The following is a 96,715-nucleotide window of genomic DNA, read 5'->3' on the forward strand; positions in this document are numbered from 1 at the left end:
CTCTTCTCGAGCACGGAGGCCGCGTGCGCCAGCACCTCCTGCTGCTCGCCCCAGACCGCCTCGGCGTTCTTGCGAAGACGCTTGAGGTCCTTCTTGTGCTTACGTGACAGACCCATGTTGGTCCTCCATCGGCTACGAGCAGCGAACGCCTCAATACTGCCACTCATCGATCGGCGTCCGCATCGCGCACCCAGCGCATTGACACCGGGCGTTGCAGGGGCCTACAGACGCGCTGTGCGAGAATCCGAGCATGCCTTTGCACACCGCAGTCGCGACGTTCCACACCAACAAGGGCGACATCGTCGTCAACCTCTACGGGAACCACGCTCCCAAGACGGTCCGCAACTTCGTCGGTCTCGCGACCGGCGACATCGAGTGGACCCACCCCGCCACGGGTGCGAAGACGAAGGAGCCGCTCTACAACGGCACCGTCTTCCACCGCATCATCCCCGACTTCATGCTCCAGGGCGGCGACCCGCTCGGTCAGGGCATCGGCGGCCCGGGGTACCAGTTCGACGACGAGATCAACTCGGAGCTCGACTTCACCCAGCCCTACATCCTCGCGATGGCGAACGCCGGCAAGCAGGCGGGCCGCGGCACCAACGGCTCGCAGTTCTTCATCACCGTGGCGCCGACCACCTGGCTCCAGGGCAAGCACACCATCTTCGGCGCCGTCGCCGACGAGGAGTCGAAGAAGCTCGTGCAGTCGCTCTCGGCTATTCCCACCGACGGCCGTGACAAGCCGCTCGAGGACGTCGTGATCGAGAGCGTCGAGATCACCGAGGTCTGATCGCCTCATCCACCACTCATTCGAGGGCCGGGTCCGTCAGGGCCCGGCCCTCGTTCTCCCCGGAGGCACGTCCGTGACCCAGGTCCCGCCGAGCAGCACCTACTCCTGCTACCGACACCCCGACCGGCAGAGCTTCGTGCGCTGCCAGCGGTGCGGCCGCACCATCTGCGGCGAGTGCCAGACGCCCGCTCCGGTCGGCGTGATCTGCCCGGACGACATGGCGCAGCAGCGCGCCACCGCGCCGCGCACCCGCGGTCCCCTCCTCTCCCGCGTGCGGTCCATGACCCGCGCCGACCAGCCGACGGTGACCTACGCGATCATCGCGCTCTGCATCGTGCTGTGGATCGTCGAGATCCTCCCCTTCGTCGGCGGACCGGCGGTCAACGCGCTCCTGTACGCCCCCGCCTACACGCTCCCCGGCTTCGGTGCCGGCTTCGAGCCGTGGCGGATGCTCACCTCAGTGTTCCTCCACAGCACGTCGCTCTTCATCGTCATCCCGTTCCACCTGGTGCTGAACATGTACACGCTGTGGGTGTTCGGCATGGTGCTCGAGCGGATGCTGGGCCGCGGGCGCTACCTCACCCTCTTCCTCCTGAGCGGGTTCGCCGGATCGGTGGGCGTCCTGCTCCTCGCGAACCCGCTCACCCCGGTGATCGGCGCCTCCGGTGCGATCTTCGGGCTGATGGGCGCGTACCTGGTGATCCTCCGGCACCTGGGCGGTCAGGCGTCGCAGCTGCTGGTGCTGGTCGGACTGAACCTCGTCATCGGCTTCCTGCCCGGGATGAACGTGGCGTGGCAGGCGCACGTCGGCGGTCTGGTGGCCGGCGCGCTCATCGGGCTGGTCTTCACGAAGACCCGGCAGCGCGCCCAGCGGCGCACGCAGAACCTCCTCGTCGGGCTCATCGGAGTCGGACTGGTGGCGATCACCGCGGGCGCCTACGTCCTCGGCTGACCCCGTCCCCTCCCGCAGCGGCGGGTCCGGCAGTGCCTCGCGCACTCCCGGGCCCGCCGCTTCGTCGTTCCCGCGGCGACCGTCTCCACCGCTGTCCACAGGTGCTCTCAACAGGTGGGGAGGAAGTTATCCACAGAGTTGTTAACACTGGGGAGAACGTCCCGGGTGTCCTCCTCGGGAGGACGATCCGGGGACGGCGGCGCGTCCGAGGACCGGCGGACTGGTGCGGATCCGGGCCCTCCTCGCCTCGAGCAGGCCAGCGCGGCGGGGACCGCGGAGTTCTCCACAGGAGATTCCACAGCTGGGGATAATTACAGCGGTGTAGTTCTCCGGCGGACGGCCACCAGGGCCGTCGCCTCACGGTCGTCGTCGCGGTGCAGCGAGGTGGCGAACCCGGCCGCCTGGAACGCGGAGGCACTCGCCGCGGCCTGATCCGCGCCGACCTCGATCACGACGACGCCGTGGGGTGCGAGCCACGCTCCCGCCTCCTGAGCGATGCGGCGGTGGAGGGCGAGCCCGTCCGATCCGCCGTCGAGCGTGAGCATCGGCTCGTGCACCCGGGCCTCCGGCGGCATGAGCGCGATCGCCGCGGTGGGGACGTAGGGGGCGTTGACGACGACGACGTCGATCCGCCCGCGCTCACTCCGGGGGAGAGCGTCGAAGAGGTCGCCCTCGTGGACGTCGGCGCGGCCTGCGAGCGTGCGGCGCGCGCAGGCGACGGCGGCGGGGGAGAGGTCGGCCGCGAGCAGGCGGACGTCCGGCCGCTCCTCCGCGATCGACCGGGCGAGGGCGCCGGATCCGCAGCAGAGGTCGAGCACCACGGCGCCGTCCGGGAGGACCTCCAGGGCGCAGTCGACCAGCCACTCGGTGCGCACGCGGGGCACGAAGACGCCGGGTGCGACGGGGACGCGCAGGCCGCGGAAGGCGACCCAGCCGAGGATCTGCTCGAGGGGCTCGCCCGTCTCGCGGCGACGGAGCATCAGCTCGAGGTCGGAGGAGGAGTCGGCGGCCTCCTCGAGCAGGCCCGCCTCCTCCTCGGCGAAGACGCAGCCGGCGGCGCGCAGACGCTCCACCGACGACGAACGCCCCGTCGGCGGACCGGACGGGGCGTCGTTCACGACTGGGGGAGGTTCAGCGCCAGCGCGTCGTCATCAGGAAGCCGATGAACGCGATGCCGAAGCCGATCAGGATGTTGAGGTTGCCGAGATCGGGGATCGGCAGGGTGCCCTGGCTCACGTAGAAGACGATGATCCAGGCGAGTCCGAGCAGCATGAAGCCGAACATCACCGGCTTGAACCAGACCGGATTCGGTGCGTTCTCGCCGGTCCGGGCCTCGTCGCGCTCGGGCTTCGGGCTCTTCGTCGCTCGTGCCATGCCGACCACTGTACCGGGCGGAGGCTCCGGGCCGGGAGCGTCGGGGCTGCGCGGGTGCTGTGCGGACTCGCGGAGCGGCCGGTGCGGGCGCTCGAGTGGTCCCATCGGCCCTCCTCAGGCGGCGACTCGGGAGGGCTCTCCACAGGTCCGGATCATGCGCCACAGCCGGTCACGGCTCGCGCCTAGACTCGTCGCATGACCGCCCAGAACCCCGACGGGGCGGCTCTGCGGCCGCGAGCGAAGCGACGGAGGGCCCGCCCGGTCCGACGACTCTCGTTCTTCGGAGTCGTCGGTGAGCTCCTGATGACCGCCGGCGTCATGGTCCTGCTCTTCCTGGCCTGGCAGCTCTGGTGGAACGACGCGGTGATCGCCGGCCGGCAGACGACGCAGGCCGCGGAGCTCCGCGAGACCTGGGGCGACTCCTCGCCGGCACCGCAGCCGACCGAGGCCGCCCCGGCGGAGCCGGTCGTCGCGTCGGTCGCCGCCCTCGACACCTCCTTCGGCAACCTCTACATCCCGCGCTACGGCGAGGGGTGGGTGCGCACGATCGCCGAGGGCATCGACGCCGAGAACGTGCTCGACGAGGGGAGCATCGGCCACTACCCCGGGACGCAGATGCCCGGGCAGGCCGGCAACTTCGCGCTCGCCGCGCACCGCAGCGCGTACGGCGGAGGCATGCACCTGATCGACGAGCTCCAGCTCGGCGACCCGATCTACATCGAGACGGCGGACGGCTGGTACACCTACCGCTTCCGCAACCTCGAGTACGTCCAGCCCTCCGACGTCCAGGTGATCGACCCCGTCCCGTGGACTCCGGACGCGGCTCCGACCGACCGCCTGATCACGCTGACGAGCTGCAACCCGCTCTACTCGACGGCCGAGCGGATCATCGCGTACGGCGTCTTCGACTCGTTCCAGCCGCGGTCCGCGGGGGCCCCCGCCGAGATCGCCGCCTCGCTGGCTGAGGAGGGCTGACCGTGTACGCAGCGCTGTGGCGGCTCCTTCCCGGGCCGTGGTGGGTCCGCCTCCTGATCGTCCTCGTCCTCGTCGCGGCGGTCCTGGTGGCGCTCGACGAGTGGGTGTTCCCCTGGGTGCAGTCGCTCGTGCTCGACCGGAACGTGACCGTCGGCTCGTGACCGCCGGCGCGGCCCCGCGGATCCTGGTCGTCGACCACCACGACAGCTTCGTCTTCACGCTCGTCTCGTACCTCCGCGAGCTCGGTGCCGAGGTCGACGTGGTCGAGGGCGACGAGCTCGGGACCACGGCGCTCCTGGCTCGTGCGGAGGAGGCGGACGGAGTCCTGGTCTCACCCGGACCGGGCCGCCCCGAGGACGTCCCCGCGTCGACGGCGCTCGTGCAGCGGGCGGAGGCGACCGGGCGGCCGCTGCTCGGAGTCTGCCTCGGCCACCAGGTGCTCGCCCACGCTCTCGGCGCCCGCGTCACGGAGGCGCCGGAGCTGTTGCACGGCCGGACGTCCGCGGTCCTCCATGACGGAGATCCGCTCTTCGACGGCCTGCCCACCGGATTCGCCGCGATGCGGTACCACTCGCTCGCGGTCGACGGCGAGAGCCTTCCCGAGGAGCTGCGGGTGACGGCGCGGACACCGGAGGGAGTGGTCATGGCCGTCCGGCACCGGAGTGCTCCGCTCGTGGGCGTGCAGTTCCATCCGGAGTCGGTCCTCACCGAGGGCGGGCGGCGCCTTCTCGAGAACTGGCTGCGCGAGGTGACGTCGATCCGGTCGTCCGTATCGGCCGACGACACGCCCGGACTCTCGATCCCGGCTCGGTGAGGCGGAATTCGCCGGGCTTATCGGGCTCGTTATCGAGTCGAGAGCATTGAGAATGATCAGCGACCACCGTCCCCCGAACGGGGATGCCGCCCTGAGTGCGTTCTCACTTAGAAATCCGCCATCTGACGGCTAAATGACGGTGGGCGGAGGAGAAAGCCGAGACAGGGTATGAGCGTGACCTTGTCCACCCCCTTGCGCACCCCCCGATCAGGTGGCGGGATTTGACGGGCTCCCGGCGGAGGATGCGGCCCCTTTTCCCTGCATAATCAGAGGGCGCCGACAGGGGGTCGGCGCCGCAGAAGAGAAGTCCGGGGGGACCTCATGGTCGCATCGATCTCCTGGGCTTTCTCGGGAATCCGAGAACTCGAGAATCTCGGACCGCGCATCGTCGTCAAACCCGGCACCGTTCCGAGCATCACCGGTTCGGGATTCGGCACCGCCGATCTGAGCGTCGTGCTGATGACGGTCTCGCCGTTGCGCGTCCTCCGCGGGACGTGGCCGGCCGACGACACCTCCTTCCTCACCTTCAGCTTCCTCATCGACGGCTTCGTGCGCATGGTCGCCCCGGACCGAACGGTGCTGCTGCGTCCGGGCTCGATCTCGTACCAGCAGGGGACGACGACGTTCACGACCGAGTCGACGACTCCGGCCACGATCCTCCACCTCTCGCTGCGCGCCGACGAGATGCGCCGCTACGGCTTCGACACGTCGGCCCCGGTCTACGCGCTCGATCCCGACGCCCGGTCCACCCGCGCCGCATACGCCTTCACGACCGCCTTCGCCCTCGCGGCGGAGTCCGGGACGGGGCTGCCCGGTGAGGGCGAGGTCACCGGCTTCGCCCACGTTGTCAAGCAGCTCCTCACCAGCTCGTTCCTCGCGGCGGCGAGCTCGCAGCCCGGCACCACGAGCGTCCGGGCCGCCACGCTCGGGCGCGCGCGCACGGTCATCGACCGTACGCACCGCACGCCACGCTGCACCCCGGAGGCGGTGGCCGACGCGGTCAACGTGTCCACCCGCTCCCTCCAGCGGCTCTTCGAGGACGCGGGCACCACCGTCGCGAGCGAGATCGAGCGCTCCCGGGTCGCCAGCGCCGTGGAGCTCCTGCGCCGCCGCCCGCGGGAGGTCCCGCTCGAGGCGATCGCCGCCGCGTCCGGATTCTCCTCGGCGGACCACCTCCGCCGTGCGCTCAAGCGCCGCGAGGGGCTCACCCCGAGCGACATCCGCGGCAGGATCGCGCGCCCCGCCGACGGATCGGCAGCCGGCGAGGTCGTGCGGCTCCAGCCCCCGCTCGCCGACGCGCGCCGGGCGTAGCCGTTCACCTCGGGGCCGTCGGCCTCGCGGAGCATCGACCCCGACGAGCGACGTCCGGACGAGCCCTTCTCGGCGCGCAGAGCAGCGGCCCGGCCTCCACCGGGCGCCGTCGGTCGACGCCGCAGCCGCAGCGGGCTGCAGGCAGGGTCAGCCCGCGCAGTAGCCGAGCTGGACGGTCGATCCCTGCGGGACGTCGCCCGGAGCCAGGGACTGGGTCGTGATGGGCGGGTTCGCCCGGGTCGCGTCGCAGGTCTCGTCCGGGACCTCGACCCCCACGAGCTGCAGCTTCTCGGAGGCGAGGGTGGCCAGCGCGCTGCTGAGGGACGTCCCGACGAGGTCGGGGAGCGTGACCTGGCCGGAGGAGACCGTGAGGTCGACCGGCGTGCCCGGGGCGACCTGCTGGCCCGCTCCGGGAGAGGCGGCGAGTACGACGTCGCCCGGGACGGTCGGCGAGTTCTCGCGGGTCTGGGAGCCCTCGACGAAGCCGACGGCGGTGAGCGCGTCGATGGCCTCGGCGAGGCTCTGCCCGACTGTGTCCGGCACGGCGACGGGCTGCGGACCCTGGGACACGACGATGCGGATGACCGTCTCGGGCGCGACGATCGTGCCCGAGCCCGGATCCGTGCGGATCACCTCGCCCTCGGGGACGGTCGAGCTGTACTCCGCGACCTGGCTCGGCACGAGGTCGAGCTCGGTCAGGGTCGACTGGGCGCTGTCGTAGGTGGTCTCGGTGAGGGTGGGGACCTCGCGCGACTGCGACGGGAGGGTCGACGCGGGCTGGAGCGTCAGCACCCAGATCACGAGTGCGGCGACGATCACGGCCAGCACGACGATCGAGGACCAGATCCAGAGGACCGGCGGGCGGCGCTGGGTGCGGACGATCGAGTTGTCCTCGGCCAGCTGGCGGAGGGCGAGCTCGGAGTCGTTGACTCCACCCTGGCTGCGGGCCGCGAAGAGCGAGGTGGTCAGCTCGTCGATCGGGCGGTGGTCGGGGAGGCGTCCGGCGGCGGCGTCGCGCAGGTCGTCGCGGAACTCCGCAGCTCCCTGGAAGCGCTCGTAGCGGTCCTTGGAGAGTGCGCGGGCGACGACCGCGTCGAGCGCCGGCGTGACGGCCGGGTTGATGGAGCTCGGCGCCGGCGGCGTCTCGCTGACATGCTGGTAGGCGACGGCCACCGGGGTGTCGCCGCGGAAGGGCGCACGGCCGGTGAGGAGCTCGAAGAGCACGATGCCGGCGGAGTAGAGGTCGCTGCGGGCGTCGACCTGCTCGCCCTTCGCCTGCTCGGGGGAGAAGTAGGCCGCGGTGCCGAGGATCGCCGTGGTCTGAGCGACCGTGGCGGCGGAGTCGGAGACGGCGCGGGCGATCCCGAAGTCCATCACCTTCACCTGGCCCGACGGGGTCAGCATGATGTTGCCGGGCTTGATGTCGCGGTGGACGACGCCTGCGCGGTGCGAGTACTCGAGGGCGGTGAGGATGCCCTCCGTGATGCGGACGGCCTCGTCCACGTCGAGGGGGCCCTCGGCGATCAGGTCCTTGAGGAGGCGGCCCTCGATGTGCTCCATGACGATGAAGGGCCGGCGCGACTCGGCGCCGTTGTCGTCGAGCGAGACCTCCTCGCCCGCATCGAAGACCCGGACGATCGTGGGGTGCGACATGCGCGATGCGGACTGCGCCTCCTGGCGGAACCGCAGGCGGAAGGCGGAGTCGGAGGAGAGGGAGAGCTTCAGCTCCTTGATGGCGACGGTGCGGCCGAGCCGGGTGTCGGTGCCGAGGTACACCTCGGACATCCCGCCGCGGCCGAGCCGGGGTCCGACCTGGTACCGTCCCGCGATCAGGCGACCCTCATCCGTCACGCGCACGCTCCCGCCCTGTACTTCCGTGTGGTGCGGCCCCGAGGAGCCACGGCAAGTGTACCTATGGGCCGCTGGTGTTCCGGGCGGGGGCGCGACGCGACGGCCCCGAGGCGCCGGGCCGGAGCGATGCCCCGGGCCGGCGCGCCGCCGCTACTCGGAGGGGGTGGGCGTCGAGGTGGCCTTCGAGGTGGGGGTCGGCGCCGGGGTCGGAGCCGGCTCCTCGACGGTGACGGAGAGGGTGGGCGAGGCCGCCGACTCCGACTCGCCGCAGAGCACGGTGTACGTGACGTCGATCGTGCCCGCCGTGGTGCCGGCCTGGATCGTCGCGGTCGTCGAGTTCGACGGGTTGGTGCTCGTCACGCTCGCGCCCTCACCGGTCGCGGTCACCCGGTAACCGCTCACGGAGGTTCCGCTCGGGCACTGGTTGTAGTTGCTCCAGGTGACGTTGAACGTCGCGCCCGCCTCGACGCTGGAGGCGGCGGGGGTGACGGTCGGCACGGCGGTCGGTGCGTCCGGGGTCGCGACCTCGGTGAAGACGGAGACCTCGATGGTCGTGCCCTTCACCACGTTCGCGGTGGGGTTCACGTCCTCGACGAGTCCGACCTGCTCGGCGGTGGGGGCGCTCGGGCCGTCCGCGCGGCGGACGCCCATGCCCAGGGCCTCGAGCTCGGTCTCGACGTCGTCGAAGGAGCGCCCGACGTAGTCGGCCTTGTCGATGACGACCGTGTTCGAGGTCGGCGTCGGCGTGGGACTCGGAGTCTCGGACGGCGTCGGCGACGGGGCCGTGCTGGTCGTCGCGGTGGGGGAGGCGGCCGGGTCGCTGCTCCCGCCGGTCGTCAGGGCGAAGATCGTGCCCGCGATGACGACGGCGAGGATCACGATGAGGGCGATCAGCGGCCAGGTCCAGGGGCTGCGCCTGCGCGGCTCCTCGGAGGCCTCGAGCGGCTCCTCGATCGGCACGAACGGAGCGGCGGCCGCGGCCGCGGGCGCGCCGGAGGGGAGCACCGTGGTCGCCTGCGTCGCGCCCTGGTTGGAGGGGAGGACCGTGGTCGCCTGCGTCGCGGGCAGGTCGCTGAGGACCGCGGGGACGGCCAGCGCCGCTCCGCGCACGTCGCCCGAGCGCAGCGCCTGGGCCGCCCGCGCGAGGTGCGCGGCGGTGGCGGGGCGGTCGGCCGGCTTCTTGGCGATGGAGGAGTAGACGAGATTGCGCACCGGCTCCGCGACCGTGACCGGCAGCTCCGGCGGGGTGTCGTTGATCTGCGCCATCGCGATGGCGACCTGCGACTCGCCCGTGAAGGGGCGGCGCCCGGCCAGGCACTCGTAGGCGACGATGCCCAGCGAGTAGATGTCGGTGGCGGGGGAGGCGGGCTGGCCGCTCGCCTGCTCCGGGGACAGGTACTGGACCGTGCCCATGACCTGCCCGGTCGCCGTCAGCGGGACCTGGTCGGCGATGCGCGCGATGCCGAAGTCGGTGATCTTGACGCGGCCGTCCGGCGTGATGAGCAGGTTGCCCGGCTTCACATCGCGGTGCACGAGGCCCGCGGCGTGCGCGGCGTGCAGGGCGAGCGCGGTCTGCGCGACGATGTCGAGGACCTTGTCGGTCGAGAGGACGCGCTCGCGCTCGAGGACGGTCGAGAGCGCCTCGCCGGGGACGAGCTCCATGACCAGGTAGGCCGAGCCGTCCTCCTCGCCGTAGTCGTAGACGTTGGCGATGCCCTCGTGGTTGACCAGCGCCGCGTGGCGGGCCTCGGCGCGGAAGCGCTCGAGGAAGCCGGGGTCGCCGAGGTACTCGTCCTTCAGGATCTTGATCGCGATGGTGCGGCCGATGACCAGATCGGTCGCCTGCCACACCTCTCCCATGCCGCCGATGGCGATCCGGGACTGCAGCTCGTAGCGTCCCCCGAAGGTGAGGCCTGTCGTGGGTCTCATTTGTTCAGCACCGCCTCTAGTACCTGTTGTCCGATGGGTGCGGCGATCAGGTTGCCGTACCCGGTCTGGCCGAGCCCTCCACCGTTCTCCACGAGCACGGTGATGGCGTACTGCGGGTCGTCCGCAGGCGCGAATCCGGTGAACCAGAGGGTGTACGGGTCGTCCCCGCCGTTCTCGGCGGTACCGGTCTTACCGGCCACAGTGACGCCCCCTATTGTTGCATTCGTCGCCGCGCCGCCCTGGACGCTGGCGACCATCATCGCCTTGACGGCGTCCGCGGTCTGCGTGCTCACCGCCCGGCCGAGCGACTTCTCCTGGAACTGCTGCAGCACGCTGAGGTCCTGCGAGCGGATCGAGTCGACCAGGTTCGGCTGCATCACCTCGCCGCCGTTCGCGATCGCCGCGGAGACCATGGCGATCTGCAGCGGCGTCGCGCGCACCTCGTACTGCCCGAAGGCGGTGAGGGCCGTCTGGGCGTCGTCCGTCTTCGTCGGGTAGGTGCTCGCCTCGACCGACATCGGGATCTCGAGCTCGGTGTCGAAGCCGAACTTCTCGGCCTGCGAGCGGATCGCGTCTGCTCCGAGCTGCACGCCCATCTCGGCCATCGGGACGTTGCAGGAGAGCGAGACGGCGGTGGCCAGCGTGACCGTCTCTCCGGAGCCGCAGAGACCGCCTCCGGAGTTGATCACCTGCGACGAGGAGCCGGGCAGCGTGTACGACTCGACGTTGGGGAAGCTCGAGTCGGCCGTGAAGCGGCCGGACTCGAGGGCGGCCGAGGCCACGACGAGCTTGAAGACGGAGCCGGGCGGGTTGAGCGAGCCGCCGATCGCCCGGTTCACGAGGGGCTCGGAGGAGTCGTCGTTCAGCGCCCGGTAGGCGGCGAGGACGTCGTCGGTGTCGTGGGAGGCCAGCGCGGTGGGGTCGAAGGTGGGCTTCGAGACCATCGCGAGGATGCGGCCGGTGGCCGGCTCCGTCACGACGACGGCCCCCGTGTAGTCGCCGAGCGCGTCGAAGGCGGCCTGCTGGGCGACCGGGTCGATCGAGAGCTCGACCGACGCGCCCTTCGGGTCCTGGCCCGTGACGAGGTTGTTGATCTCGTCGAAGAACTGCGAGTTCGAGGTGCCCGAGAGGTAGTCGTTGAGCGTGCGCTCGATGCCGGTGGTGCCTTGGTTCAGGGTGAAGTAGCCGGTCACGGCGGAGTAGAGCGGGCCGTTCGCGTACTGCCGCTGGAACTTGTAGAGGTCGTCCGACGGCGTCGAGGAGGCGATCGGCTGACCGCCGGCGAGGATCGCGCCGCGCTCGGTCGAGAAGCTCTCGTAGAGGGTCCGCGTGTTGCGGCCGTCCTCGTCGAGGGAGTCGGCCTGGATCACCTGGATGGTGGTCGTGGAGAGGAAGAGGGCCACGAACATCGTCAGCACGACGAGGCTCACCCGTTTGAGTTCTCGGTTCATCGACGGATCACACCACCAGACGAGGCTGACTGCGGACTGTGTCGGACAGGCGCAGCAGCACCGCTACGATCATCCAGTTCGCCACGAGGGAGGAGCCGCCGGCGGCGAGGAACGGCGTGGTCAGGCCGGTCAGCGGGATGACGCGGGTGACGCCTCCGATGACGATGAAGCACTGCAGGGCGATCACGAACGAGAGGCCGACTCCCAGGAGGCGCCCGAAGTCGTCCTGCCCGGCGAAGCCGATGCGGAACCCGCGCGAGACCAGCAGGAGGTAGAGGCCGAAGATCGCGAAGAGCCCGGCGAGGCCCAGCTCCTCGCCGAGGCTGGCGATGATGTAGTCGGACTGCGGGACCGGCGTGAGATCCGGCATCCCCTGGCCGAGGCCCGTGCCGAGCAGTCCGCCGTGCGCGAGGCCGAAGAGGCCCTGCACGAGCTGGTAGCTGCCGCCCGGATCCGCCCCGTAGCGCTCGGCGCTGAAGGGCTCGAGCCAGTTGGCGAAGCGGTTGCCCACGTAGTCGAGCGTCTGGCTCGCCAGCAGCGCGCCGCCGAGGAACAGGCCGACGCCGATGAGGACCCAGCTGGTGCGCCCGGTCGCGACGTAGAGCATGACCAGGAACAGGCCGAAGTAGAGCAGAGCCGTCCCCAGGTCGCGCTGGAAGACGATGACGCCCATCGTGACCGCCCAGACCACCAGGATCGGGCCGAGGTCGCGCAGGCGCGGGAAGCGCATCCCGAGGACGGTGCGGCCCACCATCGAGAGGGAGTCGCGGTTGCGCACGAGGTAGCCGGCGAAGAAGACCGCGAGGGCGATCTTGGCGATCTCGCCGGGCTGGAAGCTCGCCACGTCGCCGATCCCGATCCACACGCGCGCGCCGCTGACCTCGCGGCCGATGAAGGGCAGGAGCGGCAGGAGGAGCAGCACGATCGCCGCGAACCCGGCGACGTAGGTGTAGCGGAACAGCACGCGGTGGTTGCGGATGACCAGCAGCACCACGATCGCCGCCACGACGGCCAGGGCGCTCCAGAAGATCTGCCGCACCGCCACCGACTCCCAGCCGGTCGCGCCGTCGGCGATGTCGATCCGGTAGATCTCGGCGACGCCCAGGCCGTTCAGCACGGTGGCGATCGGGAGGAGGAAGGGGTCGGCCGCCGGGGCCGCGAAGCGCAGCACGACGTGCACGGCGAGCACGAGCGCCGAGAGGCCGGCGCCCAGCGAGACCAGCGTGGTGTCGATCGAGCCGAGGGCGCCGAGCTGCACGAGCACGATCGCGCCGGCATCGATGAGGCATGCGCCGATCAGGAGCAGGAGCTCGAGATTGCGCAGCTTCTGGCGGAAGAAGCCCTGCCGCTCGGGGGCGGGGCGGGCGGTGGCCGTGGCGGCGTCCGTCATGGTGCTCCGTTCGCGTCCGTGAGGCGCTCGACGATGTCGACCGCGCCGGCGTAGGAGTCGGCGCTGATCGTCTGCTCCAGCTGCTCGACGTCGTAGGCGCGGAGGGAGTCGAGCGGGATGCCCGTGTCCTCCTTCACCTCCGAGAGCGAGAGCGGGCCGACCGACTGCTGGATGCCCTGGTAGATGATCACGGTGTCCCCGTCGGTGCCGACGTAGAAGCGGGACTGCGTCCAGTCGTAGGCGAAGAGGATCCCGAGGAATCCGATGATGAGTACGAGGGACAGGCCGACGAGCCAGGTGATGCGGCGGCGCAGGTGCCGGCGGCGGTCCTCCTCGATCAGCTCGTCGAGGTAGTCCTCGGACGCGGGCTCGAAGTGGGTGGGGCCCTGCGCGGCGGGAGCCCGGGTGTGCAGGCGGAGGCCGGGGATCCGGACGCGGTTCTGCGAGTCGTCGGTGCTGAAGGGCGTGGGTGCGGCGGCGGATCCGACGACCACCGGCTCCTCCACGGGGGCGAGGATGCGCGCGGTGTCGCCCGCCCCGGGGATGTCGAGGACGACGACGGTGACGTTGTCCGGGGCGCCGTGCGAGAGGCTGTCGCGGATCAGGCGGTCGGCCACCTGCTGCGCGGTCTCGTCGCGGCTGAGCTCCTTGAGGATCTCGTCGTGCGGGACGACGCCGGAGAGGCCGTCGGAGCAGATCAGCCAGCGGTCGTGCGGCTCGGTCTCGAGCGTGAGCGTGTCGATCTCGGGGTTGGTGTGCACATCGCCGAGGACCCGCATCAGGACGGAGCGGCGCGGATGCGTCATCGCCTCCTCCTCCGTGATGCGGCCGGAGTCGACGAGGCGCTGCACGAAGGTGTGGTCGGTCGTGACCTGCTCGAGCCGGCCGTCGCGGAGGACGTAGATGCGGGAGTCGCCGATGTGCGCGATCGCCACCGACTCGCCGACGCGGGCGATCGCGCTGACGGTGGTGCCCATGCCGGTGAGCTCGGGGTGGTCGACGACGGCGTCTGCCAGCAGGGTGTTGGCCGCCAGCAGGGTGCGCTTGAGCTCGTCCTCGGCCTCGTAGGTGGAGGCGTAGACGCGGTCCGCCTCCGCGATGCGCTTGATCGCGATGGAGGAGGCGACGTCGCCGCCCGCGTGGCCGCCCATGCCGTCGGCGACGACGAAGAGCTGCCGGCCCGCGTAGCCGGAGTCCTGGTTGTTCGAGCGGATCCTGCCGACGTGCGAGACGGCGGCGCTCTCGCGCACCGCGCCGTGGCCGGAGCCGCTCTCCGGAGTGGGGGCCACGCGCTACGACCGCCGCAGTTCGAAGGTGGTGGTGCCGACCTTCACGGGCGTGTCCAGCGGCACCTTGGTGGGCGCGCCGACACGGCGGCCGTCGAGGAAGGTGCCGTTGGTGGAGTCGAGGTCCTGGATCATCCACTCGTCGTTCCAGAGGAGAAGGCGCGCGTGGTGGGTCGAGGTGTAGTCGTCGCGGATGACCAGCGTCGACTCCGCGGAGCGGCCGATCGTCAGCGGGTCGCCGGTCAGCTCGAGCTCGGTGCCCCGCTTGGGCCCCGAGGTGATCACGAGGCGCTGCGCCGTGTGGACTGTGGCGGCACCTCCCTGCTCGGCGCGCTCGGCGGCGGCCTCGCGGCTCCTCCGGGCCGAGGGGGCCGACGGGGAGGCGGGCTGCGCGGGCGCGGGAGCCGGGGCGGCCGCGGCGACCACGGGCTGGGCCGCCGTCACGAACGGGGCCTCGGGGGACGCGGCCTGCGCGCCGGGCGGCAGCTTGCGCACGCGCTGCCCGAACAGGTCGGAGCGCAGCGCGTAGACGATGCCGAACACGAAGAACCACAGCAGCGCGAGGAACGCGATGCGCAGGAGGAAGAGAGTGAGCTCGCTCATAGCCGGTCGTCCCAGAATCCCTCGGAGCCGCGTCCGGCTGCCCTGCCGGACGACGGGCGGTCGGTGCGTGCTGGCGCGGAGCCCTGCACGACGCGGTAGACGATCGAGGTGCGCCCGATCGTGATGGTCTGCTCGGGGGCCAGGGGCGCCTGCGTGACGGGCCGGCCGTCGAGCTTGGAGCCGTTCGTGGACCCGAGGTCGTGCACCTGGGCGCGGGAGCCGTCCCAGAGGATCTCGACGTGCTTGCGGGAGGTGCCCGAGTCGTCGACGGTGATGTCGGCGTCGCTGCCGCGGCCGATGACGGTGCGCGCCTTCGTGATCGGGTGGCGCCGGCCGTCGATGTCGAGGACGGGCGTGTAGGCGACGGTGCCCTTCACGCTGCGGGAGTCGACCTCGACCATGCCGTCGCTGAGCACCGGATCGACGGCGAGGGAGATGTCGATCGGGCCGGGGAAGCGGAAGCCCTGCTTGGTGGCGTGCTCGGTGGCGACCGTGGTGAGCTCGTCGATCAGGGTGGCGCCGAGGCGCTGCATCCGGTCGAGGTCGGTCGCGGACATCCGCAGGACGAGGCTGTTGGGGACGAGGATGCGGTCGCGGCTGACCACGGCGGCGGTGGTGTCGAGCTCCCGGCGGAGGGCGGAGGCGAGCTCGACCGGCTGCAGACCCGACTTGAAGGTCCGCGCGAACGCGCCGTTGACGACGCGCTCGAGTCCCTTCTCGAAGTTGTCCAGTATGCCCACAGTCTTCCGATCTTCCGGTTCTTCGCCTTCTCGGCGGTCGCGCACGGATCGAGATGTCTGCGCGCCCGTCGCCGCTTCCTCGTCTTGGTCTGCGCCGCGCACGGCTACGGGCATGTTACTGGGATGGTCTGGATGCGCGATCCTCCGCGGTGGTTTCGCGGCCGGAGTGCCGTGTGCGCGCTCTCACCGGGGCGGCCCGGAGGCGGCTCCCGGGGGAGCGACGGCCCGGGCGGCGGGTGCCGGTTCGGCTTGGAGGCCGGGGGATGCTACGATTTCTCGTCGGCGCTTCGGTGCCGCTGGTGAGCGCGAGTGGCGGAATAGGCAGACGCGCACGGTTCAGGTCCGTGTGCCCGAAAGGGCGTGGGGGTTCAACTCCCCCCTCGCGCACCAGAGTTCATGAGAACCGGAGTTCGAGAGAACCGGGTTCGAGGGAACCGGAGAGAAGCCCCCGATCGGATGTCCGGTCGGGGGCTTCTCCCGTTCCCGGGTGCGGTGCGCTCCGGGGCGGGCTCCTGTCGTGTCGTTCTCTCGTACGGCGTCCCGCGGAGGGGCGGTGTTCACCGGGAGGTCGGCGCGAGGTCGTCCGGCGCGGGCACGCTCGCGGGGTGATCGCCCTCCGTGCCGACGTGTCCGCCCTCGATACGCAGGCGCTGCCCGAGCTGCTCCGACGCCTCCGCCGGCACCGGAGCGTGCAGGTGGGGGAGTGCCAGTGGATCGCGGTGCTGCCCGGATCGGGCCCGGTGCTGCTGACGGCCGGCGACCGGCTCGTGCTCGACCTGCTGATCGAGCGGCGCGCGCTGCTCCCCGTGGTGATCGACGCGCTCGAGGCGGAGCTGCGCAGCGGCGGCTTCCGCGAGCGGATCGCGCTGAGCTGGAGCACGCCGGACACGGTGCCCGTGCTGCTGCGCTGACGGCTCGCGGTCAGCGGCGGGTGAGCTCCACGACCGGGATGATGCGGGTGGTGCGCTTCTCGTAGTCGAGGAAGCCGGCGGAGGCGGTGGTGAAGCGGGCCCAGCCAGCGTCGCGCTCCTCCCCGGCGAGGACGCGCGCCCGGACGTCGACGGTGCCGTCGTCGGGGGTCTCGATCGCCAGGTCCGGGTGGGCGATCATGTTGTGGAACCAGGCGGGGTGCTTCGGCGCACCGGCGGCGGACGCGGCGAGCAGCCAGACGTCCTCGGAGGGGTGCAGCGCCATCAGCGGAGTCACGCGCTCCTCGCCGGAGCGGGCGCCGCGGTGGTGCACCAGCACGAGGCTCCTCCCGAAGCCGCCCGTGGTCACGGTCCCGCCGTTCGCGCGGAACTCCTCGATGATCGTGTCGTTCCAGTCGGCCATGCTCGTCCTCCTCGACGCGGTGCCGGCACTCGAGTGCCGGGGTCAGGCGCGGGCGCCCAGAGCGTCCTCGCGGCTGCTGCTCCCACCCGGCGGCTGTGCGCCCCCGGTGACGGCGGCGGGATCCGCCAGCGCCCGCCGCCAGGGTAGCTCCGCGGCGCCGACGAGTTCCAGCCTCGAGCGCAGGGCGGCCCGCTCGATCCGCACGCCGCGCGCGAGGTCGCTCAGAGCCCGGGCGGAGACGCGGGCGGCGAGGCGCTCGCGGTCGACGGTGAGCAGCGAGCCGAGGAAGCCGCCGAGCACGACCGCGGTGGGGTTGAAGAGGTTGATGTAGGTGGACAGGCCCTCCGAGAGCAGGTCGACCTGGCGGGCGACCTCGCCGAGGACGGCGGGGTCGCGGGAGGTGCCCAGGGCGATGTCGAGCTCGTCCTGGTCGAGGACGCGGGCGCCGAGGACGTCGAGGAGGGAGCGCATCCGGACCTCGGCCTCGAGGCAGCCGCGCCGGCCGCAGCCGCAGAGGCGGCCGTTCGTGGCGACGAGGGTGTGGCCCAGCTCGGCCGCGAATCCCGAGGAGCCCTGGAGCGGGACGCCGCCGATGATGACTCCTCCGCCGATGCCGCCCGCGCCGCCGGTGACGTAGACGACGTCGGCCACGCCGTGCGCGGCTCCGAAGAGGGACTCGCCGATGGCGCCGAGGGTCGCGTCGTTGCCGACGGCGACCGGGAGGTCGAGGGCGCGGCTGAGCTGGGTGGCGAGGTCGACGTCGCGCCAGCCCAGGTGCGGGGCGCGGTGGACGAAGCCGGAGTCGGCCTGGACGAGGCCGGGGACGGCGACGCCCGCGCCGACCAGCGTGCGCAGCGACTCCCGCTCGGAGCGGAAGCCCTCGACGATCCCGGTGACGACGCGGACCACCGTGGCCGGGCTCGCGGGCTTGGGGGTGTCGAAGCGGACGCGGCGCAGCAGCTCGCCGTGCAGCCCGACGAGGCCGACGATGATCGCGTCGGTGTCGAGGTGGACGCCCACGGCCGCGAACCGGTCGCCGGGGACGACGGTGGCGCTGGGGCGGCCGATGCGGCCGTCGGGCGCGGTGGTCTCCTCCGCCACCCAGCCGAGCTCGCTCAGCTCGCCGACCAGGTTCGCGACGGCGGAGCGGTTGAGCCCGGTGAGGCGGCCGAGCTCGGCGCGGCTGGTGGGACCGGAGCGGTGCACCAGCGTCGCGAGGCTCGCGAGGTTCGTGCGGCGCAGCAGCGCGTTGCTGGAGGCTCCGACTGCTCCTGCCATGATCGCCTGCCTGTCGCTGGACCCCGACGGGTCTCGGATGCACTCGGGCGCGGCTCCCCCGAGGAGAAGCCGCGCCCGAGAACTGTAGAAGAGAAGGACGAGGAGCGCCGCTGGGCGGCGCCCGGCGTTCGCCTAGCGGCCGCCGGCGCGGCGCTTGTTGAAGATGTCGAACGCCACCGCGAGCAGGAGCACGAAGCCCTTGATCGCCATCTGCCAGGCCGCGTCGACCGAGAGGATGGAGAGGCCCATGTTGAGCACGCCCATCACGAGTCCGCCGATGACGGCTCCGACGACGGTGCCCACGCCTCCCTGGACGGCGGCGCCGCCGATGAAGACCGCGGCGATAGCGTCCAGCTCGTAGTTCTGTCCGGCCGAGGCGACCGCACCGCCGGCGCGGGCGGTGCTGACGATGCCCGCGACTCCGGCCAGTGCGCCCATGTTGACGAAGATGAAGAAGTTGACCCACTTCGTCTTGACGCCGGACATCATCGCGGCGAAGAGGTTGCCGCCCATCGCGTAGATGTGGCGGCCGAAGACCGTCCGGCCGAGCACGAAGCTGTAGGCGAGGATCAGCACGGCGAGCACGATCAGGATGATCGGGGTTCCGCTGTAGCCGGCGAGCAGCCAGGAGAGGGCCATGATCGCGATGACGGCGATGGCCGACTTCGCCACCAGCGAGCCGATGGGCTCGCGGGGCAGCTCGAGGCGGCGGAGGGTCGCACGGCTGCGGAGCTGCTGGGCCACGAGGACGACGCAGACGATCAGGCCGAGGACAAGGGTGAGCGCGTCGCGCCCGGCGATGCCGCCGAGGACACCCGGCAGCCAGCCGGCGCCGATCGCGGTGAACTCGGTGGGGAGGCCGTTGATCGTTCCGCCGGTGAGGAGGACGAGGGTGAAGCCGCGGAAGATCAGCATGCCGGCGAGGGTCACGATGAACGCCGGTATGCCGACGAAGGCGACCCAGAAGCCCTGCCATGCTCCGACGGCGGCGCCGGTGACGAGGGCGACGACGACGGCCGCCCACCAGGGCAGGCCCCAGTTGTTCATCGCGATCGCCGAGATGGCGCCGACCATCGCCACGACCGAGCCGACCGAGAGGTCGATGTGGCCGGCGATGATGACCATCACCATGCCGATCGCGAGGATCAGCACGTAGGCGTTCTGCTGGATCAGGTTGTTGACGTTGCCGGGCAGGAGCAGGCGCCCGCCGGTCAGCACCTGGAAGAGCAGGATGATGATGGCCAGCGCGGCGAGGATGCCGTACTGCCGGAGGTTGATGTTCAGCCGGCGCGAGCGCTTGGGCGGGGTGGAGGGCGTGTTGGCGGGCGTGTCCGCCGGCGCTGTGGTGGTCGTGGCGCTCATCAGGCCTGTTCCTTTCCGGCGGTCATGTAGTGCATGAGGTGCTCCTGGGTGGCGTCGGCGCGATCGATCTCGCCCGTGATCCGTCCCTCGGAGATGGTGTAGATGCGGTCGGCGAGGCCGATCAGCTCGGGCAGCTCGGACGAGATGACGACGACCGCCTTGCCCTGGGCCGCGAGCTCGTTGATGATCCCGTAGATCTCGTACTTGGCTCCCACGTCGATGCCGCGGGTGGGCTCGTCGAGGATCAGCACGTCTGGACCGGAGAAGATCCACTTCGAGAGGACGACCTTCTGCTGGTTGCCGCCGGAGAGCTTCCCCGTGACGGCCGAGACGGTCGGCGCCTTGATGTTCATCTTCGATCGGTACGAGTCGGCGACCTTGTACTCGCGGTGCTTGTCGATCACGCCGAGCCGGGCCAGCCGCGAGAGCGCGGCGGCCGAGACGTTGACGGTGATGTCGCCGATGAGGTTGAGCCCGTAGCGCTTGCGGTCCTCGGTCGCGTAGGCGAGGCCGTTGCGGATCGCCTCGTCGACGGTGCGGGTCTGGATCTCCTCGCCGTCCTTGTAGACGCGGCCGGAGATGCCGGTGCCGTAGCTCCTCCCGAAGATGCTCATCGCGAGCTCGGTGCGTCCGGCGCCCATCAGGCCCGCGAAGCCGACGATCTCGCCGGCGCGGACGGTGAAGGAGGCGTCGTCGACGACCACGCGGTTGATGTCGACGGGGTGGTGGACCGTCCAGTTCTCGACGCGCAGCTTCTCCTCGCCGATCTGCGGGTCGCGCGGCGGGAACATGCTGTTGAGGTCGCGGCCGACCATCGCGCGGATGATCCGGCTCTCGGACGCCTCCTCGCCGGCCATCGGGAAGCTCTCGATGGTGCGGCCGTCGCGGATGATCGTGACGGTGTCCGCGATGGCGCGGATCTCCTTCAGCTTGTGGCTGATGATGATGCAGGTGATGCCCTGCTTGCGGAGCTGGTCGATCAGGCCGAGCAGGTGGTCGCTGTCCTCGTCGTTGAGGGCGGCGGTGGGCTCGTCGAGGATGAGGAGCTTCACCTCCTTGGCGAGGGCCTTGGCGATCTCGACGAGCTGCTGCTTGCCGACGCCCAGCTCGAGGATCTTGGTCGCGGGGCTCTCGGCGAGGCCGACGCGGGCGAGCAGCTTGGCCGCCTCCGCGTTGGTCGCGTTCCAGTTGATGACGCCGCGGGTCGACTTCTCGTTGCCGAGGAAGATGTTCTCGGCGATGGAGAGGTAGGGGCTGAGGGCGAGCTCCTGGTGGATGATCACGATGCCGTCGGCCTCGCTGTCGTTGATCGACCGGTACTGCGCCTCCTCGCCCTCGAACTCGATGGTGCCCTCGAAGCTGCCGTACGGGTACACGCCGGAGAGGACTTTCATCAGGGTCGACTTGCCGGCGCCGTTCTCGCCGCAGATGGCGTGGACCTCGCCGGGCTGGACCGAGAGCGAGACGCCGTCGAGGGCGCGGACGCCGCCGCCGAACTCCTTGACGATGTCGCGCATGATGAGGATGGGACTGGCCAACAGGGCCTCACTTCGTTGGGGGGGAGTGGTGTGCGGACGGGGAGGCGGGGGCGGGGAGGATCGCTCCTCCCCGCCCCCGCCCGACGGATCAGAGTCCGACGTCGCCGGCCTTGAGGAAGCCGGAGTCGACGAGGACCGACTGCACGTCGTCCTTCGTGACGACCTGCGGCTCCAGCAGGTAGGACGGGACGACCTTCTCGCCGTTGTCGTAGGTCTCGGTGTCGTTGACCTCGGGCTCCTCGCCCGCGACGATCGACTGCACCATCTGGAAGACGCGGTCGCCGAGGGTGCGGGTGTCCTTCCAGACCGTCATGGACTGCTCGTCGGCGAGGATCGCCTTGACGTTGGCCTTGTCGGCGTCCTGGCCGGTGATGACCGGGTAGTCGGCGCCGGGGGTGTAGCCGGCCGACTTCAGCGAGGCCTCGATGCCGATGGCCAGGCTGTCGTTGGGGGAGAGCACGACGTCGACCTTCTGGCCGCCGGTGTAGAAGGACGAGAGGCGGTTGTCCATCTCGGACTGCGCCTTGTCGGAGGCCCAGCCCTGGATGCCGATCGAGGCCCAGTCGTCGTCCGACGCGGGCGACTTGCCTGAGGGGACGGTGAGCTTGCCGCTCTCGATGTAGGGCTGCAGGACGTCCCACGCGCCGGAGAAGAAGAACTTCGCATTGTTGTCGTCGGGGCTGCCGGCGAAGGGTTCGAGGGTGAAGGGACCCGCGGCGTTCTTCAGGTCGAGGGTCGACTCGATGTACTGGCCCTGGAGCTGGCCGACCTTGTAGTTGTCGAAGGTCGCGTAGTAGTCGACGTCTGCGGTGCCGTTGATGAGACGGTCGTAGGCGATGACGGTGGCGTTCTGCTTCTTCGCCTCGGCGAGGACGGGCGCGAGCGCCTCGCCGTCGATCGCGGCGATGACCAGGATCTTGGAGCCGCCGGCGATCTGGTTCTGGATCTGCGAGATCTGCTGATCGGTCTTGTTGTCGGCGTACTGGAGGTCGACGGTGCAGCCGTCGCCCTCGAGCTGCGACTGGAGGCCTTCGCCGTCGTTGATCCAGCGCTCGAGGCTGCGCGTGGGCATCGAGATGCCGACGGTGCAGTCGCCTTCCGCGCCGGCGCCGGCAGCGGCGCCTCCGGAGTTGGCGGGGCTCGCGGAACAGGCCGCGAGGCCGAGGGAGATGATGCCGGCGGCGGCCAGCGTGGTGATGCCGCGGGAGAACTTCATGGAGTGCATTCCTCTCTGAAAGCAGTGTCCGAGGGAGAGGACGACAAGAGGCGTGCACGTGTGGCGCACGTCGTCGTGTCGTCGCCCGGGAGGGCGGGAGAGCCCCGAGGGGCTTTGTCCACGGAGAGAACATATTCCTTCGATCGGAGGGAGTAAAGCGCGGGCGGCGAATTTGTCCAGGCGATGCCGAAATGTGATCTTCGGGACGTCGACCCCCGCCGTTGCTGGGAGAGAACGCTCTCACCGCTCGGCTCCCGCCCGGCTCGCGCCCCTCCGCCGGGCGCCCGCCGCCGTCCGCGTGAGGGAAACGCGAGGACTCCGGGCCGGGCCGTAGGGGAACCGTGAGGACCGCTCCGAGGGGCCCCCGCGAGGTGTTGCATCGCTTCCTGTGCCGCTTCCCGGCAGGCGTCCGGTCCCGGGCGTCGTCCGCTCCCCGGATGGAGTCCTCCGTGCTCGACCTCGCCTACCTCCTCGGCGTGCTCGCCCTCTTCTCGCTCATCGCTCTCGCCGCGAAGGGGGTCGAGCGGCTGGGCGGACCGCCCCCCTCGGCGACCCGCGGGACCCGCGAGAAGGAGGCGGGCCGGTGATCGTCTTCGACGCCCTCGCGGCCGTGCTGGCGCTCGCCGCCGTCGTCTACCTCGTCGCGGCCCTGATCCGACCGGAGCGCTTCTGATGGATCCGCTCCTCGCCGTCCTCCAGGTCGCGACCGTCGGCCTGGCCGTCGCCCTCCTCCACCGCCCCCTCGGCGACCACATGTTCCGCGTCTACACCTCGACGCGCGACCTCGCCCTCGAGCGCGGCGTCTACCGCCTCATCGGCGTCGACTCCGCGGGCGAGCAGAGCTGGCGCGCCTACCTCCGGGCCGTGCTGGCCTTCTCGCTCGTCGGCGTGCTCCTGCTCTACGGGATGCAGCGCCTCCAGGCGGTCCTGCCCGGCTCCCTCGGCCTGCCCGCGGTGCCGGAGGGGCTGGCGTTCAACACCGCCGTCTCGTTCGTCACCAACACCAACTGGCAGTCCTACTCCCCGGAGGCGACCCTCGGCTTCGCGGTGCAGCTCGGCGGCCTCGCCGTGCAGAACTTCGTCTCGGCGGCCGTGGGCCTGGCCGTGGCGGTGGCGCTGATCCGCGGATTCGCGCGCCGCTCCTCCGGAACGCTCGGCAACTTCTGGGTCGACCTCGTGCGCGGCACGCTGCGCCTCCTGCTGCCCCTCGCGGTGGTGGCGGCGGTCGTGATGATCGCGGGCGGCGTGATCCAGAACCTGAACGGCCCGCTGACGGTGACCACGCTCACCGGCGGCGAGCAGAGCATCCCGGGCGGCGCGGTGGCCTCGCAGGAGGCGATCAAGCTGCTCGGCACCAACGGCGGCGGCTACTTCAACGCCAACTCCGCGCACCCGTTCGAGAACCCCTCGGCGTGGGTGTCGCTGCTGCAGATCGTGCTGATCCTCGCGATCCCGTTCTCGCTGCCGCGCACCTTCGGCCGGATGGTCGGCGACGTGCGGCAGGGCCGCGCGATCCTCGCGGCGATGGCGACGATCTTCGTCGTGTCGCTCGCGGCCCTCACCGCGCTGGAGGCGGCGGGCGGAGGATCCGCGGCGCAGGCCGCCGGAGCCGCGATGGAGGGCAAGGAGACGCGCTTCGGCATCGCCGGCTCCGCCCTCTACGCGACCGCCTCGACGCTCACCTCGACCGGCGCCGTCAACGCGATGCACGACTCCTTCACCGCGCTCGGCGGCATGCTGCCGATGCTCAACATGATGCTCGGCGAGGTCGCCCCCGGCGGCGTCGGCTCGGGCCTCTACGGGATGCTCGTGCTCGCGGTGCTGGCCGTGTTCGTCGGCGGGCTGCTGGTCGGCCGGACGCCCGAGTACCTGGGCAAGAAGCTCGGCCCGCGCGAGATCAAGCTCGCGAGCCTCTACATCCTCGTGACGCCGACGCTCGTGCTGGCCGGCACGGCCCTGAGCTTCGCGATCCCGGCGGTGCGGGAGGACGTGGAGAGCACGTCGATCCTGAACCCCGGGCTGCACGGGCTCTCGGAGGTGCTCTACGCCTTCACCTCCGCGTCCAACAACAACGGCTCGGCGTTCGCGGGGCTGACGGCGAACACGCCCTGGCTCAACACGGCGCTCGGCGTCGCGATGCTCCTCGGCCGCTTCCTCCCGATCCTGCTGGTGCTCGCCCTGGCCGGCTCGCTCGCGGCGCAGTCGCCGGTGCCCTCCAGCGCCGGCACGCTGCCCACCCACCGGCCGCAGTTCGTCGGCCTCCTCGTGGGCGTCACGGTCGTCGTGACCGCGCTCACCTACTTCCCCGTACTCGCGCTGGGCCCCCTGGCGGAAGGACTGCGACTCCGATGACCACTGCACTCACCGAGGCCCCCGCGGAACCCGCGCGCCCCACCCGCGCCGCCCTCGGGCCGCGCCAGCTCGCAGCCGCCCTCCCCGGAGCGCTGCGCAAGCTCGATCCGCGCCTGATGTGGCGCAACCCCGTGATGTTCATCGTCGAGGTCGGCGCCGTGCTGACCACGGTGCTGGCGATCGCCGAGCCGTTCCTCGGGGGGCCGGAGGAGTCGGGCGGATCGACGGTGCCCGTCACCTTCACGGCCGGCATCGCGATCTGGCTCTGGCTCACCGTGGTGTTCGCGAACCTCGCGGAGTCGGTGGCCGAGGGCCGCGGCAAGGCCCAGGCCGAGAGCCTGCGCGCCACCCGGACCAGCACTCCGGCCCGGCGCGTGGCCGACTACGACCCCGCGGACCCCTCCGCCCTGTCGGCCCGCCTGGTCGAGGTCTCCTCGGCCGAGCTGCAGCTGGGCGACGTGGTCGTGGCGGAGGCGGGCGACCTCGTCCCCGGCGACGGCGACATCGTCTGGGGCATCGCCTCCATCGACGAGTCGGCGATCACGGGCGAGTCGGCCCCGGTCGTCCGCGAGAGCGGAGGCGACCGCAGCGCGGTGACGGGCGGCACGCGAGTGCTCTCGGACCGGATCGTGGTGCGCATCACCTCGCTGCCGGGCGAGACCTTCGTCGACCGGATGATCGGCCTGGTCGAGGGCGCGTCGCGGCAGAAGACGCCGAACGAGATCGCGCTCGACATCCTCCTGGCGAGCCTCTCGATCGTGTTCGTCGTGGTCGTGCTGACCCTGAACCCGATCGCCTCGTTCGCGGGAGCCTCCGTGAGCGTCCCGGTGCTGGTCGCGCTGCTCGTCTGCCTCATCCCGACCACCATCGGCGCCCTCCTCTCGGCCATCGGCATCGCCGGCATGGACCGGCTCGTGCAGCGCAACGTGCTCGCGATGTCCGGCCGGGCGGTGGAGGCGGCGGGCGACGTCACGACGCTCCTGCTCGACAAGACGGGGACCATCACCTACGGCAACCGCCGCGCGGTGGCGTTCCTCCCCCTCGACGGAGTGGCGCAGGCCGCCCTCGTCGACGCGGCCGCCTCCTCCTCGCTCAGCGACCCGACACCCGAGGGGAAGTCGATCGTCGACCTCGCGGGCGACTCGGGCCGCCCCGCCGTCGAGCCCGCTCAGGCCGCCGTGGTGCCGTTCACCGCGCAGACCCGGATGAGCGGGCTCGACCTCCCCGACGGCTCCTCCATCCGCAAGGGCGCCGGCTCGGCCGTGCGCGCCTGGGTGGAGGAGGAGGGGCCGCTGCCGTCCGCGGTCGCGGCGCGCCTCACGGTGCTCGTCGACGGTGTCTCGGAGAGCGGCGGCACGCCCCTGGTCGTCGCGGTGAAGGACGCCCACGGCGCCCGCCTGCTCGGCGTCGTGCACCTGAAGGACGTGGTGAAGGACGGGCTCGCCGAGCGCTTCTCGGAGCTGCGCGCGATGGGCATCCGCACCGTGATGATCACGGGCGACAACCCGCTGACCGCGAAGGCGATCGCGGCGGAGGCGGGAGTCGACGACTACCTCGCCGAGGCGACCCCCGAGGACAAGCTCGCCCTGATCCGGCGCGAGCAGGAGGGCGGCGCGCTGGTCGCGATGACCGGCGACGGCACCAACGACGCCCCGGCCCTCGCGCAGGCCGACGTGGGCGTGGCGATGAACACCGGCACCTCGGCGGCGAAGGAGGCGGGCAACATGGTCGACCTCGACTCCGACCCCACCAAGCTCATCGACATCGTGCGGATCGGCAAGCAGCTGCTGATCACCCGCGGCGCGCTCACCACGTTCTCGATCGCGAACGACGTGGCGAAGTACTTCGCGATCATCCCGGCGATGTTCGCGGGAGTCTTCCCCGGGCTCGCGGTGCTGAACGTGATGCAGCTGCACTCGCCGGCCTCGGCGATCCTCTCGGCGATCGTGTTCAACGCGCTGGTGATCGTCGTGCTGATCCCGCTCGCGCTGCGGGGAGTGGCGTACCGCCCGGTCGCCGCCTCGCGCATCCTCAGCCGCAACCTCCTGGTCTACGGGCTGGGCGGAGTGATCGCTCCGTTCCTCGGGATCAAGCTCGTCGACCTGGTCGTCGCCGCGATCCCCGGCTTCTGACCCGTCCGTCCCGACCACCGAAGACAGAGAGAAGAGACCATGTTCCGTCCCTACGGTGTCGCGCTGCGCGCGATGATCGTGCTCACCGTGCTGCTGGGAGCGGCGTACCCGCTCGCGGTGCTCGGGATCGGGCAGCTCGCCCTGCCCGCCCAGGCGAACGGCTCGCTGCTGCGCCAGGACGGCGCGGTGATCGGCTCGTCGCTCATCGGGCAGTCGTTCACGGACGCCGACGGAGCGCCCCTGCCGGAGTGGTTCCAGTCGCGTCCCTCCGCCGCGGGCTACGACGCCGCGGCCTCGACCGGCAGCAACCTCGGCCCCGAGAACGCCGACCTGGTCGCGTCCGTCGAGGAGCGCCGGGCCGCGATCGCCGCCTTCGAGGGCGTCGACCCGGCCGCGGTGCCGGCCGATGCGCTGACCGCCTCCGCCTCGGGGCTCGACCCCGCGATCAGCCCCGCCTACGCGCAGCTGCAGGCGCCCCGCGTCGCCGCCACCCGCGGGCTCGACGTGAGCGCCGTGCGCGCGCTGGTCGAGGAGCACACCGCGGGCCGCGAGCTCGGGTACCTCGGCGAGCCGACGGTGGACGTGCTCGAGCTCAACGCCGCTCTCGCGCGGCTGTGACCGCTCCGGTGGCGCCTCCGGCTCGTAGAATCGCGATCGGCTCGTCGGGACCGTCCGATCGAGCGGATCGACGCCGGTCCCGCGAGCCCGGGACGCCCCGGAGCCGCGAGCACGAGGGGAGGCCGGGAGCATGACGAAGGGCCGCCTGCGCGTGCTCCTCGGAGCCGCGCCCGGAGTGGGCAAGACCTACACGATGCTCGAGGAGGGCCGCCGGCTCGCCGCCGAGGGTCGCGACGTCGTGGTGGCCGTGGTCGAGACGCACGGCCGCTCCGCCACCGCCGCGATGGTCGAGGGGCTGGAGGTCGTGCCGAGGAGGGCCGTCGAGCACCGCGGTGTGCTGCTCGACGAGATGGACCTCGACGCGGTGCTCGCCCGCCGGCCCGACGTCGCGCTGGTCGACGAGCTCGCACACACCAACGCCCCCGGCTCCCGGCACGAGAAGCGCTGGGAGGACGTCAGGACGCTCCTCGACGCCGGCATCACCGTCTTCTCGACCGTGAACATCCAGCACATCGAGTCGCTCAACGACGTGGTGCACGCGATCACCGGAGCGCCGCAGCGCGAGACGATCCCGGACGCGGTCCTCCGCGCCGCCGATCAGATCGAGGTCGTCGACCTGGCGCCCCAGGCGCTGCGCGACCGCCTCGCCGACGGCCGGGTCTACCCGCCCGAGCGCATCGACGCGGCGCTGTCCAACTACTTCCGGCTCGGCAACCTGACCGCCCTGCGCGAGCTCGCGCTGCTCTGGCTCGCCGACGAGGTCGACAGCGCGCTGCGCGACTACCGCGTCGAGCACGGCATCGACAGCACCTGGGAGGCGCGCGAGCGCGTGGTCGTGACCCTCACCGGCGGGCCGGAGGGGGAGACCCTGCTGCGGCGCGGCGCGCGGATCGCGGCCCGCGCCTCCGGGGGCGACCTGCTCGCCGTGCACGTGGTGACCCCCGACGGCCTCCGCACTCCCCGGCCGCACGTGCTCGAGGCGCAGCGGGTGCTGGTCGAGAAGCTCGGCGGCAGCTACCACCAGGTGGTAGGCGAGGACGTGCCGCGGACGCTGGTCGAGTTCGCCCGCTCGGTGAACGCGACGCAGCTGGTGATCGGCGTGAGCAGGCGGAGCCGCCTCGCCTCGGCGCTGACGCCCGGCACCGCGTCGACGGTGATCCGCGAGTCCGGCAACATCGACGTGCACATCGTCAGCCACTCCGCCGCCGGGCGCACCGCGGTGCTGCCGAGGCTCGACGGGGCCCTGACGCTGCGGCGCCGCCTCCTCGGACTGGCCCTCGCCCTCGTGGGCGGCCCGCTGGTGACCTGGCTGCTCTCGAGCCTCCGCAGCGACGAGTCGATCACGAGCGACGTGCTCTCGTACCAGCTGCTGGTGGTGGTGGTCGCGCTGGTCGGCGGGCTCTGGCCGGCCCTCTTCGCGGCCGTGCTCTCGGGGCTGACCCTCGACTTCTTCTTCGTCGATCCCCTCTACACGATCACCGTCGACGAGCCTCTGCACGCGCTCGCGCTGGTGCTCTACGTGCTGAACGCGGCGCTCGTCAGCGCCGTGGTCGACCGCGCGGCCCGGAGGGCGCGGGCCGCCAAGCGGTCGGGGGCGGAGTCGGAGCTGCTGGCGACGATCGCGGGCGGCGTGATCCGCGGGCAGGGGGCGCTGCAGGCGATCCTCGAGCGCTCGCGCGAGGCGTTCGGGCTGACCGGCGTGCGGCTTTTGCGAGGCGGCGAGCTCGTCGCGGCCGACGGCGAGCCGCAGCCGGAGGGCGATCCCGCGCGCATCGCGGTGGGCGAGGGCGCGGTGCTCGAGCTGCACGGCCGTGAGCTGGAGGGGAGTGAGCGGCGACTGCTCCAGGTCGTCGCCGCCCAGCTGGACTCGGTGCTCGAGAACGCGGCCCTCAGCGAGACGGCCAGCTCCCTCGCTCCGCTGGCCGAGACCGACCGGGTGCGCAGCGCCCTGCTGTCGGCCGTCAGCCACGACCTGCGCCGGCCCCTCGCCGCGGCCACCGCGGCGGTCAGCGGTCTGCGCTCGCCCGAGGTGGTCTGGAGCGAGCGCGACCGGGAGGAGCTGCTCGCCACCGCCGACGAGAGCCTCACCGTGCTCGCCGCGCTGGTCACCGACCTGCTCGACGTGACGCGGCTGGAGGCGGGGGCGCTCGCCGTGGCGCTCGCTCCGCTCGACGCCGCCGACGTGGTGCTCCCCGCGCTCGACGAGCTCGGGCTCGGTCCCGGCGAGGTCGACCTCGACCTCGATCCGGAGGGCCCGGCGCTGCTCGCCGACGCGGTTCTGCTGCAGCGCGTCGTGGTCAACCTGCTCGCGAACGCCGTCCGCTACGCGCCGTCCGGCACCCGGGTGCGCGTGGCCGCCAGCGCCTTCGGCGGGAGCGCGCAGCTGCGGATCGTCGACCACGGCCCCGGGGTGCCCGAGGAGCGCCGCGCCGAGATCTTCGTGCCGTTCCAGCGACTCGGCGACGACGACAACCTGACGGGCCTGGGCCTCGGCCTCGCGCTCTCGAAGGGGTTCACGGAGGGGATGGGCGGCACGCTCGAGACGGAGGACACTCCGGGGGGCGGGCTGACGATGGTGGTGACGCTGCCGCTGGCGAAGGAGACTGCTGCCGCTGCTCCTGCGGCTCACGTCGCTCCCGCCGTCCCGCACGACGGCGGGTCGGGTGCCGCCCCGCACGAGGACTCCGGAGGAGCCGCATGAAGATCCTGATCGCCGACGACGACCCGCAGATCCTGCGCGCCCTGCGCATCACGCTCACCGCCCGCGGATACGACGTGGTGACGGCCGGCGACGGCACCGAGGCGATCAACCGCGCGGTGGACGAGCATCCGGACCTCTACATGATCGACCTCGGCATGCCCCGGCTCGACGGGGTCGAGGTCATCCATGGACTGCGCGGCTGGACGAGCGCGCCGATCCTGGTGGTGTCGGGGCGGACGGGCGCGGCCGACAAGGTGGGCGCGCTCGACGCCGGCGCGGACGACTACGTGACCAAGCCGTTCTCGATGGACGAGGTGCTCGCGCGCATCCGGGCCCTCTCGCGACGCGTGCAGCCGGCCGACGGCGAGCCGCTGGTCGTGATCGGCGAGGTGACCGTGGACCTGGTGGCCAAGAGCGCGACGCGGGACGGCGTCTCCGTGCGGCTCACCCCGACGGAGTGGCAGGTGCTCGAGATCCTCATCCGCAACGCGGGCAAGCTGGTCACCCGCCGATCGCTGCTGGCCGAGATCTGGGGCCCCGCGCACGTCACCGACACCGGCTACCTGCGCCTCTACCTCGCGCAGCTGCGCAAGAAGCTCGAGCCCGACCCCGCGCATCCGCGGCACCTGCTGACCGAGGCGGGCATGGGCTACCGCTTCGTGCCCTGACCGGCCTGTGCCCGGCGGGGGGAACCCCGGACCGTCGAGGGAGCCCGCCGGTCGTGGCTCCCGCGACGGTCCGCGATCGCCTCGGCGGAGGGAGGCAGGTCACCAGTCGTGGACGGTGCCGTCGGCGAGTCGGTTGAAGGGCAGGTACGCGCGCACGTAGGGGTACTTCCCGGCGGCGTCGACGTCGAGCTCCACGCCCAGACCGGGGGCGTCGCCCGGGTGCAGCCGTCCCTCGCTCCAGGTGAACGACTGCTGGAAGACGCTGTCGGTCCGCTCGCCGTGCTTCATGTACTCCTGGATCCCGAAGTTGTGGATCGCCAGGCCCAGGTGCATCGCGGCCGCCATGCCCACCGGGGAGACGTCGGTGGGTCCGTGCATCCCGGACTTGATCTGGTACTGCGCGGCGTGGTCGAGGATCCTCCGGAGGTGGGAGACGCCTCCGGTGTGCGTGACCGCGCTCCGGATGTAGTCGATCAGCTGCTCGCGGATGAGGAGCTGGTAGTCCCAGACGGTGTTGAAGACCTCGCCGATCGCCAGGGGCGTGGTGGTGTGCTGCCGGACGAGGCGGAGGGCCTCCTGGTTCTCGGCGGGCGTGCAGTCCTCGAGCCAGAAGAGGTCGTACGGCTCGAGGGACTTGCCGAGGGCCGCGGCCTGGATCGGCGTCATCCGGTGGTGGCCGTCGTGGAGGAGGGGGAGCCCCGGCCCGAACTCGTTGCGGACGGCCTCGAAGACGCGGGGGACGTGGCGCAGGTAGGCGCGGGTGTCCCAGTCCTCCTCGGTCGGCAGGCCGCCGCGCTGCGCCGGCTCGTGGTCGTAGCGCACGCCGGCGTTGCCCTCGAGGACGGCGTTGGAGGCTATGCCGTAGATCGAGGTCAGTCCCGGCACCGCGGTCTGCACGCGGATCGCGCGGTACCCCTGCTCCTGGTGCTCGCGGATGCTGTCGAACAGCTCCGCGTCCGTCCGCCCGGACGCGTGGCCGTAGGCGAGCAGGCCGGTGCGGGACGCGCCTCCGAGCAGCTGGTAGAGCGGCATGCCCGCGGCCTTGCCCTTGATGTCCCAGAGGGCGGTGTCGACCGCCGCGATCGCCGCCATCGTGACCGGCCCGCGGCGCCAGTAGGACGACCGGTAGAGGAACTGCCAGGTGTCCTCGATGCGCGAGGCGTCGCGGCCGAGGAGCAGCGGCACGACGTGGTCGGCGAGATAGGAGACCACGGCGAGCTCGCGGCCGTTGAGGGTCGCGTCGCCGAGGCCGGTCAGCCCGTCGTCGGTCGTGAGCTTGAGGGTGACGAAGTTGCGGTCGGGACTGGTGACGACGACCTCGGCCTTGTCGATCTTCATGGGATGCCTTTCGTGGTGGGGGATCGGGTCAGGGGTTCCGGCCGGGAGCGCGGTCCATCGAGAACGCGGCGGTCGAGAGGCCGGGCGCCACGGGCGCGGCCTGACCCGTGCTCTCGCGGCGCTCGGCGATCGCGGCGACGATCTGCGCGTGCCGGCGGTCGGTCAGCGGGTAGAACGCCATGATCAGCACCGCGAGCAGGGCCGCGACGGCCGGGATGAGGCCGGCGGCGGCGCGGATGCCCCACTCGGCGTGCTCGCTCTGCTCCGCGGCGCCGGCCACGTAGCCGCCCCAGGCCAGCGCGTACGCGGCGAGGGCGCCTCCGACCGCCTGGCCGGTCTTGCGGGTGAAGGAGAACAGGGCGTAGATCGTGCCCTCGGAGCGGATGCCGGTCTTCCACTCCCCGTACTCGACGGTGTCGGCCTCGATCGCCCAGACGAGCATGTTGACGAGCTGGATGCCGACGTAGGCGAGGACCAGTCCGCCGAAGCCGACCGCCACCGCGTCGCCCGGGGCGAGGAAGACGACCGTTCCGCCGCTGATCAGGACCCCGACTCCGGCCATGTAGGCGTTGCGCTTGCCGAACCGCCGCACGATCGTCGGGACGAGGGCGGCCAGTCCGAAGGTCAGGGCGAGCTGGATCAGCGACATCGCAGCGTAGAGCTGGACCGATCCGAGCACGTCGCGCAGGTAGTAGAGCTGCACGGTCTGGAGCGCGAGCGTCCCGGTGAGGAACAGGAACGAGCTGAGGCAGAGGAAGAGCAGCGGCCGGTTGGAGCGGAGGGTCGTCATGCTCTGACGGAACGTGACGTGCGCGACGTCGCGCTGGACGCGCTCCTTCGCGGTCAGGATCGTGAAGAGGTAGAGCGCGGAGCCGACGACGACGAAGCTCAGCGTGACGATCGAGAAGAGCGACTGCAGATCGGCGCCGGGGACGACCAGCGGGGCCATGAAGGTGCCGAGCCCGGCCCCCACGATCGCGCCGCCGATGGCGCGGGCGCTGGCGAGCTTCGCGCGCTCGGTGCCGACCTGCGTCATCGCTCCGGCGAGCGAGCCGTAGGGGATGTTGACGAGGCTGTAGGCGAGGCCGAGCGCGGCGTAGCTCAGGTAGGCGTAGAGCAGGGTTCCGCTCTCGCCGATCTGCGGGACGGAGAAGGTCGCGGCCGAGAGCAGCAGGAGCGGGACCGACCCGAACATCAGGAAGGGCCGGAACTTGCCGAAGCGCCTGCTGTAGGTGCGGTCCACGACCCGGCCGGCGAAGACGTCGGCGAACGCGTCGAAGATCCGCACGACGAGCAGCAGCGTGCCCGCCGCGGCCGCGGAGATCCCGGCGACGTCGGTGTAGTAGACGAGCAGGAACATCGTGGCGGTGGTGAAGGCGAGGTTGTTCGCCGTGTCGCCGGCGCCGTAGCCCACGATGCTCAGCTTCGAGAGCTTCTCAGCGGCGGGCGCTCCGGGCGCGGTGGTGCGGGGGGTCATGCGGGCTCCTTTACCCGGGCGCGGACCCGTCGGGATCCGCGCCGCGTCGAGACGGTGCGAGGGTGGCAATCGGTTGCCGAAGGCGCCGGAGGCGCCGCGCGGAGAGGCGGGGTGGAGGTCTAGGCCGCCTGAGCGGCGACCGCGGCGACGAGGGCCGGGTCGTCGGCGAGGCGCGGGTCGACGAGCCGCAGCAGCGCCTCGACGGGCCGGGCGGAGCCGAGGGCGCGGTCGAGGGCGTGGCGCTGCGTGTTGGGCAGGCGGTCGCCCTGGAGCAGCAGTGCGATCCAGTCGGCGACGGCACGGAGGGAGGCGGCTCCGTCGTGTCCGCCCGCGCGCTCGGCGAGGAGCACGGGCGCGATCCGGATGCGGAGCTTGGCGGTCGCGTCGGCGCCGATCTGCTCGAGCCGGTGCTCGATCCGGGGGTTGCCGAAGCGCCCGAGGAGGGCGGCGCAGTAGGCGTCCGCGTCGAGACCGGCGGGCAGGCCGGCCGCCGCCTCCGCCCAGAACGCCTCGACGGCGCTCCGGCAGGCGGGGTCGGCGATCGCCTCCGCGACGGTGGCGAGACCCCGCCGGCGGCCGGTGGCGGCGAGGAGCGTGTGCGCGCCGTTGAGGAGTCGCAGCTTGCGCCGCTCGAAGGGCTCGATGTCGTCCACGAAGCGGGCTCCGGCGCGCTCCCAGGCGGGCCGGCCGGCGGGGAAGCCGCCGCAGAGGACCCAGTCGCGGAACGGCTCGGTCACGACGGACGCGGCGTCGCTGATGCCGGTGAGCTCGGCCGCCGCCTCCCGGTCCGCCGCCGTGGCGGCCGGAGTGATCCGGTCGACGGAGGTCGACACGAACGAGACGGTTCGGTCGATCCAGTCGGCGAGCGACGGGTCGAGCCGCTCGGCGAGCAGGAGCAGCCCACGGCGCACGAGAGGGCCGTTGCCGGAGAGGTTGTCGCAGGGGACGACGGCGAGCGGGCCGGAGCCGGCGTCACGCCGGGCGGTGAGGCCGAGGAGGAGGCGGCCGAGCGCGGTCGTCGGCGCTCCTCCCGATCGGAGGGCGGCGAGGTCGCTCCGGACGGCGGGGTCGTCCAGGTCGAGGCCGCCGTCCGCGGCGAGACGGTACCCGGCCTCCGTGATCGTCAGCGTGACGATCGCCGTCGCCGGAGCCGCGACGAGCTCGACGAGACGCGCGACGTCCGCGCCGTCGACCGCCTCGACGATGCTGCCCACGACCGTCGCCGAGTCGCCCTCCGGTCCGCGCTCGATCAGCGTGAACAGGCCGTCCTGCGCGGCGAGCTCCTCGGCCGCGCAGGGGCTCCGGCCGGTGAATGCGGCGATGCCCCACTCGTGGTCGTCGTCGACGGCGTGCGTGTACCAGGCCTGGTGCGCTCGGTGGAAGGCGCCGAGGCCGAGGTGGACGATGCGGACGGGAGCCGCCGGCAGGCCCGCGGACGCGCGATCGAGACCGCCTCCTTCGCCGTGCCCGCTCACAGCTTGAAGACCTTCCGCGGCTGGGCGTCGACGAGGTCCAGGATGACGGCGCTCGCCGTCTCGGAGTCGATGCGCCCCTCGGCGACCAGGCGCGCGAGGAACGCGGCGTCCAGCCTCCGCGCCATGTCGTGACGGGCCGGGATGGAGAGGAACGCGCGGGTGTCGTCGATGAAGCCGGAGCTCCGCGAGAAGCCGGCGGTCTCCGTCACGGCGGCGCGGAAGCGCAGCACCGCGTCGGGCGCGTCGAGGAACCACCACGGCGCTCCGAGGAACACCGACGGGTAGTAGCCGGCGAGGGGAGCGAGCTCGCGCGAGTGGGTGCTCTCGTCGATCCCGAAGAGGACGAGGTGGAAGCCCGGTGCGTTGCCGAGCTCCTGCAGCAGCGGGCGGAGGGGCTCGGCGAACCGGGTCGCGACGGGGATGTCGTGGCCGGTGTCGGGACCGAAGCGCTCGAAGGTCGGCCGATCGTGGTTGCGCAGCACGCCGGCGTGGACGGTCATCACCAGGCCGTCGTCGACGCTCATGCGGGCGGACTGCAGCAGCAGGTGGGCGGCGAGGACGCGGCTGCCCTCGGCGTCGATCGTGCCGGCGCGGGCGCGGGCGAAGAGGGACTGCGCCTCGGCGGGGTCGAGGTCGACGGTCAGCGGCTCCAGCACTCCGTGGTCGGCGGAGACGGCGCCGTGGTCGAGGAAGTACCGGCGCCGGGCGCGGAGGGCCTCGAGGAATCCGGGGAAGCTGGACTCCTTCGTTCCGGTGGCGGCGGCCAGGGCGGCGACGCGCTCGGGCCAGCCGGGGGTGGAGGGATCGAGGTAGGCGTCGGGGCGGAAGGTCGGCAGCACGCGGCCCGGGAACGCCGGATCCTCCGCCAGAGCCCGATGGACGGCCAGGTCGTCCAGCGGATCGTCGGTCGTCGCCAGCACCTCGATCCCGAACCGCTCGAAGAGCGCCCGCGGGCGGAAGGCGTCGGACGCCAGCCGGGCCCCGATCGCCGCGAAGAGGGCGTCGGCGGTGGAGGCGTCGGGCTGCTCGGTGATGCCGAACTGCTCGGCGAGGATCGACTGGAGCCAGTAGCCCGAGGCGGTTCCCGCGAAGATCCGCCAGTGCGCGCAGAACGTGCGCCACACCTCCTCCGGGCCGGCGAGGCGCTCGCCTCCGGGGATGCCGAGATCGCCGAGGTCGATCCCGGCGGAGTGGAGCAGCCGGGTGACGTAGTGGTCGTGCCGGAGGAAGAGCTCGGACGCGTCGGCGAAGGGGCGGTCCTCGAGCAGGAGGCGCGGATCCACGTGCCCGTGCGGGGAGAGGATCGGCAGGTCGGCGACGCTCGCATGGAGATCGCGGGCGATCGCCCGGGTCGTCGGGTCGATCGGCAGGAGTCGGTCGGGATCGTTCAGCAGCTTCGTCGGCACGGGGCCATCCAAGTATGGGTGCCGAGGAGTGTCAACCGATTGCCAGAGGTGTCGCACCGGATGGCGCGCCGGGCGCGGACCGGGGTCAGGAGTCGCGGCGGGGCCCCGTCGAGGCGCGCGGGACGAACTCCGTCGGCAGATCGTCGGCCCGCTCCGGAGGCTCCTCGTCGCCGAGCACCCGGCGGACCGCCCGCTCGCCCATCCGGCCCAGCGGTGCGCTGATGGTCGACAGCGGCGGCGAGGTGAAGTCGCTCCCGAAGATGTCGTCGAAGCCGATGATGCTGAGCTGCTCCGGGATCGCGACGCCCGACTCCTGAGACGCGCGCATCAGTCCGATGGCGACCAGATCGTTGTAGGCGATCACCGCGCCGACGCCGGAGGCGGTCACCCTCGCGAGCGCGCTCCTCCCGCCCTCGAGGGTCGAGACGCCCGGCCCGATCTCGACGACCGTCATGCCCCGCTGCGGAGCGCGGTCGAGGAGGAGCTCCCATCGCGCGGCGCTCATCCACGAGTCGGGCGGACCGGCGATGAAGGCGAGGGAGCGGTGGCCGAGGGCCGCGAGGTGGTCGAGCGCGGCGTCGATCCCGGGGGCGAGATCGGGCACGATCCCCGCGACACCGGGGACCACGCGGTTGAGGACGACGACCGGGATGCGCCCGGCCAGCGCGATGATCTCCTCGTCGCTGAGGCGGGTGCTGACGAGGACGAGCCCGTCGGTGGAGGCGGCGATGCGGTCGGCCGCCTCGGCCTCGCGCTCCCCGGACTCCTGCGACTCGGCGAGGATCATCGTGAAGCCGCGGAGCGACGCCGCCCGCTCCGCTCCGCGCACGGCGGGGAAGAAGGCCGGGTTGGTGATGTCGGCCACCAGCAGCCCGAGGGTCGAGGTGCGGCCCGTCGGCAGCGCGCGCGCCATCGGGTTGAGCCGGTAGCCCAGCTCCTTGGCGGCGGCGCGGATCCGCTGCTCGGTCGCGGCGTTCAGCCGTCCGGGCGTGCTCAGCCCGCGGGAGACGGTGGAGGGGGCGACGCCGGCGAGTCGGGCGACGTCGTAGATCGTCGTCGCGGAGCGGCCGCGGCGTCTCGCGGCGGAGGGGCCGGTGGGCGCGTCTTCGCTGGGCACGATCGCGGTCTTCTCTCGAGGGGCACGGCGGCGGACGGGGCGCCGTCCGCCGCCCATGCTGCCACAGGGCCGAGAAGCCCGCCCGGCCCGTCGCTCGCGTCCGGGTCGGGCCGGATCGGGGAGTCCGCGCTCCGGGAGGCCGCCGTCACCGGCCGGCCGCCCACCGCTCCGGTCCTGTCCAGCGCGGCTCCGCCCCGTCAGCTCCGCTCCGGGAACGCCCCCTCCTCGCGGATGCGCTCGTTGAGCGCCGCCAGGAACACGCCCTCGTCGAGGTCGAGCGGTACCTCGCGTCCCGTCCAGCTCGAGTAGTGGATGGCGTTGGCGAGCCGGACCCCGAGGATCCCCTCCGCCCCGGGTGCGAGCAGCGGCGTGCCGTGCAGGATGCTGTCCGCGAAGTCCTGCAGGACGGCCGTGTGCTGCTCGCCCCAGACCGACGCCGACTCGATCCGCTCCGTCGTGGAGAGGCCCGCGGTGTCGTAGCGACCGCCGAGCAGGAGGCCCACGTCCTCGGCGCTGAGGGCGGCGCTGACCTCGCGCTCGGGGGCGTTCAGCCGGGTGATCGTCGCGACCCGGGAGTCGTCGACGACGATCCGGCCGCGGTCGCCGATGATCTCGAGGCGGTCGGTGCCGATCGGGTCGTGCGTCGTGGTGACCAGCACACCGGTCGTGCCCCCGCCGAAGTCGGCGAGCACCGTCACCTCGTCCTCCACCGCGATGTCGCGGCACCGCCCGTAGCCGGCCTTCGCGACCACCGACTCCGGCACTCCGCACAGCCACTGCCACAGGTCGAGCTGGTGGGGCGCCTGGTTGACCAGGACGCCTCCGCCCTCGCCTCCCCAGGTCGCGCGCCACGCGCTCTGGTCGAAGTAGGCCTGCGGCCGCCACCAGGTCGTGATGATCCAGTTCGAGCGCAGGATCCGGCCGATCCCGCCCTCGTCGACGACCTCCTTGAGCCGGCGGTAGAGCGGGTTGGCCCGCTGGTTGAACATGATCGCGAAGCGCTGCCCGGGATGGGCGGCGGCGGCCTCGTTCAGCTCCGCCACCTGCGCGGCGTAGACGCCCGCCGGCTTGTCGACCAGCACGTGCAGCCCGTGCTCGAGAGCGTCGATGCCGATCCCGGGGTGGAGGTAGTGCGGAGTGCAGACGACGACGGCGTCGACCTCCCCGCTCGCGAGGAGGGAGCGGTGGTCGGCGTGGAAGGACGCTCCGGGCGCGAGCGCGGCGGCCGCCGCCTCCCGGGCGGGGTCGACGTCGGCGACGGCGGTGACGACGAGGTCGCGCACTCTGCCGTCGGCGAGGAAGCGGGCGTAGGAGGAGCCCTGGGCGCCGAATCCGATGATGCCGAGGCGGACGGCGGTCATGGGAGGAGTCCTTCGTTCGGGGTGGAGTGGGGGATCCGCGCGGGCGCGCTCGGGGCGTAGGCGGCCTGGACGATCGCGAGCGACCTCGCCGCCTCGCGGGGCGAGATCCAGAAGGGCTCGTCCTCGCCGAGGCGGGCGTAGAAGTCGTGCACGAGCAGCTCGTGCGAGGCGCCCCAGTACGAGCGCCCGCCGGATCGGCGCTCCGTGTCCGGGACGACCTCGACGGATCCGTCGTCGCGCCGCACGGTGAGGGCACCGCGTAGCGAGACGGTGGCGCGCTCGGTGCGCAGGCGGAGCTCGACCGGCTCGTCCCACGCGTTCGCCACGGTCGCGTAGAGGACGCTGCGCGCGCCGGAGGCGTGGCTGAGCACCAGGTCGGCGGTGTCCTCGACCTCGATCGGAAGCAGGCGCGTGGAGGCGGAGCCGCTCACCGCGACCACGTCGCCGAGGAGCCACTGCAGGAGGTCGACGGTGTGGATCGCCTGGTTCATCAGCATCCCGCCGCCGCCCTCGGCCCGCATCCCGCGCCAGGGGCGGTCGAGGTAGTAGCCGGGAGCGCGGTGCCAGAGCACGATCGCGGCCGCACCTGTCACGGCACCCAGGGAGCCGGACGCCAGCAGCTCGCGGAGGCGCTGCACGGGCGGGTTGTAGCGGTTCTGGAAGCAGACGCCGATGCGCGCTCCGCCCCGCTCGGCCGCGGCGATCACCTGCTCGCCCTCGGCGACGGAGGAGGCGAGCGGCTTCTCGAGGAGCACCGCGACGCCGCGGTCCAGGGCCGCGACCGCCAGCGCGGCGTGCGTGCTGTGCGGAGTGCAGACGTGCACGACGTCGGGGCGGACGGAGTCGAGCATCCGGACCGCCTCGGGGAAGCCCGGCACCGCGTGCCTCTCGGCGGCCGCGGCGAGCCGGCCCGGGTCGGTGTCGCAGACCGCCACCAGCTCCGCGCCGGGTGCGGTGCCGATCGCCGCGAGGTGGACGGAGGAGATGTCGCCGCAGCCGATCACCGCCGCGCGGACGGTCATCGCAGGTCGATCCCGAGCGAGGAGGCGAGCCCCCGGAAGGCCCGAGCGGCCACCCCGAACGACTCGGGGCCGGAGAATCCGCCGAGGGCGTCCGTGATCGCGAGGTGCGGCTCCAGCGAGGCGACGCCCGTCCAGCCGTCGTCGCGCAGGGCGGTGAGCGTCTCGCGCAGCTGGCCGTCGCCCTCGCCGGCGGGCACCACGGTGCCGGTCGCGGCCACCGCGTCCTTCACCTGCAGGTAGTCGACGTAGGGCCGCAGCGCCGTCCAGCCGTCGTCGAAGGGCCGCACCCCGCACTGCACGAAGTTCGCGTTGTCCCAGGCGAGGCGCAGGGCGGGCGAGCCGACGGACTCGACCAGGTCGAGGATCCGCTCGGGGACGTCGCCGTAGATGTCCTTCTCGTTCTCGTGCAGCAGCACCACGCCCTCGCGCTCGGCGCGGTCGGCGAGCATGCGCAAGCGCAGCAGGACGTCGTCGCGGATGCTCTCGACCGGCACTCCCTCGCCCCGGTAGAACGAGAAGACGCGGATGCTCGGCGTGCCGAGGGCGTGCGCGGCGCGGATGACGCGGTCGAGGCGCGCGACCTCGAGCTCGGGATCGAGGGCGACGTCGACCTTGCCGATGGGTGAGGCGACGGCCGAGACGGACTGGCCGCCGCGCTCGAGCACGGCGGCGAGGCGGGCGAGGCGCTCGTCATCGAGGTCGACGACGTTCCGGCCCCAGGCGCTGCGCACCTCGATGCTGTGCGCGCCGAGCGCTCGGAGGACGGCGACCTGGACGACCGGGTCGGGGTCGATCTCGTCGCCGAAGCCGGAGAGGGTCCAGGGTGCGGGGTTCGCGGGTGCGGTGGTCGCGGGTGCGGGGGTCGCGGGTGCGGTGGTCACGGTGCGTGCCTCGTTCTCGTCGTCGGGAACCGGCGGGCAGGAGCGCCGCCGTGCCACGACCATACGCGTATTGGCAACCGATTGACAAGATCGGAGGCACGCCTCTACCGTCGGGAGCGTTCCGGGCCGCGGAGACGTCGGCCCCCACCGCGATCGGGAGGACTGCCGTGACCAGGATCGGCGTGCAGGCGATGATGCTGAAGGACGCGTTCGCCTCGGCGGGCGCCTTCGCGACGCTCCGGGAGGTCCGAGCGATCGGCTACCGGTCGGTGGAGATCTCGCAGATCCCGCTGACGGCGGCCACCGTGGCCGAGCTGCAGCGGGCGCGGGACGAGCTCGGTGTGGAGATCGCGGCGATCTCGGCGGGTCTGGCACCGGGGGACTCCCCGGGCGCCGCGCTCGAGGGCGGGCTCGCCGGGATCGTCTCCGACGCCCGCGCGCTCGGCGCGCGCACGGTCCGGATCGGCATGCTGCCCGCCTCCGCGGCGGCCTCGCCGGCCGCTCTGCTCGATTTCGCCGACCGCTGCCAGGCCGCCGCGGCGAGGCTCCGCGACGACGGGCTGAGGCTGCTGCTCCACAACCACCACCACGAGTTCGCGCGGCACGGCGGCCGCCTCCTGCTCGACGTCGTCGCCGAGCGGGCTCCGCTGCTGGGGCTCGAGCTCGACGTGCACTGGGTGCAGCGGGGCGGGCTCGATCCTGTGACGACGCTGCGCCGGTACGGGGAGCGCGTCGCCCTGGTGCACCTGAAGGACTACCGGGTCGGGCCGCCCGCCGACATGTCCGGCGGGTGGTCCGTGCACGCCTTCACCTCGAACGTGCAGTTCGCCGAGGTGGGGGAGGGCAATCTCGACTTCCCGGGGATCATCGGGACGAGCCTCGCGCTCGGCGTCGACCACCTCCTCGTCGAGCAGGACGAGCGCTACGGGCGGAGCGCGCTCGACTGCCTGCGGACCTCGCACGCGAACCTCGTCGCGATGGGGTTCTCGGACTTGTTCTGAGGAGCGGCCGAGGCTCCTCGCCAGGGATCGGAGCGGCCCGTTCTCCACCGCTCAGGGGCCCGGGTCCCCGCCGCGTCGGGCGCGACGGCACGCTGGCTCTCCGTGCCCGACCAGTCCGTGGTCGAGTGGACCGAGGACGCCGCCCCGCACGCCGAGGAGGAGGAACGACGACCGGGAAGACGACTGCGAACGATGGCTCGACGGCCCTCGGCTACCCGCCCGCGTACGGCCGCCCCGCTCCGGCCACCCTCCGCCCGGTCGATCGGGGAGCTCCGTTCCGTCTTCGCATCCGGGCGCAGCCCCGGAGAAGAAGCAGCCGGATCCGCCGGGGTCCGCCTCCGCTCCGCGGAGCGGAGGACAATGGAGGGACCCCCAGCGAAGGAGACCACCGTGGATCAGCCGCGCATGAACGTCGAGTCGTTCAACCTCGACCACCGCACCGTCGCAGCGCCGTACGTGCGCCTCGCCGACGCGAAGACGCTGCCCGGAGGCGACCACCTCGTCAAGTACGACGTGCGCTTCACCCAGCCCAACCGCGGGCACCTCGAGATGCCCACCGTGCACTCGCTCGAGCACCTGTTCGCCGAGAAGTCCCGCAACCACTCCGACCGCGTGATCGACTTCTCGCCGATGGGCTGCCAGACCGGCTTCTACCTGCTCCTCTCGGGCGAGCCCGAGCTCTCCGAGGTGCTCGGCCTGGTCGAGGCGACGCTCCAGGACATCACCGAGGCCGACGAGGTCCCGGCCGCCAACGAGACCCAGTGCGGCTGGGGCGCCAACCACTCCCTCGAGGGGGCGCAGGAGGCGGCGCGCACGTTCCTCGCGCACCGCTCGGAGTGGGAGACGGTCACCGCGTGAGCACGGCGATCGTCCTGGTCGCGATGGACGAGGAGGCCGCGCCGTTCCTCGCCGCCGCGTCCAGCGCCTCCGAGCCGCGCGCCGTCGGCAACGCGCTGCAGTGGGAGCTCGAGCTCGACTCCCGCGCGGTGCTGCTCGTCCGCACCGGCATCGGCCTCGTCAACGCGGCCGGCGGTCTCACCGCAGCGATCCTGCGGGAGGGCGGCTCCCGGCCGCTCGTGGTGAGCGCGGGGACCGCCGGCGGCCTGGGCGCCGACGTCCGCGTGGGCGAGGTCGTGATCGGCGCCGAGTACGTGCAGACCGACGCCGATGCGCGGGCGTTCGGCTACGCGCTCGGGCAGGTCCCGGGGATGCCCGCCCGCTACTCCGGGGACGACGCGGCGCTCGCCGCGGAGCTCGAGCTGCTGGAGGGGCCGCCGGTGCGCCGCGGCCTGATCGTCTCGAGCGACGTCTTCGTCTCGAGCGCCCACGTGGACCGCGTGCGGAACGACTTCCCCGGCGCGCTCGCCACCGACATGGAGTCCGTCGCCCTCGCGCAGACGGCGCACGTGCACGGGCTGCCGTTCGTCTCGGTCCGCGGGATCTCGGACCTCTGCGCCCCCGGCGAGTTCGAGGCGCACGTCGACGACGCGGCCGATCGCTCCGTCGCCGTGGTGCGGGCGCTGCTGCGCGGGCTCGGCGACCGGGACTGATGGACGGGCGGCCCTCCGCGACAGCGCGGAAGGGCCGCCCGGCGGTCAGTCGTTGCCGACGTGCTGGTCGCCGGCCTCCTGGGCCTTGTCGACCTGGCCGGCGAACTTCCCGCCGGTCGCGGAGTCGGCGGCGTCGCCCGCCTTGTCGAGTCCCTTGTCGGTCAGCTCCTCGCCCTTGTCGCTGTTCACGGCGTTCTTCGCCTTGTCCGCGAGTCCTCCGAGATCCACCATGGGGTCGTTCCTTCCGTCGATGAGCGCCCGTCGAGCAACGGGCCGCCGCCAGTCTCCGCCGCTCGGCGAGGATCTGCGCGGGGTTGCGTCTCACGGCCGCGCCGAGGAGGATGCGCCTCCGGCCCGGCCCGTCAGCCCGCTGCGCCGAGCCCCGTCACCGCACCGGCGATCGCCGTCGTCTCCTCGCCGTCCGGCCAGCGCAGCCGCACGCCCGGCTCCGTGACGACGCTCCCCACCGCGGCCGTCGCGGTCCAGGGTGTGCCCATCCTCGACTCCCCCCGCCGGTCGGCGGTGATCATCGCGAAGCCGGGGAAGCAGCCGAGCCAGTCGGCGGTGCCGGCCGCCTCGGGGACGGGGACCGCCGCGAGGTCGATCACCGCTCCTCCTCCGCTGGCCTCGGCGAGCATGCCGACCGTCCCCACCAGCCCGGCCATGCTCACGTCCTTCGCCGCCCTCGGCCGCGCGAGTCCGACGGAGGCGGCCATCGCCCGGAGCTCCTCCGCGCGCCGGGACGACGTCGAGTCCCACTGGGCGCCCGCGAAGCCGGGCCGCCAGCCGCCGCCGAGGTCGGCCGTCAGCGAGAGCTCGTCGCCCGGAGCGGCGGCGCCCGGCACCGGCGCCGCGGTACGGCCGAGACCGGTGACGCTCAGGGCCGCCGGCACTCCGAGCTGGGTGTGCCCGCCGAGCACGGGGACGCCCCAGGCGGCGGAGGCGGCCCGCAGACCGCTCACGATGCGCGCGGCGGCGGCCGCGTCGCGAGCGCCGATCGCGTCCATCAGCCCGATGCCGGTCGCGCCCATCGCGGTGAGGTCGTTGACGTTGACCAGCACCGAGCACCACCCCGCCCACTCCGGGTGGCGCTCCACCATGGACGGGACGATCGCGTCGCAGACGGCGATCAGGTCGCTGCCCGGGACCGGTGCTCCGTCGTCGCCGACGAAGCCGGCCCCACCGAGGCCCCCCTCGGCCGCCAGCGGAGCCAGAAGGGCGCCGAGGGCCGCCTTGGCCGCGGTGGCCGCCCGGTCGAGCCGGTCGACCGGCCAGCGCATCCGGGCGTGCTCGACTCGGGCGACGGTGCTCGTGCCGATCCTCCGCCAGCCGAGCCGCCGGAACAGCACCTCGTTGCGCAGCTGCACCGAGGCCTCGAAGCGGAGCACCCCGCGCGCCTCCGCCTCCGCGCAGGCCGCGCGCACGAGGGCGGCACCGATCCCGGAGCCGCCCCGCGCCTCGCGCGCCACCACCAGGCGGCTGCCGGTCCACCAGCCCAGATCGCGTCCGCCGCCGACAGGCGCGATCCGGACCCCGCCGAGCACCGCGCCGTCCGGAGCCACCGCGACGAGCACCACCGAGCGCGGATCGTCGTCGGCGTCGTCGTGGTCGTCGCCCGCGAACAGCCCCTGCTCGGCGACGAAGACCTCGCGCCGCAGGGCCCGGTGCGCGGCGAGCTCGCGCTCCTCCGCCCGCACCACCGTGAACGCAGGCGCGACCCGAACACCCTCGAGGATCGAGAGCTCCACCATCAGGCGCCGGCCGTCTTCAAGACGCCGCAGGCCCCGCACGCCGCGCAGCCCGCACTCTGGCCGCTGCTCAGCATCCCGGCCTCGATCAGGAGCGCGGCGACCTCGGCGCTGACCCGCTCCAGCAGTGACCCGGCCGGCGGGAGCACGTGGTCGACCTCGGTCGCCAGGGTCCCGCGCAGCGGACGGAAGGGCACCACGAAGGGGTAGACCCCCATCCCGATCAGCTCGCGGGCGCTCGTGACCAGCTCGTCCGGGTCCTCGCCGAGGCCCACCAGGAGGTAGGTCGAGACCTGGTTGCGGCCGAAGATCCGCACTGCCTCGCGCCACGCCCAGCGGTACTCGTCCAGGCTGACCCGCGCCTTGCCCGGGGTCCAGCGCTGCCGCACCGCGTCGTCCATCGACTCCACGTGGATGCCGATCGAGACGGCGCCCGCGTCCTTCAGCGCCTGCAGCGCCGAGACGTCGGAGGGCGGCTCGCACTGCACCTGGATCGGCAGCCCGGGGACCGCCGCGAGCACCGCGCGGACGCAGCGCGCGAGGTGGGCCGCTCCGCGGTCGCGGCCCTTGGAGGTGCCGGTGGTCATCACCATCTGGCGCACGCCGTCGAGGCGGACTGCCGCCTCCGCGACCTCGGCGAGCTGGGCCGGGGTCTTGACCGCGATGGTCGCACCGGCTTCGAGCGAGGCCTCGATCGCGCAGAAGCGGCAGCGCTCCGCCTCGTCGTAGCGCATGCAGGTCTGGACGACGGTGGTCGCGAGGATGTCACGGCCGTGCAGCCGGGCGATCTTCTCGTAGGAGACGCCGTCGGCGGTGTCGAGATCGTAGAAGCGCGGGCGGCGGACGGGAGTCACGTCCAGGCCGATGTCGGCGCCCTCGAGCAGGAGGCGGTTCCCGCTCACCACGTAGGGGCTGTCGGGGTTCACCGGGATCGCGGCGCCCAGGCCGCCGAGCATCACGTGCCCGTCGTCGCTCGGGCCGGCGCCGGCCTCGCGGTGCACCGGTGCCTCGACGCGGATGCCCTGCAGGGCGATGTCGACGCGAGTGCGGAGGGCGGAGGGGCCGGTGCGGCGGATCCCGGTCGAGTGCGCCCCGCCCGGGGAGTGCGCCCCGCCGACCGGGTGCGGGCCGGCGGCCGGGTGCGCCGCACCGGTTGCCGGCGGCGAGGACGCGGGGGAGGGACTGCGGAGATCGGTCACGAGGACTCCTTCGTGGCACCGCGGAGCGGGCCGGACGGGCCGCGCACAGCGGCGGCCGGGATGTCGGTGCGGTCGTCTCACCCCCCAGTCAAGGCGCCTCGTGTTTCGCCCTCGTGACGGGAGGAACGCGGTCTCGTTACGGATCCGCCGTCACGGGAGCTTCTTCCGGTGGAAACCACTCCGAAACATCCCGGCCGTTGACTGGACGCGTTCCACTCCGCACCACTGCTCCACCCCGGCGGACGTCGTCCCGCGTCGTCTCAGCGCATCCCGCCGGAGCCATGCACTCGCACGCCGCTTCGGCGGACCGACACCAGGAGGAACCATGTCCGTCTCCCAGGAGATCGAAGACCAGGTCAGCGCCAACATCGAGATGTCGCGCTCCGAGATCGCCCACCCGGCGCTCCCGAAGGGCAGCAACCTCTACGGCTCCACCAAGGTCTTCCCCGACTACCAGGCCGAGCCCGGGGAGTCGTACCTGACCCTCGTGCACGGCATCGCCCACGAGTCCTCGGTCAGCTTCGTCGCAGTGCTCCAGGCCACCCGCGCGGCGCGGAAGGGCTACGAGTCCGCGCTCTACTTCTACGGGCCCGGCACCATCAACGCGATGGCCACCCGCGGCTTCCCGACGGTCGGCGACTCCGGATTCCCCGGCGAGCAGAACCTCAACAACGCCATCGAGACCTTCATCCAGGAGGGGAACCGCGTCTTCGTCTGCCGGTTCGGCATGGCGCTCCACGGCCTCCGCGAGGAGGACCTGATCGAGGGCTGCATCCCCTGCCACCCGCTCGACGTGCAGGACGCGCTCATCCACTACGCCCGCAAGGGCGCGATCATCAACTCCACCTACAACCTGTAGGCGATCGCGATGACCCTCGTCGGATCGGTCGCGGCGAACTTCACCCGCGACCTGGATCAGAACTACGCGCTCATCGCCTCCCTGGCCGAGGAGGCCCGCGAGAGGGGAGTGCGCTTCCTGGTGCTCCCCGAGGCCGCGATCGGCGGCTACCTCTCCTCGCTCGGCAACCACGGCGACACGGTCGCCACCACCCGCCGCTCCCTCCCGCCGGCGGTGCGCCTGGACGGGCCGGAGCTGCGGCGGGTGCAGGAGATCGTCGGCGACCTGGTGGTGGCGATCGGCTTCTGCGAGCTCGACGACGACGGCGAGACCCGCTACAACGCGGCCGCGCTCCTGGACGGCGGGCAGGTCTACGGCAGCTACCGGAAGGTGCACCAGCCGCTGGGCGAGCACCTCTCGTACTCGCCGGGCCCGGGCTACGGCACCTTCGAGACGCCGGTCGGCCGGGTGGGCCTGCAGATCTGCTACGACAAGGCGTTCCCCGAGGCGGCGCGGTCGATGGCGCTGGACGGCGCCGAGATCATCGCCTCGCTCTCGGCGTGGCCGGCCGCTCGGACGGCGACGGCCGAGAACCTGCAGGAGGACCGCTGGACGTACCGGTTCAATCAGTTCGACATCGCCCGCGCCCTCGACAACCAGGTGTTCTGGCTCGCCTCGAACCAGTCGGGGACCTTCGGCTCGCTCCGCTACGTCGGGAACGCGAAGGTCGTCGATCCCGGCGGCAACGTGCTCGCGACGACGCTGCTCGGAGCAGGCATGGCCGTCGCCGACATCGACGTGCGCGGCGCCTTCGAGGCGATGCGCGGCGGGATGTTCCACCTGCGCGACCGGCGGCCCGGCGCCTACGACATCGACCGGGTCTGGAACGGAGGACTCGTCCATGCCTGAGATGACCTTCCACGTCCGCTGGCCGGACGGGGCGGAGGAGCGCTGCTACTCGCCGAGCCTGGTCGTGCACGAGTTCCTCGGGACCGGGACCGCCTATTCGCTCGAGGACTTCGTCGCCCGTTCGAGTGAGGCGCTGCGCATCGCGTCGGACCGGGTGCGGGAGCGGTTCGGGTTCGCCTGCACCTCCGCGATGCAGCAGGAGTCCGACATCCTCCGCACGGCGCAGCGCTTCGAGGGCGGCACGGTCAGGGTGCTCGCGATGGAGCCGCCCGCTCCGGCCGGGCAGCGGGTGCGGCCGTGAGCGCCGCTATCGAGCCCGGGCGCCACGTCGAGGTCGCGGTGGTCGGAGGCGGGCAGGCCGGGCTCTCGATCAGCCGGCACCTGGTCGACGACGGCATCGAGCACGTCGTGCTCGAGCGCGCGACCATCGGCCACGACTGGATCGACCGCCGCTGGGACGCCTTCACCCTCGTCACGCCGAACTGGCAGTGCCGCCTCCCCGGGTACCCTTACGACGGGCCGGACCCGGACGGATTCATGACGCGCGACGAGGTGCACGCGTGGGTGCGCCGCTACGCGCAGAGCTTCGACGCCCCCGTGGTCGAGGGCGTGGAGGTGAGCCGGCTCCGCGAGCGCGCCGGGGGAGGGTTCGAGCTGATCACGAGCGCGGGCGCGATCACGGCCGACCAGGTCGTCGTGGCGACCGGCGGCTACCACCGCCCGGTCCTCCCCGCCGTCGCCGCGCGGCTGCCGTCGGACGTGCTGCAGCTCCACTCCGCCGACTACCGCTCGCCGGAGGCGCTCCCGCCCGGCGGCGTGCTCGTCGTCGGCTCCGGGCAGTCGGGCGCGCAGATCGCCGAGGACCTCTTCCTCGCCGGGCGCGAGGTCCACCTCGCCCTCGGCAGCGCGCCGCGGGTGGCGCGCTTCTACCGGGGCCGCGACTGCGTCGCCTGGCTCCAGGACATGGGCGTGTACGACGTGCCCGTCCACGCGCAGGTCGGCGGGCTCACCAAGCGGGAGTCGACCAACCACTACGTGACGGGGCGCGGGGGCGGGCGGGACATCGACCTGCGCGCCTTCGCCCGCGACGGGATGCACCTCTACGGCCGACTGGCCGGGGTGGAGGGGTCCCGGCTGCGCTTCGCCCCCACGGCGGAGGCGTCGCTCGACTACGCGGACTCGGTCGCGGAGTCGATCAAGGACGACATCGACCGCTACATCGCGGCGCACGGCATCGACGCTCCCGAGGAGGACCGCTGCCGTCCGGTCTGGCGGCCGGAGTCCGAGGCGACCGGGCTCGACCTCGCGCGCATCGGCAGCGTCGTCTGGGCGGTCGGGTTCCGCTCCGACTACCGCTGGGTCGAGATCGGCGTGTTCGACGGCGCCGGCCATCCCACCCACCAGCGCGGAGTGACGAGCGTGCCGGGCCTGTCGTTCCTCGGGCTGCCGTGGCTGCACACCTGGGGGTCCGGCCGCTTCGAGGCGATCGCCCGCGATGCGGGGCACCTGGCGGAGGAGGTCCGGCGAGTGCGCGAGGCGGGGCGCTTCGCTCGGGAGCGCGAGTCGGATCTCGCCGGATAGCCTCCTCGCATGACGGAGACGGTGATGGGTGCGGTCGCAGCGCACTTCGGTCGCGACATCGACCGCACCCTCGCCAAGCTCGCCGGCATCATCGCTCACGCCCGCGAGCGCTCGGTCGACCTGCTCGTGCTCCCGGACGCGACCCTCGGCGGCTACCTGCTCGACCTCCAGCACCCCGGGCCGGACCTGCCGCCGAGCCTCGAGCTCGATGGGCCGGAGGTCGCCCGCGTGGCCGAGCTGGCGGGCGATCTCACCGTGTGCTTCGGGATCGCGGAGCGCGCGCTCGAGGGCGGTCGCGAGGTCCGCTACGACACCGCGGTCTGCGTGCACGGCGGGCGCTTGATCGGCACGCACCGCAAGGTCCACCTGCCGCTGGGCGAGTCCGAGGCGTACCTGCCGGGTCGCGGCTTCGCCGCCTTCGACTCGCCGATCGGGAGGATGGGGATGCTGATCGACTTCGACAAGACCTTCCCGGAGTCCTCGCGCTCGCTGGCCCTCGACGGCGCGGAGGTGCTGGCCTGCCTCAGCGCGTGGCCCGCGAGCGTGACCGACCGCTCCGATCGGATCCGCAACGACCGCCAGGCCCACCTGTTCGATCTCTACGACTGCGCCCGCGCCGCCGAGAACCAGGTCTACCTCGTCTCCTCGAACCAGACCGGCGTGCTCGGCGGCCTGCGGTTCCTCGGGCAGGCGAAGGTCGTGGATCCGGCGGGAGAGATCATCGCGAAGACCTGGGCGAAGGGCGGGCTCGCGCTCGCCTCCGCTGACGTCGCCGGCTCCGTCGCCCGCGCCCGCCGCACGATGCACCACCTCCGCGACCGCGCGGAGCACGCCTACCGGAGCTGAGATGCGGATCTGCCTGCTGACCTACTCCACCCGGCCGCGCGGCGGGGTGGTGCACACCCTCGCCCTCGCCGAGGCGCTCGCGCGCGCCGGACACGACGTCACGGTGCGCACGCTCGCCCGGGGCGGCGACGACTCCTTCTTCCGCCCTGTCGATCCGTGCGTGACCGTGCGGGTGGTGCCCTTTCCGCACCGCGAGGGCGAGCCGGTCGGCGCCCGCATCGTCCGGTCCATCGCCGCGATGGCCGAGGCCCTGCGGGGCGAGGACGCCCCGGTCGTCCACGCGCAGGACTGCATCTCGGCCAACGCGGCGCTCGCCGCCGGACTCGCGCCGATCCGCACGATCCACCACCTGGACGACTTCACCACCCCGGAGCTGCGCGCCTGCCACGACCGCGCCGTCCGGCTCCCCCTGACCCGGCTGTGCGTGTCCGCTGCGGTCGCCGAGGAGGTGCGCGCCGGCTGGGGGCTGCTGCCCGACGTGATCCCGAACGGTGTCGACGCGGCGCGGTTCGCGGCCGCCGTCGACGATCCGCTGACCGGGGGGTGGCGGGCTGAGCTCGGCCCGTACCTCCTCGCCCTCGGCGGCATCGAGCCGCGGAAGGGCAGCATCGAGCTGCTCGAGGCGTGGGCTCTGCTGCGCGAGCGCGGCCACGACGTCGCGCTGGTGTTCGGCGGCGGCGAGACCCTGTTCGACTACCGCGAGTACCGGGCCGCCTTCGACCGGAGGGCGGCCGAGCTCGGGATCGCTCCGGTGATCCTCGGCACCGTTCCGGAGGAGAGGCTCGCTCCGCTCGTCGCCGGCGCCTCCGCGCTGGGCTTCGTCTCGGTGAAGGAGGGGTTCGGGCTGGCGGCGATGGAGGCGCTCGCCGCGGGGGTGCCGGTCGTGGCGCGGGAGCTGCCGGTGATCCACGAGGTGTTCGGGGACGCGGTCCGCTACGGGCGGGACCCCGCCTCCTTCGCCGACGCGCTGGAGGAGGCCCTGACGCTGCCCTCGCCGGACGGCCGGGCCCTGGCCGCCTCGCACTCCTGGGACGACGTCGCGGCCGCGCATCTGCGGTTCTACGAGCGGGTGCTCGACGGCTCGGTTCAGAGCTCAGGAGGAACTCCTCCGGACGGGCCGGGATCCGCGCGAGCAGGCGTGCCCGGATGACTCCGTCCTGCCGCCTGGACACGATCGGGCGCCGCCGGTGACCCGCCGGTCGATCTCGCGCATCGTCACCGGTCTCGCCGACGCCGATCCCGACCGGATCGTCGCCGTGGCCGACGAGGGCGCGCTGACGGCGGGGGAGCTCGACCGCGAGAGCACCCGCCTCGCCCGCGCCTACCGCGATCTCGGCGTCCGGACCGACGACCTCGTCACCGTCTCGCTCTCGAACTCGCTGGACGCGCTCGTCGTCTGCGCGGCGGTCTGGAAGGCGGGCGCCGTGCCGCAGCCGGTCTCGACCGGGCTGTCGGCGGCGGAGCGCGCCGAGGTGGAGCGGATCGCGCGGCCGGCGCTCGTCATCGGCGCGCCCTCCTCCTCCGCTGTCCCGTGGCGCGCGGGCGACTGGCGGCCCGGGCCGGAGGTGCCGGCCGGCTCGCTCGAGGACCGATGGGCCTCGTCCTGGAAGGCGCCCACCTCCTCCGGCAGCACGGGGCGGCCGAAGGTGGTGCTGGCCGCGGGCCCGGCGCTGCTGGATTCGGACGCGCCGGTCGCGCCGTTCCTGCCGCGCGAGGGCGTGCAGCTGGTGAGCGGCCCGCTGATGCACTCGGCGACCTTCACCTACGCCTTCCGCGGGCTGATGACCGGGCAGCGCCTGGTGCTGCTGCCGCGGTTCGACGCCGCCCGGGTCCTCGCGGCGATCGAGGAGCACCGCGTCACCTGGACCCTGCTCGTCCCGACCACGATCCGCCGCCTGCTGGCTGCGCCCGAGCGGTCGGGGGCGGACGTGTCCTCGCTCGCGACGGTGCTGCACCTCGGAGCGCCCTGCGCGCCCGCCGACAAGCGGGCGCTGATCGGCTGGCTCGGCCCGGAGCGGGTGGTCGAGGTCTATGCGGGCAGCGAGTCGAACGGGCTGACGATGATCACGGGCCGGGAGTGGCTGGAGCACCCGGGCAGTGTCGGACGGCCGATCAGCGGGACGACCCTGCGCATCCTGCGGGAGGACGGCACGGAGGCTCCGACCGGCGAGCTCGGCCGCATCTGGCTGCACCGCGGCGAGGCCCCCGCCTACCGCTACCTCGGCGCGGGCTCGCGGCGGACGGAGGAGGGCTGGGACACCCTCGGCGACGTCGGCCGCGTCGACGGGGACGGGTGGCTCTGGGTGGTCGACCGCGCCGACGATCTGATCCTCCGGGGCGGAGCGAGCGTCTGGCCGGCCGAGGTCGAGCGGGTGCTGGAGGCCCTGCCCGGAGTCCGCGGGGCGGTCGCCTTCGGCGTGCCGGACACGGAGCTGGGGCAGGCGGTGGAGGCGGTCGTCGACGTGGGCGACGCGGGCGTGGACCCGGCCGGTCTGCTCGCTCGGGCGAACGCCGAGCTGGGCGCTGAGCGGCGCCTCCGGGCCCTCCGGATCGTGCACGAGCCCGTTCGGAGCGACGCGGGCAAGGTCCGTCGCTCCGCGCTCGCCCCCGTGGCGCAGACGCTCGGGACCCACCGTTCCGCAGGCACCCCGGATGGGCCAGAGTAGGCCCTGCGCCCCCGCGCACCGACCCCAGGGAGACCCGATGAAGTACATGCTGATCATGCGCGCGACCGATGCGGCGAAGGAGGCCTACGCCTCGATCCCGTTCGACGAGATCATCACCCGGATGGGGCAGTACAACGAGGCGATGATCGAGGCGGGCGTGCTGCTCTCGGGCGACGGCCTGGCCGACGATGTCGCCTCCTCCGGCTTCGTGGTCGACTTCTCCTCCGAGCCGCCGACCGTCGTCGACGGCGCCTACGGCCCGACCGAGTCGCTCTTCAACGGCTTCTGGATCATCGGGGTCGACTCGGAGGAGCAGGCCCGCGAGTGGGCGCTGCGCTGCCCGCTGGTGCCCGGCAACCGCCTCGAGGTGCGCCGGATCACCGACGAGAGCGACTTCGCGGAGTTCGCCGACAACGAGTACGTGCAGAAGGAGGCCGGCTGGCGCGAGGACGAGGCGGCGCGGGCCTCCGGGGACTGACGCGGCGGCGGGCGTCACGCCTCCGTGACGACGCCCGCCTCGACGTGCCAGTGCCGCGTCAGCTGCACCGTCTCGAGCATCCGCCGGTCGTGGGTGACCAGCAGCAGCGTGCCCTCGTACGCCTCGAGCGCCTCCTCCAGCTGCTCGATGGCGACGAGGTCGAGGTGGTTGGTCGGCTCGTCGAGCACCAGGAGGTTCGTGCCGCGGGCCTGGAGGAGCGCCAGGGCGGCCCGCGTCCGCTCGCCCGGCGAGAGCTCGCCGACGCGGCGGCCGACGTGGTCGGCCTTCAGCCCGAACTTCGCCAGCAGCGTGCGGACCTCGGCGGTCGGCCACTCGGGCACCAGCGCCTCGAACGCGTCCGCGAGCGGCACCTCGGCGGCGAGCATCCCGCGGGCCTGATCGATCTCGCCGATCGCCACGCTCGCTCCGAGGGAGGCGCCGCCCTCCTCCGGGTCGGCGCGGCCGAGGAGGAGCGACAGCAGCGTCGACTTGCCGGCGCCGTTGGGCCCGGTGATGCCGATCCGGTCGCCCGCGTCGACCTGGAGCGACACCGGCCCGAGCGTGAAGGCGCCGCGGCGGGCGACCGCGCCGTTCAGCGTCGAGACGACCGAGCTCGAGCGCGGGGCGCTGCCGATCGTGAAGGCGAGCTGCCACTCCTTGCGCGGCTCCTCGACCTCCTCGAGCCGCGCGATCCGGCTCTCCATCTGGCGCACCTTCTGCGCCTGCTTCTCGCTCGACTCCGCCGAGGCCTTGCGGCGGATCTTGTCGTTGTCGGGGGCCTTCTTCATCGCATTGCGCACGCCCTGGCTCGACCACTCCCGCTGGGTGCGGGCGCGGGAGACCAGGTCGGCCTTCTGCTCGGCGAAGTCCTCGTACTTCTCGCGGCGCTGGCGGCGCGCGGTCTCGCGCTCCTCCAGGAACGCGTCGTAGCCGCCTCCGTAGACCCGGTTGGTGCCCTGCGCGAGATCGAGCTCGAGCACGCGGGTGACGCTGCGGGCGAGGAACTCGCGATCGTGGCTCACGAGGACCGCGCCGCCGCGGAGCCCGCGGACGAAGGCCTCCAGGCGCTCCAGGCCGTCGAGGTCGAGGTCGTTGGTCGGCTCGTCGAGCAGCACCACGTCGAAGCGCGAGAGCAGCAGCGCCGCGAGGCCGACCCGCGCCGCCTGCCCGCCGGAGAGGGAGGTCATCGTCGAGGAGGCGGCCGCGGCGCCGAGCGACAGGCCCAGGTCGGCCAGGACGACCGGGGTGCGCTCGTCGAGGTCGGCCGCGCCGCTCGCGAGCCAGCGGTCGAGCGCGAGGGCGTACCGGTCCGCGATCGAGCCGTCGGGATCGGGGTCGGCCAGGGCAGAGGCGGCGGCGTCGAGCTCGGCGGAGGCCTCGGCGCAGCCGGTGCGGCGCGCGATGTAGCCGGCGACGGTCTCGCCCTCGCGGCGCTCGTGCTCCTGCGGTAGCCAGCCGACGAAGGCGTCGCCCGGCGAGAGCACGACGGAGCCCTCGAGCGGAGCCGTCTCGCCCGCGAGGATGCGCAGGAGCGTCGACTTGCCGGCTCCGTTCGCCCCGACGACGCCCACCACGTCCCCGGGGGCGACAGTCAGGTCGAGTCCGTCGAACAGGGTGCGGTGCGCATAGCCTCCGGAGAGGCCCTTGGCGACGAGGGTGGCGGTCACCGGTCCAGCGTAGGCGCGGGCGACTCGCTAGACGGCCTGGTGATCAGCCGGTCTAGGATGTGCGGATGAGCGACACGAGCCTGCGGAGCGGCGCCGGGTACTGGTACCCGGACGAGTCGTCCACCCGCCGTGCGGTCGAGGTGCTGAGCGCCATGCGCACGTACCGCGTCTCCGAGGTCTCGATGCGCCGCCGCACGCGCGAGCGGATGGCGATGGGCGAGACGGACCTGATCGCCATCCAGTACCTGCTCCGCCAGCAGCGCAAGGGCGAGCTGGTGACCGGCAAGGACCTGGCCTCGCACCTCTCCATCTCGTCCGCGTCGACCACGGTCCTCATCGACCGCCTGGTCCGCAGCGGCCACCTCGTGCGCAAGCCCAACCCGACCGACCGGCGCGGGATCGTCGTGGAGGCGACCGTCGACAGCGACGACGAGGTGCGCGCCACGCTCCAGGAGATGCACCGCCGGATGCTCGAGATCGCCGAGGACCTGGACGCCCCCGAGGCCGAGGTCGTCGTCAACTTCCTCCGCCGGATGAGCGCGGCCGTCGACGAGATCGACGCGGAGCACGGCGACGGTCACGATACGGACGAAGCGGACGACGCGGAACCCTCCGCAGCGAAATAGCTAGACGGACTAGTAATAAGCCGAGGGGCCTATAGTCTGGCGGCATGGGTCAATTCCTCTACGGCACTCCTCCCGCCGTCATCGAGATCGAGGACCGGACCCTGGCCCACCTCCAGATCGTGATCTACGCGAAGTTCCGCCGCGACGAGCGCTTCAGCCTCACCCTCGACTCGATGCCCGAGGGCGCGCGCGGCCGCCACTCCTTCTGGATGAACCCGAACATCGCCCTGCAGTTCCACTTCGCGGGGAGCCGGCAGCCGACGATCAACCCGACCTGGGTCGAGCTCCTGATGGACGCGGCGAACAGCGGCGGCGGGCTGCGGCTGCTCCCCGAACCCCCGTCCTGACCCGGTCCCGGTGAGGCCGACCCGGCCCGGACGACCGCGGAGCTCCCTGCACGACGGTGGATCCGCAGCACCGGCCTCCTGCGACAGCGCACGTGCCCCCGGCCGCCCCGTCTCCTAGGGTGGAGCGGGCGCCGCGGGGCGCGCGGAGGGCGGGGGACATGCGCAGGACGGTCATCGGAGCGACGGCACTGGCCGGGGTGCTCGCGCTCGCGGGGTGCTCGGCGCCCGCTCCGGCTCCGACGGTCACGGTCACCGTGTTCGCCACGGCGACGCCGACTCCGGTACCGGACCCGACCGTCACGGCGGCGCTCCCGCAGGCGACGGCCACGGTCTTCGCGCCGGTCCCCGAGGCGACGGTCACCTTCACGCCGAACGCGACACCGGACATCCCCGAGACCGCCTTCGCGGTCGACAACGGCGCGGTTCCCGGGGCGAACGGCGAGCCGACCCGCGACGGGGAGGGGGACATCGTGAGCTACACCGTGGTGCAGGGCGACACGTTCTTCGACATCGCGCAGCGCTTCGGGATCCCGGTGCAGCAGCTGCTCCGGATGAACCCGACGATCGCCGGAGCCGGCGAGGCGGTCTACATCAATGCAGTCATCAACCTCGACGCGAGCACGCTGGGCTGAGCGGCGAGCCGCGGAGGCGGCCGCCCGGAGCGACCCGGCTACTGCGACTTCGGCAGGACGTGGAACGCGACGGCGAGCGATCCCGAGATCATCAGGATGCCGCCGACGAAGAGGAATCCGGCGATGTCGGGCAGCAGGAACGAGTTGCCGAGAACGAGGATCCCGCCGAGGAACAGCACGAACGAGAGGACGACGCCCAGACCAGTCATGCCCTCATCGTACGCAGGTCACGGGAGCAGGAGGTCCGCGAGCTCCTCGGCGCCGGACACCAGCGCGATCGTCCCGACCGCCTCGAGCGGCGATCCGTAGCCCCACTCGACCATGATCGTCGGCACGCCGTGGGCGGCGGCGCCCTGCACGTCGTGCTCGCGGTCGCCCACCATCACCGGCGCCGAGAGGTCGACGCCGAGCTCGCGGAGCCGGCGCAGCGCCTCCTCCACGACGTCGGCCTTGGCGCTGCGGACCTCGTCCTCGGAGGCGCCGCAGATCACCGTGAAGTACTGCGCCAGTCCGTAGTGCTCGAGGATGCGCGTGGCCGCCGACTCCGGCTTGGAGGTCGCGAGCGAGAGCGGCACGCCGGCCTCGGCGATGCGCGCGAGCACCTCGGGCAGCCCCGGGTAGACCGAGGAGTCGAACAGTCCGCCCGCGTTGTAGCGGCGGCGGTAGACCACGAGCGCGGCCTGCGCCTCCTCGACGGTCATCCCGCCGAGCTCGCGGAACGCCTCGAGCAGCGGAGGGCCGACGTAGGCCAGCAGCTCGGCCGGAGCGGGCACGGGGCGGCCCAGCTCGACGAAGGTCTCGACGAGGGTGCCGGTGATGCCGGGGGCCGAGTCGGTGATCGTGCCGTCGAGGTCGAACAGGATGCAGGACCAGGTGCCGGCTCGCGCGTCGAGGCCGGTGGCGGCGAGGGTCGTGTCGGACATGGCGGGCTCCTGACCTCGGAGGACGGGGTGACGCCGGCGCTGCCCCGCCGGGGGCCACACTCTACGGCCGTTCGGCGTCCAGAGCCCGTTCGACGAACGAACGGGTGACGACCTGGGCGATCGAGCCGGGGTCGAGCTGCACGGCGACGAAGTCGGCGGTGCGGATCAGCGCGAAGGCCTCGCGTCCGGGGAGGACCAGCATCTGCACCCGCGGATGCTGCTGCCGGGGGACCGCGGTGCGCACCTCGTCCGTGGAGGTGAACAGCGGCAGGACCTGCTCCCCGGTGGTCGTCGCGACGGTGCGGACGTGCGGCACGCCTCCGGGCTGGGAGCCCGTGACGTCGACCACGAGGGAGCCGTCGAGGCAGGCCTCGAGCAGCCGGTCGACGGCCTCGGCGGTGGGAGCGGCGACGAGCGCCTCCAGTGCTTCCCGAGCCTCCGCATTGCGGTACGGACCGGGTCGCGCCGGGCGTGCAGGGGGTCCGCCTCGTCGTGCCATGGCTCCACGCTAACGAAGACCGGGGCGTGATCGGAATCGCCGGGACCGGTTCCCGGGAATGCGCGCGATCGGTGTCCGGAATCGTTACGGCCGTCTGCGGACACCGTGTCCTCTATTCGACGGCTGGTGGCGAACAGCTCGATTCAGCCGTGATTGCCTCCGCTTATCCTGAACATTCCCCTCGACATGGCGCGAGAAAGGGACGAATGGCGCCATTCATGGCGCACTCGATTGTGAAAGGGGGTAATGTCTCTCCCGGTCCGGGTCGAGACAGTCCGGTCCCGCGAACTCCAGGAGGAAAAGTGGCCCAGAAGATCACGCTTGTCGACGATATCGACGGAACCCTTATCGATTCCGGTGACGGCGGTACCGTCCGCTTCAGCATCGAGGGCGCCAACTACGAGATCGATCTCGGCCCCGACAACATCGCCGAGCTCCACTCGGCGCTCGAGAAGTTCGTCTCGAGCGCCCGCCGTGTCGGCTCGCGCCCCGCGGCCGCCACGAGCGTCGCGACCGCCTCCAAGAGCGACCCCAAGCAGCTCAAGGCCATCCGCGAGTGGGCGAACGCCAACGGCCACCCCGTCTCCGACCGCGGACGCATCCCCTCCGAGGTCCAGGCCGCCTACCAGGCCGCCCACAAGTAGCGGCCGCCGGGCTCTCGGCCCGGTGAGACGCCGCATTCCCGGGCCTCGCGCCCGGTGAGCGGAAGGCCCCCGTGATCCGATCGCGGGGGCCTTCGCCGTGCCTGTCGCCGCGTCTTCGCCGTGCCTGTCGCCGTGCCTGTCAGAACAGGCGGGTGTGGGAGTCGTCGGTGCCGCGCATGGCCTCGTAGTCGAGCACCACGCAACGGATTCCGCGGTCCTCGGCGAGAGTCCGCGCCTGCGGCTTGATCTCCTGAGCGGCGAAGACTCCCGTCACCGGGAAGAGGTGCGGATCGCGATTCATCAGCTCGAGATAGCGGGTGAGCTGCTCCACTCCGTCGATCTCGCCGCGGCGCTTGATCTCGACGGCGACGGCGGCTCCCGAGGAATCGCGGGCGAGGATGTCGACCGGGCCGATCGCGGTCATGTACTCGCGCCGGACGAGAGTGTGCCCCTCTCCGAGGAGGCCGATCTGCTCGGCGAGAAGGCGCTGGAGATGCGACTCCACTCCGTCCTTCACGAGTCCCGGATCGACGCCGAGCTCGTGCGCCGAATCGTGCAGCACCTCGTGGATCGAGACGACGAGAGCGTCGCCGGTCTTGCGGTGCGCGACGGTCCACTGCTGCGTCACTCCCGCGGTGCGCGCCTCCTCGTCGGGCTCGCCCGTGATCAGCGTGCAGGGCGGGCTCATCCAGTTCAGCGGCTTGTAGGAGCCGCCGTCGGAGTGGATGAGGACGCTCCCGTCGGCCTTGACGAGCAGGAGGCGGGTGGCGAGCGGGAGGTGGGCGCTGAGACGGCCGGTGTAGTCGACGGAGCAGCGCGCGATGACGAGACGCACCCGTCGAGGATAGACGGCGCGGCTCCGGCGGGCTCCCGGCTCAGCGCGCGGCGACGGGAGGCCGGCGGCCGAGCGGAGGAGCGGGCGGCGGCACCGAGAGCGAGGCGCGCAGCGCGACCGCGAACTCGGCCGGCGCCTCCGCCCACGGGTGGTGGCCGCTCGACTCGATGACGGCCAGGCTCGCCTGCGGCAGGAGCGCGGTGAGCGCCTCCAGAGCGGCGACGCCCGTCACCGGATCGTCCTCCCCGCCGAGGACGACCGCGGGGCAGTCGAGGCGCTGCAGAGCGTCGCGGATCGCCGCGGTGTCGTCGGAGCCGGCGGGAGTCGTGTGACCGGCAGCCCGGTCGTCGATCCCGAGCCAGGCGGTGCCGGGGGCGATCAGGAGCAGGTGGGCGATGCGCTCGGGCGCGCCCACGGCGGCGAGCAGGACGGCGCGGCAGCCGGAGTCGTGCGCGGCGAGATCGAGCTCGTCGACGCCGAGGTGGCGGCGGAGGTCCTCCACGTCGGCGGCCGTCGTGGCCGGGGGAGCGGGAGGCAGCTCCGAGGAGTCGCCCACTCCGCGCGGGTGCAGCACGAGGACGCGGCGCGTGCAGGCGATCGAGGCGAACGAGCCGAGATAGGAGGGGTGGCGCTCCGGCTCACCGGGGACGACCACCAGGGGCCGCCCCTGACCGGCTCCGTGCTCGTCGACGTGGAGCAGGGCGCCGTCGCGCGCTCGGTACCGCATCCGCTCCCCCTCCGCCGCCGTCCTGGGAAGCCTAGGGGGAGGCGCGCCGGTGCGCCCGGGCCCCACGGGGGCTTGCGGAGGCGGGTGGAGCGGGGCGGTCAGCTCCGCCGGCTGCGGGCGGCGGGGGAGGCGAGCCCGGCCACGACCACCAGGGCCAGAACCAGGAAGAGGGCGTTCAGCAGGCCGTAGTGCTCGCCGAGGAAGCCGATCGCCGGCGGTCCGACCAGGAACGCGACGTAGCCGAGCATCGCCACCGCGCTGACGCGGGCGGCCGAGTGCGGCCCCTCCGCCGCGGCCGACATGCCCACCGGGAAGCCGAGCGAGCAGCCCAGACCCCAGGCGACCGCGCCGACGACGACGAGCGCGTCGACCGGGGCGAGGATGAACAGCAGGATGCCGACGATCGCGAGCCCGGCGGAGGCGCGCAGCACCGGGACGCGGCCGAAGCGGTCGAGCACGGGTCCGCCGATCACGCGTCCGACCGTCATGGCGGCGACGAACACGCCGAACACGACGGCGGCGGTCGTCTTGTCGGTGCCGTGGCCGTCGACCATCGCCAGGGTCAGCCAGTCGTTCGCGGAGCCCTCGGCGAAGGCCATGCCCAGCATGATCAGGCCGATGAGGACGAGGCGGCCGTCGCGCCAGACGCCGAGGGAGGCGGCGACGCGCTCGCGGACCGGCGGCTTCACCGTGGTCGCCGCGCCGGAGGTGTCGAGCTCCTCGCGGACCGGGACGAAGCGGATCGCGATCACCGCGGTCACGGCGATCACCACGGCGATCGCGCCGAGGTGGACGGCGACGGGCACGGCCAGGGCGGAGGCGCCCGCGCCGATCAGCGCGCCGGCCAGGGTGCCGAGGCTGAAGAAGGCGTGGAACAGCGGCAGGAGCGTCTTGCCGAAGGCCTTCTCGTTGGCCGCTCCCTCGACGTTCATCATCACGTCGACCGCTCCGTTGCCGAAGCCGAGCATCGCCATGCCGGCGAAGGCCGCGGGGAGGACGCCGATGACGTCGGCCGAGACGCCCAGCACCGCGAGGCCCGCCGCCGAGACGGTGAGGCCGAGCGCCATGCCGCGCCGGGCGCCGATCGCGCCCATGACCGGCGTCGAGAACGCGAGTCCGACGATCGCGCCGATCGACATCGAGAGGATCAGCAGGCCCACTCCGGCGGTCGAGAGCTGGAGCTCGTCACGGATGGCGGGGGTGCGCGAGACCCAGGTGGCGATGGAGATCCCGCTGAGGACGAAGATCGTGAAGACGGCGTTGCGCCAGGCGACCAGCTGCGGGCGCGTGAGCGCGGACGTCGAGGTCATGGCGGTTCTCCTGGTGCGGGCGGGATCCGGACACCGGATCGAGAGGCACGGTCGAATCGATTCGAAGCGAGCCGGTCTAAGCTATCCGGAACCCCGGGGACGGTCAACCGACGACGAGCGCGCCGCCCCCACGAGGAGGAACGTGGAACCCCGCAAGAGCCCCCGGCCGACGCTCGCCCGCGTCGCGAGCCGGGCCGGAGTGTCCCCCTCCACCGCCTCGCTGGTCTTCAGCGGCTCCGGCCCCGTCTCGGAGGCCACGAAGGAGCGGGTGCTGCGCGCGGCGTCCGAGCTCGACTACGCCGGTCCCGACCCGCGGGCGCGCTCGCTCCGCCGCGGCCGCTCGGGGATCGTGGGGGTCGTCGTGGACGAGCGGATGCTGCACGCGTTCCGCGACCCGATCAAGATCGCCATGCTCGACGGGATCGCCGACGTGCTCGGCGGGGTCGACGCCGGGATCCTGCTGCTCACCGAGACCGGGGACGGCGCGGGCCTGCTGGCGACCGCCCCGGTCGACGCGATGATCCTGGTCGGCTGCAGCCCGTCGGTCGACGACTCCGTCGCCGTGCTGCGCCGCCGGGGGGTGCCCGTCGTCGTGGTCGAAGGCCTCTCGGAGCTGGGCGGCGCCGTGATCTCGCTCGACAACCGCGAGGCCAGCCGCACCCTCGCGGAGCACCTGCGCGAGCTCGGCCACGAGCGGGTCGCGGTGGTCTCGCTCCCGTTCGCGAAGGACCGCCGCCGCGGCGCGATCCCGCCGGGCTGGCGCTCGAGCCCCAGCATCACTCCGGTCGACCGGCTCCTCGGCGTGCAGGACGTCTTCCCGGACGCGTCGGTCGTCGCCGCCGCAGCGAGCTCGGTCGACGAGGGCGTCGCCGCGGGCCGCACGCTGCTCGAGGGGGCGGAGCCGCCGACCGCGGTCGTCGCGCAGAGCGATCTGCTGGCCGCGGGCGTGATCCTCGCGGCGGAGGAGCGCGGGCTGCGCGTGCCCGAGGACCTCTCGGTGGTCGGCTTCGACGGCGTGCAGGTGCCCGGTCTCGCGGCCGAGTACGACCTCACGACGATGGCCCAGCCCGCGGTCGAGAAGGGCCGTGCGGCGGGACGGGCCGCGGTCGCGCTCCTGGCCGACGAGGAGGCGGAGGCGGTCTGCTTCCACGCCGTCTTCCACCGCGGGAACACCAGCGCTCCGCCGCGCTGACCGGACTTGTCCACAGGCTTCTCCACAGGGGAGGAGTGCGGTCAGCGGAGCCAGACGTCGCTGCGGACCCGGAGCCCGAGGGTGACCGCGCGGGCGCCGAGGAAGCCGACGGCGAAGGCGAGCCAGAGCGCGAGGAGGCGCCATTCGGCGGGCGCGGCGGGGGCGAGCAGGGCGAGCGGGACGAAGACGGCGAGGTTCGCGAGGCCGCTGAGCGCCAGGTAGCGGCCGTCGCCGGCGCCGATCAGCACGCCGTCGAGCACGAAGACGTAGCCGCCGAGCGGAGCGGTGAGGCCCACGACGGCGATCGCCGCGGGCAGCAGCCGCAGCACCTCCGGGTCGCTCGAGAAGACGTACGGCAGGACACCGCTCAGACCGGTGACCAGTGCTCCGAGCACTACTCCTGCACCGATTCCCCAGGTCACACAGCGTTTCGTGACGGCGCTGGCCTGCTCGGCGTCGCCCGCGCCGAGGAGGCGGCCCAGCAGCGCCTGCGCGGCGATCGCCACCGCGTCGAGGGCGAAGGCGACCGTCGAGAACAGCGTCATCGCCACCTGGAAGGCGCCCAGCTCCTCCGCCCCGAGCGAGGTGGCGGTCGCGACCGCGAGCAGGATCGCCGCGCGGAGGCTCGCTGTGCGCAGCAGCATCCAGCCGCCGGATCCCGCGGAGGAGGCCAGGCCCGCGAGGTGCGGCCGCAGCGGCGCGCCGACCCTCCGGGCGAGCCGCAGCGCGACTCCCGCGTAGGCCGCGAGCATGGCCCACTGCGCGATCACCGTCCCCAGTGCGGAGCCGGTTATCCCCAGGCCGGCCGGGTAGATCAGCACGGCGTTGAGAGCGGCGTTGAGAGCGAATCCGCCGGCGGCGATCACCAGCGGAGTGCGGGTGTCCTGGAAGCCGCGGAGGAGCCCGGTGAGCGCGAAGACGCCGAGCATGGCGGGGATCCCGGCCATGCTCACCGCCAGGTACCGCACGCCCGCCTCGGCAACCGCCGGCTCCGCGCCGAAGAGCGCCACGACGGCCGGAGCGGTCAGCGCGCCCACCACGGCGATGCCGGCGCCGAGGAGCAGGGCCAGCCAGCCGCCGTCGATCCCGGCCGCCACGGCCCTCCGCTCGTCGCCCTCGCCGAGGGCCCGGCCGACCCGCGGAGTGGTGCTGTACGCGAGGAAGACCATCAGGCCGACGATCGTCTGCAGCACCGTGCCGCCCAGCGCGAGCCCGGCGAGCGGGACGGCGCCGAGATGGCCGACCAGGGCGGAGTCGGTGAGCAGGAAGAGCGGCTCGGCGACCAGCGAGCCCAGCGCCGGGACGGCGAGCCGGAGGATGCTGCGGTCGAGGGCGGAGGTCACCGCTCGACGCTAGCGGCTGCCGCAGCTCCGGGACGGGCGTACCGTGGGCGGGATGCAGCGCTTCGGGATCGGGCTGGCGGCCGTGGGCCGGCCGGCGTACATCACGGCAGGGCGCGACGACGACCTCGGCCCCGCGGCCGAGCGGAGCGTCGACGCGCTGCGCGAGCGCACGCACCTGCTGCTCGACGCGGCGTGGGACGCCGGCGTCCGCTTCCTCGACGCCGCGCGCTCCTACGGGCGGGCGGAGGAGTTCCTCGGCGGCTGGCTCGCCCGGCATCCGGAGCGGCGGGCGGCGCTCACGATCGAGTCGAAGTGGGGCTACGAGTACGTCGGCGGGTGGGCGATGGATGCGCCGGTGCACGAGCGCAAGGAGCACTCGGTCGCGATGCTCGACCGCCAGTGGCTGCTCACGCTCGACGCGCTCGGCTCGGCGCCCGACTCCTACCTCGTCCACTCGATCACTCCCGAGAGCCCGGCCCTCACCGACCGCCCGCTGCTGGACCGACTGCGCGGCCTCGCCGGCTCCGGAGTGCGCGTCGGCCTCTCCACCAGCGGACCCGAGCAGGCGCGCGTGATCGAGCTCGCCCGCGCGATCCCGGAGTCGCCGTTCAGCGCGGTCCAGAGCACCTGGAACCCGCTCGAGCAGTCCGCGGGCCGGGCGCTCGCCGCCGCGCACGACGACGGCTGGCTGGTGGTGGTCAAGGAGGCCCTCGCCAACGGGAGGCTCGTGGCGCACCCGATCGAGCACGTCGGCGCCGCGCCGGACGTCGTCGCCCTGGGGGCCGCCCTCGCGCAGCCCTGGGCCGACGTCGTGCTGAGCGGCGCGGCGACTCCGGAGCAGCTGCGGGCCAACCTGCGCGCACAGCCCCTGGAGCTCCCGGACCTCCCGGCGCTCGCCGTGGATCCGGCCCGCTACTGGGCCGAGCGCTCCGCTCTCGACTGGACCTGAGAGCACTCGAACGAAGTGAGGCGTGCGCTCCGGCGCCGCACGGGATAGCGTTCCTCTCAGCGCCCCGTCTGCCCTCTCTGCGAGGGCTGGCGCGCGGATCGGCCCTCGTGATATCGCCCGAGGGGATCTGCCCCGGCCCGCCACCCCTCTTCGAGTGCGGCCGAATCGAGCTTTCCTCCGCACCCTTCCGAGCACCTCCGCCGGTCCTAGCGTGACGCGCAGGTCGTCGATGCGGCCGGCTCGCCACCACCCCCAGGCGAGCGTTCGATCCTCGATCCGACGCCCAGCGGAGTGCCCCCATGTCCCGTGCCCGAACAGTCCTCCTCGTCACCGCCGCCCTCGTCGCGGGCCTGCTCACGGCGCCGAGCGCCGCGTCGGCCGCGACTCCCGGGACCAGTCCCGTGACGGGCTTCGAGAGCGGCTCGCCCGCGCTCACGACGGTGACCGGCACGGCCTCCACGGCCGTCTCCGACGACAGCACGGAGGGCGACTCGTCGCTCGAGGTCTCGTACGACGTCACCGGGGGGCTCGCCGAGCTCGGCTTCGACCCGCTGCAGGCGCCCGTCATCCCCGCGCCCGCCTCGGCCCTGACGGTCGACCTCCGCGGCGACGGCTCCTACAACACCGTCTACCTGCGGGTCCGCGACACGAGCGGCGAGACCTTCGTGCACCGCGTCGACGCGATGCGCTCGACCCAGTGGCAGACGCTCACCGTGGACCTGACCGCGGAGCCGGTGGCCCGCGACGGCGGCGACGGCAACGGAGTCATGGACGCGCCGCTCACCGTGGCCGGCGTCCTCGTGGTCCGCAACGGCGAGCAGCCGCCGACCGGCGCGTTCGCCCTCGACGACCTGCGCGCGGACACCACCGGCTGGACCCTCCCCGTCGCCGCGTCGACCTACGTCGCCGCCGGGGCGAGAGCCGCGCTCGCCTTCGACGCCGGGTCCGCGGGCGACTGGGAGCTGCGGCTCGCGGACGCCGCCGGGCTCTCGCGCACCCTCACCGGCACGGCCGCCGCGGCGGGGCCCGTCGCCGTCGACTGGGACGGACGCGACGACTCCGGAGCCGCGATGACCGGCGACGTGCGCGCGGTGCTCCGCCAGGACGACTCGGCCGACGGCTCCCTCGGCGCCGCGACGACGACCGGCGTCCCGTTCCTGCTCACCCTGGCCGCGGCCGACGACCCCGACGCGACCTCGGTGGTCGAGGCCTTCGACGGCGGAGACGTCGGCTGGGGAGTCGCCACCGGATCCGCCACCCTGCGCCGCGCCTCCGCGGCCGGGGGCGGCGCGACCGGCACCGAGGGCACCGACGCGCTCGCCGTCGACTACGACCTCACCGACGGCATGGCCGGCATCACGCGGACCGCTCCGCTCGACGTCGCCACCGGCCCGGTCACGGGGCTGAAGGTCGACCTCAAGGGCGACGGCAGCTACAACACGGTCTACCTCCGCGTCACCGACGCGAGCGGCGAGGCGTTCACCTACCGGATGGACGCGATGCGGCAGACCACCTGGACCACGGTGCCCATCGACCTCACCCAGGACCCGGTGCTCGCCGAGGGCGGCAACGCCGACTCCGTGCTCGACATGCCGCTGACGCTGACCGGCTTCTACGTCGTGCGCAACGGCGAGCAGTCCGCCACCGGCTCGCTCGTGCTCGACAACCTGCGCGCGGTGAGCAGCCGGTGGACGATGCCGGTCGCCGACACCGAGTTCCTCGTGCCGTCGGAGGGCGGAGTCGCGAGCCTCGCGTTCTCGGCCGCCACGGCCGGCGACTGGATGATCGTCCTCCGCGACGGCACCGGCCGCAGCCGCTCCCTCACCGGCACCCTCGCGGAGCCCGGCGAGACCGCCGTGCAGTGGGACGGGAAGGCCGACGACGGCCAGGAGATGGACGGCCCGATCCGCAGCACCTTCCTGCAGGACTCGACCCCGGACGGGCAGTTCTCCGCGTCGCGGACCCGCTCGGCGACTCCGACCCTGCTGACCGTCGCCGCGGCGCAGCCGTCGACGACCAGCGTGGTCGAGGGCTTCGAGGGCGCGGCGTCGGGCTGGAGCGTCGCGATGGGCTCGGCGGCCGTCTCGCGCACCAGCGCGCAGAAGACCCAGGGCTCCTACGCGCAGCGGATCGACTACGACGTCTCGTCGGGCCTGGTCGAGACGGTGCAGAGCACCCCCGCGACCGTGATCGCGAAGCCGGCCTCGTCGCTCCGGATCGACCTCAAGGGCGACGGCACCTACAACACCGTCTACACGCGCCTCCGCGACGCCTCGGGCGAGACCTTCACCTACCGGCTCGACGCGATGCGCTCGACGGCGTGGGCGACGATCGACGTCGACCTCACCGCCCCGGCCGCGCTGATCGAGGGCGGCGACGGCGACCAGGTGCTCGACTTCCCGGTGAAGCTCTCCGGCGTGATCATCGTGCGCAACGGCAGCCAGCCCGCGACTGGGACCGTCGTGCTCGACAACCTGCGCACCCTCGCCACCGGCTGGTCGCTGCCGACGGCCGCGACCGCGTTCTTCACCCCCGGCGCCTCGGCGACCACCTCGTTCTCCTTCACCGCGGCCGGCCCGGGCGACCACCGCCTCGAGCTGCGCGACAAGGAGGGGCGCGTGAAGACGATCACCGGGCGTGCGGCCGCGGCCGGCCCGGTCACCCTGACCTGGGACGGCTCGGACGACTCCGGGACCCGCATGCGCGGCGACGTCAGCGGCGTCTTCTCGCAGGACGGGACGGACGACGGCGTCCTCGCCTCGAACGCCACCCGCAGCGGGATGCCGCTCCTGCTGACCCTCGCCGAGATCGACGCGGACGCGAGCCTCGCGCAGTCCTTCGACTCCGCCGGGACGGACTGGGTGCAGGCCGCCGGCACCGCGACCCCCTCGACCTCGGCCACCCGCACGGAGGGCTCGGGCGCGCTGAGGATCGCCTACGACCTCTCCCGCGCCGACGCCGAGATCGAGACCGCGACGACTCCGGTGCCGCTGCTGACGCAGCCCGCGACCGCGCTCAAGGTCGACCTGCTCGGCGACAGCAGCTGGAACACCGTGTTCCTCAAGCTGCGCGACGCCACCGGCGAGATGTTCTTCTACCGCGTCGACGCGATGAGCCTCAGCCGGTGGACGACCGCGACGATCGACCTCCGGTCGCCCGCCGCGAACACCCACCTCGGCAACGACGACGGCGTGCTCGACTACCCGGTCTCGCTGGTGCGGATCAACGTGGTGCGGAACGGCGCCTCGGCCCCCGCCACCGGCACCGTCGTGCTCGACAACCTGCGCGTCCTCGACAAGGACTGGACGCTGCCGACCGCGAGCGGCGCGCGCTTCTCGCGCGAGAACGCCGCGACCACGACCGTCCGCTTCACGGCGGGCGGGCCCGGCGACTACGCCCTGGTGCTGCGCGACAGCGCCGGCCGCACCCGCACCTACGGCGGGACCGCCGCCGCCGCGGGCGAGATCACCGCGACCTACGACGGCACCGACGACAGCGGAGCCGCGATGGCGGGCAGCATCGCCGGCCGCCTCACCTGGGACACGACCGCCGACGGCGCGCTCTCGGGAGCCGCCACGGCGACCCGCCCCTACCTCACCGGAGTGAGCGCCCGGGTCACCGAGGCGTCGCCCACGTCGATCAGCGGCATCAACAGCTTCCTCACCGAGCAGGACTCGCCCGTCGAGGCCGACCGGCAGGCCGCCCTCCTCGAGGACGCGCAGGTGCGCTGGGCCCGCGAGGAGTTCGAGTGGAAGCGCGTCGAGCCGCGGAAGGGCTTCTACGACTGGGCGAAGTTCGACCAGGCCGTAGCGATCAGCCAGGCGCGCAACGTCGACATGATCGGCAAGCTCGCCTACTCGGCGCCCTGGGCCTCGTCGGCCCCGGCCGGCACCGCGGCGGAGGACGCCCAGTACTACCCGCCGCGCAGCAACGCCGACTTCGCGTCGTACGCTGCGGCGACCGTGGCCCGGTTCAAGGACCGCGTGCACGTCTGGGAGGTGTGGAACGAGCCGAACACCGACTACTACTGGCGCGGAGGCGCCACGGCCGGCCAGTACGGCGAGATGCTCAAGGCCGCGTACACGGCGATCAAGGCCGTGGACCCGACCGCGACCGTGCTGGTCGGCGGGCTCGACCAGTTCAGCGATCCGTTCATGGCCGGGGTGCTGGCGGCCGGGGCCGGCGACTCCTTCGACGGACTCGCGATCCACACCTACACGGTCGACGGGGCGCCGGAGACCGGAGCGATCCCGACCTACCTCGACGCGGCGCAGAACTTCCTCACCCGCAGCGCGCCGGGCCGGAGCCTGTGGATCACCGAGGTCAGCTGGGCGACCTGCACCACCTGCGTCGGCGCCACCAGCGAGGCCGACCAGGCGTCGTACCTCTCGCGCTCCTACCTCGACGCCGCGGCCCGCGGGATCAAGGCGATCGCCTGGTACAACCTCGTCGGAGGCCCCGACCCGCAGGCACCGCTGGACACCTTCTCGGTGACCGAGCGCTCCGGCCGGCAGAAGCCCGCGTACGCGGCGCTGAAGGAGGTCGGCGCGGTCCTCGCGACCGGCACCGCGGTCGGCCGGGCGAGCGCGACCGCCTCCGCCTCGCCGGTGACGGTCGACGACCTCTCCTCCACGAGCGGATGGGCCGTGACGCCGATCGGCGGCGGGACCGCCTCGCTGGCCGCGACGTCGACCGGCTACTCCGGCTCGGGCGCGCTGAAGCTGACGTACGACTTCTCCGGCGCCTCGAAGGGCGCGCAGCTGCACACCTCGCGCACCCTCCCCGGCTCGCCGACAGCGGTCTCGGTCCGGGTCAGCGGCGACGCGAGCACCAGCCCCGTCTACCTGAAGCTGCAGGATGCGACCGGGGAGACCTTCCAGGGCCTCGTCGGCAACGTCGGCGGCTCGCCGTGGCAGAAGATGACGCTGTTCTCGGACGGGCTGAACGCCAACTACACGCACTCCGGCGGTGACGGCGACGGGGTGTGGGACTACCCGGTGAAGCTCGTGGACGCCTTCGTCTACAAGGCGACGTCGGGCGTCTCCGCCGGCACGGTCTCGATCGACGACGTGACGGCCGACTACGGAGTGAACCTGCACGGGACGGTGCTGCAGACGCCGACCGAGACGGTGCAGGCGCTCTACACCGCGGGCCCGTCGACGGCCTCGGTGCAGGTCTCGGGGGCGACGGTGTCGATCCGGACCACCGCGGGCAGCACAGCGCTGGCCGTCGCCGACGGCCACGCGACCGCGACGCTCGGCCGGACGCCGGCGTTCGTGGTCTCGGCGCCCGCGGTGACCCGCCCCGGCGGCACGACGACCCTCGACTGGATGACCGGCGACGGCGCGACGACCAGCGTCGCGGTGCTCACGGCGTCCGGCGGAGTCGCGAAGCAGCTGACCTCGTCGATCCGCCACCCCGCGGGTCGGCAGACCCTCGCCTGGGACGGACGCCTGACCAACGGCGCCGTCGCCCCGGCCGGCTCGTACAGCATGCGGATCACGACGACGACGCCCGACGGACGCACCAGCGTGCAGAAGGTCGCGTTCACGCAGCCCTGACGCGGATCGCTGCGGGCGGCCGCCTCGACGACTCCTGGAGTCTCGGGACGGCCGCCCCCCACGACTCTCCAGGAGTCGTCGCAGTGGGGTGCCGAGTGCGACAGATCCTGGACAGTGGGCGGCAGGCATCCCTCGATGGCGGACGCCCGGGCGCCTCAGGACCAGTCGCCCTCGCCTGTGCCGAGGCGCTCGCGGCCGACCTCGGTGATCGGGACAGCCGCGAGGCTGGTGAGGCCGATGCCGAGGAGCGTCGCCCGAGGTGCGCCGGACGCGCCGAGCAGGGCCATCCCCTCCAGCACCGCGCAGAAGTAGGCGCCGAGCGCCTCCGGATCGGCGGAGGCGTCGATCTCGCCCGCCGTCCGCGCGTCGTCGATGCAGGCCGCGTAGTGCGAGCGCATCGCGTCGAACGCGGTCGCGACCGTCGCCGCGATCTCAGGGTCGCGCGCCGAGAGCTCCACCGCGGTCCGGGTGAACAGGGACGGAGCCGACTGCGCCGCGCCGTGCTCGACCGCCACCCTCACGAGCTGCGACCGGATGCGCGCCAGCGGGCTCTCGGTTCCGTGGCGGATCGTCTCCACGGCGTCGACCGCCTCGGCGGTGTCGCTGAGGAACGCCCGCATGAAGAGCTCCTTCTTGCCTCCGAACGCGTTGTAGAGGCTCTGCCGCGCCAGGCCGGTCGCCTCGAGCAGCGTGTCGAGCGAGGTGCCCGCGTACCCGGTCTCGGCGAAGGCCGTCCGTGCGCGGGCGACGACGTCGGCCTCGTCGAAGGTGCGGGGTCGGGGCATGATCGTCCTCCTGGTCGGGTGGCCCGTCCATCCTGACCCACCGCGCGGGGTCCGCGGGCCGGGCGGCGGATCGGAGGGACGGGCGCGCGGGTCGGGGTCCGAGGCTCCGGGTCCGGGGTCCGAGGCTTCGGGTCCAGGCTCGGGTTCGCGCTCGGGCTCGCGCTCGGCGCTCCGGGCTCAGGCGATGGACGCGCCGCCGTCGACGAGGATCTCCGCGCCGGTGATGCCCGAGCTCTGGTCGGAGACGAGGAAGAGCACGGTCGCGGCGATCTCCTCGGGATGCAGCAGCCGGCCCAGCGGCATGCCGGAGGCGATCTGCTCGAGGAGCGCGGAGGGGTCGCCGGGGGCCAGGGCCGCGAGCCCGGGCGTCTCGGTCGGCCCGGGCACGACGGTGTTGATGCGGACGCCGCGCGGCGCCAGCTCGGCGGCCCAGGTGCGGGTCATCGTGGCGACAGCCGCCTTCGAGGCCCCGTACAGGCCGAAGCTCTTCTCGGTCCCTGAGCCGGCGGTCGAGCCGGTCACCACGATCGCGGCCCGGTCGGTGAGGTGGGGGAGCGCCCCCTGGACCGTCAGGGCGGTGCCGCGGACGTTGGTCGCGAAGGCCGTGTCGATGTCGTCGGCGGTCACGTCGGCCAGGTCCTTGAACCCGCCTCCGCCCGCATTGGCGTGCACGGCGTCGAGACCGGATCCGCGGGCGGCGACCGCGTCGAAGACCGCTCGCGCGCCGTCGGGCTCCGCAGCGTCCGCGCGGACGACGGTCACGGCGTCGCCGAGCTCCTCCGCCACCGCGTCGAGCTGCTCCTGGCGGCGGCCGGTCACGAACACGTGCGCGCCCTCCTGCACGAACCGGCGGACGACCGCCAGGCCGATGCCCGAGGTCCCGCCCGTCACGAGGGCCGTCCGACCGCTGAGTGCTGCATCCATGAGAATCTCCGTCCGAGTTGTTGACTGATCGTTCTCCTACGGTAGACGTGCTGGATCGATCAGTCAATAACTCGCGCGGATCCCGCTCATCGCCGGGCCGCGCACGCAGAAGCGCACCGCCCCCGGAGAGACGGTGCGCTTCTGCGGCGGATCAGACCGCGACGAGCCAGGTGAGCTGCGAGTGCGGCTCGACGATCAGCGGGCCCAGCTCCCTGTTGAACTCGGCTCCGTAGTCGGCCGAGATGTGCGCCTGGAAGGCGTCCTCGTCGCGGTAGACCTCGTAGACGAAGAACCGGGCCGGATCGTCCTCCCGCCGGTAGGGCGTGAACTCGACATTGCCCGGCTCCCGGCGGACCAGGACGGCGAGGTCGGCGATCATGCCGGCGACCGTCTCCTCGTGGCCGGGCTTCGCGGTGAACTCGGCGTAGAGGATGCGGGCGCTCATGCCGTCGCCGCCCCGGTCATGATCGCGACCGCGTCGGTCATCGAGTGCGACTGCGGGGTGATCGTCGCGGCCTTCTTGCCGAGGCGCTGGATGTGGATCCGGTCGGCCACGTCGAAGACGTGCGGCATGTTGTGGCTGATCAGGATGACCGGGATGCCGCGGTCGCGCAGATTGCGCACGAGCTGCAGCACCTGGTTCGACTCGCGGACGCCGAGGGCGGCGGTCGGCTCGTCGAGGACGACGACCTTCGAGCCGAACGCGGCGGCGCGGGCGACGGCCACGGCCTGGCGCTGTCCTCCGGAGAGGTTCTCGACCGGGACCGTGACGTCCTGGAGGGTCGAGATGCCCAGCTCGGTCAGCTCGGCGCGCGCCTCCTTGCGCATTCCGGCGGTGTCGAGCATCCGGAAGACGGAGCCGAGGATCCCCTTCTTGCGCTTCTCGCGGCCGAGGTAGAGGTTCGAGGCGACGTCGAGCGCCGGGGAGACGGCGAGGTTCTGGTAGACCGTCTCGATTCCGGCGCCGCGGGCGTCCTGCGGGCGCTTGAACGAGACGGGACGGCCGTCGAGGAGGATCTCCCCCTCGTCGGGGATCTCGGCGCCGGTGAGGCACTTGATCAGCGTCGACTTCCCGGCGCCGTTGTCGCCGATGATGGCGAGGACCTCGCCGGGGTAGAGCTCGAGGCTGACGCCGTCGAGCCCGACCACGCGGCCGAAGGTCTTGACGAGGCGCTTGGCCTGCAGGACGGGGGTGCGGGCGGCGGCGGGAGCGGTGCCCGCGGCGTCGATGAGGGTCACTTGCGAACCTTCCGGATCCACTGGTCGACCGAGACGGCGACGATGATGAGGACGCCGACAGCGAGCGTCTGGTAGAGGACGTCGAGCCCGGCGAGCGAGAGCCCGTTGCGGAAGACGCCGACGATGAGGGCGCCGAGGAGCGTGCCCCAGACCGTGCCGCGCCCGCCGAAGAGGCTGGTGCCGCCGATGACGACCGCGGTGATGGAGTCGAGGTTGAGGTCGGCTCCGGCGTTCGGGCTCGCCGCGTTGGTGCGGCCGATCTGGATCCACGCGCCGATGGCGAGGATCGCGCCGGCGGCGAGGTAGACACTCATCAGGACGCGGTTCACGCTGATGCCGGCCAGGCGGGCGGCCTCCTTGTCGTCGCCCACCGCGTAGACGTGGCGGCCCCAGGCGGTCTTGCCGAGGATGAACGCGATCACGATGTAGACGAGGAGCATCAGCAGGACGCCGTAGCTGATGCGGACGCCGAGGATGTCGAAGGTGCCGCCGGTGGAGGGCAGCAGGGCCGGCATGTCGGTGCCGCGGACCGTCGAGCCGCTCGAGTAGAGGAGCGTCAGCGCGACGAAGATGTTGAGCGTGCCGAGGGTGACGATGAACGGGGGGAGCCGGAGCTTCGTCACGAGCAGGCCGTTGAAGGCGCCCGCCGCGAGGCCGACGACCAGGCCCAGGAGCAGGGCGACGACCGCCGGGAGCCCGTTCTCGGTCGCGGTCTGCGCGATGACCATCGAGGTGAGGACCATGACCGCGCCGACCGAGAGGTCGATGCCGGCGGTCAGGATGATCAGCGTCTGCGCGACGGCGAGGGTGCCGACCACCGCGACCTGCTGCGTGATGAGCGAGAGGTTCGACGGGTCGAGGAAGCGGTCGTTCAGGAGCCCGAAGACGATGACGGCCAGGACGAGGACGACCGCCGGGCTGACGGCCGGATAGCGGTGCAGGACTCCGCGGACGCGGTCCAGCGGCGTGCGGCGGTCGAGGAACTCGCTCGCGAGGTCGAGTGCGGAGGTCGGCGGATTCGGGTCGGTGGTCTTCTGAGCCACGATGGCCTTTCTGGAGTCGCTGGGAGCGGGAGGAGGAGGGCGGGGCGCCGGAGCGCCCCGCCCGTGGTGGGCTACTCGCCCCAGCAGATCCCGGCGGCGTCGTCGGAGGTGATGCTGTCGAGGCCGTCGACGGGGGTGTCGGTCACCAGCTGCGAGCCGGTGTCGAAGAAGTCGAGGCCCTCGCTGGTGCTGGGCTTGGTGCCGTCCTCGGCGAGCTGGGCGATCGCCTCGACGCCGAGCTGGGCCATCTTCACCGGGTACTGCTGCGCGGTGGCGCCGATGAGACCCTCCTTGACGTTCTTCACGCCGGCGCAGCCGCCGTCGATCGAGACGAGCAGGACGTCCTTCTCCTTGCCGGCGGCCTGGAGGGCCTGGTAGGCGCCGTAGGCGGCGGGCTCGTTGATCGTGTAGACGACGTTCACGTCGGGGTTCTTGGACAGGAGCGTCTCCATGGCGGTGCGGCCGCCGTCCTCGGCGCCCTGGGTGGCCTCGTTGCCGACGATCTCGTAGTCGCCGCCGCTGTAGCTGCCGGTCTTCGCCTCGTCGCCGTTGGTCTGGTCGTCGGCGACGTCGATCCCCATGCCGGTGAGGAAGCCCTGGTCGCGGTTGTAGTCGACCGAGACGACCTTGTCGTCGAAGAGGTCGAGCATCGCGATGGTCGCCTTCTTCCCGTCGAGCTGCGCGGCGGTCCACTCGCCGATGGCCTCGCCGGCCTTGAAGTTGTCGGTGGCGAAGGTGATGTCGACGGCGTCGGCGGGGTCGGGCGCCGTGTCGAGGGCGATGACGAAGAGACCGGCGTCGCGCGCCTTCTGGATGGCGTCGACGACGGAGGGGCCGTTCGGGGTGATCAGGATGCCCTTGTCGCCCTTCGAGATCGCGTTCTCGATGGCCTGGATCTGGGTGTCCTCGTCGCCGTCCTCCTTGCCCGCGGCGAGCGTGAGGTTCACGCCGGCGGAGGTGGCCGCCTCCTTGGCGCCGTCCTCCATCGCGACGAAGAAGGGGTTCGTCGTCGTCTTGACGATGAGGGTGACGCCGACGCCGTCTCCGCTGCCGGCGGTGGAGCCGGCGTCGGACGAGCCGGGGCCGGAGCTGGAGCAGGCGGTCATGCCCAGGGCCGCGAGGATCGCGACGGAGCCGAGGCCGATGTACCGGGTGAGGCGAGGGGAACGGTTCGTCATTGAAAGTCCTGTTCATAAGGCGGGAGCAGCCTCCCGACAACGATGTCAGAGGTAGGTCTATCGGTTCGGTGACGCTAAGGTCAAGCGATCCTCCAGAAAGCGAGACCCGACTGTGACATCGTTGTCAGATCGAAGCGGCGCCGGTGCAGGCCGCCGCCTCGCAGCTGCAGTACCAGCCGGATCTGCACGCCGGGAACCTCCGCCGCTCCAACGGGCGCACCAACACGCTCGGACTGCTGGTGGGCAGCGTGGCGAACCCCTTCTCGGGTGCTCTCCACCGTGCCGTCGAGGACCTCGCGAACGAGCGCGGGGTCGCGGTCTTCGCGTCGAGCCTCGACGACGACCCGGCCCGTGAGCGCTCCTCGGTGAACGCCTTCGTCTCGCGGCGCGTCGACGGGCTCATCCTGACCACGGTCGCGCCCAGCCAGGCCTACCTGGGCGTCGAGGTCGACCGCGGCACGCCTGCGGTGTTCGTCGACCGCGTCCCCTCGGGGATCACGGCGGACGCGGTGATCACCGACAACGCCGCCGGCATCGCCCGCGCGGTGGGGCACCTCGCCTCCTTCGGGCATCGCCGCATCGCGTTCCTGAGGGACCGGCCCGAGATCTTCACCGCGCAGGAGCGGGAGCGCGGCTTCCTCGAGGAGATGAGCCGGCTCGGCCTGCCGGTGCCGCCCGCGTACGTGCGCCACGGCGCCCACGACGAGCACGCGGCGGAGGAGATGGCGACCGCTCTGCTCGACCTCGAGGTGCCGCCGACCGCCATCGTCGGCGGGCAGAACCTGATCACGATCGGCGTGCTGGCCGCGCTCCGCCGTCGTGGCGCGCACGGAAGAGTCGCCCTGATCGGCTTCGACGACATCCCCCTGGCGGAGCTCCTCGAGCCCGCCGTCTCGGTGATCGCGCAGAACCCCGCGGTCATCGGGCGGACGGCCGCCGAGCGGGTGTTCCTCCGCCTCGACGGCGAGGACGAGCCGGCGCAGACGTTCGTGATCCCCACCGAGCTGATCGCCCGCGGCTCCGGCGAGGTGCCCTGCCCCGACTGAGAGGCGGTGGGACGGGACCTGATCTTTCTCGCAGACCGCTCTTGAATTGTCCGGAGGACAGTCCGTAGATTGCCCAGCAATTGACAACGTTGTCACTCGTGACACGCGCAACGAAGGGCGTTCTTCCGTGCTTTCTCCTCATCACTCGCTCCCACGGCGCAGCGGCCTGGTGGCCGTCGCCGCCGCGCTCTGCCTCGTCGGCGGCGGGCTCTCCGTCCCCGCTGTCTCCGCCGCTCCGCTCGACGCGGCAGCGGAGACCTACCGTCCGGCGATCCACTACTCGCCGACGAAGAACTGGATGAACGACCCGAACGGGCTCGTGTACTACGAGGGGGTCTACCACCTCTACTACCAGTACAACCCGCAGGGGACGCGCTGGGGGAACATGAGCTGGGGCCACGCCACCAGCACCGACCTCACGCACTGGACCGAGCAGCCGCTCGCGATCCCGGGCGATGCGGAGTCGGACATCTTCTCCGGCTCGATCGTCGTGGACAAGGAGAACACCTCCGGATTCGGCACCGCCGAGAACCCGCCCCTGGTGGCGATGTACACGGCCGCGTACAAGACGGGGGAGCAGGCGCAGGCGCTCGCGTACAGCACCGACGCCGGGCAGACGTGGACGAAGTACGAGGGCAACCCGGTCATCGACCGTGACCAGAACGACTTCCGCGACCCGCACGTGTTCTGGTACGACGGCGGCACTCCGGAATCCTCCTACTGGGTGGTCGTCACCGTGGAGGCCGACGACCACAAGGTCCTCCTCCACAAGTCGACGGACCTGCGGAACTGGACCGAGCTCAGCGAGTTCGGCCCGGCCAACGCGACCGGAGGCGTCTGGGAGTGCCCGGACCTGTTCCCGCTGGCGGTCGACGGCGACCCGTCGAACATCAAGTGGGTCATGGTCGTCAACCTCAACCCGGGGGCGGTGGGCGGCGGCTCCGGCGGCCAGTACTTCGTCGGCGACTTCGACGGCACCACCTTCACCTCCGAGTCGACCGTCGGCTCCGACACCCTCCCCGAGGGCACGACCCTCGCCGGCTTCGACGACGGCACCTACAACGGCTGGACCGTGGACAACGAGCCCGGCAACTGGAAGAACGGGCCCTTCGGCTCCGCCCCCGCCACCGGTCCGATCGACGGCCAGCAGACCGTCACCGGCTTCTCGGGGACGGGACTGATCAACGGCTTCAACGACGGCGACTGGCCGGTCGGCACGATGGAGTCGCCCGACTTCACGGTGGACCAGGACCACCTGAACTTCCTCGTCGGCGGCGGGAACCACCCGCACGTCGACGGCACGCAGCTCGCCAACGACCCGCCCGCCGGGAGCGAGCTGCTCTTCGAGGGCTTCGAGTTCCCGGACCAGCAGGGCCTCGCGGACAAGGGCTGGGCAGTGACCGGCGACCTCGCCGGCGGCACCAACCCCTCGACCAGCGGCGGCGAGTTCTTCCTCGGCCAGAAGCGGATCAACACCTTCGACGGCGGACCGAAGGGCGACGACAACCTCGGCACCCTGACCTCGCCGGAGTTCACGATCGACAAGAGCCACCTGAGCATGCTCGTCGGCGGAGGCTTCCGCCCCGAGGGAGACGCCCAGACCCTCGAGGTGCAGCTCGTCGTCGACGGCGAGGTCGTGCAGACCACCGCCGGCACGAACGACGGCGCCCTGAACTGGAAGAGCTGGGACGTCTCGGCCTACCAGGGGAAGGCGGCGCGGATCGTCGTCGTGGACGACGCGACCGGCGGCTGGGGTCACCTGACGGTCGACCACATCGTGCTCGCCGACGCTCCGGCGCAGGTCCGCTCCAACGAGACGAGCGTGAACCTCGTCGTCGACGGGGAGATCGTCCGCACTGCGACCGGCAGCGACAGCGAGACGCTGGACTGGAAGAGCTGGGACGTCGCGGACCTCGCCGGCCGCACGGCGCACCTGCAGGTCGTCGACAACAACCGCGCCGGCTGGGGCCACATCCTCGCCGACCAGTTCATGCTCGCCGACGAGCCCGCGCAGAGCCGCCTCGTCGACTACGACTGGCTCGACTGGGGCCGCGACTACTACGCAGGGGTCACCTTCGACAACGCGCCCGACGACAAGCGGATCATGATCGCGTGGATGAACAACTGGCAGTACGGCGAGGCCATCCCGACCGGGACCTGGAGGGGAGCGATGGCCCTCCCGCGTGAGCTCTCCCTCGAGACCGTCGACGGCGCCCCGAAGCTCGTGCAGAAGGTCGTCGATCAGACCGCGGCCCTCGAGCGCGGCGACGAGGCGTTCACGCTGGGCGCCACGGACATCGCCGACGGTGAGACCGCACTCCCGGCTGCCGCCGAGGGCAGCGTCTACAAGCTCGACGCCGTCTTCAGCGCCGGGGACGCGGACTCCTTCGGCCTCTCGGTCCGCAACTCCGCCGACGGCTCCCAGCGCACGCCGATCACCTACGACGTCGCGTCCGGTCAGCTGAGCGTCGACCGCACCCGCTCGGGCGACGTCGGCTTCGACGCCGACTTCCCGTCGGTCGAGACCGCACCCGTGGCGCTCGACGACGGCGAGCTGCACCTCGAGCTCTACGTCGATCACGCCTCCGTCGAGACGTTCGCGCAGGGCGGCCGCGCGACGATCACCGACCAGGTCTTCCCCGACCCGAGCAGCACGGGAGTCTCGCTCCTCTCCTCCGGAGGGACGGCGCGCCTCGAGAGCCTGACGGTCACACCGCTCACTCCGTCGATGTTCACCGATCCGGCGGCGGTCGCCTCGCTGACCCCCGCGGGCGCGGCGCAGACCGTCGAGACCGGAGCGGCGATCACCGGCCTCGGAGTCACCGCAGCGAACGCGGCCGGCGAGCCGGTGGCGGGCGCGGACGTCGCGTACACGATCGAGGGTCCGGCCCGCTTCGCCGACGGAGGCACGACCGCCGCCGCGACGACCGGCGCCGACGGCTCCGCTCCGCTCCCCGCGGCCACGGCGGGCCCCGGCACGGGTGCCGTCTCGATCACCGCGGTCTCGGGAGGCGTCAGCCGGCTCCTCCCCGTCGTCACCGTCGTCGCCCCGGCGACCCGGGTCGACGTCGACGTGACGATCACCGGCGTGAAGCGCGGCGGCTCGGTCGTGCTGACCGCCACCGCGACCAACGAGGGGAGCACGCCGGTCCGTCTCAGCATCCCGACGGCGTTCGGTGAGCTGAAGGTCGCTTCGCTGGCGGCGGGCCGCACGAAGACGGTCTCGGTCGACACGCACCTCTCGCGGGTGCCGTCGGGCTCGTTCCGCGTGACGGCGACCGCCCCGGACGGGACCCGGGAGACCTTCCGGGTGGCGTACCGCGGCACCGGCAAGTAGCGGCGAGGAGGGGCGGCGGCTCCGGGCTGGACCCGGGGCTGCCGCCCCTTTCCCGCGCCCGCTGCCGGCCGACGGACGAGCCTGTCGCGCGAACGGGACTCCGATGCGTCACGAACGGTCCTCAAGCGCGGCCGGAAGCGACCGTTCGTGACGCCTCGATCGCGGGCCGCGGAACGTGTGCGGGGAACGCCGGACGGAGAGGGGCTGTCAGGCGAGCGGCTCGCGGTCGCGCGTCAGCGGGGCCGCCCGCAGCGCCCGCATGTAGATCCCGTACCGCCGCAGCTGGCCGGCCGCCGCCGCCGCGCGTCCGGGGCGCAGGTCGGACAGCCGGTACACCAGCATCCGCGACGCCATCCCCGTGAGCACGACCGCCCGCCAGGCCTGCTGCTGCAGGTCCGAGCGCGCCATCCGCCAGCCGTACAGGTCGAAGAGGTTGACGATCCAGGCGGTGCCGACGCGGCCGTCGACCCCGCTCGAGGAGCCGCCCATCGCGTGCAGGGCGTGCAGGCGCGGATCGAGGACCACGCGCAGGCCCTCGGCGCGCAGGCGGAGGCAGATCTCGACGTCCTCGGCGTACATGAACCAGCGGTCGGTGAGTCCGCCGACGCGGTCCCAGACGGCGAGCGGGATCATCAGGCAGCCGCCGCTCACCCAGTCGACGTCGCGCGGGCGGCCGTGCAGGTCGGCGGCGAACAGGTAGTGGCCCTCGAAGGAGGGGAAGCGCCGGCCGAGGCGCGAGAGGCCGGTCTGGTGCAGGAGCATCCGGCGGACCGTGGGGGCGTGGCCGGCGGCGACGATCACGACGTCCTCGCCCTCGTTCTCGAGGAGGGGGGAGACGGCGCCGATCGTCGGATCGCTGTCGAGGAGTGACGCGAGCGAGCCGACGACCTCCGCCGAGATCTGCGCGTCGGGGTTCAGCAGCAGCAGGTGCCGGCCGGTGGCGTGGGCGGCGCCGAGGTTGACGGCCCGCGAGAATCCGGCGTTCTCGGTGTTCTCGACGACATGGACGTCCGGGTACTCGGCGCGCAGCACGGCGACCGTCTCGTCGCGCGAGAGGTTGTCGACCACCAGGATCTCGACGCTCTCGTCGCGGCCGGCGAGCGCGTCGAGGCAGGAGCGGATGACGCCGATGCTGTTGTAGGTGACGATCACGATCGACACGGACGGCCCGCTCACGGCAGCACCGCCACCATCGCGGCGCGCAGCCGGGCGACCACGGCGTCCCAGCTGTAGTACTCGAGCACCGGAGTCGGATCGAGCGGCTCCGGCGGGTCGGCGACGAGCTCGCGGATCGACGCCGCGATCGCCGGCACGTCGCGCGGATCGACCAGGCGGGCGTGCTCGCCGAGGATCTCGCGGAACACGGGGATGTCGCTGGCGAGGATCGGCGTGCGGCAGGCCAGGGCCTCGAGGGTCGGCAGGCCGAAGCCCTCGTCGAGGGTGAGGAAGAGGAACAGTGCGGCGTTCTCGTAGAGCCAGCGCAGCTCCTCGGTCTCGATCCGCCCGAGCAGGCGCACCGAGCCGTCGTCGAGTGCGGCGCGCACGGCCGGAGGGAACTCGGTGCGGACGCCCGAGGCCTCGCCGACGACGAGGAGCGGGAAGGAGGGGGAGAGCACTCCCGAGGCGAGAGCGGCCTCGATCGTGGTCGCGAGGTTCTTGCGCGCGTTGAGGCGGCCGACGGCGAGGAGGAAGCCGTCGAGGTCGTCGACGCCGGCGGGCGCCACGGGCTCCGCGGCGGCGAACGCCCGGTTGAGGCCGAGGCCGACGGGCACGGCGCTCGTCGCGGCGGACGTGCGGACGATCCGGCGCGACTCCGCGACGCTGCTCGCGATCACCACGTCGGCGCGGCGGACGCTGAGCGGCATGAGCGAGAAGTAGGCGCGCTCCCTCCGCGTGAACCACTCCGGATTCGTGAGGAAGAGGAAGTCCTGGATGAACACCGCGGACCGCCCCAGAAGGGGGGTGAAGTTGTGCGCCAGTGTGATGTCCGGACGCAGTCGGAGAGAGAGCAGAGAGAGTTCGATAACGGCGCTGATCCCCTGCGGCCGGAGTCTTGTCGGCACTACTCGGGCGATTCCCGCTAACTCCCGTCTCGCCGTCTCCACCCCCGTCAGGGGGACAGCAATGACAAGGGAATCCTCAGGAAAGAGTCGCGCCCAGGAGAAGGTGATCTCTCGCATGACCTCACGGTTGGAGATCGGGCCGCGAATCCACCAATTACCATCGAGCAGGACCCGTAGGGATCCTCGGTGCGAACCTGTGCCGGGCATTCGACCCCTGTCTGGGAATGGGTTCTCATGGATGTCCCGACTGTAGCGAACGGACTCCTGCACCGGACGCCCACGAGTACCGGCCCGAGGGTCGCCGCACCGAGGAGAGGGCCCCATGAGAGCTCGACGCCGCACTGCACTCGTCCGCTGGGCCGTCGCCGCGCTGGGGGCGGTCGTGGTGCTCAACGCGGTCGTCGTCGCCCAGACGCAGGTGGGCTCGGACGCGACCGCCGACTTCCTGAGCTCGGTCACGGCGCTGACCAACATTCTCTCGATCGCCGCCTTCGCGATCGCGGGCCGGAGCGCCTGGCGATCCGCGCGATCCGGGGGCAGGAGGAGTGCTGCGGCACCGGGGGAGTCGCGGGCCGTCACCGCGATGCGCACCCTCAACACCGCCACTCTGCTGAGCATGTCGGGCCTGTTCCTGGTGATCTACGGCCCCGCCGTGCTCGGCGACCCGGCCCAGCTGAACCCGAGCACGGTGGTCCTGCACGTGCTCGTGCCGGCGCTCGCGCTGGTCGAGCTGCTCGCCGTCCCGGGCGCCCGCCCGGTCGACCTCCGGCTGGTCTGGGCGGTGATGGTGTTCCCCGTCCTGTGGTTCGCCTACACCTTCGTCCGGGGCGCTCTCACGTCGCGCTACGTGTACGAGTTCCTGGACCCGGAGCTCTCCGGCGGGGAGCGGATCATCGTCGGGATGACCGTCCTGATCCTCTCGATCTTCTTCCTGATGGGTGTCGCGATCCTGTCCCTCCAGCGGTGGCGAACGGCGGTCCGTTCGCCGCTAGTATGAGCGCCAATACCCGCCTTCGGGGGTGCGAGTAGGCCGTCGAATGAATGCTGTGCACCGTCGCATACGCCTGGTATTGCGACAGCAGATTTCGTCCGGCGATCGCCTGTGACGAGGCGACGCACAACAAAGGGAGAACCGGGACATGGGCAGGTCGGTCGCCATTATCGGCACGCGGGGCTATCCCAGTTACTACGGGGGATTCGAGACAGCCGTCCGACGTCTCGCGCCATACCTCGCGGAGCAGGGATGGGAGGTCACGGTCTACGGAAGGCCGGGCACCACGGCCCTGCAGGACCCGGACCGCGACGAGCGGGTGATCACCCGGCAGACGCGGGGAGTCGAGAGCAAGTCGCTCAGCACCCTCTCCTACGGGCTCACGGCCGCTTTCGACGCGGCGAAGCGCAAGCCCGACGTCGCCCTGGTGCTCAACTGCGCCAACGGCTTCTGGCTGCCGATCCTCAAGCAGCGCGGCATCCCCACCGTCGTCAACGTCGACGGCATCGAGTGGGACCGCGCCAAGTGGGGCCGCTTCGCGAAGTTCGTCTTCCACCAGGGCGCGGTCTGGACCGCCCGCCACGGCGACCGCATGGTCTACGACGCCGCGGCGATCGAGACGCGCTGGAAGCGGGAGTTCGGCCGCGACGGCGACGTCATCCCCTACGGCGGCGACGTCCCCCCGGAGCACCCGGTCGAGCCGGGGCTCACCCACCGCGGCTACGCGCTGATCGTGGCGCGCTTCGTCCCCGAGAACACGGTGCCCGAGTTCATCGAGGCAGCCGAGCGGATCGCGCGGACCCACGACGTGGTCGTCGTCGGCTCCTCCGGCTACGGCGGGCCGATCGACCAGGCGGTCAGCGCCCTCGCGCAGCAGAACGCGCGGGTGCACTGGTTCGGGCACGTCAGCGACGACACCCGGCTCCACTCCCTCTGGCAGCACGCCGGGGCCTACTTCCACGGGCACAGCGTCGGCGGCACCAACCCGGCTCTCGTGCAGGCGATGGCCTGCGGGGCTCCGGTCGTCGCCCGCGACACCGTCTTCAACCGCGAGGTGCTCCAGGAGGCGGGGCGCTTCGTCGCTCCGACCCCGGACGCGATCGCCGAGGGCGTGCTCGCCGTGCTGAACGACCCGATCGAGCAGGAGCGGCTCTCGTACCGCGGGCACCTGCGGGCCGTGCACTCCTACTCCTGGGCCGAGGTGAACGCCGGCTACGAGCGCTCGCTGCTCAGCGTCATCGCCGAGCGGGCCTCCGCGGGAGCGAGCAGGAGCCGGGCGTGAGGGCCCCGCGCGACCTCGGCTACGACGACCTCCTCATCAGCTACCACGTCGGCCCGCTGACGGGCGTGACCGCGGAGCGTGTGCGCACCGCGCTGCGCGACCTCCTCCTCTCGCCCCGCGGCGCCGTGCTCCTGCGGCGCCGCACCCGCCTCCGCGGATGGCGCCGGATCGACGTGGCCGCCGCCCTCGACGCGGCCGAGCGCGCCGTGCGGGTCGTCGACGGCCCGCTCGAGCGCGAGGACCTGGCGCACCGCCTGCTGGCGCCGCAGTTCGCGCCGGGCGAGCTGCCGGTCCGGATCCTGTTCGACGGCGCGACGGTCGGCTTCACCCTCCCGCACAGCCTCTTCGACGGCACGGGAGCGACCGCGGTCGTCGCGCTCGTGATCGAGAAGGTGGGCGCCCCGGGAGCCGACGGCACCGCTCCGAAACCGCTCGCGACCGCTCCGCTGCGCGAGATCGTGGAGCGCTTCGAGCTCACCGGTCTCGCCGGCGCCAGGAGGGCCCGCGACACCTTCCGCACCCTGACCGCCGCGACCGGCACCGGCTACCAGCTGGACGCGACACTCTCGAAGGAGGAGTCGGACCGCCGCGCGCGCCTGGTGACCGCGGTGCTCGGCCCCGAGACGCTCCGGGCGATCGCCGCGACCCCGGAGCAGGCGCGCGACGGCCGGCGCCCCACCCGCCCACCGGTGTCGCTCAAGACCGCGAGCCTCGTGCTCCGCTGCCTGCAGGACTGCGCCGCCGACGGCCTCGACTTCCGCGTCGTCGTACCGGTCGACGCGCGCCGCTGGGTCGCGAAGGGCACCGAGGTCGGCGGCAACCTCTCGCCGTCCCTCCCGCTCGGCCGCCTCCGCGCCGACGACTGGTCCGCGACCTCGCTCCTCGAGCGGCTGTCCGCGGCCACCAGGTCGGGCCTCCCCGCGACCTGGCTGCTCGCGAGCGCGCTGCTGAGCATCAAGACCCTCGTGCAGCACCCGCTGGCACCCCTGCGCACGCCGCGCGGGACGCCCCGCGTGCCGTGGGAGATCCACGTCTCCCTCCCCTCCACCGAGGTGCCCGTCCCGGAGGAGCTGCTGCCGCGGATCGAGCCGGACACCATGGTCGGCGGGATGCCCGCCCACCTGCGCTTCCCGCTCGGCGTCTGGGTCGAGATCGCGCCGCTGCGCGACAGCATGCACCTGACCGTCCACGACGAGACCGGCACCTTCGCTCTCGACGGCTTCGAGGAGCGGCTGCTCGCCGCCGTCGGCGCCCGGGCCGCGGAGGCCTCGTGAGCGGGCTGCTGCGCCTCCTGAACTCCCCGATCACCATGCTCGCGAGCCGCCTCTCGGTGGCGGCGCTCGGGCTGGTCAGCGCCCCGCTCATCGCGCAGGCCCTCGGCCCGAGCGGACGCGGCGAGACGGCCGCGGCCCTCGCCTCGATGTACCTGATCCCGATCGTGCTCGCGCTCGGCATGCCCCTCGAGATCCGCCGGCGCGTGCTCGCCGCGGCGGGCGACCTGGGCGCGGTGCGCACGGCCAGGCGGCTCGCGCTGCTGACCGCGATCCCGGCGGCGCTGATCGCCTGGCTGCTCACCTCCACCCTCCTCTCGGCGCTCGACGAGGCGGCCACGATCGCGGTGTTCGTCGCGATCACCGGGACCCCGCTGATGGTCTGCTGGATGATCGACATCGGCGTCGTCGGGGCGCAGCGCCGCTTCGGAGCGGTCGCGCTGCTCCAGGCCACGCAGCCGCTGGTCTACGTCGGCGGGATCGTGGTGCTGTTCCTCCTCGACTCGATCACCGTCTCGGGCGTGATCTGGTCGAACTTCGCCGGCTCCGTGATGACCGCGCTGATCGGCTCGCTGCTCAACCGACCCCGCGGAGCCGCTCCGGCGCCCTGGCGGCCGCTCGTCCGCGGCTCCGTCACCTTCTACGGCGCGCAGGCCTCGGACGCCGCGTACCAGCGCCTCGACCAGGTGATCATGCTGCCGCTGATCGGCTCGCACCAGGCCGGTCTCTACTCGGTCGCCGTGACGATCGGCACGCTGCCCGTGTTCCTCGCGCACGCGGTCGCCGCTCCGGTCTTCTCGGACATCAGCCGGACGGAGGGGGGCGCCCGCGTCACCGCGACCGGCGACGCGCTGCGCTCGGCCTTCGCGGTCGGCGTGGCCTCGGCCGTGTTCCTCGCCGTCGTCACCCCCTGGGGCGTGCCGTTCCTCTTCGGCGACGAGTTCGCGGAGGCGATGCCCGCGGTCTTCTTCGCGATCCTCGGCTCCGTCTTCGTGGTCGTCACCGTCAGCGCCGGCGAGGTGCTCTCGGCGCGCAACCGCGGCATCAGCCTCACCGTCGCGCAGGGCGCCGGGCTGATCACCTGCCTCGTGCTCCTGTTCGCCTTCGGCCCGGCGAACGGCGCGATCGCCGCCGCCATCGCCAACGCGAGCGGGATCCTGATGGCGCTGGTGGTGATGGTGCTCGCGATCCGGCCCCCGGCGCGGACCATCGTCCCGCGGCCCTCCGACGTGCCGCTGGTCGTCCGGCGCCTCACGATGCGGGGCGGCGCGGCATGACCCGCACCGCGGCGCCGCTGCCCCGGGCGGGCTCCCGCACGGTCGCCCGCGGACCGGTGCGCACCCGCCGCACGCTCCGCGCCCTCCTCGGCCGCGACGGGCTCGGCCTGCCGTGGCTGGGCGTCCTGCTGCTGGTCTTCGCCCTCCCCGCGAACGGAGTCGCCTCCGCGTTCCTGCCGGGCGCCTCGGCGACCGCGTTCGGCGCGATCAAGGACGCCACGATCCTCGGGCTCTTCCTGCTCGTGCTGGTCAGCGGGCGGATCAAGCGGGTGCCGGTGCCGATCGTCGTGCTCGTGCTGATGATCGTCGGCCTCGGCGCCGTCTCGGCCGTCTGGACCGAGAACCCGATCCAGGCCGCCTACGGCTGGCGCAACGACTTCCTGCCGTTCCTCGCGCTCATCGTGGTGCCCGCGGTGCTCGAGAAGCGCCACCTCGGGATCCTCGCGACCGCGTTCGTCGTCGCGCTGCAGCTCTCGTCGATCACGACGATCCTCACCTGGAACCAGGGGCTCGACTGGCTGTTCACCCTCGGGGTGTTCCCGCTGGCTCCCGGGACGCCGTTCCCGTCCTCCCTCTTCGTCGCCGGGAGCATCGTGCCCCGCGGCTTCAGCCCCTACAGCGCCCCGAACGAGAGCGCCGTCGCCGTCACGATCGCGCTCGCCGTGCTGTGGACCCGCCCCCGCTGGCCGCTGTGGCTGAAGGGCGCTCTGACGCTCCTGCCGCTGGTGGCCGTCTACCTGACGCAGTCCCGGAGCGGCTACATCGGCCTGGCGATGCTCGCGGTGACCCTGGTGGCCTGGGCGCTGTTCCGCGCGAAGCCGATGCTGGTGTGGGCGATGCTCACCGTGACCACGGCCGCGGCCGTCGGCGGAGTCACGCTCTACCTCTACATCGACAAGGTGATCTCGCACGTCGCCGACCCGTCGCTGATCGGCCACAGCGACAGCCTGCTCGAGAACATCCCGCTGCTCGTCGCGCACCCGTTCGGCTTCGGCCTCGGCAAGGTCGGCCCGCGCGCGCAGCTGTACTCGACCGACAGCGTCCTCGTCGAGAGCTTCTTCCTCGTGCTCGCGATCGAGTCGGGGATCATCGTGATGCTGCTGTTCGCCGCGCTGCTGGTGTATCTGTTCCTCCGCGGGCTGCGCGCGCCGACCCTCGACAGCTTCCTGCCCACGGCCGTGGTCGCGGGCACGCTGGTCAGCTACACGGTGCTGCCGACGCTCCAGGAGGGTCCGGTGGCGTACACGCTCTGGATCGTCTGCGGCATGGGCGTCGTGGCGGGGCGGGCCGAGCAGGCGGTGCGAGCGGGCACCGCCCGGGTCCGCGAGCCCTCACCCTCGCGCAACGCCGCCCACCTCGACGGGCCGCGCGCCGGCACCGGGGCGCACGTCGTCACTCCCCGCGAGGAGGGGCGCCGGCACCGGCTGCAGCGCTCCCGGGTCTCAGGCGGACGCCGTCGCCGCGGCGGTGACGACCGTGCTGCGGGGAGCCTGCGCGACCACGGTCCCGAGGACGTCGCCCCCGACGTCCCGTAGCCGGTCGGCCGCGGCGACGAGGTCGGCCGAGGACGAGACACCGGCGCCCGCGACGAGGACGGTCGTGGCGACCATCTTGCCCAGCAGCACCGCGTCGGTGGCCGAGAGGATCGCGGGGGAGTCGACGATCACGTGGTCGTAGCGGCGCGAGAGGTGCGCGATCACGCGCTCCATCGCGGGGGTGCCGATCAGGTCGCTCGGGTTCGCCTGGCTGCCGCCGGCCGTGAGCACCGTGACGCCCTGCGCGCTGACGGGCAGCGACCCGTCGGCGGGCAGGGTGCCGGTGCGGAGCAGGTCGGCGAGGGTCGGTCCGCCCGTGGGGACGCGGAAGACCGTCGACTGCGCCGGGTCGCGCAGGTCGGCGTCGATCAGCACCACGGTGCGGCCGATCTGGGCGATCGAGACGGCGAGGTTCGCGGCCACCGTGCTCTTGCCGTCGCCCTCGCGGGCGGAGGTGACGAGCAGGGTGCGCTCGTGGGTGCCGGAGCCGAAGAGGAGCGTCGTGCGCAGCATCCGGAACGACTCGGCGACGGCGCTGCGGCCGTCCACGACGAGGGGGGAGCGGCGGACGGCCGTGTCGAAGGGGATCGACTCGAGCACAGGCAGGGTGGTGCCGGCGGCGACGTCCTTCGCCGAGCGGATGCGGGAGTCGCCGAGTGAGCGCAGCACGACGACACCGACGCCGAGGATGAGGCCGGTCGCTCCGCCGAGCACGAGGTAGACGAGGAGGTCGGGGCTGAGCGGCGAGCCCGGCACGGACGCCGCCTCGAGCACCTTCACGTCGACCCGGCTCGCGCCGCCCGTGACGGGGCGCTCGATCTGCGCGACGTAGCTGCGCAGGCTCTCGGCGACCGCGTCGGCGATCCGCGCGGCCTGCTCGGCGTCGGCGTCGACCACGTCGATGCTCATGATGACCGTGCCGGGGAGCGCGGCCGGAGTGACCTCGCCCGCCAGGTCGCCGACGGTCATGTCGAGTCCGAGGTCGTCGATGACGGGCTGCAGCACCGAACTCGAGTCGACCAGCGCGACGTAGGAGGCCACCCGGGCCTCGGCACTCGTGAAGGAGGCGCCGACCTCGGCGCTGGACTGGTTGTCGGCGGTCGCCACGGAGACGAACACGGTCGTCTGCGCCCGGTACTCCGACTCCGACGCCATGGTCGCCACGGAGGCGGCCGCGAGGCCGAGGGCGACGAAGATCGAGATGACGAGCCAGCCCCGGCGGAGAAGACGTCCGTACTCGCGAATTCCCACAGTGCCGTCCTTGTCGAGGAGGGATCCGGCGGACCGGATCGAGACGATGAGCGTGCTGGTGTCGATCCTGGCAGAACCGCGCCGCGTGTCACCGGCGCCGGGCCGAGCCAGCACCCCGGACAGGCGCGGGAGAGGAGCCCGCGGCGGGATCGGGGGGTCAGGGCTGTCGGATCCCGCCCGGTCGGCGTCGCGAGACGACGGACGGCCACTCGTCCGGAACGCCTCCGCTCCCGTCGAGGGGCCGCCCCCGACCGCGCCTACTTCTTGTAGCTCCTGGTGACGGTGTTGTTCGCGGGGGTGGGGTCGCCGATCGCGGTGGAGCTCTTGGCGGTGATCGTCGACGTGCCCGCCCGGGGGGTGAGGACGACGGTCCGGGTGGTGCTCTGCCCGGCTCCGAGGGTGGGGATCTTCCAGGTGAGGACGGTCGTCCCGGCGATCCTGCCGGGGGTGCGGGTGGCGCCTCCGGTGTCGGTGACGCTGGTGGGGACGATCATCTGGATGACGGTGGATCCGGTGTCGCGGGTGCCGACGTTGGTGACGGTGGTGGTGGCGGTGAGGGTCCTCCCGGTGATCCTCGTGGCGGTGGGGGTGAGGGCGACCTTGAGGTCGGCGCGGCTGCCCGGGACGACCTTGACGATGCGGGTGGCGGCCGCGGCGGCCCAGGTGCCGTCACCGGCCTGAGCGGCGGTGACGGTGCAGGCGCTGGTCCCCGTGAGGGTGACGGTGCCCGCGGAGGTGACTGTGCACGGGCCGGCGGCGGTGTAGGTCACCGCGAGACCGGAGGAGGCCCGCGCGGCGAGGGAGTAGGCGACTCCGGTGGCGGGGGTCGCCGAGGTGTTCGCGGTGAACGCGACGGTCTGCGGCTTCTTCTCGACCGACGCGGCGGTCACCGCGAGGGTGCGGGTCGCCCGCGGGGAGGCGTCGCGGTCGGCGTCGCCGGCCTGGTCGAGGGTCAGCACGCAGTCGCCCGGAGCGGTGAAGGTCACGGTGCCGCCCGCGACGGTGCAGGCCGCGGAGGCGGTCCCGAGGACGATCGGGGCGCTCGACGCGCCGCCGGTGACGGTCGGAGTCCACGTTCCTCCGACGACCGCCGCGGGAGCGGTGGAGGTGAAGGCGACCGTCTGCGCAGCCCTGCCGATCGTGAAGGCGCGCTCGGCGCGAGCAGCGGCGTGCGCAGCGTCGCCGGCCTGCTCGAGGGTCAGGGTGCAGGTGCCGGCGTGGTCGTAGGAGACCGAGCCCCCGGAGACCGAGCAGGCCCCCGAGGCGGTGAGGCGGGGATCCGCGGAGGAGGGGCCTCGGACGATCACCGGCGTGGACGATCCGCCGACGACCGCGTCGCCCGGAGCCTCGCCGCCGAACGAGACGGACCCGGCGGCCAGGCCCACCGCGATGGTCTGCGAGACCTGCGGAGCGGCGAGATGACCGGAGTCCCCGGCCTGATCGGCCGTGACGGTGCAGGTGCCGGCGCCTCCGAAGGTGACGACGCCGTCCGTCAGGGTGCAGGCGCCTGAGGCGGCGAGCACGACCGGCTGCCCGGACGCGCCGCCCGTCGCGGCGGGCGTGTAGGTGCCGCCCGGGACGGCGGGGGAGGGGGGAGTGGAGGTGAAGGCGATCGTCTGGGCCGGGAGGGTCACCTGAACGGTGCCGGTGACGTTCGGAGCCTGCTGATAGGTGGAGTCGCCCTGCTGGAACGCGTAGTACGAGCAGGTGCCGACAGCGGTGAGGAGGATGTCGACGGAGCCCGGATCGACCCGGGTCGTGCGGCAGGCGTCGTACGCGACGGCGAAGGCGGGCAGGCCCGAGCTCGCGGTCACCGTGAGGGTGACGGTGTCGCCGACGGCTCCGGTCGTGGGAGGGGTCGGGGCGAGGGTGATCGTCTGGGGTCCCTTCCGCACAGTGAAGGTGGACGACCGCTGCAGAGCGGGCGCGTAGTCCGCGTTCCCGAGCTGGTCGGCGGTGACGACGCACTCCTCGCCGACCTCGGTGAAGGTCACCACGCCGTCGGCGATGGTGCAGCCGCCGGTCGCGCCGTAGGTCGTGGGGAGCCCCGACGTGGCTGTCGCGACGGGGGAGTAGGTGGCGGAGCGCGCGGTGTCGATGCCGTGCGGGTAGTCGTAGACGATGCTCTGCGGGAGGCGGTCGACGGTGAACGATCCGGTGCGCTGCGGCGCGGGGAGGTAGAGCTCCGAGCCCTCCTGGTCGAAGCGGATGGTGCAGGTGCCCGGGCGGAGGTTGCGCACGGAGGTGCCGCCGATGATCGAGCAGACCTCCGGGGTCGTGCTCGTGACCGTGACCGGCAGACCGCTGCCGGCACTGGCGCGGAGGTCGGCGTCCTCATCCGTCGTGAGAGCGCTCGTGGGGAGGCGGAAGTCGATGCTCTGCGCCTTCCGCACCACCTCCTCCACCGGCTTCGCGACCACCGTGAAGCTCGTCTCGACCGTCGGCGCCGACGCGTAGCGCTGGTCGCCGGGCTGGCCGGCGCGGACGACGCAGGTCCCCGCGGCGACGCCCGCGAACACGGACCGGCTCAGTCCCTCGAAGAGGAACGGAGTGCCGTCGAGCCGGCAGACCTCCGGCGTCGTGGTCGTGAAGTCCACCGGGAGACCCGAGGTGGACGTCGCGGTCACCGAGTAGGAGCCGGTCGAGTACGCGTAGCCCGCCAGCGCGAAGGCGACCGACTGGGACCTGGGCGAGAGAGTCCTGGTGCGGACGACGTCCGGAGCCGCGGTCCAGCCCGTGCCCCCGGCCTGGGAGGCGGTGATGGAGCAGAGCCCGCCGACCCGGCCGACCGCGCGTCCCGCGGTCACCGTGCACACGTCAGGAGTGGTGCTGACGTAGGTCACCGGCAGACCCGAGGACGCGGTGGCCTGCAGGACGAGGTCCCGACCGTCGGTGTCGAGGCCGGTCAGCTCCGGGAACGCGATCGTCTGCCCGGTCTGCGCGGTGAGGGTGAAGGTCGAGCGCGTGATCGGCGTCCGTGCGTAGACGACGGGATCCCGGTTGTACCCGTTGAATCCGGTGTAGAGCGCGCGGATCTCGTGGCTCCCGCGCGCGAATCCCTCCGGGACCTCGATGCTCACGGTCTCGGACGTCTCCGCACCGGTCAGCGCGACGGTGCCGAGCGGTCGCTGCGTCTGGCCGGTGAACTCGGTGAACGAGATCGATCCTCCGCCGATCTGCTCCGGCTTCCTCGTGTAGCCGGTGTCGACGTCCCGGTACGAGTTCTTCGAGAGAGTGGCGGTGAGGGTCGTGGGGACGTCGATCGCGGTCGTCGACGCGCTCACCGTCATGGTGGCGTCGGGGAGCCAGGCGACCAGTGCGTCGCCGACCTTGTAGGGGCTGAGCCCGGGATCGGCGATCGGCCAGCTCCCTCCGCCTCCGCCTCCGCCGCCGGCTGCTCCCAGGTTGGTGTAGATGAACTCGCCGCCGCCCGCTCCGCCTCCGCCGCCGCCCGCCGATCCGGCGCCGCCCTGTCCGCCGCTGGCGTAGACGTCGCCCGAGGCCCGCGCGCCTGCTCCGCCGAAGCCGTGAGGATCGGCGCCCAGGCCGTCCCAGAACATGTGCCCGGTCCCGCCGCTCGCCTCCGAGCCGAACGTCGGGACGGCATCGAGGAAGCCGCCGAGGTAGGCGGTGTCGCCACCGCTGCCGCCGGTCCCCGGGGTGTCGATCGTCGCGCCGCCGCCGCCGCCACCGGGGAAGCCGCCGGTGCCGTGGCCCGCTTCGCCCGGCCGGCCGGCGGCACCGCCGTCGGAGCCGTCGTACAGGATGGTCGCGTTCGATCCGCTTCCTCCGCCCGCGGCGACGGCGATGACATCGCCGCCGACGGGGTCGCAGTTCTCGTCGGGTTCGCTGAAGGACACCCACTTGGCGTCCCCACCCCCCTCGAAGCCCCCGCTCCGGAGGCTTCCCCAGTAGATCGTCTGACCGGGCGTCACCTTCACGTCGTAGAGCGTGAGAGCCGCGCCGGCGCCGCCGGTGCCCCCGGTGTTCCCCACGCTGTCGAAGTCCTGACCGTCGGCGCCTCGGTTTCCCCGGGCGGTGACGTCGGCGGTGTGGACGTTCGCAGGCACAGTGAACCTGCCGTCCGTCGTGCACGCGTCGAAGAACCGATTGGCGGAGGCGGGGGGTGCGCCGACCAGCGTGAGCGCCGCGGCGGCGAGAACCACCGCGAGACCGCCGGCGAGGGGGCGCCGGAGGCGGGACCGCGTCGAGGGGGACGGGGTCGAGGGGAACGGGTTCGAGCGCATGGCGGGCCTTCCGGACGCCCGGGCGGGTCGGGGGATCCGATTCTCAGGCGATCCGCAGGTTACGGGCGAGGCGACGGCAGTGCCAGAGGAAGCGGGGAGCGCGGGCTTAACGGGGGGTGACGCATCGGCGGGCTATGCCGGGGAGGCCGGACGGCCGTGGTCCGAGGGGTCGATCCGGATGGCGCACTCGAGGAGCTCGGCGCTCCTCCACAGGGCGCGGATCAGCGCGGGCATCCCCGGGAGCGATCGTCACGATCCCGAGCCCTCAGGACTCGGAGCCCCGCCGGACCCGCAGCCGCGTCTCCTCGAGGTCGAGCAGCGACTGGGCGTCGCGGAGGATGCGCTGCGGGTAGGCGCGGCGCGAGCGCGCGTCCAGCAGCGCCTCCCGCTCGGCCGCGACCACGGCGAGGCGCAGCGCCCGGTAGAGGCGGTGCGGAGTGTCCGCGACCGACCGCTCCGTGCCGCGCGAGCGCTCCCAGGCGGCCTCGGAGCGGAGGAACGACGTCTGCCGCACCCGCTCCAGGACGTCCGGAGCGACGCCGTCGGCACCCTCGACGGCGTTGCCCGGGTGCTCCAGCACCGAGAGGCCCTTCTCGGTGATCTCGTCGAGCAGGCCCGCGAGCGCGCGCTGGTCCTCGGGCACGTCGATCCCGCGGATGCCCAGCGCCCGGATCAGCAGCGGCAGCGTGCTGCCCTGGATCAGCAGGGTCGCGACGGCCACGGTGAAGGCGATCAGCACGAGCTGCGGACGGTACGGGATGTCCTCGGGCAGCGACTGCGCGGCCGCGAGGGTCACCACTCCGCGCATCCCGGACCAGCCGAGCACCAGACCGCCGCGCCAGCCGATGCCGTTGCGGCTGAAGTGCCGGTAGTCGCTGCGCCGCAGCAGGTAGCGCCGCTTCGCTCGGCCGCGCTCCTCCTTCGGCAGCTCCTGCGCCTCGGGCGACTCGAGCAGCTCCTTCTGCTCGCGGGCCCGGCGCTCGGCCCGGCGGGTCTGCCAGCGCTCGCCGAGGAGGACCGGCCCGACCCAGAGGAAGCGCACGACGATCAGCCCGACCACCGCGATCAGCCCGATCCCGACCGCTCCGGGCACGGAGAGGCGCGCGCTGTCGGCGTCGTGGATCAGCGAGCGGATCTCGAGACCGATCAGCAGGAACACGCCGTTCTCGAGCAGGAACTGCACGGTCCGCCAGTTGATCCGGTCGTTCACCCGCGACTGGGCGGTGAAGGCGCGGGAGGAGGCGTGTCCGGTGTGCAGGCCGGCGACGACCACGGCGAGCACGCCCGAGGCGCCCAGGCCCTCGGCGGGGATGAACGCGACGAAGGGGACGATGAAGGAGAGGACGGTGTTGAGCACCGGGTCCTCGAGCCGCGAGCGGACGAAGACGGTGACGACGCTGGCCACGAACCCGACCACGACGGCCACGACGACCGCGTAGAGGAAGTCGCCGATCGCGGCCCACGGCGTCGCGAGCGTCCCCGCGGCGGCGGCGAGGGCCGAGCGGAGGAGGACCAGCGCGGTCGCGTCGTTGATCAGCCCCTCGCCCTCGAGCAGGGTGAGCAGCCGCGGCGGGAGGCCGAGCCGCCGGCCGACCGAGGTCGCGGCGACGGCGTCGGGCGGGCTGATGATCGCGCCCACGGCGATCGCCAGGCCCAGCCCGAGCTCGGGGAGGAGGAGGAAGAGGAGCGCGCCGACGCCGGCCGCCGAGATCAGCACCAGCACGACCGACAGGCCGGTGATGGTGGTCAGATTCCGGCGGAAGTCGATGAACGGGACGCTGAGCGCCGCCGCGTACAACAGTGGCGGCAGCACGCCGTCGAGCACCCACTCGTGCGGGACGACCACCTCCGGCACCCCGGGGATGTACGAGAGGCCGACGCCGGCGAGCACGAGGACGATCGGGGCGGCGACGCCGAGGCGCCGCGAGAAGACGGCGACCGCGACGAGGACCGAGACGCCGACGATCGCGGCGATGCCCAGCTCCATCAGCGGAGGCTCTCAAGGGCGCAGAAGGGCATGGTCTCGTCTCCAGGGGGTGGCGGGCGATCGCCCGGGACGAGTCTGCGCCTCTCGGCGGATGCTGGGCAGGGGGTTGCGAGCACCCGGCGTCCCGCGCCGGGGTCAGCCGTCGTCGCGAGCGGCGCGGCGGTCGAGCAGGCGGGCGAGTCCGAGGAGGAGCGCCATGGCGCCGAGCGCCGCGACGGCCAGGGCGAGCGCGGCGCCGGGCTCGAGCGTGATCCCGCGCTCGACGACCTGCGCGCGCAGCACCGGGTCGGCCGAGACGACGAGCAGGCCGATCGAGGCGGCGGCGAGGACGAGTCCGTAGAGGACGGCGCCGACGCGGATCCGCGGGCGGGCGGTGGCTGACATGGAGGTCCTTCGATCACGAGCAGGAGACGCGATCGAGGCAAGCAGGGGGAGGGGGCGCCGATGC

85 protein-coding genes and 1 tRNA gene (1 of these 86 running past the window's edge) are annotated in these 96,715 nt (G+C 72.7%); 40 read left to right on the top strand and 46 right to left on the bottom strand.

All coding sequences use genetic code 11. The features are described 5' to 3' along the window. Nucleotides 1-116 carry the 5' end (the start) of a hypothetical protein gene (locus C5C25_RS07805; protein ID WP_104232995.1) on the bottom strand. It extends 445 nt beyond the left edge of the window, so 116 of the gene's 561 nt are visible here — the first part of the coding sequence; it begins with the start codon at nt 114-116; its stop codon lies beyond the left edge, outside the window. A 134-nt stretch (nt 117-250) separates the two neighbouring features. Between C5C25_RS07805 and C5C25_RS07810 the strand changes: the two genes are divergently transcribed. Continuing rightward, nucleotides 251-790, top strand: coding sequence for a peptidylprolyl isomerase (locus C5C25_RS07810; RefSeq protein ID WP_104250250.1), 540 nt, complete (start codon nt 251-253; stop codon nt 788-790). Nucleotides 791-863: 73 nt separating this feature from the next. After that, nucleotides 864-1,742 (top strand): rhomboid family intramembrane serine protease, encoded by an 879-nt coding sequence (locus C5C25_RS07815; protein WP_104250251.1) that lies wholly within the window; start codon nt 864-866, stop codon nt 1,740-1,742. A gap of 311 nt (nt 1,743-2,053) precedes the next feature. Here the strand turns inward: C5C25_RS07815 and C5C25_RS07820 are convergent, their stop codons facing one another. Next, the gene (locus tag C5C25_RS07820; RefSeq protein WP_104250252.1) at nt 2,054-2,815 is read right to left on the bottom strand and encodes a putative protein N(5)-glutamine methyltransferase; all 762 of its coding nucleotides are present in this window, start codon (nt 2,813-2,815) and stop codon (nt 2,054-2,056) included. Nucleotides 2,816-2,873: 58 nt separating this feature from the next. Then, nucleotides 2,874-3,116, bottom strand: a complete 243-nt coding sequence (locus tag C5C25_RS07825; RefSeq protein ID WP_104222667.1) for a cell division protein CrgA — start codon at nt 3,114-3,116, stop codon at nt 2,874-2,876. Between the two features lie 195 nt (nt 3,117-3,311). On the opposite strand from C5C25_RS07825, the gene C5C25_RS07830 reads away from it, so the two are divergent. From C5C25_RS07830 to C5C25_RS07840, 4 genes are all read left to right on the top strand, one after another. Further along, nucleotides 3,312-4,091, top strand: coding sequence for a class E sortase (locus tag C5C25_RS07830; RefSeq protein ID WP_104250253.1), 780 nt, complete (start codon nt 3,312-3,314; stop codon nt 4,089-4,091). Nucleotides 4,092-4,093: 2 nt separating this feature from the next. After that, nucleotides 4,094-4,252: a hypothetical protein gene (locus C5C25_RS16495; RefSeq protein WP_167299010.1), complete on the top strand. Its 159-nt coding sequence runs from the start codon at nt 4,094-4,096 to the stop codon at nt 4,250-4,252. Further along, a complete protein-coding gene (locus tag C5C25_RS07835) occupies nt 4,249-4,905 on the top strand; it encodes an aminodeoxychorismate/anthranilate synthase component II (RefSeq protein WP_104250254.1) in 657 nt (218 codons plus the stop codon). The genes C5C25_RS16495 and C5C25_RS07835 overlap by 4 nt, the downstream gene beginning before the upstream one ends. Before the next feature lie 321 nt (nt 4,906-5,226). Beyond that, nucleotides 5,227-6,216, top strand: coding sequence for a helix-turn-helix domain-containing protein (locus C5C25_RS07840; RefSeq protein ID WP_104250255.1), 990 nt, complete (start codon nt 5,227-5,229; stop codon nt 6,214-6,216). Between the two features lie 147 nt (nt 6,217-6,363). Here C5C25_RS07840 and pknB read toward each other — a convergent pair whose 3' ends face one another. The 7 genes from pknB to C5C25_RS07875 all read right to left on the bottom strand — a co-directional run bounded on the left by pknB (nt 6,364) and on the right by C5C25_RS07875 (nt 15,466). Next, the gene (gene pknB / locus C5C25_RS07845; RefSeq protein WP_104225780.1) at nt 6,364-8,067 is read right to left on the bottom strand and encodes a Stk1 family PASTA domain-containing Ser/Thr kinase; all 1,704 of its coding nucleotides are present in this window, start codon (nt 8,065-8,067) and stop codon (nt 6,364-6,366) included. 150 nt (nt 8,068-8,217) lie between these two features. Beyond that, nucleotides 8,218-9,996, bottom strand: a complete 1,779-nt coding sequence (locus tag C5C25_RS07850; RefSeq protein WP_104250256.1) for a protein kinase — start codon at nt 9,994-9,996, stop codon at nt 8,218-8,220. Continuing rightward, nucleotides 9,993-11,447: a penicillin-binding protein 2 gene (locus tag C5C25_RS07855; protein WP_104232999.1), complete on the bottom strand. Its 1,455-nt coding sequence runs from the start codon at nt 11,445-11,447 to the stop codon at nt 9,993-9,995. Before C5C25_RS07855 ends, C5C25_RS07850 begins: the two co-directional genes overlap by 4 nt. A 7-nt stretch (nt 11,448-11,454) precedes the next feature. After that, nucleotides 11,455-12,837, bottom strand: coding sequence for an FtsW/RodA/SpoVE family cell cycle protein (locus C5C25_RS07860; protein WP_104225777.1), 1,383 nt, complete (start codon nt 12,835-12,837; stop codon nt 11,455-11,457). Further along, nucleotides 12,834-14,126, bottom strand: coding sequence for a Stp1/IreP family PP2C-type Ser/Thr phosphatase (locus C5C25_RS07865; protein ID WP_244229533.1), 1,293 nt, complete (start codon nt 14,124-14,126; stop codon nt 12,834-12,836). Before C5C25_RS07865 ends, C5C25_RS07860 begins: the two co-directional genes overlap by 4 nt. A gap of 3 nt (nt 14,127-14,129) precedes the next feature. After that, nucleotides 14,130-14,726 carry an FHA domain-containing protein gene (locus C5C25_RS07870; RefSeq protein ID WP_104225776.1) on the bottom strand — a complete coding sequence of 199 codons (597 nt, stop codon included), beginning with the start codon at nt 14,724-14,726 and terminating at the stop codon, nt 14,130-14,132. After that, nucleotides 14,723-15,466: a DUF3662 and FHA domain-containing protein gene (locus tag C5C25_RS07875; protein WP_104250257.1), complete on the bottom strand. Its 744-nt coding sequence runs from the start codon at nt 15,464-15,466 to the stop codon at nt 14,723-14,725. Before C5C25_RS07875 ends, C5C25_RS07870 begins: the two co-directional genes overlap by 4 nt. A 303-nt stretch (nt 15,467-15,769) precedes the next feature. Between C5C25_RS07875 and C5C25_RS07880 the strand changes: the two genes are divergently transcribed. Continuing rightward, nucleotides 15,770-15,856 (top strand) — tRNA-Leu (locus tag C5C25_RS07880). 215 nt (nt 15,857-16,071) lie between these two features. Then, on the top strand, nt 16,072-16,377 hold the full coding sequence (locus C5C25_RS07885; RefSeq protein WP_104250258.1) for a hypothetical protein: 306 nt from the start codon (nt 16,072-16,074) through the stop codon (nt 16,375-16,377). A 10-nt stretch (nt 16,378-16,387) separates the two neighbouring features. Here C5C25_RS07885 and C5C25_RS07890 read toward each other — a convergent pair whose 3' ends face one another. The 5 genes from C5C25_RS07890 to chvE form a co-directional block, all read right to left on the bottom strand. Then, a complete protein-coding gene (locus tag C5C25_RS07890; protein ID WP_104250259.1) occupies nt 16,388-16,798 on the bottom strand; it encodes a nitroreductase/quinone reductase family protein in 411 nt (136 codons plus the stop codon). A gap of 42 nt (nt 16,799-16,840) precedes the next feature. Then, complete coding sequence (locus tag C5C25_RS07895; protein ID WP_104222655.1) at nt 16,841-18,076, bottom strand: ROK family transcriptional regulator; 1,236 nt, start codon at nt 18,074-18,076, stop codon at nt 16,841-16,843. Between the two features lie 132 nt (nt 18,077-18,208). Further along, nucleotides 18,209-19,438, bottom strand: coding sequence for a multiple monosaccharide ABC transporter permease (mmsB, locus tag C5C25_RS07900; RefSeq protein ID WP_104222654.1), 1,230 nt, complete (start codon nt 19,436-19,438; stop codon nt 18,209-18,211). Next, a complete protein-coding gene (mmsA, locus tag C5C25_RS07905; protein ID WP_104250260.1) occupies nt 19,438-20,955 on the bottom strand; it encodes a multiple monosaccharide ABC transporter ATP-binding protein in 1,518 nt (505 codons plus the stop codon). Before mmsA ends, mmsB begins: the two co-directional genes overlap by 1 nt. A 109-nt stretch (nt 20,956-21,064) precedes the next feature. Then, the gene (chvE, locus tag C5C25_RS07910; RefSeq protein ID WP_374952918.1) at nt 21,065-22,192 is read right to left on the bottom strand and encodes a multiple monosaccharide ABC transporter substrate-binding protein; all 1,128 of its coding nucleotides are present in this window, start codon (nt 22,190-22,192) and stop codon (nt 21,065-21,067) included. Nucleotides 22,193-22,629: 437 nt separating this feature from the next. Between chvE and C5C25_RS16500 the strand changes: the two genes are divergently transcribed. The 7 genes from C5C25_RS16500 to C5C25_RS07940 all read left to right on the top strand — a co-directional run bounded on the left by C5C25_RS16500 (nt 22,630) and on the right by C5C25_RS07940 (nt 30,663). Next, nucleotides 22,630-22,779, top strand: coding sequence for a hypothetical protein (locus C5C25_RS16500; RefSeq protein ID WP_167299012.1), 150 nt, complete (start codon nt 22,630-22,632; stop codon nt 22,777-22,779). Continuing rightward, nucleotides 22,776-22,865 (top strand): K(+)-transporting ATPase subunit F, encoded by a 90-nt coding sequence (gene kdpF / locus C5C25_RS07915; RefSeq protein ID WP_068209492.1) that lies wholly within the window; start codon nt 22,776-22,778, stop codon nt 22,863-22,865. The genes C5C25_RS16500 and kdpF overlap by 4 nt, the downstream gene beginning before the upstream one ends. Then, the gene (gene kdpA / locus C5C25_RS07920) at nt 22,865-24,544 is read left to right on the top strand and encodes a potassium-transporting ATPase subunit KdpA (RefSeq protein WP_104222651.1); all 1,680 of its coding nucleotides are present in this window, start codon (nt 22,865-22,867) and stop codon (nt 24,542-24,544) included. Before kdpF ends, kdpA begins: the two co-directional genes overlap by 1 nt. Beyond that, entirely contained in the window at nt 24,541-26,676 is a 2,136-nt protein-coding gene (gene kdpB, locus C5C25_RS07925; protein ID WP_104250261.1) for a potassium-transporting ATPase subunit KdpB, read from the top strand. The genes kdpA and kdpB overlap by 4 nt, the downstream gene beginning before the upstream one ends. 39 nt (nt 26,677-26,715) lie before the next feature. Next, on the top strand, nt 26,716-27,294 hold the full coding sequence (kdpC, locus tag C5C25_RS07930) for a K(+)-transporting ATPase subunit C (RefSeq protein ID WP_104250262.1): 579 nt from the start codon (nt 26,716-26,718) through the stop codon (nt 27,292-27,294). 130 nt (nt 27,295-27,424) lie between these two features. Beyond that, nucleotides 27,425-29,995, top strand: coding sequence for an ATP-binding protein (locus C5C25_RS07935; protein WP_104247548.1), 2,571 nt, complete (start codon nt 27,425-27,427; stop codon nt 29,993-29,995). Beyond that, the gene (locus C5C25_RS07940; protein WP_104222647.1) at nt 29,992-30,663 is read left to right on the top strand and encodes a response regulator; all 672 of its coding nucleotides are present in this window, start codon (nt 29,992-29,994) and stop codon (nt 30,661-30,663) included. Before C5C25_RS07935 ends, C5C25_RS07940 begins: the two co-directional genes overlap by 4 nt. 99 nt (nt 30,664-30,762) lie before the next feature. On the opposite strand, the gene manD is transcribed toward C5C25_RS07940, so the two are convergent. The 8 genes from manD to C5C25_RS07980 form a co-directional block, all read right to left on the bottom strand. Beyond that, nucleotides 30,763-32,001 carry a D-mannonate dehydratase ManD gene (gene manD, locus C5C25_RS07945; RefSeq protein WP_104222646.1) on the bottom strand — a complete coding sequence of 413 codons (1,239 nt, stop codon included), beginning with the start codon at nt 31,999-32,001 and terminating at the stop codon, nt 30,763-30,765. 28 nt (nt 32,002-32,029) lie between these two features. Beyond that, the gene (gene uidB, locus C5C25_RS07950; RefSeq protein ID WP_104250263.1) at nt 32,030-33,478 is read right to left on the bottom strand and encodes a glucuronide transporter; all 1,449 of its coding nucleotides are present in this window, start codon (nt 33,476-33,478) and stop codon (nt 32,030-32,032) included. A 119-nt stretch (nt 33,479-33,597) separates the two neighbouring features. After that, nucleotides 33,598-34,953 carry a mannitol dehydrogenase family protein gene (locus C5C25_RS07955; RefSeq protein ID WP_258069368.1) on the bottom strand — a complete coding sequence of 452 codons (1,356 nt, stop codon included), beginning with the start codon at nt 34,951-34,953 and terminating at the stop codon, nt 33,598-33,600. Further along, the gene (gene uxaC / locus C5C25_RS07960; protein ID WP_104250264.1) at nt 34,950-36,359 is read right to left on the bottom strand and encodes a glucuronate isomerase; all 1,410 of its coding nucleotides are present in this window, start codon (nt 36,357-36,359) and stop codon (nt 34,950-34,952) included. Before uxaC ends, C5C25_RS07955 begins: the two co-directional genes overlap by 4 nt. A gap of 85 nt (nt 36,360-36,444) precedes the next feature. Next, complete coding sequence (locus tag C5C25_RS07965; protein WP_181133666.1) at nt 36,445-37,476, bottom strand: LacI family DNA-binding transcriptional regulator; 1,032 nt, start codon at nt 37,474-37,476, stop codon at nt 36,445-36,447. Nucleotides 37,477-37,673: 197 nt separating this feature from the next. Then, a complete protein-coding gene (locus C5C25_RS07970) occupies nt 37,674-38,837 on the bottom strand; it encodes a Gfo/Idh/MocA family protein (protein ID WP_104250266.1) in 1,164 nt (387 codons plus the stop codon). Beyond that, nucleotides 38,834-39,859, bottom strand: coding sequence for a Gfo/Idh/MocA family protein (locus C5C25_RS07975; RefSeq protein ID WP_104250267.1), 1,026 nt, complete (start codon nt 39,857-39,859; stop codon nt 38,834-38,836). Before C5C25_RS07975 ends, C5C25_RS07970 begins: the two co-directional genes overlap by 4 nt. Next, on the bottom strand, nt 39,856-40,740 hold the full coding sequence (locus tag C5C25_RS07980; protein WP_258068142.1) for a sugar phosphate isomerase/epimerase: 885 nt from the start codon (nt 40,738-40,740) through the stop codon (nt 39,856-39,858). The genes C5C25_RS07975 and C5C25_RS07980 overlap by 4 nt, the downstream gene beginning before the upstream one ends. 167 nt (nt 40,741-40,907) lie before the next feature. Here C5C25_RS07980 and C5C25_RS07985 point away from each other — a divergent pair, with 167 nt between their 5' ends. The 3 genes from C5C25_RS07985 (at nt 40,908) to mtnN (ending at nt 43,291) form a co-directional block, all read left to right on the top strand. Next, nucleotides 40,908-41,741 (top strand): sugar phosphate isomerase/epimerase, encoded by an 834-nt coding sequence (locus C5C25_RS07985; RefSeq protein WP_258068143.1) that lies wholly within the window; start codon nt 40,908-40,910, stop codon nt 41,739-41,741. A gap of 360 nt (nt 41,742-42,101) precedes the next feature. Beyond that, nucleotides 42,102-42,599: an S-ribosylhomocysteine lyase gene (locus C5C25_RS07990; protein ID WP_308470742.1), complete on the top strand. Its 498-nt coding sequence runs from the start codon at nt 42,102-42,104 to the stop codon at nt 42,597-42,599. After that, on the top strand, nt 42,596-43,291 hold the full coding sequence (gene mtnN / locus C5C25_RS07995; RefSeq protein WP_258059322.1) for a 5'-methylthioadenosine/S-adenosylhomocysteine nucleosidase: 696 nt from the start codon (nt 42,596-42,598) through the stop codon (nt 43,289-43,291). The genes C5C25_RS07990 and mtnN overlap by 4 nt, the downstream gene beginning before the upstream one ends. A 45-nt stretch (nt 43,292-43,336) precedes the next feature. Here mtnN and C5C25_RS08000 read toward each other — a convergent pair whose 3' ends face one another. The 3 genes from C5C25_RS08000 to C5C25_RS08010 form a co-directional block, all read right to left on the bottom strand. After that, nucleotides 43,337-43,522, bottom strand: a complete 186-nt coding sequence (locus tag C5C25_RS08000; RefSeq protein WP_104222638.1) for an antitoxin — start codon at nt 43,520-43,522, stop codon at nt 43,337-43,339. Nucleotides 43,523-43,653: 131 nt separating this feature from the next. Continuing rightward, nucleotides 43,654-45,042 carry an MSMEG_0567/sll0787 family protein gene (locus C5C25_RS08005; protein WP_104250269.1) on the bottom strand — a complete coding sequence of 463 codons (1,389 nt, stop codon included), beginning with the start codon at nt 45,040-45,042 and terminating at the stop codon, nt 43,654-43,656. After that, the gene (locus C5C25_RS08010; RefSeq protein WP_258059779.1) at nt 45,042-46,238 is read right to left on the bottom strand and encodes an MSMEG_0568 family radical SAM protein; all 1,197 of its coding nucleotides are present in this window, start codon (nt 46,236-46,238) and stop codon (nt 45,042-45,044) included. Before C5C25_RS08010 ends, C5C25_RS08005 begins: the two co-directional genes overlap by 1 nt. Nucleotides 46,239-46,563: 325 nt before the next feature. Between C5C25_RS08010 and C5C25_RS08015 the strand changes: the two genes are divergently transcribed. The 8 genes from C5C25_RS08015 to C5C25_RS08050 are packed head-to-tail and all read left to right on the top strand — an operon-like array spanning nt 46,564 to nt 53,556. After that, nucleotides 46,564-47,097, top strand: a complete 534-nt coding sequence (locus tag C5C25_RS08015) for an MSMEG_0572/Sll0783 family nitrogen starvation response protein (protein ID WP_104222636.1) — start codon at nt 46,564-46,566, stop codon at nt 47,095-47,097. 9 nt (nt 47,098-47,106) lie between these two features. Then, complete coding sequence (locus tag C5C25_RS08020) at nt 47,107-47,985, top strand: carbon-nitrogen hydrolase family protein (RefSeq protein WP_104250270.1); 879 nt, start codon at nt 47,107-47,109, stop codon at nt 47,983-47,985. Further along, nucleotides 47,978-48,286 carry an MSMEG_0570 family nitrogen starvation response protein gene (locus C5C25_RS08025; RefSeq protein WP_104250271.1) on the top strand — a complete coding sequence of 103 codons (309 nt, stop codon included), beginning with the start codon at nt 47,978-47,980 and terminating at the stop codon, nt 48,284-48,286. Before C5C25_RS08020 ends, C5C25_RS08025 begins: the two co-directional genes overlap by 8 nt. After that, entirely contained in the window at nt 48,283-49,566 is a 1,284-nt protein-coding gene (locus C5C25_RS08030; protein WP_219814394.1) for an MSMEG_0569 family flavin-dependent oxidoreductase, read from the top strand. Before C5C25_RS08025 ends, C5C25_RS08030 begins: the two co-directional genes overlap by 4 nt. A gap of 9 nt (nt 49,567-49,575) precedes the next feature. Beyond that, nucleotides 49,576-50,412: a carbon-nitrogen hydrolase family protein gene (locus C5C25_RS08035; protein WP_104250272.1), complete on the top strand. Its 837-nt coding sequence runs from the start codon at nt 49,576-49,578 to the stop codon at nt 50,410-50,412. Nucleotide 50,413: 1 nt separating this feature from the next. Next, nucleotides 50,414-51,562: an MSMEG_0565 family glycosyltransferase gene (locus tag C5C25_RS08040; RefSeq protein ID WP_104222632.1), complete on the top strand. Its 1,149-nt coding sequence runs from the start codon at nt 50,414-50,416 to the stop codon at nt 51,560-51,562. 37 nt (nt 51,563-51,599) lie between these two features. Beyond that, entirely contained in the window at nt 51,600-53,078 is a 1,479-nt protein-coding gene (locus C5C25_RS08045; RefSeq protein WP_104250273.1) for an AMP-binding protein, read from the top strand. 37 nt (nt 53,079-53,115) lie between these two features. Beyond that, the gene (locus tag C5C25_RS08050) at nt 53,116-53,556 is read left to right on the top strand and encodes a YciI family protein (protein ID WP_104250274.1); all 441 of its coding nucleotides are present in this window, start codon (nt 53,116-53,118) and stop codon (nt 53,554-53,556) included. 14 nt (nt 53,557-53,570) lie between these two features. Here the strand turns inward: C5C25_RS08050 and C5C25_RS08055 are convergent, their stop codons facing one another. Then, on the bottom strand, nt 53,571-55,223 hold the full coding sequence (locus tag C5C25_RS08055) for an ABC-F family ATP-binding cassette domain-containing protein (protein ID WP_104250275.1): 1,653 nt from the start codon (nt 55,221-55,223) through the stop codon (nt 53,571-53,573). A gap of 65 nt (nt 55,224-55,288) precedes the next feature. Here C5C25_RS08055 and C5C25_RS08060 point away from each other — a divergent pair, with 65 nt between their 5' ends. The 3 genes from C5C25_RS08060 to C5C25_RS08070 all read left to right on the top strand — a co-directional run bounded on the left by C5C25_RS08060 (nt 55,289) and on the right by C5C25_RS08070 (nt 56,828). Beyond that, nucleotides 55,289-55,849 carry a MarR family winged helix-turn-helix transcriptional regulator gene (locus C5C25_RS08060; protein WP_104250276.1) on the top strand — a complete coding sequence of 187 codons (561 nt, stop codon included), beginning with the start codon at nt 55,289-55,291 and terminating at the stop codon, nt 55,847-55,849. A gap of 44 nt (nt 55,850-55,893) precedes the next feature. Further along, nucleotides 55,894-56,196, top strand: coding sequence for an ATP-dependent DNA ligase (locus C5C25_RS08065; RefSeq protein WP_104225758.1), 303 nt, complete (start codon nt 55,894-55,896; stop codon nt 56,194-56,196). 158 nt (nt 56,197-56,354) lie between these two features. Continuing rightward, on the top strand, nt 56,355-56,828 hold the full coding sequence (locus C5C25_RS08070) for a LysM domain-containing protein (protein WP_104222627.1): 474 nt from the start codon (nt 56,355-56,357) through the stop codon (nt 56,826-56,828). Between the two features lie 38 nt (nt 56,829-56,866). On the opposite strand, the gene C5C25_RS16505 is transcribed toward C5C25_RS08070, so the two are convergent. The 3 genes from C5C25_RS16505 to C5C25_RS08080 all read right to left on the bottom strand — a co-directional run bounded on the left by C5C25_RS16505 (nt 56,867) and on the right by C5C25_RS08080 (nt 58,250). Next, nucleotides 56,867-57,037: a hypothetical protein gene (locus tag C5C25_RS16505; RefSeq protein WP_159911733.1), complete on the bottom strand. Its 171-nt coding sequence runs from the start codon at nt 57,035-57,037 to the stop codon at nt 56,867-56,869. 18 nt (nt 57,038-57,055) lie between these two features. Beyond that, nucleotides 57,056-57,751, bottom strand: coding sequence for an HAD hydrolase-like protein (locus C5C25_RS08075; RefSeq protein WP_104222626.1), 696 nt, complete (start codon nt 57,749-57,751; stop codon nt 57,056-57,058). A 61-nt stretch (nt 57,752-57,812) separates the two neighbouring features. Next, on the bottom strand, nt 57,813-58,250 hold the full coding sequence (locus C5C25_RS08080) for an SseB family protein (protein WP_104222625.1): 438 nt from the start codon (nt 58,248-58,250) through the stop codon (nt 57,813-57,815). 302 nt (nt 58,251-58,552) lie between these two features. Between C5C25_RS08080 and C5C25_RS08085 the strand changes: the two genes are divergently transcribed. Continuing rightward, nucleotides 58,553-58,894 carry an Lsr2 family protein gene (locus tag C5C25_RS08085; RefSeq protein WP_104222624.1) on the top strand — a complete coding sequence of 114 codons (342 nt, stop codon included), beginning with the start codon at nt 58,553-58,555 and terminating at the stop codon, nt 58,892-58,894. A gap of 139 nt (nt 58,895-59,033) precedes the next feature. Here the strand turns inward: C5C25_RS08085 and nucS are convergent, their stop codons facing one another. From nucS to C5C25_RS08100, 3 genes are all read right to left on the bottom strand, one after another. Beyond that, complete coding sequence (gene nucS / locus C5C25_RS08090) at nt 59,034-59,729, bottom strand: endonuclease NucS (protein ID WP_104247564.1); 696 nt, start codon at nt 59,727-59,729, stop codon at nt 59,034-59,036. Nucleotides 59,730-59,769: 40 nt separating this feature from the next. Continuing rightward, the gene (locus tag C5C25_RS08095; RefSeq protein WP_104250277.1) at nt 59,770-60,456 is read right to left on the bottom strand and encodes an alpha/beta fold hydrolase; all 687 of its coding nucleotides are present in this window, start codon (nt 60,454-60,456) and stop codon (nt 59,770-59,772) included. 98 nt (nt 60,457-60,554) lie between these two features. Further along, on the bottom strand, nt 60,555-61,766 hold the full coding sequence (locus tag C5C25_RS08100) for an MFS transporter (RefSeq protein ID WP_104250278.1): 1,212 nt from the start codon (nt 61,764-61,766) through the stop codon (nt 60,555-60,557). Between the two features lie 142 nt (nt 61,767-61,908). On the opposite strand from C5C25_RS08100, the gene C5C25_RS08105 reads away from it, so the two are divergent. Further along, nucleotides 61,909-62,958: a LacI family DNA-binding transcriptional regulator gene (locus C5C25_RS08105; protein ID WP_244230542.1), complete on the top strand. Its 1,050-nt coding sequence runs from the start codon at nt 61,909-61,911 to the stop codon at nt 62,956-62,958. Between the two features lie 41 nt (nt 62,959-62,999). On the opposite strand, the gene C5C25_RS08110 is transcribed toward C5C25_RS08105, so the two are convergent. Further along, nucleotides 63,000-64,301, bottom strand: coding sequence for an MATE family efflux transporter (locus C5C25_RS08110; protein ID WP_104250279.1), 1,302 nt, complete (start codon nt 64,299-64,301; stop codon nt 63,000-63,002). Between the two features lie 52 nt (nt 64,302-64,353). On the opposite strand from C5C25_RS08110, the gene C5C25_RS08115 reads away from it, so the two are divergent. Both C5C25_RS08115 and C5C25_RS16280 read left to right on the top strand, forming a co-directional pair. Next, nucleotides 64,354-65,250, top strand: coding sequence for an aldo/keto reductase (locus tag C5C25_RS08115; protein ID WP_104250280.1), 897 nt, complete (start codon nt 64,354-64,356; stop codon nt 65,248-65,250). Nucleotides 65,251-65,549: 299 nt separating this feature from the next. Next, nucleotides 65,550-70,811: a FlgD immunoglobulin-like domain containing protein gene (locus tag C5C25_RS16280; RefSeq protein ID WP_146079455.1), complete on the top strand. Its 5,262-nt coding sequence runs from the start codon at nt 65,550-65,552 to the stop codon at nt 70,809-70,811. 155 nt (nt 70,812-70,966) lie between these two features. On the opposite strand, the gene C5C25_RS08125 is transcribed toward C5C25_RS16280, so the two are convergent. From C5C25_RS08125 to C5C25_RS08150, 6 genes are all read right to left on the bottom strand, one after another. Beyond that, on the bottom strand, nt 70,967-71,596 hold the full coding sequence (locus C5C25_RS08125; RefSeq protein WP_104250281.1) for a TetR/AcrR family transcriptional regulator: 630 nt from the start codon (nt 71,594-71,596) through the stop codon (nt 70,967-70,969). Between the two features lie 177 nt (nt 71,597-71,773). After that, nucleotides 71,774-72,520 carry an SDR family NAD(P)-dependent oxidoreductase gene (locus C5C25_RS08130; protein ID WP_104250282.1) on the bottom strand — a complete coding sequence of 249 codons (747 nt, stop codon included), beginning with the start codon at nt 72,518-72,520 and terminating at the stop codon, nt 71,774-71,776. 151 nt (nt 72,521-72,671) lie between these two features. After that, nucleotides 72,672-72,965 carry a putative quinol monooxygenase gene (locus C5C25_RS08135; RefSeq protein WP_104250283.1) on the bottom strand — a complete coding sequence of 98 codons (294 nt, stop codon included), beginning with the start codon at nt 72,963-72,965 and terminating at the stop codon, nt 72,672-72,674. Then, the gene (locus C5C25_RS08140; RefSeq protein ID WP_104250284.1) at nt 72,962-73,759 is read right to left on the bottom strand and encodes an ATP-binding cassette domain-containing protein; all 798 of its coding nucleotides are present in this window, start codon (nt 73,757-73,759) and stop codon (nt 72,962-72,964) included. The genes C5C25_RS08135 and C5C25_RS08140 overlap by 4 nt, the downstream gene beginning before the upstream one ends. After that, entirely contained in the window at nt 73,756-74,802 is a 1,047-nt protein-coding gene (locus tag C5C25_RS08145) for an ABC transporter permease (RefSeq protein ID WP_104238958.1), read from the bottom strand. Before C5C25_RS08145 ends, C5C25_RS08140 begins: the two co-directional genes overlap by 4 nt. A 71-nt stretch (nt 74,803-74,873) precedes the next feature. Next, nucleotides 74,874-75,980 (bottom strand): substrate-binding domain-containing protein, encoded by a 1,107-nt coding sequence (locus C5C25_RS08150; protein ID WP_104238959.1) that lies wholly within the window; start codon nt 75,978-75,980, stop codon nt 74,874-74,876. A gap of 143 nt (nt 75,981-76,123) precedes the next feature. Here C5C25_RS08150 and C5C25_RS08155 point away from each other — a divergent pair, with 143 nt between their 5' ends. Together C5C25_RS08155 and C5C25_RS08160 are read left to right on the top strand one after the other, a co-directional pair. After that, nucleotides 76,124-77,026, top strand: coding sequence for a LacI family DNA-binding transcriptional regulator (locus C5C25_RS08155; RefSeq protein ID WP_258069369.1), 903 nt, complete (start codon nt 76,124-76,126; stop codon nt 77,024-77,026). A gap of 298 nt (nt 77,027-77,324) precedes the next feature. Beyond that, nucleotides 77,325-80,363, top strand: coding sequence for a GH32 C-terminal domain-containing protein (locus C5C25_RS08160; protein WP_104250310.1), 3,039 nt, complete (start codon nt 77,325-77,327; stop codon nt 80,361-80,363). A gap of 207 nt (nt 80,364-80,570) precedes the next feature. Here C5C25_RS08160 and C5C25_RS08165 read toward each other — a convergent pair whose 3' ends face one another. Together C5C25_RS08165 and C5C25_RS16510 are read right to left on the bottom strand one after the other, a co-directional pair. Continuing rightward, complete coding sequence (locus C5C25_RS08165) at nt 80,571-81,524, bottom strand: glycosyltransferase family 2 protein (protein ID WP_181133667.1); 954 nt, start codon at nt 81,522-81,524, stop codon at nt 80,571-80,573. 11 nt (nt 81,525-81,535) lie between these two features. After that, nucleotides 81,536-82,303, bottom strand: a complete 768-nt coding sequence (locus C5C25_RS16510) for a glycosyltransferase family 1 protein (RefSeq protein ID WP_181133668.1) — start codon at nt 82,301-82,303, stop codon at nt 81,536-81,538. Nucleotides 82,304-82,748: 445 nt separating this feature from the next. Here C5C25_RS16510 and C5C25_RS16515 point away from each other — a divergent pair, with 445 nt between their 5' ends. The 5 genes from C5C25_RS16515 to C5C25_RS08195 all read left to right on the top strand — a co-directional run bounded on the left by C5C25_RS16515 (nt 82,749) and on the right by C5C25_RS08195 (nt 88,782). Then, the gene (locus tag C5C25_RS16515; protein ID WP_181133669.1) at nt 82,749-83,423 is read left to right on the top strand and encodes a Pr6Pr family membrane protein; all 675 of its coding nucleotides are present in this window, start codon (nt 82,749-82,751) and stop codon (nt 83,421-83,423) included. A 142-nt stretch (nt 83,424-83,565) separates the two neighbouring features. Continuing rightward, nucleotides 83,566-84,699, top strand: a complete 1,134-nt coding sequence (locus C5C25_RS08180; protein ID WP_104250288.1) for a glycosyltransferase — start codon at nt 83,566-83,568, stop codon at nt 84,697-84,699. Further along, a complete protein-coding gene (locus C5C25_RS16285) occupies nt 84,696-85,973 on the top strand; it encodes a hypothetical protein (RefSeq protein ID WP_146079457.1) in 1,278 nt (425 codons plus the stop codon). Before C5C25_RS08180 ends, C5C25_RS16285 begins: the two co-directional genes overlap by 4 nt. After that, on the top strand, nt 85,970-87,247 hold the full coding sequence (locus C5C25_RS08190; RefSeq protein WP_104250290.1) for a lipopolysaccharide biosynthesis protein: 1,278 nt from the start codon (nt 85,970-85,972) through the stop codon (nt 87,245-87,247). The genes C5C25_RS16285 and C5C25_RS08190 overlap by 4 nt, the downstream gene beginning before the upstream one ends. Continuing rightward, on the top strand, nt 87,244-88,782 hold the full coding sequence (locus C5C25_RS08195) for an O-antigen ligase (protein WP_104250291.1): 1,539 nt from the start codon (nt 87,244-87,246) through the stop codon (nt 88,780-88,782). The genes C5C25_RS08190 and C5C25_RS08195 overlap by 4 nt, the downstream gene beginning before the upstream one ends. Here C5C25_RS08195 and C5C25_RS08200 read toward each other — a convergent pair. From C5C25_RS08200 to C5C25_RS08220, 4 genes are all read right to left on the bottom strand, one after another. Then, nucleotides 88,690-90,033 carry a polysaccharide biosynthesis tyrosine autokinase gene (locus C5C25_RS08200; RefSeq protein ID WP_146079458.1) on the bottom strand — a complete coding sequence of 448 codons (1,344 nt, stop codon included), beginning with the start codon at nt 90,031-90,033 and terminating at the stop codon, nt 88,690-88,692. The genes C5C25_RS08195 and C5C25_RS08200 overlap by 93 nt on opposite strands. 257 nt (nt 90,034-90,290) lie before the next feature. Further along, nucleotides 90,291-94,280, bottom strand: a complete 3,990-nt coding sequence (locus C5C25_RS16520) for a DUF11 domain-containing protein (protein WP_181133670.1) — start codon at nt 94,278-94,280, stop codon at nt 90,291-90,293. Nucleotides 94,281-94,545: 265 nt separating this feature from the next. Next, nucleotides 94,546-96,267, bottom strand: a complete 1,722-nt coding sequence (locus tag C5C25_RS08215; protein ID WP_104250294.1) for a sodium:proton antiporter — start codon at nt 96,265-96,267, stop codon at nt 94,546-94,548. Nucleotides 96,268-96,402: 135 nt separating this feature from the next. Continuing rightward, on the bottom strand, nt 96,403-96,651 hold the full coding sequence (locus C5C25_RS08220; protein WP_104250295.1) for a hypothetical protein: 249 nt from the start codon (nt 96,649-96,651) through the stop codon (nt 96,403-96,405). Nucleotides 96,652-96,715 lie beyond the last annotated feature (64 nt).

Origin of the sequence: Rathayibacter sp. AY2B9, assembly GCF_002931595.1 — a bacterium.
Taxonomy (GTDB): Bacteria; Actinomycetota; Actinomycetes; order Actinomycetales; family Microbacteriaceae; genus Rathayibacter.

What these genes read in the sequence shown, in the direction of transcription:
- kdpC (WP_104250262.1), top strand. Translation starts at nt 26,716, where the DNA reads ATGTTCCGTCCCTACGGTGTCGCGCTGCGCGCGATGATCGTGCTCACC.
- C5C25_RS07850 (WP_104250256.1), bottom strand. Translation starts at nt 9,996, where the DNA reads ATGAGACCCACGACAGGCCTCACCTTCGGGGGACGCTACGAGCTGCAG.
- C5C25_RS08215 (WP_104250294.1), bottom strand. Translation starts at nt 96,267, where the DNA reads ATGGAGCTGGGCATCGCCGCGATCGTCGGCGTCTCGGTCCTCGTCGCG.
- mmsA (WP_104250260.1), bottom strand. Translation starts at nt 20,955, where the DNA reads ATGCGCGACATCGTCAAGGAGTTCGGCGGCGGCGTCCGCGCCCTCGAC.
- C5C25_RS07935 (WP_104247548.1), top strand. Translation starts at nt 27,425, where the DNA reads ATGACGAAGGGCCGCCTGCGCGTGCTCCTCGGAGCCGCGCCCGGAGTG.
- C5C25_RS07810 (WP_104250250.1), top strand. Translation starts at nt 251, where the DNA reads ATGCCTTTGCACACCGCAGTCGCGACGTTCCACACCAACAAGGGCGAC.
- C5C25_RS07840 (WP_104250255.1), top strand. Translation starts at nt 5,227, where the DNA reads ATGGTCGCATCGATCTCCTGGGCTTTCTCGGGAATCCGAGAACTCGAG.
- C5C25_RS07860 (WP_104225777.1), bottom strand. Translation starts at nt 12,837, where the DNA reads ATGACGGACGCCGCCACGGCCACCGCCCGCCCCGCCCCCGAGCGGCAG.
- C5C25_RS07890 (WP_104250259.1), bottom strand. Translation starts at nt 16,798, where the DNA reads ATGGCCGACTGGAACGACACGATCATCGAGGAGTTCCGCGCGAACGGC.
- C5C25_RS08100 (WP_104250278.1), bottom strand. Translation starts at nt 61,766, where the DNA reads ATGACCTCGACGTCCGCGCTCACGCGCCCGCAGCTGGTCGCCTGGCGC.
- kdpA (WP_104222651.1), top strand. Translation starts at nt 22,865, where the DNA reads ATGGATCCGCTCCTCGCCGTCCTCCAGGTCGCGACCGTCGGCCTGGCC.
- C5C25_RS08000 (WP_104222638.1), bottom strand. Translation starts at nt 43,522, where the DNA reads ATGGTGGATCTCGGAGGACTCGCGGACAAGGCGAAGAACGCCGTGAAC.
- C5C25_RS16515 (WP_181133669.1), top strand. Translation starts at nt 82,749, where the DNA reads ATGAGAGCTCGACGCCGCACTGCACTCGTCCGCTGGGCCGTCGCCGCG.
- C5C25_RS08020 (WP_104250270.1), top strand. Translation starts at nt 47,107, where the DNA reads ATGACCCTCGTCGGATCGGTCGCGGCGAACTTCACCCGCGACCTGGAT.
- C5C25_RS16280 (WP_146079455.1), top strand. Translation starts at nt 65,550, where the DNA reads ATGTCCCGTGCCCGAACAGTCCTCCTCGTCACCGCCGCCCTCGTCGCG.
- C5C25_RS07970 (WP_104250266.1), bottom strand. Translation starts at nt 38,837, where the DNA reads ATGACCGCCGTCCGCCTCGGCATCATCGGATTCGGCGCCCAGGGCTCC.
- C5C25_RS08095 (WP_104250277.1), bottom strand. Translation starts at nt 60,456, where the DNA reads ATGCGGTACCGAGCGCGCGACGGCGCCCTGCTCCACGTCGACGAGCAC.
- C5C25_RS08070 (WP_104222627.1), top strand. Translation starts at nt 56,355, where the DNA reads ATGCGCAGGACGGTCATCGGAGCGACGGCACTGGCCGGGGTGCTCGCG.
- C5C25_RS08040 (WP_104222632.1), top strand. Translation starts at nt 50,414, where the DNA reads ATGCGGATCTGCCTGCTGACCTACTCCACCCGGCCGCGCGGCGGGGTG.
- C5C25_RS07940 (WP_104222647.1), top strand. Translation starts at nt 29,992, where the DNA reads ATGAAGATCCTGATCGCCGACGACGACCCGCAGATCCTGCGCGCCCTG.
- C5C25_RS07870 (WP_104225776.1), bottom strand. Translation starts at nt 14,726, where the DNA reads ATGAGCGAGCTCACTCTCTTCCTCCTGCGCATCGCGTTCCTCGCGCTG.
- C5C25_RS08150 (WP_104238959.1), bottom strand. Translation starts at nt 75,980, where the DNA reads ATGACGAACCGTTCCCCTCGCCTCACCCGGTACATCGGCCTCGGCTCC.
- manD (WP_104222646.1), bottom strand. Translation starts at nt 32,001, where the DNA reads ATGAAGATCGACAAGGCCGAGGTCGTCGTCACCAGTCCCGACCGCAAC.
- C5C25_RS07990 (WP_308470742.1), top strand. Translation starts at nt 42,102, where the DNA reads ATGGAGGGACCCCCAGCGAAGGAGACCACCGTGGATCAGCCGCGCATG.
- uidB (WP_104250263.1), bottom strand. Translation starts at nt 33,478, where the DNA reads ATGACCCCCCGCACCACCGCGCCCGGAGCGCCCGCCGCTGAGAAGCTC.
- C5C25_RS07825 (WP_104222667.1), bottom strand. Translation starts at nt 3,116, where the DNA reads ATGGCACGAGCGACGAAGAGCCCGAAGCCCGAGCGCGACGAGGCCCGG.
- C5C25_RS08035 (WP_104250272.1), top strand. Translation starts at nt 49,576, where the DNA reads ATGACGGAGACGGTGATGGGTGCGGTCGCAGCGCACTTCGGTCGCGAC.
- C5C25_RS08135 (WP_104250283.1), bottom strand. Translation starts at nt 72,965, where the DNA reads ATGAGCGCCCGCATCCTCTACGCCGAGTTCACCGCGAAGCCCGGCCAC.
- C5C25_RS08005 (WP_104250269.1), bottom strand. Translation starts at nt 45,042, where the DNA reads ATGGTGGAGCTCTCGATCCTCGAGGGTGTTCGGGTCGCGCCTGCGTTC.
- chvE (WP_374952918.1), bottom strand. Translation starts at nt 22,192, where the DNA reads ATGAAGTTCTCCCGCGGCATCACCACGCTGGCCGCCGCCGGCATCATC.
- C5C25_RS08160 (WP_104250310.1), top strand. Translation starts at nt 77,325, where the DNA reads ATGAACGACCCGAACGGGCTCGTGTACTACGAGGGGGTCTACCACCTC.
- C5C25_RS08220 (WP_104250295.1), bottom strand. Translation starts at nt 96,651, where the DNA reads ATGTCAGCCACCGCCCGCCCGCGGATCCGCGTCGGCGCCGTCCTCTAC.
- C5C25_RS08195 (WP_104250291.1), top strand. Translation starts at nt 87,244, where the DNA reads ATGACCCGCACCGCGGCGCCGCTGCCCCGGGCGGGCTCCCGCACGGTC.
- C5C25_RS07855 (WP_104232999.1), bottom strand. Translation starts at nt 11,447, where the DNA reads ATGAACCGAGAACTCAAACGGGTGAGCCTCGTCGTGCTGACGATGTTC.
- C5C25_RS08015 (WP_104222636.1), top strand. Translation starts at nt 46,564, where the DNA reads ATGTCCGTCTCCCAGGAGATCGAAGACCAGGTCAGCGCCAACATCGAG.
- C5C25_RS08115 (WP_104250280.1), top strand. Translation starts at nt 64,354, where the DNA reads ATGCAGCGCTTCGGGATCGGGCTGGCGGCCGTGGGCCGGCCGGCGTAC.
- C5C25_RS07975 (WP_104250267.1), bottom strand. Translation starts at nt 39,859, where the DNA reads ATGACCGTCCGCGCGGCGGTGATCGGCTGCGGCGACATCTCCTCCGTC.
- C5C25_RS08080 (WP_104222625.1), bottom strand. Translation starts at nt 58,250, where the DNA reads ATGGCACGACGAGGCGGACCCCCTGCACGCCCGGCGCGACCCGGTCCG.
- mmsB (WP_104222654.1), bottom strand. Translation starts at nt 19,438, where the DNA reads ATGAGCGCCACGACCACCACAGCGCCGGCGGACACGCCCGCCAACACG.
- C5C25_RS07895 (WP_104222655.1), bottom strand. Translation starts at nt 18,076, where the DNA reads ATGGCAGGAGCAGTCGGAGCCTCCAGCAACGCGCTGCTGCGCCGCACG.
- kdpB (WP_104250261.1), top strand. Translation starts at nt 24,541, where the DNA reads ATGACCACTGCACTCACCGAGGCCCCCGCGGAACCCGCGCGCCCCACC.
- C5C25_RS08065 (WP_104225758.1), top strand. Translation starts at nt 55,894, where the DNA reads ATGGGTCAATTCCTCTACGGCACTCCTCCCGCCGTCATCGAGATCGAG.
- C5C25_RS08125 (WP_104250281.1), bottom strand. Translation starts at nt 71,596, where the DNA reads ATGCCCCGACCCCGCACCTTCGACGAGGCCGACGTCGTCGCCCGCGCA.
- C5C25_RS08060 (WP_104250276.1), top strand. Translation starts at nt 55,289, where the DNA reads ATGAGCGACACGAGCCTGCGGAGCGGCGCCGGGTACTGGTACCCGGAC.
- C5C25_RS08130 (WP_104250282.1), bottom strand. Translation starts at nt 72,520, where the DNA reads ATGGATGCAGCACTCAGCGGTCGGACGGCCCTCGTGACGGGCGGGACC.
- C5C25_RS08075 (WP_104222626.1), bottom strand. Translation starts at nt 57,751, where the DNA reads ATGTCCGACACGACCCTCGCCGCCACCGGCCTCGACGCGCGAGCCGGC.
- C5C25_RS07830 (WP_104250253.1), top strand. Translation starts at nt 3,312, where the DNA reads ATGACCGCCCAGAACCCCGACGGGGCGGCTCTGCGGCCGCGAGCGAAG.
- C5C25_RS08050 (WP_104250274.1), top strand. Translation starts at nt 53,116, where the DNA reads ATGAAGTACATGCTGATCATGCGCGCGACCGATGCGGCGAAGGAGGCC.
- C5C25_RS16520 (WP_181133670.1), bottom strand. Translation starts at nt 94,280, where the DNA reads ATGCGCTCGAACCCGTTCCCCTCGACCCCGTCCCCCTCGACGCGGTCC.
- C5C25_RS16500 (WP_167299012.1), top strand. Translation starts at nt 22,630, where the DNA reads ATGGAGTCCTCCGTGCTCGACCTCGCCTACCTCCTCGGCGTGCTCGCC.
- C5C25_RS16505 (WP_159911733.1), bottom strand. Translation starts at nt 57,037, where the DNA reads ATGACTGGTCTGGGCGTCGTCCTCTCGTTCGTGCTGTTCCTCGGCGGG.
- C5C25_RS08180 (WP_104250288.1), top strand. Translation starts at nt 83,566, where the DNA reads ATGGGCAGGTCGGTCGCCATTATCGGCACGCGGGGCTATCCCAGTTAC.
- C5C25_RS08025 (WP_104250271.1), top strand. Translation starts at nt 47,978, where the DNA reads ATGCCTGAGATGACCTTCCACGTCCGCTGGCCGGACGGGGCGGAGGAG.